This window comes from Cryobacterium sp. SO2, from assembly GCF_026151165.2.
Taxonomy (GTDB): domain Bacteria; phylum Actinomycetota; class Actinomycetes; order Actinomycetales; family Microbacteriaceae; genus Cryobacterium.
The window spans coordinates 967565-1082907 of sequence record NZ_CP117849.1; the positions used below are offsets into that span (position 1 = coordinate 967565).

The 115343-nt window shown below is 67.8% G+C and carries 108 protein-coding genes and 1 tRNA gene (2 of these 109 running past the window's edge); 65 read left to right on the top strand and 44 right to left on the bottom strand.

Translation table 11 applies throughout. The annotated features are described in order from the left end of the window. The 3 genes in view from BJQ94_RS04430 to BJQ94_RS04440 are tightly spaced (at most 21 nt apart) and all read right to left on the bottom strand, a layout consistent with a single transcriptional unit that may run on beyond the window. A protein-coding gene (locus BJQ94_RS04430; RefSeq protein ID WP_265400867.1) for an alpha/beta hydrolase crosses the window boundary here: on the bottom strand, positions 1-460 show its 5' portion. Its footprint begins 326 nt before the window's first position; 460 of the gene's 786 nt are visible here — the first part of the coding sequence; it begins with the start codon at positions 458-460; its stop codon lies off the left edge, out of view. 21 nt (positions 461-481) lie between these two features. Further along, a complete protein-coding gene (locus tag BJQ94_RS04435) occupies positions 482-1195 on the bottom strand; it encodes a GAF and ANTAR domain-containing protein (RefSeq protein WP_265400868.1) in 714 nt (237 codons plus the stop codon). After that, a complete protein-coding gene (locus BJQ94_RS04440) occupies positions 1188-1895 on the bottom strand; it encodes a GAF and ANTAR domain-containing protein (protein WP_265400869.1) in 708 nt (235 codons plus the stop codon). The genes BJQ94_RS04435 and BJQ94_RS04440 overlap by 8 nt, the downstream gene beginning before the upstream one ends. Before the next feature lie 148 nt (positions 1896-2043). On the opposite strand from BJQ94_RS04440, the gene BJQ94_RS04445 reads away from it, so the two are divergent. Beyond that, positions 2044-3099 (top strand): DNA polymerase IV, encoded by a 1056-nt coding sequence (locus tag BJQ94_RS04445; RefSeq protein WP_265400960.1) that lies wholly within the window; start codon positions 2044-2046, stop codon positions 3097-3099. A 3-nt stretch (positions 3100-3102) separates the two neighbouring features. Here the strand turns inward: BJQ94_RS04445 and BJQ94_RS04450 are convergent, their stop codons facing one another. Continuing rightward, positions 3103-3540: a VOC family protein gene (locus BJQ94_RS04450; RefSeq protein WP_265400870.1), complete on the bottom strand. Its 438-nt coding sequence runs from the start codon at positions 3538-3540 to the stop codon at positions 3103-3105. 175 nt (positions 3541-3715) lie between these two features. Between BJQ94_RS04450 and BJQ94_RS04455 the strand changes: the two genes are divergently transcribed. Then, a complete protein-coding gene (locus tag BJQ94_RS04455) occupies positions 3716-3913 on the top strand; it encodes a hypothetical protein (protein ID WP_265400871.1) in 198 nt (65 codons plus the stop codon). A gap of 650 nt (positions 3914-4563) precedes the next feature. On the opposite strand, the gene BJQ94_RS04460 is transcribed toward BJQ94_RS04455, so the two are convergent. After that, positions 4564-4953, bottom strand: a complete 390-nt coding sequence (locus tag BJQ94_RS04460; protein WP_345893474.1) for a metalloregulator ArsR/SmtB family transcription factor — start codon at positions 4951-4953, stop codon at positions 4564-4566. A 27-nt stretch (positions 4954-4980) separates the two neighbouring features. Between BJQ94_RS04460 and BJQ94_RS04465 the strand changes: the two genes are divergently transcribed. Together BJQ94_RS04465 and BJQ94_RS04470 are read left to right on the top strand one after the other, a co-directional pair. Continuing rightward, a complete protein-coding gene (locus tag BJQ94_RS04465) occupies positions 4981-5982 on the top strand; it encodes a zinc-binding dehydrogenase (RefSeq protein WP_265400873.1) in 1002 nt (333 codons plus the stop codon). Between the two features lie 383 nt (positions 5983-6365). Beyond that, complete coding sequence (locus BJQ94_RS04470) at positions 6366-6692, top strand: hypothetical protein (RefSeq protein ID WP_275875559.1); 327 nt, start codon at positions 6366-6368, stop codon at positions 6690-6692. Positions 6693-6922: 230 nt separating this feature from the next. Here the strand turns inward: BJQ94_RS04470 and BJQ94_RS04475 are convergent, their stop codons facing one another. The 8 genes from BJQ94_RS04475 to BJQ94_RS04510 form a co-directional block, all read right to left on the bottom strand. Beyond that, positions 6923-7351, bottom strand: coding sequence for a GNAT family N-acetyltransferase (locus BJQ94_RS04475; protein ID WP_265400875.1), 429 nt, complete (start codon positions 7349-7351; stop codon positions 6923-6925). A gap of 164 nt (positions 7352-7515) precedes the next feature. Beyond that, entirely contained in the window at positions 7516-7974 is a 459-nt protein-coding gene (locus tag BJQ94_RS04480) for a GNAT family N-acetyltransferase (protein WP_275875592.1), read from the bottom strand. A gap of 748 nt (positions 7975-8722) precedes the next feature. Then, positions 8723-9178 (bottom strand): hypothetical protein, encoded by a 456-nt coding sequence (locus BJQ94_RS04485; RefSeq protein ID WP_265400877.1) that lies wholly within the window; start codon positions 9176-9178, stop codon positions 8723-8725. 216 nt (positions 9179-9394) lie between these two features. Continuing rightward, entirely contained in the window at positions 9395-9898 is a 504-nt protein-coding gene (locus tag BJQ94_RS04490) for a GNAT family N-acetyltransferase (protein WP_265400878.1), read from the bottom strand. Positions 9899-10266: 368 nt separating this feature from the next. Next, positions 10267-11421, bottom strand: coding sequence for a hypothetical protein (locus BJQ94_RS04495; RefSeq protein WP_265400879.1), 1155 nt, complete (start codon positions 11419-11421; stop codon positions 10267-10269). Positions 11422-11880: 459 nt separating this feature from the next. Further along, positions 11881-12441, bottom strand: coding sequence for a hypothetical protein (locus BJQ94_RS04500; RefSeq protein ID WP_265400880.1), 561 nt, complete (start codon positions 12439-12441; stop codon positions 11881-11883). A gap of 146 nt (positions 12442-12587) precedes the next feature. After that, the gene (locus BJQ94_RS04505) at positions 12588-13181 is read right to left on the bottom strand and encodes a hypothetical protein (RefSeq protein WP_265400881.1); all 594 of its coding nucleotides are present in this window, start codon (positions 13179-13181) and stop codon (positions 12588-12590) included. Between the two features lie 81 nt (positions 13182-13262). Continuing rightward, positions 13263-13802 (bottom strand): hypothetical protein, encoded by a 540-nt coding sequence (locus tag BJQ94_RS04510; RefSeq protein ID WP_265400882.1) that lies wholly within the window; start codon positions 13800-13802, stop codon positions 13263-13265. Positions 13803-14150: 348 nt separating this feature from the next. On the opposite strand from BJQ94_RS04510, the gene BJQ94_RS04515 reads away from it, so the two are divergent. Continuing rightward, positions 14151-14759, top strand: a complete 609-nt coding sequence (locus BJQ94_RS04515; protein ID WP_265400883.1) for a recombinase family protein — start codon at positions 14151-14153, stop codon at positions 14757-14759. A gap of 32 nt (positions 14760-14791) precedes the next feature. Here the strand turns inward: BJQ94_RS04515 and BJQ94_RS04520 are convergent. The 3 genes from BJQ94_RS04520 to BJQ94_RS04530 all read right to left on the bottom strand — a co-directional run bounded on the left by BJQ94_RS04520 (position 14792) and on the right by BJQ94_RS04530 (position 17214). Further along, positions 14792-14863 (bottom strand) — tRNA-Arg (locus BJQ94_RS04520). 96 nt (positions 14864-14959) lie between these two features. Further along, positions 14960-16333 carry an HNH endonuclease signature motif containing protein gene (locus BJQ94_RS04525; protein WP_265400884.1) on the bottom strand — a complete coding sequence of 458 codons (1374 nt, stop codon included), beginning with the start codon at positions 16331-16333 and terminating at the stop codon, positions 14960-14962. 233 nt (positions 16334-16566) lie between these two features. Further along, positions 16567-17214, bottom strand: coding sequence for an iron ABC transporter ATP-binding protein (locus BJQ94_RS04530; protein WP_265400885.1), 648 nt, complete (start codon positions 17212-17214; stop codon positions 16567-16569). A gap of 58 nt (positions 17215-17272) precedes the next feature. Here BJQ94_RS04530 and argS point away from each other — a divergent pair, with 58 nt between their 5' ends. From argS to BJQ94_RS04580, 10 genes are all read left to right on the top strand, one after another. Next, positions 17273-18949, top strand: a complete 1677-nt coding sequence (argS, locus tag BJQ94_RS04535; RefSeq protein WP_265400886.1) for an arginine--tRNA ligase — start codon at positions 17273-17275, stop codon at positions 18947-18949. 83 nt (positions 18950-19032) lie between these two features. After that, on the top strand, positions 19033-19743 hold the full coding sequence (locus BJQ94_RS04540; protein WP_265400887.1) for a DUF2993 domain-containing protein: 711 nt from the start codon (positions 19033-19035) through the stop codon (positions 19741-19743). Positions 19744-19887: 144 nt separating this feature from the next. After that, positions 19888-21357, top strand: coding sequence for a diaminopimelate decarboxylase (gene lysA / locus BJQ94_RS04545; RefSeq protein ID WP_265400888.1), 1470 nt, complete (start codon positions 19888-19890; stop codon positions 21355-21357). Continuing rightward, positions 21354-22691 carry a homoserine dehydrogenase gene (locus BJQ94_RS04550; protein ID WP_265400889.1) on the top strand — a complete coding sequence of 446 codons (1338 nt, stop codon included), beginning with the start codon at positions 21354-21356 and terminating at the stop codon, positions 22689-22691. Before lysA ends, BJQ94_RS04550 begins: the two co-directional genes overlap by 4 nt. Next, on the top strand, positions 22691-23812 hold the full coding sequence (thrC, locus tag BJQ94_RS04555) for a threonine synthase (protein WP_265400890.1): 1122 nt from the start codon (positions 22691-22693) through the stop codon (positions 23810-23812). Before BJQ94_RS04550 ends, thrC begins: the two co-directional genes overlap by 1 nt. Further along, the gene (gene thrB, locus BJQ94_RS04560) at positions 23809-24762 is read left to right on the top strand and encodes a homoserine kinase (RefSeq protein ID WP_265400891.1); all 954 of its coding nucleotides are present in this window, start codon (positions 23809-23811) and stop codon (positions 24760-24762) included. Before thrC ends, thrB begins: the two co-directional genes overlap by 4 nt. Positions 24763-25055: 293 nt before the next feature. After that, positions 25056-27680, top strand: a complete 2625-nt coding sequence (gene rho, locus BJQ94_RS04565) for a transcription termination factor Rho (RefSeq protein ID WP_265400892.1) — start codon at positions 25056-25058, stop codon at positions 27678-27680. Then, positions 27680-28759, top strand: a complete 1080-nt coding sequence (prfA, locus tag BJQ94_RS04570; protein ID WP_110125972.1) for a peptide chain release factor 1 — start codon at positions 27680-27682, stop codon at positions 28757-28759. The genes rho and prfA overlap by 1 nt, the downstream gene beginning before the upstream one ends. Before the next feature lie 71 nt (positions 28760-28830). Next, entirely contained in the window at positions 28831-29313 is a 483-nt protein-coding gene (locus BJQ94_RS04575) for a GNAT family N-acetyltransferase (protein ID WP_265400893.1), read from the top strand. A gap of 2 nt (positions 29314-29315) precedes the next feature. Further along, the gene (locus BJQ94_RS04580) at positions 29316-29957 is read left to right on the top strand and encodes a LysE family translocator (RefSeq protein ID WP_265400894.1); all 642 of its coding nucleotides are present in this window, start codon (positions 29316-29318) and stop codon (positions 29955-29957) included. A 4-nt stretch (positions 29958-29961) separates the two neighbouring features. Here BJQ94_RS04580 and BJQ94_RS04585 read toward each other — a convergent pair whose 3' ends face one another. The 3 genes from BJQ94_RS04585 to cysK form a co-directional block, all read right to left on the bottom strand. After that, the gene (locus BJQ94_RS04585) at positions 29962-30987 is read right to left on the bottom strand and encodes a 2-oxoglutarate and iron-dependent oxygenase domain-containing protein (RefSeq protein WP_265400895.1); all 1026 of its coding nucleotides are present in this window, start codon (positions 30985-30987) and stop codon (positions 29962-29964) included. 127 nt (positions 30988-31114) lie between these two features. Then, on the bottom strand, positions 31115-31693 hold the full coding sequence (gene epsC / locus BJQ94_RS04590; RefSeq protein WP_265400896.1) for a serine O-acetyltransferase EpsC: 579 nt from the start codon (positions 31691-31693) through the stop codon (positions 31115-31117). A 10-nt stretch (positions 31694-31703) separates the two neighbouring features. Beyond that, complete coding sequence (gene cysK / locus BJQ94_RS04595; protein WP_265400897.1) at positions 31704-32639, bottom strand: cysteine synthase A; 936 nt, start codon at positions 32637-32639, stop codon at positions 31704-31706. 151 nt (positions 32640-32790) lie between these two features. Here cysK and prmC point away from each other — a divergent pair, with 151 nt between their 5' ends. The 15 genes from prmC (at position 32791) to BJQ94_RS04670 (ending at position 45502) form a co-directional block, all read left to right on the top strand. Beyond that, entirely contained in the window at positions 32791-33633 is an 843-nt protein-coding gene (gene prmC / locus BJQ94_RS04600) for a peptide chain release factor N(5)-glutamine methyltransferase (RefSeq protein WP_265400961.1), read from the top strand. Beyond that, a complete protein-coding gene (locus BJQ94_RS04605) occupies positions 33630-34115 on the top strand; it encodes a GNAT family N-acetyltransferase (protein ID WP_265400898.1) in 486 nt (161 codons plus the stop codon). Before prmC ends, BJQ94_RS04605 begins: the two co-directional genes overlap by 4 nt. A 93-nt stretch (positions 34116-34208) precedes the next feature. Beyond that, a complete protein-coding gene (locus BJQ94_RS04610) occupies positions 34209-34910 on the top strand; it encodes an L-threonylcarbamoyladenylate synthase (protein ID WP_265400899.1) in 702 nt (233 codons plus the stop codon). Next, positions 34907-36136 (top strand): MraY family glycosyltransferase, encoded by a 1230-nt coding sequence (locus BJQ94_RS04615; RefSeq protein ID WP_265400900.1) that lies wholly within the window; start codon positions 34907-34909, stop codon positions 36134-36136. The genes BJQ94_RS04610 and BJQ94_RS04615 overlap by 4 nt, the downstream gene beginning before the upstream one ends. Continuing rightward, positions 36133-36600, top strand: a complete 468-nt coding sequence (locus tag BJQ94_RS04620) for a hypothetical protein (protein WP_265400901.1) — start codon at positions 36133-36135, stop codon at positions 36598-36600. Before BJQ94_RS04615 ends, BJQ94_RS04620 begins: the two co-directional genes overlap by 4 nt. Before the next feature lie 124 nt (positions 36601-36724). Beyond that, positions 36725-37612 (top strand): F0F1 ATP synthase subunit A, encoded by an 888-nt coding sequence (gene atpB, locus BJQ94_RS04625; protein WP_265400902.1) that lies wholly within the window; start codon positions 36725-36727, stop codon positions 37610-37612. Between the two features lie 49 nt (positions 37613-37661). Continuing rightward, positions 37662-37895, top strand: a complete 234-nt coding sequence (gene atpE, locus BJQ94_RS04630) for an ATP synthase F0 subunit C (RefSeq protein WP_066593671.1) — start codon at positions 37662-37664, stop codon at positions 37893-37895. 31 nt (positions 37896-37926) lie between these two features. Next, positions 37927-38493, top strand: a complete 567-nt coding sequence (locus tag BJQ94_RS04635) for a F0F1 ATP synthase subunit B (protein WP_265400903.1) — start codon at positions 37927-37929, stop codon at positions 38491-38493. A 4-nt stretch (positions 38494-38497) separates the two neighbouring features. Further along, entirely contained in the window at positions 38498-39295 is a 798-nt protein-coding gene (locus tag BJQ94_RS04640; RefSeq protein WP_265400904.1) for a F0F1 ATP synthase subunit delta, read from the top strand. An 87-nt stretch (positions 39296-39382) separates the two neighbouring features. Further along, the gene (atpA, locus tag BJQ94_RS04645) at positions 39383-41020 is read left to right on the top strand and encodes a F0F1 ATP synthase subunit alpha (RefSeq protein WP_265400962.1); all 1638 of its coding nucleotides are present in this window, start codon (positions 39383-39385) and stop codon (positions 41018-41020) included. 53 nt (positions 41021-41073) lie between these two features. Further along, a complete protein-coding gene (locus BJQ94_RS04650) occupies positions 41074-41973 on the top strand; it encodes a F0F1 ATP synthase subunit gamma (RefSeq protein WP_265400905.1) in 900 nt (299 codons plus the stop codon). A gap of 18 nt (positions 41974-41991) precedes the next feature. Continuing rightward, positions 41992-43455 (top strand): F0F1 ATP synthase subunit beta, encoded by a 1464-nt coding sequence (atpD, locus tag BJQ94_RS04655; RefSeq protein ID WP_265400906.1) that lies wholly within the window; start codon positions 41992-41994, stop codon positions 43453-43455. Between the two features lie 2 nt (positions 43456-43457). Then, positions 43458-43724, top strand: a complete 267-nt coding sequence (locus BJQ94_RS04660; RefSeq protein WP_265400907.1) for a F0F1 ATP synthase subunit epsilon — start codon at positions 43458-43460, stop codon at positions 43722-43724. Between the two features lie 20 nt (positions 43725-43744). Continuing rightward, positions 43745-44500, top strand: a complete 756-nt coding sequence (locus BJQ94_RS04665) for a peroxide stress protein YaaA (RefSeq protein WP_265400908.1) — start codon at positions 43745-43747, stop codon at positions 44498-44500. A 9-nt stretch (positions 44501-44509) separates the two neighbouring features. Further along, on the top strand, positions 44510-45502 hold the full coding sequence (locus tag BJQ94_RS04670) for a malate dehydrogenase (RefSeq protein WP_265400909.1): 993 nt from the start codon (positions 44510-44512) through the stop codon (positions 45500-45502). 18 nt (positions 45503-45520) lie between these two features. Here the strand turns inward: BJQ94_RS04670 and BJQ94_RS04675 are convergent, their stop codons facing one another. Then, the gene (locus tag BJQ94_RS04675) at positions 45521-46129 is read right to left on the bottom strand and encodes a DNA-3-methyladenine glycosylase I (protein ID WP_265400910.1); all 609 of its coding nucleotides are present in this window, start codon (positions 46127-46129) and stop codon (positions 45521-45523) included. Further along, positions 46126-46635, bottom strand: coding sequence for a methylated-DNA--[protein]-cysteine S-methyltransferase (locus tag BJQ94_RS04680; protein WP_265400911.1), 510 nt, complete (start codon positions 46633-46635; stop codon positions 46126-46128). Before BJQ94_RS04680 ends, BJQ94_RS04675 begins: the two co-directional genes overlap by 4 nt. Positions 46636-46767: 132 nt before the next feature. On the opposite strand from BJQ94_RS04680, the gene BJQ94_RS04685 reads away from it, so the two are divergent. From BJQ94_RS04685 to BJQ94_RS04695, 3 genes are read left to right on the top strand one after another with little or no spacing between them, the layout of a single operon-like run. Next, a complete protein-coding gene (locus tag BJQ94_RS04685; RefSeq protein ID WP_265400912.1) occupies positions 46768-47730 on the top strand; it encodes an aldo/keto reductase in 963 nt (320 codons plus the stop codon). A 30-nt stretch (positions 47731-47760) separates the two neighbouring features. Continuing rightward, positions 47761-49494 (top strand): ABC transporter ATP-binding protein, encoded by a 1734-nt coding sequence (locus BJQ94_RS04690; RefSeq protein ID WP_265400913.1) that lies wholly within the window; start codon positions 47761-47763, stop codon positions 49492-49494. Continuing rightward, positions 49491-51449, top strand: coding sequence for an ABC transporter ATP-binding protein (locus BJQ94_RS04695; RefSeq protein WP_275875560.1), 1959 nt, complete (start codon positions 49491-49493; stop codon positions 51447-51449). Before BJQ94_RS04690 ends, BJQ94_RS04695 begins: the two co-directional genes overlap by 4 nt. 80 nt (positions 51450-51529) lie before the next feature. Here the strand turns inward: BJQ94_RS04695 and BJQ94_RS04700 are convergent, their stop codons facing one another. After that, positions 51530-52147 (bottom strand): acetate uptake transporter, encoded by a 618-nt coding sequence (locus tag BJQ94_RS04700; RefSeq protein ID WP_265400914.1) that lies wholly within the window; start codon positions 52145-52147, stop codon positions 51530-51532. A 139-nt stretch (positions 52148-52286) separates the two neighbouring features. Here BJQ94_RS04700 and BJQ94_RS04705 point away from each other — a divergent pair, with 139 nt between their 5' ends. After that, on the top strand, positions 52287-53492 hold the full coding sequence (locus BJQ94_RS04705; protein ID WP_265400915.1) for a DUF4192 family protein: 1206 nt from the start codon (positions 52287-52289) through the stop codon (positions 53490-53492). A gap of 24 nt (positions 53493-53516) precedes the next feature. On the opposite strand, the gene BJQ94_RS04710 is transcribed toward BJQ94_RS04705, so the two are convergent. Beyond that, entirely contained in the window at positions 53517-54950 is a 1434-nt protein-coding gene (locus tag BJQ94_RS04710) for an aspartate aminotransferase family protein (RefSeq protein WP_265400964.1), read from the bottom strand. An 11-nt stretch (positions 54951-54961) separates the two neighbouring features. Then, positions 54962-55480: an Lrp/AsnC family transcriptional regulator gene (locus tag BJQ94_RS04715; protein WP_265400916.1), complete on the bottom strand. Its 519-nt coding sequence runs from the start codon at positions 55478-55480 to the stop codon at positions 54962-54964. Positions 55481-55603: 123 nt separating this feature from the next. Between BJQ94_RS04715 and BJQ94_RS04720 the strand changes: the two genes are divergently transcribed. The 10 genes from BJQ94_RS04720 to BJQ94_RS04765 all read left to right on the top strand — a co-directional run bounded on the left by BJQ94_RS04720 (position 55604) and on the right by BJQ94_RS04765 (position 74636). Next, complete coding sequence (locus BJQ94_RS04720) at positions 55604-57031, top strand: aminobutyraldehyde dehydrogenase (RefSeq protein ID WP_265400917.1); 1428 nt, start codon at positions 55604-55606, stop codon at positions 57029-57031. 42 nt (positions 57032-57073) lie between these two features. Beyond that, positions 57074-58102, top strand: coding sequence for an FHA domain-containing protein (locus BJQ94_RS04725; protein ID WP_265400918.1), 1029 nt, complete (start codon positions 57074-57076; stop codon positions 58100-58102). A gap of 48 nt (positions 58103-58150) precedes the next feature. Beyond that, on the top strand, positions 58151-58978 hold the full coding sequence (locus BJQ94_RS04730) for a protein phosphatase 2C domain-containing protein (RefSeq protein WP_265400919.1): 828 nt from the start codon (positions 58151-58153) through the stop codon (positions 58976-58978). A gap of 68 nt (positions 58979-59046) precedes the next feature. After that, positions 59047-60495 (top strand): serine/threonine-protein kinase, encoded by a 1449-nt coding sequence (locus BJQ94_RS04735; RefSeq protein ID WP_265400920.1) that lies wholly within the window; start codon positions 59047-59049, stop codon positions 60493-60495. Further along, positions 60492-66425 carry a tandem-95 repeat protein gene (locus tag BJQ94_RS04740; RefSeq protein WP_265400921.1) on the top strand — a complete coding sequence of 1978 codons (5934 nt, stop codon included), beginning with the start codon at positions 60492-60494 and terminating at the stop codon, positions 66423-66425. Before BJQ94_RS04735 ends, BJQ94_RS04740 begins: the two co-directional genes overlap by 4 nt. Before the next feature lie 59 nt (positions 66426-66484). Beyond that, positions 66485-67465 carry a MoxR family ATPase gene (locus tag BJQ94_RS04745; RefSeq protein ID WP_265400965.1) on the top strand — a complete coding sequence of 327 codons (981 nt, stop codon included), beginning with the start codon at positions 66485-66487 and terminating at the stop codon, positions 67463-67465. Then, on the top strand, positions 67455-68639 hold the full coding sequence (locus BJQ94_RS04750) for a DUF58 domain-containing protein (protein ID WP_265400922.1): 1185 nt from the start codon (positions 67455-67457) through the stop codon (positions 68637-68639). Before BJQ94_RS04745 ends, BJQ94_RS04750 begins: the two co-directional genes overlap by 11 nt. Further along, positions 68636-70984 carry a transglutaminase domain-containing protein gene (locus tag BJQ94_RS04755; protein WP_265400923.1) on the top strand — a complete coding sequence of 783 codons (2349 nt, stop codon included), beginning with the start codon at positions 68636-68638 and terminating at the stop codon, positions 70982-70984. Before BJQ94_RS04750 ends, BJQ94_RS04755 begins: the two co-directional genes overlap by 4 nt. An 80-nt stretch (positions 70985-71064) precedes the next feature. Then, a complete protein-coding gene (locus BJQ94_RS04760; protein ID WP_265400924.1) occupies positions 71065-71559 on the top strand; it encodes an FHA domain-containing protein in 495 nt (164 codons plus the stop codon). Positions 71560-71669: 110 nt separating this feature from the next. Beyond that, positions 71670-74636: an FtsK/SpoIIIE domain-containing protein gene (locus BJQ94_RS04765; protein WP_265400925.1), complete on the top strand. Its 2967-nt coding sequence runs from the start codon at positions 71670-71672 to the stop codon at positions 74634-74636. Here the strand turns inward: BJQ94_RS04765 and map are convergent. Continuing rightward, the gene (gene map, locus BJQ94_RS04770; RefSeq protein WP_265400926.1) at positions 74633-75415 is read right to left on the bottom strand and encodes a type I methionyl aminopeptidase; all 783 of its coding nucleotides are present in this window, start codon (positions 75413-75415) and stop codon (positions 74633-74635) included. The genes BJQ94_RS04765 and map overlap by 4 nt on opposite strands. 63 nt (positions 75416-75478) lie before the next feature. On the opposite strand from map, the gene BJQ94_RS04775 reads away from it, so the two are divergent. Further along, positions 75479-75718: a helix-turn-helix transcriptional regulator gene (locus tag BJQ94_RS04775; protein WP_265400927.1), complete on the top strand. Its 240-nt coding sequence runs from the start codon at positions 75479-75481 to the stop codon at positions 75716-75718. Positions 75719-75730: 12 nt separating this feature from the next. On the opposite strand, the gene ald is transcribed toward BJQ94_RS04775, so the two are convergent. Beyond that, entirely contained in the window at positions 75731-76846 is a 1116-nt protein-coding gene (gene ald / locus BJQ94_RS04780) for an alanine dehydrogenase (RefSeq protein WP_265400928.1), read from the bottom strand. Positions 76847-77132: 286 nt separating this feature from the next. On the opposite strand from ald, the gene BJQ94_RS04785 reads away from it, so the two are divergent. Genes BJQ94_RS04785 through BJQ94_RS04800 form a run of 4 tightly spaced genes read left to right on the top strand, consistent with a single transcriptional unit; the run spans position 77133 to position 81280 of the window. Then, on the top strand, positions 77133-78347 hold the full coding sequence (locus tag BJQ94_RS04785) for a spermidine/putrescine ABC transporter substrate-binding protein (RefSeq protein ID WP_265400929.1): 1215 nt from the start codon (positions 77133-77135) through the stop codon (positions 78345-78347). Positions 78348-78351: 4 nt separating this feature from the next. Continuing rightward, on the top strand, positions 78352-79554 hold the full coding sequence (locus BJQ94_RS04790; protein ID WP_265400930.1) for an ABC transporter ATP-binding protein: 1203 nt from the start codon (positions 78352-78354) through the stop codon (positions 79552-79554). Positions 79555-79556: 2 nt separating this feature from the next. Further along, the gene (locus tag BJQ94_RS04795; RefSeq protein WP_265400931.1) at positions 79557-80474 is read left to right on the top strand and encodes an ABC transporter permease; all 918 of its coding nucleotides are present in this window, start codon (positions 79557-79559) and stop codon (positions 80472-80474) included. Further along, positions 80471-81280: an ABC transporter permease gene (locus tag BJQ94_RS04800; protein WP_265400932.1), complete on the top strand. Its 810-nt coding sequence runs from the start codon at positions 80471-80473 to the stop codon at positions 81278-81280. Before BJQ94_RS04795 ends, BJQ94_RS04800 begins: the two co-directional genes overlap by 4 nt. Positions 81281-81417: 137 nt before the next feature. Here the strand turns inward: BJQ94_RS04800 and BJQ94_RS04805 are convergent, their stop codons facing one another. Further along, positions 81418-82458, bottom strand: coding sequence for an asparaginase (locus BJQ94_RS04805; RefSeq protein WP_265400933.1), 1041 nt, complete (start codon positions 82456-82458; stop codon positions 81418-81420). A gap of 2 nt (positions 82459-82460) precedes the next feature. Then, a complete protein-coding gene (gene gabT, locus BJQ94_RS04810) occupies positions 82461-83843 on the bottom strand; it encodes a 4-aminobutyrate--2-oxoglutarate transaminase (RefSeq protein ID WP_265400934.1) in 1383 nt (460 codons plus the stop codon). Between the two features lie 89 nt (positions 83844-83932). Between gabT and BJQ94_RS04815 the strand changes: the two genes are divergently transcribed. Together BJQ94_RS04815 and BJQ94_RS04820 are read left to right on the top strand one after the other, a co-directional pair. Beyond that, entirely contained in the window at positions 83933-84421 is a 489-nt protein-coding gene (locus BJQ94_RS04815; RefSeq protein WP_265400935.1) for an OsmC family protein, read from the top strand. Further along, on the top strand, positions 84418-84948 hold the full coding sequence (locus tag BJQ94_RS04820) for a GNAT family N-acetyltransferase (protein WP_265400936.1): 531 nt from the start codon (positions 84418-84420) through the stop codon (positions 84946-84948). The genes BJQ94_RS04815 and BJQ94_RS04820 overlap by 4 nt, the downstream gene beginning before the upstream one ends. Before the next feature lie 93 nt (positions 84949-85041). On the opposite strand, the gene BJQ94_RS04825 is transcribed toward BJQ94_RS04820, so the two are convergent. Beyond that, positions 85042-86385 (bottom strand): aminotransferase class III-fold pyridoxal phosphate-dependent enzyme, encoded by a 1344-nt coding sequence (locus BJQ94_RS04825; protein ID WP_265400937.1) that lies wholly within the window; start codon positions 86383-86385, stop codon positions 85042-85044. A 76-nt stretch (positions 86386-86461) separates the two neighbouring features. On the opposite strand from BJQ94_RS04825, the gene BJQ94_RS04830 reads away from it, so the two are divergent. Continuing rightward, complete coding sequence (locus tag BJQ94_RS04830; RefSeq protein ID WP_265400938.1) at positions 86462-87043, top strand: hypothetical protein; 582 nt, start codon at positions 86462-86464, stop codon at positions 87041-87043. 19 nt (positions 87044-87062) lie between these two features. Here BJQ94_RS04830 and BJQ94_RS04835 read toward each other — a convergent pair whose 3' ends face one another. Next, positions 87063-87692, bottom strand: coding sequence for a hypothetical protein (locus BJQ94_RS04835; RefSeq protein ID WP_265400939.1), 630 nt, complete (start codon positions 87690-87692; stop codon positions 87063-87065). 457 nt (positions 87693-88149) lie between these two features. Between BJQ94_RS04835 and BJQ94_RS04840 the strand changes: the two genes are divergently transcribed. Further along, positions 88150-88401 (top strand): PLDc N-terminal domain-containing protein, encoded by a 252-nt coding sequence (locus BJQ94_RS04840; protein ID WP_265400940.1) that lies wholly within the window; start codon positions 88150-88152, stop codon positions 88399-88401. A gap of 203 nt (positions 88402-88604) precedes the next feature. Further along, positions 88605-88847: a hypothetical protein gene (locus BJQ94_RS04845; RefSeq protein ID WP_265400941.1), complete on the top strand. Its 243-nt coding sequence runs from the start codon at positions 88605-88607 to the stop codon at positions 88845-88847. A 52-nt stretch (positions 88848-88899) separates the two neighbouring features. On the opposite strand, the gene BJQ94_RS04850 is transcribed toward BJQ94_RS04845, so the two are convergent. Next, complete coding sequence (locus BJQ94_RS04850; protein ID WP_265400942.1) at positions 88900-89841, bottom strand: DMT family transporter; 942 nt, start codon at positions 89839-89841, stop codon at positions 88900-88902. A 72-nt stretch (positions 89842-89913) separates the two neighbouring features. Between BJQ94_RS04850 and BJQ94_RS04855 the strand changes: the two genes are divergently transcribed. Then, positions 89914-90816 (top strand): LysR family transcriptional regulator, encoded by a 903-nt coding sequence (locus BJQ94_RS04855; protein WP_265400943.1) that lies wholly within the window; start codon positions 89914-89916, stop codon positions 90814-90816. A 48-nt stretch (positions 90817-90864) separates the two neighbouring features. Here the strand turns inward: BJQ94_RS04855 and BJQ94_RS04860 are convergent, their stop codons facing one another. Further along, positions 90865-91332: an SRPBCC family protein gene (locus BJQ94_RS04860; protein WP_265400944.1), complete on the bottom strand. Its 468-nt coding sequence runs from the start codon at positions 91330-91332 to the stop codon at positions 90865-90867. Positions 91333-91413: 81 nt separating this feature from the next. Next, positions 91414-92097, bottom strand: coding sequence for a lysophospholipid acyltransferase family protein (locus BJQ94_RS04865; RefSeq protein WP_265400966.1), 684 nt, complete (start codon positions 92095-92097; stop codon positions 91414-91416). A gap of 213 nt (positions 92098-92310) precedes the next feature. Here BJQ94_RS04865 and BJQ94_RS04870 point away from each other — a divergent pair, with 213 nt between their 5' ends. Then, a complete protein-coding gene (locus BJQ94_RS04870; protein ID WP_265400945.1) occupies positions 92311-93399 on the top strand; it encodes a 1-deoxy-D-xylulose-5-phosphate reductoisomerase in 1089 nt (362 codons plus the stop codon). 7 nt (positions 93400-93406) lie between these two features. Here the strand turns inward: BJQ94_RS04870 and BJQ94_RS04875 are convergent, their stop codons facing one another. From BJQ94_RS04875 to BJQ94_RS04895, 5 genes are all read right to left on the bottom strand, one after another. After that, positions 93407-94321 (bottom strand): NAD-dependent epimerase/dehydratase family protein, encoded by a 915-nt coding sequence (locus tag BJQ94_RS04875; RefSeq protein WP_265400946.1) that lies wholly within the window; start codon positions 94319-94321, stop codon positions 93407-93409. 79 nt (positions 94322-94400) lie between these two features. Further along, the gene (locus BJQ94_RS04880) at positions 94401-95021 is read right to left on the bottom strand and encodes a hypothetical protein (RefSeq protein ID WP_265400947.1); all 621 of its coding nucleotides are present in this window, start codon (positions 95019-95021) and stop codon (positions 94401-94403) included. Then, positions 95018-96274 (bottom strand): protein kinase, encoded by a 1257-nt coding sequence (locus BJQ94_RS04885; RefSeq protein WP_345893498.1) that lies wholly within the window; start codon positions 96272-96274, stop codon positions 95018-95020. Before BJQ94_RS04885 ends, BJQ94_RS04880 begins: the two co-directional genes overlap by 4 nt. A gap of 51 nt (positions 96275-96325) precedes the next feature. After that, positions 96326-96799, bottom strand: coding sequence for a hypothetical protein (locus BJQ94_RS04890; protein WP_265400948.1), 474 nt, complete (start codon positions 96797-96799; stop codon positions 96326-96328). Beyond that, positions 96796-98106 (bottom strand): protein kinase, encoded by a 1311-nt coding sequence (locus BJQ94_RS04895; protein WP_265400949.1) that lies wholly within the window; start codon positions 98104-98106, stop codon positions 96796-96798. Before BJQ94_RS04895 ends, BJQ94_RS04890 begins: the two co-directional genes overlap by 4 nt. Before the next feature lie 69 nt (positions 98107-98175). Here BJQ94_RS04895 and BJQ94_RS04900 point away from each other — a divergent pair, with 69 nt between their 5' ends. From BJQ94_RS04900 to BJQ94_RS04910, 3 genes are all read left to right on the top strand, one after another. Next, on the top strand, positions 98176-99555 hold the full coding sequence (locus BJQ94_RS04900; protein WP_265400950.1) for a site-2 protease family protein: 1380 nt from the start codon (positions 98176-98178) through the stop codon (positions 99553-99555). Positions 99556-99638: 83 nt separating this feature from the next. Continuing rightward, the gene (gene ispG / locus BJQ94_RS04905; RefSeq protein WP_265400951.1) at positions 99639-100799 is read left to right on the top strand and encodes a flavodoxin-dependent (E)-4-hydroxy-3-methylbut-2-enyl-diphosphate synthase; all 1161 of its coding nucleotides are present in this window, start codon (positions 99639-99641) and stop codon (positions 100797-100799) included. Between the two features lie 139 nt (positions 100800-100938). After that, the gene (locus tag BJQ94_RS04910) at positions 100939-102720 is read left to right on the top strand and encodes a proline--tRNA ligase (protein WP_265400952.1); all 1782 of its coding nucleotides are present in this window, start codon (positions 100939-100941) and stop codon (positions 102718-102720) included. An 80-nt stretch (positions 102721-102800) separates the two neighbouring features. Here BJQ94_RS04910 and BJQ94_RS04915 read toward each other — a convergent pair whose 3' ends face one another. Further along, a complete protein-coding gene (locus BJQ94_RS04915; protein WP_265400953.1) occupies positions 102801-103634 on the bottom strand; it encodes a DUF1206 domain-containing protein in 834 nt (277 codons plus the stop codon). Positions 103635-103806: 172 nt separating this feature from the next. On the opposite strand from BJQ94_RS04915, the gene nusA reads away from it, so the two are divergent. The 5 genes from nusA (at position 103807) to BJQ94_RS04940 (ending at position 109370) form a co-directional block, all read left to right on the top strand. Further along, entirely contained in the window at positions 103807-104817 is a 1011-nt protein-coding gene (nusA, locus tag BJQ94_RS04920) for a transcription termination factor NusA (protein WP_110126027.1), read from the top strand. Positions 104818-104825: 8 nt separating this feature from the next. Further along, entirely contained in the window at positions 104826-105083 is a 258-nt protein-coding gene (locus tag BJQ94_RS04925; protein WP_265400954.1) for a YlxR family protein, read from the top strand. 76 nt (positions 105084-105159) lie between these two features. Then, complete coding sequence (gene infB / locus BJQ94_RS04930; protein ID WP_275875561.1) at positions 105160-108015, top strand: translation initiation factor IF-2; 2856 nt, start codon at positions 105160-105162, stop codon at positions 108013-108015. Positions 108016-108201: 186 nt separating this feature from the next. Beyond that, on the top strand, positions 108202-108735 hold the full coding sequence (rbfA, locus tag BJQ94_RS04935; protein ID WP_265399528.1) for a 30S ribosome-binding factor RbfA: 534 nt from the start codon (positions 108202-108204) through the stop codon (positions 108733-108735). Positions 108736-108905: 170 nt separating this feature from the next. Next, on the top strand, positions 108906-109370 hold the full coding sequence (locus BJQ94_RS04940) for a DUF805 domain-containing protein (RefSeq protein ID WP_265399529.1): 465 nt from the start codon (positions 108906-108908) through the stop codon (positions 109368-109370). An 86-nt stretch (positions 109371-109456) separates the two neighbouring features. On the opposite strand, the gene BJQ94_RS04945 is transcribed toward BJQ94_RS04940, so the two are convergent. From BJQ94_RS04945 to BJQ94_RS04955, 3 genes are read right to left on the bottom strand one after another with little or no spacing between them, the layout of a single operon-like run. Then, positions 109457-110437, bottom strand: a complete 981-nt coding sequence (locus BJQ94_RS04945; protein WP_265399530.1) for an aldose 1-epimerase family protein — start codon at positions 110435-110437, stop codon at positions 109457-109459. Continuing rightward, the gene (locus tag BJQ94_RS04950; protein ID WP_265399531.1) at positions 110430-111701 is read right to left on the bottom strand and encodes an FAD-binding protein; all 1272 of its coding nucleotides are present in this window, start codon (positions 111699-111701) and stop codon (positions 110430-110432) included. Before BJQ94_RS04950 ends, BJQ94_RS04945 begins: the two co-directional genes overlap by 8 nt. Before the next feature lie 35 nt (positions 111702-111736). Further along, on the bottom strand, positions 111737-112684 hold the full coding sequence (locus BJQ94_RS04955) for an A/G-specific adenine glycosylase (protein ID WP_265399532.1): 948 nt from the start codon (positions 112682-112684) through the stop codon (positions 111737-111739). A gap of 23 nt (positions 112685-112707) precedes the next feature. Between BJQ94_RS04955 and BJQ94_RS04960 the strand changes: the two genes are divergently transcribed. Then, the gene (locus BJQ94_RS04960) at positions 112708-113310 is read left to right on the top strand and encodes a hypothetical protein (RefSeq protein ID WP_265399533.1); all 603 of its coding nucleotides are present in this window, start codon (positions 112708-112710) and stop codon (positions 113308-113310) included. Here BJQ94_RS04960 and BJQ94_RS04965 read toward each other — a convergent pair. Both BJQ94_RS04965 and BJQ94_RS04970 read right to left on the bottom strand, forming a co-directional pair. Continuing rightward, positions 113294-114295, bottom strand: coding sequence for a ketopantoate reductase family protein (locus BJQ94_RS04965; protein ID WP_265399534.1), 1002 nt, complete (start codon positions 114293-114295; stop codon positions 113294-113296). The two genes, BJQ94_RS04960 and BJQ94_RS04965, sit on opposite strands and share 17 nt — an antisense overlap. Positions 114296-114330: 35 nt before the next feature. Then, positions 114331-115343: the 3' portion of an MFS transporter gene (locus BJQ94_RS04970; protein ID WP_265399535.1), read on the bottom strand. It continues 463 nt past the right edge of the window; 1013 of the gene's 1476 nt are visible here — the last part of the coding sequence; the start codon falls outside the window, past its right edge; its stop codon occupies positions 114331-114333.

Sequence of the window (115343 nt, forward strand, 5' to 3'; positions counted from 1 at the left end):
CTGTCGATTCCACCACGGCGTCTTCCCGGTACTGGTCGAGTGCCGCTCCGAGGATCGGCACGACTCGAGGTTCCTGCCTCAACACGGTTCGGGGCGGCACGGTTCGCTCGGCGTGCGCGGCGATGAAGACGCCGGCCACAGTCGCGAGTCCGAGTACCTGTGAGCGAAGCTCGTGGGCGACGTAGCGGGCGATCATGCCGCCGAACGAGTTCCCCAGCACGGCGAACGGTTCCTTGCCGACGGTCGCCAGGATCTGTTCAATCACCGCATCGGCGACCTCTTGCGAGCTGCCTATTTTTTTCGCTGGAGACCGGGTCGCGCCTGGCAGATCGAGGTAGATTCGCCGCCAGTGACCCGAGCGCTCAAACATCGGCTCCAGTGGAAGCAGGCTTCGATGGTCCAGGCCGAATCCGTGGAGGAGCACGACCGGGGTACCAGAACCTATCTCACGAGTGAACACATGCCCAGTCTCGCAGTTCGATCAGAAGCGTAGATCCCGGGAGACGAGCTGGCGGGCCACAAGGCTCAGGGACGTCTGGTGTGATCTCGCGTGCTCGCGGATGAGGGCGAAGGCGGCCTCGATCGACACATGGGCGGTTTCGGCGACAACGCCCTTGGCCTGCTCGATAAGCACCCGGCTGGTGAGGGCCTCCTGCAGCTGGTCTCGAAGCTTCGAGGCATCCCGAACGGTGCGTTCTTGCAGAATCCCGATGGTCGCCACGTCGGCGAGGGCCTGGGCGGCGCGGATGTCGTACTGGTTGAGTTCGCCGCGTTCGTTGCGCATGAGATTCAGTGTGCCGATGGTGGTGTCCCGAAGTCGCAGCGGGATGGCGTAAACCGAGTGGATGCCCTGCGCGCTGGCGGTGGTGCAGAATTCCGGCCAGCGAGAGGAGCCGATGTCGATGTCGGGCACGGAGACGACGGCGCGGGTGTGGAAGCACTCGAGGCACGGCCCCGCGTCGGCGTCGAGCTGCATGATTTCAACCAGTGTGTTTGCCTCACTCGTGGAAGCGACGACCTCCAACTTGTTGTCGGCGTTCGCCAACAGAATGCCCGCGGAGTCGACATCGAGAAGGTCGTGACAGTTCTCCACGAGGGTCTGCAAGAGGTCGAGCACGTCATAGCCGGCTACGAGGGTGTCTGCGAGAGTAGCGAAAGCGTCGAAAAGCCGTTCCAGGCGAGTTGTCTCATTCATTGGATCCTTCGCCCGACTCGGATAGTGCGGTGAAGCGAATCCGCCGCTCGATGACATCATGCGCGATTTCCCGCATTGGGCGGTTGTCGGCGAAAGCCCTGGCCTGAATGATCAGGTGGGCGTCCTCGGCAGTGGTGCCGAGTTGGGCGAGGACCATGCCCGTCGCCTGGTGAATGAGCCGCCGGGAGAACGTGGTCGTGTCCGGGGGGAGCTCTTCCTCGCTGATAGCACGGCGCAGGAGAACACGGCTCACGATGGCTGCCAGAGCCAGTGTCTGCTGCTGTTGTTTGAGGGTGAGTGACACCGGGTTGACGGAGTACAGGTCAACGGCGCCGATCTCGAGCGGTCCGAACACAAGCGGGAAAGCGAAAATAGCCCCGATGTCTTCACCACGAATCGCATTGGAGAAGGCCGGCCACGATCCGTTGCTTCGGGTAGCGAGGTCAGGTTCCAAGACCGGTTGGCGTTTGGTCAATGCGTCCCAACACGGACCTTCACCGAGGTCGAATTGCAGTTCATCCACTCGCCCGGCCCGGGCGTCCGTGGCCGATACGGTCTCCGCTCCAAGGAACGATCCAAAGGTGGAGATCGACACCCCGGACACGGGAAGGAAACGCAGGAACGGGCGCGCTAGATCGGAAATGCTTCCGTCACTGTCGGATAGCGCATCCGATGCGATCTGAAACGGATCATGCATCATCGCTGCAGCCCCTCCCTCCCTTTAGGTGTCACAATACGCTTCGCGGAACAGAGACTAAAGGGATTGCGCAAGGCAGGTATTACGTGCGAGGCCCTCAGCGGTGGAGCGCTGATCGGGGCACACTTGTGGCGTGAGCGGAATCCGGTGGGTGCTGCACGTCGATCTTGACCAGTTCATCGCGGCGGTCGAGGTACTCCGGCGGCCTGAACTTGCGGGCAAGCCAATAATTGTCGGCGGTCGGGGCGATCCCACGGAACGAGCGGTCGTATCGACCGCATCCTACGAAGCCAGGGCGTTCGGCGTGGGGTCGGGAATGCCCCTGCGCATTGCGGCCCGGAAGGTGCCCGACGCTGTGATCTTGCCCGTCGATCAGGAGGCGTACCTCGCGGCGTCGGACACGGTTATGGCCACCCTGCGTTCGCAGCCCGGCGTCACCGTGCAGGTGCTGGGGTGGGATGAAGCATTTCTCGGTATCGAGACGGATGGTCCGGAAGCCTTCGCCCGGCAGGTGCAGGCCGCTGTTCTCGAGCGGACACAGCTGCACTGCAGTGTGGGCATCGGCGACACCCTGGCGCGGGCCAAGGTCGCCACCGGCTTCGCCAAGCCGGCCGGCGTCTTCCGGCTCACGGCGGGGAACTGGCTCGAGGTGATGGGCGGCCGGCCCACCAGGGATCTGTGGGGAGTGGGAGCCAAGGTGTCGGGCCGGCTGGCCGCGCTCGGCATCACAACCGTCGCCGAGCTCGCCGCATCCGACCCCCAAGACCTGGTGCCGGAGTTCGGGCCCAAGATGGGCCCCTGGCATGCGTCGCTCGGGCGCGGGGACGGCGCCAGCGTGGTGGACGACACTCCGTGGGTAGCCAGAGGCCACAGCCGGGAGACCACCTTCCAGCACGACCTGACCGAACCCACCCAGGTGGATGGCGCGGTGAGGGAGCTGGCGGCGCGGGTGCTCGAGGACGTTCTCGCCGAGGGACGGCCTGTCATCGGGCTGACCCTCAAGATTCGCTACGCGCCGTTCGACACCACGACCCGGGCCCGGAAGATTCCCGGCACCTCCGATGGGAACGAGATCCTCGAGCGGGTCCTGGATCTCGCGGGTGAAATCGACGCGGGCCGCCCGATCCGGCTCCTCGGCCTGCGCGCCGAAATGGCCATGCCCGACAACGCCCGACAGGGCCATACGCCCACCCGCGGCGGTTGGTGACGCTCAGTTCTTCTTGAGCTCCTCGGCGAGCATCACGATGATGCCGCTGGGACCGCGCACGTAGGTGAGCTTGTAGACGTCTTCATAGGTCGCAACACCGCGAAGCGGGAAGCATCCGTGAGTCGCCGCTATCTCCAGGGCTTCTTCGAGGTTGTCGACGGAGAACGCGACCCGGTGCATGCCGATGTCGTTGGGACGAGTGGGCTCCGACTCGATCGCTTCGGGGTGGACGTACTCGAAGAGCTCCAGGCGGCCGTGACCGTCTGGCGTCTGAAGCATCGCGATGTTGGCGTGGTTGCCGTCCAGGCCCACGGCCGTGTCGGTCCACTCGCCACTGACGGTGTCGCGGCCCAGGACCGTGAGACCGAGGTCAGTGAAGAAGGCGATCGTTGCTTCAAGGTCACGAACGGCAATGCCGACATTCTCAAGCTTGATGGACATGCGCATCATGCTACTCAGCCGTGGGCGCTTCATCGAGTGACGGATGCGCGGACGCAGGTCGGACACTCGTCACCTGTTGTTCTTCCAGAAGACAACGAGCTCCGCCGGTGACCGGCATCACACTGGTGGTGTGGAAGACATCCGCGGGGGGACTTCGGAAATGTGAAGGATTTCGATGAACTACCGAGAGCTGTTCTCAGTCGTCATGTCGGGGCCGGCGCTGTGGGAGGTGCGGCACGAGTTCACCAATGAACTGGCCGGTGTCATCCAGCGCACGCCCAAGGGATTCCTGGTGAGGGATGACCAGACCCACCTAATCGGCAGCTTCGACTCGATCACGAGTGCGCTCGAGGGGCTATACGAGCTGGCGTGAGGCGTTGCGGCCAGAAGCCGGACCAATACGTCTCGTGAAAGGTGTGTGTCGCTCGCGTCGGATGGCGTCACCGGTGATGGGACTACAAGTACAAGGGCGCTCAGGTTATGAAGCACCCTGGCGGCGCATTCCGTCGCGGCGAGACTTCAGAACCCTCGCTGGCCCCGCTCGATGTCAGCTCGCACGTCCGACATGGCTCGAGCTAGTTCTGGGTCGGAGCCTTGAAGATCCCGAGCAGCGGATGGGCTGAGCCGCCGCCGCGAGGACAGCAAGTAGAAGGCCGCCAGAATCACGAGAGCGAGCCCCAGGCCACCCCCAGCGATGAGCACAATCATGAGAGCGCCGGCAGTCATAGGAGTTCCTTTCATCGGTCTCTGGCGAACCTGTCGCCTTTAGACTCACATAAAAAGCTGGTCAATAGTGTTTATCGACCGAATTGAGCACCCAAATTTGAGAGGCAAGAATGCTGCTTCGAGCCAGCTCAGCGCTCTCCCGGGCGTGCGGTGCCGTCGCATATCCCATGCGATATGAGGAACTTCGGTTATGAGACAAGTCAGTCTCGTCAGCGAGACGCTCACAACACATGCGATCGCGATCGTGACGTATCTAGCGCTGACACGCAAAATCTAGAGGGTCCCCCGCAGGATCGCTCAGGGCCGTGCGGTGACGACTTCTGTTGCGGTGGTCACAGCATCGAGGAAACCCGGGAACCGGGCGTCGAGCTCAGTAGCGCGCAGCACTGTCCAGCGTTGCGTGCCGCGGTTTTCTTGATGGATCAGTCCCGCGTCGCGAAGGACCTTGAAGTGGTGGCTCAGCGTCGACGGCGCAACATCCACGGGGAATGTTCCACAGGCGCGCCCCGCGGGCTCGCAGCGGAGGACGTGGACGATGGAAAGCCTTGTCTCGTCAGAGAGGGCGTGTAGTACCGCTGTCAGGGGAACCGTGTCGAGCTGCGGATGCTCGAGTGCCGGTCTCGGATTATGTCCCACACTCACTTCTTTCGATTGATTTCGAAAGAAGGATAGCATCTTGGGTATCATTCGACATATTGCGAAAGAAGATGGATCATGATCACTTCAACGATGCGCGCTCTTACGTTCAGCGGACCCTCGACGGACATCTCTCGAACTGGTGTCACGGTGTTGCCGACGCCGCTGCCCGGCCCCGGAGAGGTTTTGATCCGTATCACGCACGCCGGGATCAATTTCAAGGACGTGATGATGCGACGGGGTGATCCCGGTTACGTGCCTGTCTGGCCCGTCATTCCGGGACTTGAAGTTGCGGGCGTAGTCGAGCGGTTCGGCGACGGAGTGGATGATCTCGAGGTGGGCATGCGGGTAGCTGCTCTGACGAACATCGGTGGCCTCGCCGAGTACGTTGTCGCCAGTCAGGCATTGACGGCGCGCATCCCAGACGGCGTGCCCTCGGCAGTCGCGGCCGTGGTCCCTGGGGTGTGGACAACCGCCTGGCTGCTGCTACATGAGGCCGCCCGCGTCCGAGCCGGCGACACGGTCCTCGTCCACAGCGCGGCGGGCGCCGTCGGTGCGGCCATCGCTGCAATCGCCGCAGCAATCCCAGACACCACCCTCGTCGGCGTTGTCGGAGCAGCTAGCCGCATCGAAGACGCGAGGCGTGCCGGCTATCAGCACGTGTTTGTCCGCGATGGTCATCTCGTCGACGCTGTGCTCACCAGGCTGGGCGGCTCCGGCGTCGATGTCGTGCTCGATCCTCAAGGCACCGCTTGGCTCGACGCTGATCTACGCGTGCTGGCACCCACCGGTCGCGTTGTGCTCTTTGGAAATGCCTCGGGTGCCCCGCTTGACCCACTACCCACCGGTGAGCTCTATGCGGGCAACGCGTCCGTCGGCGGATTCAGCATCGGCGCCCTGTCAGCCACGGCACCGACGCGCGTGAAACGCGCCATGGAAGCAGTGCTAAGCGGGATCGCCGAAGGCTCCCTCGCCCCTGAAGTGACCGTCGCTCAGGGTCTTGACCAGGCTGCCGCCCGCCAACAGCAACTCGCGGACGGCAGCGCAAAAACGAAACATGTCATAAGCATCAATGCGTGACTCAGATCGCGAATGGACCACCAAGAATCGCCTCAACCCGCCAGAAGGCCGGGCGGCCTGCGGGTACTTCGCCGTCACCCCGGCACGGCGGAGCGCGCTCTCGGCACAGCCGCATTGTCTTGGCCATACGCAATCGCACTGGGTTGCGTCATGCGGGACAACCAGGTGACACCTGAAACTCTAGGAATTGACGCGTATCACTGGGCGCAGCCCCGTCCCCGGGGGAATCTCGCGCGTCTCGTATCCCATGGCATACGAGACAAGGAGCTCGCCTAAGGAGATCGCCTTAAATGGACTTGTATCTTGCACAGCTTCGCCATGCTGGCATGGGTGGTGGGAAGGCGCCGTCGCCCGCTAGTGTGTCAGTAATTCCGGGGGTGCAAATGAAGTTCAAAGCATTCGGCACGCTCGTAGTCCTCGGCGTTGCTCTCACTGTTCTTGGCGGCTGCGCGCAAACACAGTGCTGGACGATGGCAGGCGCCGTTGCCGAGGACGTAGTTGGCGAGTCGACTGCTCGTGAAGCACTAAAGAAGTGGCTGGAGCAGCCCTCCGACCTCTCGACTGATCTGCCCGCCTCCGACTGGGTCGAAACGACCTCGACGAATGACCTTGTCAGCTTCAAAGGAGGAGGGAACGACTGGGCCGACGCCAGTCTTTTCCCCGGGGGCTGGATCATTCTTACCGCAGGTACGTGCAGTAAAAGTAAATAGACCAAACAGTCCTATCCCGGGTGCATCACCGACGCAGGCTGTTCCGTCCGCCGTCGGTCATGATGGTCTCGCCGTAAGGCCCACCTCAAAGTCCACAAGCGTCTCGTAACCTCGGTGCCTCACAACCCATGGGTTCCGAGACGAATCGGTTTAGAGACAGACGGAGATGACTGAAAGTCAAAAGAAAAGTTCCGTCGTTCGTAGCTTCCACGCAATGCAGAACCGATCAATTACGAGTTCGGCTGATCGAGACGCTCCATCCAGGCCCCTGTGAGGGCCAGTGGTGCGAACCCGAACTTTGAGTACAAGCCATGAGCGTCGTTTGTGGAAAGTGCGATACGGCGCAACCCGAGAGGGCGGCAGTGGTTAACAATTCCGGATATCAGCATCGCTCCAATTCCTCGGCCGCGAACTCCCGGGTCTACGAAAACATCGCAGAGCCATGCAAATGTCACTCCATCCGTGACCATCCGCGCAAAGGCGACTTGCCTATTAGAAGCGTTGTCGTAGACACCGAAGTTGCGTGAGCCGTCTATCGCGGCGTCCTGCCGGGATCGGGAGCGCCCGGGCGCCCAATATGACTGCTCACTGATCGATTTATGAACCCATTCCCGGTCGATCTCCGCGAGGTCCCCTGAAAATCGATATTGAGCATCCATGGCCTCATCTAAGTGGTGAGACAACGGATCTGCTGCGCAACTAGCCGACGTCCTGAAAATGCGCGTCCAAGCGGACGGCCAAAAGCATGAGCCGCATTCGATCAGAGGACTCTGCGGCTCGGCGCAATCGCCTGGCTCGTGACTTCTCCCGCGTCAGCGCTCCATCAGTGAGCCAGTCCGTCAAGCCGGCGCGACCACGCGACCTCTCGGTGTAGTTGCCCAGTCCCCGTGAATAATTGAACCTGATGAGTTTGCGCAAGGACCGCCGCCATTTCGTACCGGTCTGCAGACTTGAAACCGAGCTTCTGCCAGAACGGGCCTGACCGGCGCGAGAACAGCCACGCTTGGCTGGCACCGCAGCGAGCAGCATCTGACATAGCGAACATCGCAAGTCGTGACCCGGCGCCGGCCGCACGTCGCCCGGGAGAGACGGCGACGCTGCGAATTAGAACGTGCGCGCCGTCTGGACTCAACTCGTAGCCGGTGCTGCCAACAATCGAGCCGTCCGGATCCCGCTCGGTCCAGAGCCTTACAGAGGGGGCGTCGAGACCGGACAGAGTCAGATCTACCTCGCCAAGAAAGTTGCGAAGCTCATCGATGTCAGTCGCGACTACCTGTTTCATCAGCACACGCCCATTCTCGTGGAAAGCACCCTGACCGGTCATCCGCGAGCCCCGCCTTGGCACGGAAATGTCGGAGTGTCTCAAGAGGCGCCCACAGAAGGTAGCTCATCTCGTGTGGGGGTTTTTGGGTCTTCGCGTCACCGGAAAGGGTCGCCTCTGCCTCGTATCCCATACGTTTTGCGGCAGTTAGGTTTGGCGACATCGGGTGAACTGATCATCGGGATAAAATGATCCGGGCCATCGTGTGGGTTCGGTGGCGTGGGTTGCCGAACATGAGCCAGGGGAGTGCCAATGCCGAAGAACGTTGCCTTCTTCTTAGTCGTCCTAGTCATCGCTATCGCTGTCTTCGTCGCATCTGCGGGTGTTGCCAGCAGTTCAATGCTCTTAGTGGTGCTTGGAGTGGTCCTGCTGGCCACTGCAACCGTGGTTCTTGTCAGAGTCTCGCGCCGAACCGAGTAGACCGGACGAACCTGGCTGAATCAGGCGTCTAGCCCCGCTTGAGTCGATGGTCTCGCTTCCACGTGTCCTCTCGAAGCCGCTGTTACTCGACCTGAAGGAGATCCAGACGCCTCATTACCCTACGGATCCAAGACAGGTGCAGATGCGAGACAGCTCACATGCCGCTCGTCGCTTGAGCTGGTGGTCTCCTGCGTCTCATATCCCATGGGATATGAGGCAGAGCGGTTAGGAGACAACACGGCCGTCACTAGCGAACTGGTGACCGGCGCAGAGATCCATCCCGGTTCGCTCAACGCTCTGCGCGTGACGGAGGTGAGACGATGATTACGATCCCGTTTCCGCAGGTCTTGGGGATCGGTATGGACACCGTCGCGCCTTCCACGGGACTCCCTCCGCCGAGCGAGATCTCGTCGCCCATCCGGTACTCCTCACCTGCGAATGTGAGTGTCGTACCGTCCCAAGTCGTGAGCTTGTCAGGAAATACCGGAATGTCGCCATCGTCAAACCGGACGCAGTTGTCGACGAATGCCAGAGTCCCGACTTTCAACCCGGCCATGCCCACCCAGTCCTCTGGAAGGGGGTACGTGACGAGCCCAGTCGGCTCTGGCGGTGCGGGCTCCGTCGCGGTGCAGGCCGTAAGAAGCGGCGGCGCGAGGATCAGAATCAGACCGACGAGCGCCCGGCGCTCACGCGTGCGTACCGACCCCAGAGTAGATGCGGACTCAGGAACGACTATCAATGACATGCGACCTCCGTCAACGCTGAGAAGTGCGAGCACCGTCACCCTAGCTGGCATGCGCGGAACCGGTCAGCGTTTAGCACGCGCTGGCTCACGCCTGACCGGTCGCGTTGGAGTGGAGACCTGCCGCACGGGCCATCTGTTGGGTCACCTGCAGGAGGCCAAAGAGCCAATCCCTGGTCCCATATCCCATGGGTTACTAGGTACTTGGGTTACGCGACTTCAGAGAATGCGTGTCATCTGAATTCGCTGCCCGTGCGTCGGTAGTCCTAGTTCTTTTTCGGTGGCCACGAGTTCGTGCTGAAAGCGGGACTTTGGCTCCGATGGAGCGAAACCGCATGACGCGTAGAAGGGCGCGTTCCATGGAACGTCGGCGAAGGTTCTCAACGAGATCTGCGAATACCCGCGCCGTTGCACCTCGTCTGCCGCGGCGTGGACGAGTTGTCGGCCATATCCGAGCCGGCCGAATTCGGGCAGAACGGCGATCTGCTCTAGGTGCGCGGACTCGTCAGCCTCTGTGACCTGAGCAAAGCCAATCGTCCGGCCACCGTCCTCTTCGACGGCAAGCAGCGTGAATCCTTTCGAGTGGGCGCGTTCCGCTGCGGCAGTCGCGGGTGGCCAATTGGTTGTCTGAAGAAAATCAATCAGGAGCTCGTCGGCGCGGTTCTCGATTGCTTCGGTCGTTCGATAGTCCTGATCTTCAGCCATTCGAATCCGGATACCCATGCCGCGAGCCTAACGCCGGGTTCCGGGCAACGTTTGGTCGGGGTGGGCTGCTGTATGTTCCGTGACGAGTGGGATAAATCATTCACCAAGCGGCGGGCACAGCGGCCGAGCGCTCCTGCCTGGGGTCCATCGTCTCGTATCCCATGGGTTTCGAGGCATCTAGGTTGCGAGACACCGGACACGAAGTGGACACGCTCCGCTGCGGTCAGCTTCGAAGGGGTCCAGCTGGGCCTACGCCTGCGTGGGCTCGCCAGGGTCCTTGCCACTGTCGCCAGAACCGACCCAGGGGCCGCCAGCATGGCCGGGGCTCCGGGCTATATGGCTGACTATGCGGACCTAAACCCTCGACGAACTTACAAACATGACCACTAGCGGGTGTGGGCGATGATCGCTTCGGCGATACCGACCGTGTCGCTGGTCGACGCGACCTGGTAGGCCGACTGGCCGAGTGAGAAGATCACGACGCAGAACGGTGTCACGTCGGAGCACATCTGCACGGCGTGCTCACCCTCGACCGCGCCCTTCAGCGCAATCGTCGGCAGGGCCTGGCTGTCTGGTGTGGAGACCATCGTGTCGACGAGTCCGGCCAGGTCGTAACCGACCGTGACCGACGTACCCAAAACCCCGGCGGCGATCAAGTCGACCGGGACGCCGGCGGCATCCACATCACACTGGAATACCCCGGCCCGCTGCGCCACGTAGTTCTCAAAGTAGGTCAAGCCGTTTGCTGGGGACCGGACTTCGTATTCGAGCGAGTCGACGCCGAGAGCCGTGGCGATGCCCTCCGACCCCAGCGCGCGGGTGCAGTCCGATTCGTGTTCGACCAGATCGACCGTCGGCCAGACCAACTGGCCGGGCTGAGCATCCGTCAGAGCGGTGAAAACGGATGCCGCGAGCGGCTGCATCTGCGCCAGAATCGCGTCGGGCGTCAGCCCGGAGAAATACCAACCGTCGCGTTGGATCCAGTTCGTGCTCAACACGATTTCGACCCAGGCATCGCCGACCGGCGCGCTGATGAAGCAGCCGGTGTCGTAGCCGCACCCGGTCGCCGCTTCAATGCCTCCGATGGTCATCGCGGTGTCGGAAGGGCCGTCGCCGAACGATAAGGCGTCGTCGCCCACCGTGTAGGGCGCCCAAGAGTCGGCGCCGCCGGGAACGACCTTGACGCTGACGTAAGCCCAGTCGAAATCGACGGGGTCGAGCAACGGGTTGGTGACCGCCGGGCCGACCCGCCAGGAGCAGGACAGACCGCCCAGGGCTGGCACGACGTAATCGGTGAGGTCAAACGCTGGCTGGATCGCGGCAACCGGGGTCGGCGCGGTTCCGTCGGCGGTGACGAAAACGGGTGCCACGTCATCAAGGGCGGCAATGTCGTCGCAGGTGTAAACGCTCGCTGCCGCTGGTGTTGGTTCGACTGACGCTGACGGTTCCATCGGGGGGCCCGCAGTACATCCGCTGAGGACCACGATGGCGAGCAAAACAGCCGGCGTGAGGGCGATGCGGCCAGTCCGGGTCGTGCGCATACGGCGAATCCTTTGAAGGAAACGGACAGAAGGGGTATCTAGGGTCTCTAGCCGACGACGCTGAAGATGCCTAGTCGCCTGGCGAACGTGCGTAGTCGATCCGCATCAGTTCCTATCCGCAGTTGCATTGGCGTTGAAACAACGGACCGGACCATCTGATCGTCCTCTTCTGTTCGGGCGGACCGAAAAAACAACACGGCTCTTCTAGCGACAGTAGTGGGCAGTGTAGGCAAGCTCCACCATCTATCTGGTCCCTGCTCCTCGCGTTCTGCCCCCATTTCGGGCAGCCCAGATTTTCCACGGCCTGCCGCGGGTAACCAGGTCGATGCGCCAGCGGCGCGGTTCTCGTGGTTGCCTAGATGACGGACACGAACGACGAGATGTCACCGGCCGCGGTGGGGCACCCGGTGAGGGGGAGCACGGCGGTGGGTAGCGCGGGGACTTCGAGGATGCGGCTGATTATTCGACAACGACCATGTAGGCGTCGTGCGATTCGGCCCAGTCGGTAGCCGCCGCGACCATTGCGGCTTGGTCGCTGGTGCCTGCTAGCTCGGTCCCGCCGGATTCTTCGACGGAGGAGATCGTGCCCCAGGAACCGAGGTCCCAGTAGACGATGACGACGGTGCGACCCAGCTCGTCCGCGTACGAGCTTGCGACCTCGCGCATGCTTCTTATGCCCGCCATGGGCGCAAACTCGTCGTCGGTCTGTGTCTGAGCCGCGCCGGGCGCCGCGTCGGCGGCTATCTGGTCGATGACTGGCTGCGGGAGTGGCTGACCGGGGGTCACGACGACGACGGTGCCATCGTGAAGAGTGATGTCGCGGGGAGCGTTCCTCGCGAGCACCTGTTTCTCGAACTCGGAGAGCTTGCCGTCCCCGTTCGAGTCCCCTTCGATTGGCGCGGAGGCCGTGGCAGTCGCTGGCGGGGTCGGGTCGGTGTCGGGCCCAGTGGTACAGCCGGTGAGCACAGCAAGCGCGAGCAGGCCTGAAGCGGCTGCTGTGGCGGTGCGGATGGTGGTCACTCGATGGTCCCCCTCTAGTTGTACTGACCTGGAACAGCGAACCAAGCACGCACAGTCAAGGGCGCGACCTCTAGTGTCTCGCAACCTACCTGCCTCGTATCCCATGGGATTCGAGCCAGCTAGGTTGCCAGACACGTCACAAGGCCTCAGGGGATGCGGCGAGCGAGTAGTTTCGCGACACCAGCGTCAGCGGTCTCATTTGTGGGTATGAGTTCTATCCGCGATTGGTATTGCCCGATTCCAGGATCCACCTCGATGACCAATATCGGTGAGACTCGCTTCCCAATGACCGCCTTCACGCTCTCCACACTCACGGAATGGATCCGGTCCCACGGCAGCAGACCCAAGTCCACGATCTTGTGGCCGCCTCGCCACAGCGTGATACCGGTTGAATCGGCCGTTGCGTCGACCGGGAAGCCGCGATAGTTCGTGTGGCGAAGCAACGGACCCGGTTTCAGAAACGGTGCAAGGATGCCCGAACTCCAGTTGCCCCGAACGATCGTTGACCCCGGCCTCGCTGCGCGGAGCGCGTTGAGCCGGGCCTTGCCGTTGAGGTTCGCATAGAGGACCGCTCCGGAGATGATTCCTACTACGGTTACCGCGGGAGCGCCGAAGAACAGCGCGGGGAACCAGCTCGGGGTGTCACTGCCCAGCGACTGTAAACCAGACACCGTCGTCGCAAGCAGAATGACGAAGAAGATCCCGTGGGCAACCATGCCCCCTATAACCGGATTCTTCATGTTTCGCTGAGCCGGCACGTGTCCTCCGAAGGCTCGTGGATGGTGGCCGGACAAGTGGCTCCGATCGTAGTTGCGCCCATGTCAACCGCCTGGCGCGCTGGTGAAATCGAATGAGGCGCTGTCGCCGTCGAGTGAGGCGACGGTGACCGTGTACGTGCTGCTTTCCTTGCAGTACACGACGAAGGCATCCGTAACGGTCGCGCCCGGCTCGATGATCGAGGGGAACTCGCCGATCGCATAACCTCGGTGCTCCGTCGTCACTGATCCGGCGCGACCGCCGAAGGGAAGATCCCACTCGGCCGAGCTTGAGCCGCCGAAGGCTGCAAGGTCGCTTTCGTTGAACTCGATCGGCGTGGGGCTGACGTTCTCGATTTTCACTCCGACTCCGCAGTAGCCGTCGACGGAGTACCCGATCTGATCAGCTGAGATACGCAGGTTCGCTGTCTCGACCTCGTCGGGGGACGACGTCCCCAGCTCGAAGAGGCTGCACCCCGCCAGCAGCCCCACTGAAACAAGCCCGCCCATCAAGCCACCGGTTGTTCGGGTGGCTAGCGGAAATCTTCGCGACATGGCCCGAGCATATGCGATCACCCGGAGCCGTTGGTTACGCACATCGATCATGCGATTGCCGTCCCATGCACTCAGCGCCGGGTCGCCCTACTGCTGACCCGAAAGCCGGTCTACCGGCGCATTTAGATTTGGGCAGGGGGCTGACGTTATGGGTTCGACTTTTGGAAGGTGGGCGTTTGACTCGCCCGGTGAACATGCCCGCGCGGGTACGGCGAATTCTGATACGCGACACGATGACTGTCTCATAACCCTAGGGATATGAGACGCCTCGTCGTCTCAATCTGCACTTTTCCTGATATCGGTGATTAATGGGTTCCGGAGAGTCACATAACTACGTCGCGTAACCCTGTGACCAAATTGCGGTGCGCATCGTTAGTTATGAGACAGCGAAGGAGCGTTGTGAAGAAGCTGATCGGTTACGCGCGAATATCGACTAGGAACGGTGCCACGGACGGACAGCGGGCCGAGATCTTGGCGGCCGGCGTTCGACGGGATGACTTCTATGTCGATCAAGGGAGTTCCGGCGCTCGGGCGTCCCGGCTTCAGCTTGAACTAGCACTCACCGCACTTGAGCGTGGCGACACGTTTGTGATCGCGTCCTTGGATCGGCTGGGTCAGGCGACGCAGAACGTGCTTGCGTTCGCCGCGGGGCTCAGCGATCGCGGTGTTGAGCTTCGCGTTCTCAATTTCTGCGGCGGCGATGTGGACACAAGGACGCCGACGGGAGCGATGCTGTTCACGACCATGGCCGCTCTCGGGCAGATGGAACACGAGATCAAGCGCGAGCGCGTGCTCGACTCGATCGACAGGCGCCGCAAGGCCGGCAAGAACCTTGGTGGCCGACCGCGCAGAATCACGAACCGACAGATTCGCAACGCCAATCGACTCATCGAAGCCGGAGAACCCGCGGCACAGGTCGCACGCGACTTTGGGATGTCCCGCGCCACGTTCTACCGCCGGGCCCGCGACCTGGGATTGATGCCAGATCAATCCGGTGAGGAGACCTAGGAAGTCCGAAGTGGCGTGTCACGTAAGAAGTGTGCCCCCAGGCAGATTCGAACTGCCGCCCCTGCCTCCGGAGGGCAGTGCTCTATCCCCTGAGCTATGGGGGCCCAGGAACCTCTAGGTTAGCATCCCTGGACAGACGACATTGCGCCAGTGGCGGCACCTGTGGAGCGTGCGGAGGCGGAGCTTCTCGTACGAGCCGTTTAGAACGGAGGGAGCTCGTCGACCTCTGGTTGTCGGGCGGGGCCCACCGGGCTGATCGGGGGACCGGGGTCGACCGGGGGAGCGGAAAGGTCGGTTGGCCAGCCGATCGGATTGGCAGGCTGCTTGGTGTATTTCTTGCCACCGGGGCTGGCCCAGGTGAGCGCGCCATCGGAAGTCTGGCTGGTGCGGAAGCTGGATTGGTGTTTGAGCCGATGACAGGCTTTGCAGAGATGCACCAGGTTGTCGGTACTGGTGGTGCCGCCCAAGTTCCACGGCTTGGTGTGGTCGATCTCGCTGTTGGTGGCTTTGCGGTTGCAACCGATGCCTTGGCAGGTTTGGTCGCGGATCTGCGCGTACCGTTTCATGTCTGCCGGCGGCGCATACGAGCTCCGGCCCACCGAGAGCATGCACCCGGTCTCCGGATGGGTGAGGATCCGGTCCCAACTTCGTGCCGTGCCCGCCAGCCGCCGCGCGGTCTCCGGGTCGATCGGCCCGTAGCCCTCGAGCATTCCCGGTTCGGCGCTCTTGCCCATCAGGGTCAGCACCGGCACCGTGACGTGCACGGTGCCGCGGATGCCCCGGCCCAGGCCGGACTCGCATTCGCCGTCCAGAAGTAGGTCGCGGTAGGCGTCCGCGCGGCGCTGGTCTTTCGTGCGCAACACCACGTCCACAGCGTCCGGAGCGGCAGGGCCGTCGTTGGTGTCTGCGTCGTTCAGGCTCCTCGCAATCCGACTGAGCCGGACGTAGCAGGCCTGAGCCTCGTCCGCCTTGAGGTAGGCGTTCAACCAGGCCATGCCATCCACGTCGGGCTGCAGCAGCACCCGCCGTTTGGCCGCACCGAGGTCCGCGCGTTCCTGCAAAGAGATCGGGTGCAGGCGGTTGAGCTCCCGGGCGGCGACCTTGCCGAACTGGGTCGCGGTGAGCTTGTCCGCCTTGGGCAGCACCGCTGCCTCCAAAGCGGGCAAGATCTCCTCCGGGGTGTCGGCGGTGAGAAGCTGCAGCTTCACCACGTGAGCCCAGCTGATGCTGCCCTGCGCCAAGGCCCGGTGGAACCCGGGCAACTGCTCGAGCAGGCGGGCAGCCTGAAAGATCATGGCCCGCGCCGTGTTGGAGTTCAGCCGGAGGGCGCAGCCGACTTCGGTGGCCAGCGTGCGTTCGGCGAGTTCCACGTCATTCCACGACGGTCCGTGCGTCTGGGTGTCGGGGTCGTCAGCACCGGTCTCGACCGGGTCGCCGCGGAGACCGGCAACGATGTGCGGCTCGTGACCGAGCCGGTCAAGTTCGGCCAGGAGGCGGCAGCGCTCGGCGTGGACCGCTGCCATCTGACGGGCGTTCTCGATCAGCGGATCGATGATCGCGCTGATCTCCACCATGGTGCGCTCAGCGATGTCGCCGGGGCGCAGGGCCGCGGCGGGGACGGTGGTGCCGGCGTCCTCTGGGCGAGCTGATTCGGGCTCGTCTGGGGCGTCTTCGGGTGTGGCGTTTGATGTGGCCATAGGGACATAGAACCACCGACCACTGACACTCGTGATCCCAATGAATCAGCGGTGGACAACCCGAAAAACCTGGGCCTGCGGAGGAGCGGCGGACCGTGCGGCAGAGTGCCCTACAGGTTGCCCAGCACCGTGCTCATGATGCGCTCGGCGTCGCCGGGCTCCGTCATGGTGGGGGAGGAGACGGCCACCCAGTAACCATTGGTGAAGACCTCGGCGGTGCCGGTACCGGCGCTGAAGTAGCCCTCGACCTCGGGGGCGCTGCCATAGGTGGGAACGATCTCCCCGCCGGAAAGGGCCGTGTCCTTGAGGGTGTTCGCGAGAGTCTCGTTCGGCATGGCCAGGGCCACCTCCACGATCTCACTGCTGGACTGGTTGATCCAGCCGCAGGAGATGCCGCTGTAGGTGGTGGCGGTCACGGCGGCGTCGCTGGAGGCCGCGTAGCCCGGGTCGATGCTGTAGTTGGGGTTCAGCGCATACAGGTCGTCGGCCGTGAGGAGCTGGTCGCAGGTCTTGTCGACGGCGGTGCCTGCCGGCGGAACGACGGGTACCGGCGTGGCAGATTCGGTGGGTTCAGCGGTGGCGGTCGTCGACGGTTCTGGCGTGACCGTGGCACCGGCCGAGGCCGAAGCCGTGGGCTCTGCGCTGGAGTCCGGCGCGCATCCGGCCAGAGCGAAGAGAGCGAGCGTGGCGCCGGTGAGGGCGAAGCCGGCCCGGAGGCTGCGGCGGGAGACGAGCAAAGACGAGCTGTTGTGGGTCACGCGTTGACCTTACCAACTGGGGCTGCACTAACTGGGAGGCCGGGTAAGCTTGTTCGCCGTGACCCCTGCCGAACTTTCCCAGTCCCTGCTCGACCTCGTCAACTCCCTGGTCGAGCGCCGACGTGGCGAGGGTGCGGAGATCGCCGACCTCGGCCTGACCGTGGCCGATATGTCGCTGGAGCGCCCGCGCAACCGCGACCACGGCGACTGGGCCTCGAGCGTCGCGATGAAGATCGCCAAGCCGCTGGGCACCAATCCGCGCGCCGTGGCCGCCGAGCTCGCCACGGGCCTTGAGGCCATGACCGAGGTCGCCTCGGTAGAGATCGCCGGCCCCGGCTTCATCAACATCCGCCTCGAGGCATCCGCCGCCGGAGCCCTCGCGCAGACCATCGTCAACGCCGGCGAGGTCTACGGCACCGGCCACATGTACGACGGCATCAAGATCAACCTCGAGTTCGTCTCGGCCAACCCCACCGGCCCCATCCACATGGGTGGCGTGCGTTGGGCAGCGGTGGGCGACAGCCTCGCCCGCGTACTCAAGGCCGAGGGTGCGGATGTGACGCGCGAGTACTACTTCAACGACCACGGTTCGCAGATCGACCGTTTCGCCCGCAGCGTGCTGGCCGCCTACCTCGGCGAGCCCACCCCCGAAGACGGCTACGGCGGAGCGTACATCGGCGACATCGCCGACAAGGTCGTCGAGATCTACGACGGTGACATCGCCGCCCTGCCCCGCGAAGAGCAGCAGGAGGTCTTTCGCTCCATCGGCGTCGACCTCATGTTCACCGAGATCAAGGAGAAGCTGCACGGTTTCGGCGTCGACTTCGACGTCTTCTTCCACGAAGACTCCCTGCACGAGTCCGGCGCCGTCGACCGCGCCATCGCGCGCCTGCGCGAACTCGGCCACATCTTCGAGGCGGATGGCGCCATCTGGCTGCGCACCACCACCTTCGGTGACGACCGCGACCGCGTCATCATCCGCTCGAACGGCGAACCGGCCTACATCTCGGGCGACCTGGGCTACTACCTCAACAAGCGTGAGCGCGGCTTCGACCAGAACCTGATCATGCTCGGCGCCGACCACCACGGCTACATCGGCCGCATGATGGCCATGGTCGAGGCGTTCGGCGACGTGCCCGGCGTCAACCTGCAGATCCTCATAGGCCAGATGGTCAACCTGCTCAAGGGCGGCGAGCCCGTGCGCATGTCCAAGCGTGCCGGCACCATCGTGACCCTCGACGACCTCGTCGACGCCGTGGGCGTGGACGCCGGCCGGTACTCGCTGGTGCGCTCCTCGAGCGACTCGCAGCTGGACATCGATCTCGACCTGCTCGGCAAGCGCACCAACGAGAACCCGGTGTTCTACGTGCAGTACGCCCACGCCCGCACTTGCTCGGTCGGCCGCAACGCCGTCGATTCCGGCGTGGACCGCAGCGCGTTCGCCCCCGAGTTGCTCACCCACGACAGCGAATCCGCTCTGCTCGGCGTGCTGCAGGAGTACCCGCGCGTGGTGGCCCAGGCCGCCGAACTGCGCGAGCCGCACCGCATCGCCCGGTACATCGAAGAGGTCGCCGGCTACTACCACCGCTGGTACGACAACTGCCGCGTCATCCCGCTCGGCGAGGAGCCGGTCACCGACCTGCACCGCACCCGGCTGTGGCTGAACGACGCCACCGGCCAGGTCATCCGCAATGGCCTCGGCCTGCTCGGCGTCTCGGCGCCGGAGCGTATGTAGGCGGGAGCCGCACCATCGCGAAACGTCGTCGACCCGTCCGCCGCCTGCTTGTCGCCCTGATCGCAGTCGTCGCGCTCGTCGGCGTGTTCTTCGCCGTCGACGCGGGACTGCGCAGCTACGCGCAGAACCGCATCGCGAGTGAGATCGACGCCAAGCTGCCCGCGGGCGTCACCGGCGACGTCGACGTGGCCATCGGCGGCACCTCGGTGATCGTGCAGTACCTCACCGGCAGCTTCGACCGGGTGGAGCTGACCGCGCCGGCGCTCTCGGTGAACGACGTGCCCGCATCCGTCTCGATCGTCGCCACCGGCGTGCCCACCGACACCAGCAAGCCCATCGCACACGTCGACGGCGCCATCGAACTGGACCAGGCTGCCCTCAACACCCTGCTGCAGACCGCCTTGGCCGAAGCGGATGCCGCCCCGGCCGCCCGCGACGCCGAAGTCGAGCTCGGCACAGACGAGATCACCTACGCCGGCGAGTTGAGCGTGTTCGGCCTGGGCATCGGTTACCAGGCCACCGCCACCCCCAGCGTCACCGCCGACTCTTTCGTGATCACGCCCACCGACGCCCGCGTCACCTCCGGGGCAGGCAGCCTCGACGTGAGCGGCCTGATCGACCTGGTGCTCGGCGACGAACCGATCAGCCTGTGCATGGCCGGATACCTGCCGCAGGGCGTCACCCTCAGCGGTGTGGAGACGACACCGGCCCGCGCACGCATTACGCTGGAGTCGAGCACATTGACGCTCACCGAACAGTCGCTCACCACCCTGGGCACCTGTTCGCCCGCTTGATTCGGCGCGCGCAACTCGCAGTCGCTAGAATTCCGGTAGATTCCCGCGCCGATTCGGCGCGTCTCTTCGCTGGCTTCAGGGACCAATCCGGGTTCGCTCGCCACTTCGTGAGACACCCACTTGACTCCTGTGAGGTTTTCACCCGTGGCCCATAATCCACTCGCCCCCGAGTGGCTCAGCCCCCCAGCTGATGCCAACACGCTCATTGACGGCCTCTGGCCTGCCTCGGCGCACCGCGCGAACGACGGCGCGATCACGATCGGCGGCGTCAGCGCCCCCGACCTCGCGGCCCGCTTCGGCACGCCGCTCTACGTGATCGACGAGACGGATGCCCGCAGCCGCGCCGCTGAGCTCCGCGCCGCCTTCGACGCCGAGTTCGCCCGCATCGGCACCACCGTCAAGGTGTACTACGCCGCCAAGGCCTTCCTCTCCACCGAGGTCGCCCGCTGGATGGTCGACGCCGGCCTCAACATCGACGTCTGCAGCGGCGGCGAACTCGCCGTGGCCCTGGCCGCCGGCGTCGCGCCCGGCCGGATCGGTTTCCACGGCAACAACAAGTCGCTCGCGGAGATCGACGACGCCACCCGCCTGGGCGTCGGCACGATCATCATCGACAGCCCCATCGAGATCACCAGGGTCGCCGCGGCCGCCGCCCGGCACGGAGCAGTGCAGAACGTGCGCCTGCGGGTGAACAGCGGGGTGCACGCCCACACCCACGAGTTCCTGGCCACCTCGCACGAAGACCAGAAGTTCGGCGTGGTCTTCGAGGACGCCCCCGCGCTGGTCGCCGCGATCCGCGCCGAACCGAGCCTCAACTTCCTCGGCCTGCACTGCCACATCGGCTCACAGATCTTCGGCGTCGACGGCTTCGCCGAGTCGGCGTCCCGGCTGCTCAGCCTGCAGGCCGACCTGCTGGCCACCGGCCCGGTGCCCGAACTCAACCTCGGCGGCGGCTTCGGCATCGCGTACACCAGCGTCGACGACCCCACCCCGGTGCGCCAGCTGGCCGCAGGGCTGGCCGACATCGTGGCCGCCGAATGCGCGAGCCGCGGCATCCCGGTGCCCGTCATCGCCATCGAACCCGGCCGCGTCATCGTGGGCCCGGCGGGTGTGACTCTCTACGAGGTGGGCACCACCAAGCCCGTGCAGGTGGGCGAGAACACCCGGCTGTACGTGAGCATCGACGGCGGCATGAGCGACAACGCCCGCCCCGCGCTCTACGGCGCCGAATTCTCGGTGCGCATCGCCGACCGGGTGTCGGCTGCCGACGCGGCGCTCGTGCGCGTGGCCGGCAAGCACTGCGAGAGCGGCGACATCGTCGTCGACGCGGACTACCTCCCGGGGGATGTGGCGCCGGGCGATCTCGTGATGGTGCCGGCGACAGGGGCGTACTGCTGGTCGCTGGCCAGCAACTACAACTACTTAGGGCGGCCGGCCGTTGTGGCTGTCGTCGACGGAGAAGCCAGGGTCATCGTTCGCGGGGAAACGATTGACGATCTGCTGGCGAGGGACACGGGGATCTCGAGATCGGCTCACGGGGTCTCGACAAGCTCGACCAGCGGTGAGGGCTCGACAAGCACGACTAGCGAAGATGTGAAGGAAACCACCCGATGATCGAATACCGCAATCTGCGCGTCGCCCTGCTCGGCGGTGGTTCGGTCGGTGCCCAGGTGGCCCGCCTGCTCCTCGAGCACAGCGACGAGCTCGCCAACCGGGTCGGTGCGAGCCTCGAGCTCGTCGGCATCCTGGTGCGCGACCTCGACGCCCCGCGCACGGCTGACCTGCCTCGCGAGCTGCTCACCACCGACGCGGATGCTCTGATCCTCGGCGCCGACATCGTCATCGAGCTGATGGGCGGCATCGAGCCGGCCCGCAGCTACATCCTCACGGCGATCAACTCCGGCGCCGATGTGGTCACCGCCAACAAGGCTCTGCTCGCGCAGCACGGCGCCGAACTGTTCGAGGCCGCCGACCAGGTGGGCGCGCAACTCAACTATGAGGCCGCCGTGGCCGGCGCCATCCCCATCGTGCGGCCCCTGCGCGACAGCCTCGCCGGCGACAAGGTCAACCGCATCCTGGGCATCGTCAACGGCACCACCAACTTCATCCTGGACCGCATGGATGTGGCCGGCGACACCCTCGAAGAGGCCCTCGCCGCCGCCACCGAGCTCGGCTACGCCGAAGCCGACCCCACCGCGGACATCGAGGGGTACGACGCCGCGCAGAAGGCCGCGCTGCTGGCCAGCCTCGCCTTCCACACCAACGTGCCCATCGAGAAGGTCTACCGCGAGGGCATCACCAAGGTCACCCAGCAGCAGATCGAATCTGCCCGCAAGGCCGGCTACGTGGTGAAACTGCTCGCGATCTGCGAGCGCCTCACCGACCCGGAGACCGGTGAAGAGGGCGTCTCCGCGCGCGTCTACCCGGCCATGGTGCACAACAGCCACCCCCTCGCCGTGGTGCACGGCGCCAACAACGCCGTCTTCGTCGAGGCCGAGGCCGCCGGCCCGCTGATGTTCTACGGGGCAGGCGCCGGGGGAGTGCAGACGGCATCCGCCGTGCTCGGCGACGTCGTCTCGGTGGCCCGTCGCCACGTCGTCGGCGGCCCCGGCTTCGCTGCGTCGAGCCACGCCGACCTGCCCATCCTGGAAATCGGCAAGGTCATCACCCGGTACGCGGTCATCCTGGAGGTCACCGACGAACCCGGTGTGCTCGCCACAATCGCCGGAGTGTTCAGCAAGAACGACGTCTCGGTCGCGCTCGTCGAACAGTCGATGACGCCCGCAGAGACCGGAACCGGCAGTCACGATGCCGTGTCGGGCACAGCTACCCTAGTCATTGGAACGCACGAGGCCACGGAGGCTGCGCTTGCCGCGACCGTGATCGACCTTGCCGCCAACAGTGTCGTCACCAAAGTCGCATCCGTATTAAGAGTTGAAGGAGTCTGATGTCCAGCGAACGAGAGACCGGTCAGCACCAGATGGTCAAGACCCAGTCCCGTCAGTGGCGCGGTGTGCTGCGCGAGTACGCCGACCGGCTGAACATTAGCGACGCCACCCCGATCATCACGCTCGGTGAGGGCGGCACTCCGCTGATCCCCGCCGCCGCGCTCTCCGCGCGCACCGGCGCCAAGGTCTGGGTGAAGTACGAGGGCATGAACCCCACCGGATCCTTCAAGGACCGCGGTATGACGATGGCCATCTCCAAGGCCGTCGAAGACGGCGCAAAGGCCGTCATCTGCGCGTCCACCGGCAACACCTCGGCGTCCGCCGCGGCCTACGCCACCCACGCCGGCATCAAGGCCGTCGTGCTGGTGCCCGAGGGCAAGATCGCCATGGGCAAGCTCAGCCAGGCCATCGCGCACAACGCGCAGCTGCTGCAGGTGCAGGGCAACTTCGACGACTGCCTCGACATCGCTCGCGACCTCGCCAAGAACTACCCGGTGCACCTGGTCAACTCGGTCAACCCCGACCGCATCGAAGGCCAGAAGACCGCGGCCTTCGAGGTCGTCGAGGTGCTCGAAGACGCCCCGGACTTCCACATCGTGCCCGTCGGCAACGCCGGCAACTACACGGCGTACTTCCGCGGCTACAGCGAAGAACTCGCCCGTGGCGCCACCACCAAACTGCCCCGGATGTTCGGGTTCCAGGCCGCCGGTAGCGCGCCTCTCGTGCTCGGTCACCGGGTGGAGAACCCGGAGACCATCGCCAGCGCCATCCGCATCGGCAACCCGGCCTCGTGGGACTTCGCCCTCGCCGCCCGTGAGGCCAGCGACGGCTACTTCGGCGCCATCAGCGACGAGAAGATCCTCGAGGCCTACCGCATCCTCTCCGCCGAAGTGGGCATCTTCGTCGAGCCGGCCTCCGCCATCAGCGTTGCGGGCCTGCTCGAACGCGCAGACGCCGGCAAGATCCCGGCCGGCGCCACCGTCGTGCTCACCGTCACCGGCCACGGCCTGAAGGACCCGCAGTGGGCGCTTCGCACGGCCGACGGCTCCGACGTGAAGCCGACCATCGTGCCGGTCGACACCGCGGCCATCGCCGAGGTGCTGGGGTTGGGTCAGAAGTGACCACCGCGCTCCCCGTCGAGGGACGCAACACCCTGGCCGGCCGCTCGGTGGTCGTGAAGGTTCCCGCCACCACGGCCAACCTCGGCCCCGGCTTCGACACCCTCGGCCTCGCACTCGCGCACTACGACCACCTGCAGGTGGCCGTGACGGACACGCCCGGCGTGTTCGTCGAGGTACACGGAATCGGCGCAGGCGAGGTGCCCACCGACGAGAGCAACCTCGTGGTGCGGGCCATCGCGCACACCTTCGCCGCCTACGGGCTGCCCCTGCCGGGGCTCAAGCTGATCGCGGACAACAAGATCCCGCACGGCCGCGGCATGGGGTCATCCGGCGCAGCCATCGTCTCGGGCATCATGGCCGCCAAGGGCCTGCTCGAGGGCATCGTCGACATCGACTCCGAGGCGCTCCTGGTGCTCGCCACCGAGATGGAAGGGCACCCGGACAACGTGGCGCCCGCCCTCTTCGGCGGTCTCACCATCGCGTGGATGCAGCCGGACGGTCCCAAGCACAAGAAGCTGATGGTGCACCGCGGCGTCTCGCCCATGGTCTTCGTGCCCGAGCACGCCATGTCCACCGCGCTCGCGCGCAGCCTGCAGCCGCAGTCGGTGCCGCACGAAGACGCCGTCTTCAACCTGTCCCGCTCCGCGCTGCTCATCGCCGCGCTCATCCAGAGCCCTGAGCTCCTGCTCGTGGCCACCGAGGACAAGCTGCACCAGAGCTACCGCTCCGCGGCGATGCCGGAGACCAGCCGACTGATCACGCTGCTGCGCGATCACGGGTTCGCGGCCGTCGTCTCCGGTGCCGGGCCGTCGATCCTGGTGTTGGCCAGCGACCCCGGCCAGCGCCTGGTCGCTGCCGCGCTCGTGGCGGAACACTCCGAGACTCCTTGGCAGTCGCTGATGCTGGCGGTCGATTTCAAGGGCGCCACGGTCATCCGCACCGACGCCTAGCTCGCGAGCCGTGAGCCAGCCCCCTCCCGTTCGGGAGGGGGCTTTTCTCGTGGGTGGGCGATCATGAAGTGCGGCCCGAACCTGCTAGAGTGGTTGCGCACCCGATAGAAACCGCCTCCGCGGATCTGTTCTCTGGTGTATTCCCTGTAACTCACTGCTATTGCGCATTCACGCGTGGCTGTGTGTGTTCATTCCAATCCGCCACTGTGTGGGACTGGATCACCCGCAGCCCACTGGCGCTGCGAAATCTTCTCTGGCCGGCTCGTAAGCGCCAGGGGAAAGGAAAATACTTCGTGACCAACGTCAATCTCCACGCCAACGGTGTGGACATCTCTCGCCTTTCTACCCTTCGTGTCGCCGAGCTTCAGGCTCTCGCGGGCGAACTGGGTATCCAGGGCGCATCCAAACTTCGTAAAGGAGAGCTCGTGGACGCAATCACCGCGAACCAGTCCGGCGCGACCGAGTCGGCCGCACCTGCCGACGCCCCCGCCGAGGTCGCAGCCGCTGAGGCAGCACCCGTCGAGGCGCCTGCAGAGGCCGTCGTCGAGGCGCCCGTCGAGGCCGCCCCGAAGAAGCGCGTCTCCCGCCGCGTCAGCACCGCCACGTCGGCTCCGGCCGTCGCACACGTCAACGCCGACGGCGACCTGGGCCTCGGCCTGATCCTCCCCGAGGCCGGCAGCCGTCGCAAGACCACCGCCCCCACCACCTACGCCGGCGCCACCGCCGGTGACATCGTCGCCGACGCCCCCGTGGAGAAGCCTGCCCGTCAGGTCCGCAAGCGTGCCAGCACCTCCACCATCACCGAGGCCGTCGCCGCCGCACTCGTCGCAGAGGCCGAGGCCGCAGCGGCCAGCGTCGAAGCGCCCGCCGCCAGCGCGCCCGTCGCCGCCGAGCCGGCCACCGAGGCCCCCGCCGGCAACTCCCGCAACCGTCGTGGTGGCAACACCCGCAACGACAACCGTGGCGAGAACCGCAACGAAGGCCGCAACGAAAGCCGCAACAACGGTCGCAACGGCGGCAACAACCGCAACGCGGCCGCCACGGCCCGCAACGCGTTCGACGCCCGCAGCATCATCGACGCTCAGAACGCCGAAGACGGCTACGAGACCCCCGCCGAGACCGTCGACGCCGCACCGGCAGAGACCACCGTCGACGCCGAGAGCACCGAGTCCCGCATCCAGCGCCCCGAGGGCGTTGTGCGCGCAGAGCGCTCCGAGCGCGGCGGCCGCCAGCGCAACCAGCGCGGCGCCCGTGCCGAGCAGACCGAGCAGGCAGAACCGACCGAGCAGGTCGAGGCAGCCGAGCAGGCCGAGCCGACCGAGCAGGCCGACACCACCGGCGCAGAGACCGACCAGTCCGAGCAGTCCGACCAGCCGCGTCAGGGCCGCAACCGCAACCGCAGCCGCGGCGGCGACCGCAACCAGAACCAGCAGGGCGACCGCGCGCAGCAGTCCACGGATGACCGTGGCGACGACCGCCAGGCCAACCAGCGCCAGGCGGGCAACCGCGGCCAGGGCCAGGACCGTCAGCAGCAGGACCGCCAGCAGCAGGATCGTCAGCAGAACGACCGCCAGCAGGGCGATCGCCAGCAGAGCGACCGCGCCCAGCAGGAGCGCCAGGGCCAGGATCGCAACCAGGGCCTGGACCGCAACTCCGGCCCAGAGGACGAGCTGAACGGCCGCAACAACCGCAGCCGTTTCCGTGACCGCAAGCGTCGCGGCGCCACCAGCAACGACGACTTCGAGCCCGAGCTGACCGACGATGACGTGCTCATCCCGGTCGCCGGCATCCTCGACGTTCTCGACAACTACGCGTTCGTGCGCACCTCCGGCTACCTGCCCGGCGCCAGCGACGTCTACGTCTCGCTCGGCCAGGTCAAGAAGTACAACCTGCGCAAGGGTGACGCCGTCGTCGGCTCGATCCGTCAGCCGCACGAGGGTGACCAGAGCGGCCGCCAGAAGTACAACGCGATCGTCAAGGTCGACTCCATCAACGGCCTGACCGTCGAGGAAGCCGCCACCCGCGTCGAGTTCCAGAAGCTCACCCCGCTCTACCCGCAAGAGCGTCTGCGCCTCGAGACCGAGCCGGGCAAGCTGACCCAGCGCATCATCGACCTCGTCGCCCCGATCGGCAAGGGCCAGCGCGGCCTGATCGTCGCGCCGCCCAAGGCCGGCAAGACCATCGTCATGCAGCAGATCGCCAACGCCATCGCCACGAACAACCCCGAGGTCCACCTCATGGTCGTCCTGGTCGACGAGCGTCCGGAAGAGGTCACCGACATGCAGCGCACGGTCAAGGGTGAGGTCATCGCCTCCACCTTCGACCGTCCCGCCGAGGACCACACCACGGTCGCCGAGCTCGCCATCGAGCGCGCCAAGCGCCTCGTCGAGCTGGGCCACGACGTCGTCGTGTTGCTCGACTCGATCACCCGCCTGGGCCGTGCCTACAACCTGACGGCCCCGCCGTCGGGTCGCATCCTCTCCGGCGGTGTCGACGCATCCGCGCTGTACCCGCCCAAGCGTTTCTTCGGCGCTGCCCGCAACATCGAGAACGGTGGCTCGCTCACCATCCTCGCCTCCGCGCTGGTGGAGACCGGGTCCAAGATGGACGAGGTCATCTTCGAGGAGTTCAAGGGCACCGGCAACATGGAGCTGCGCCTGTCGCGCCACCTGGCCGACAAGCGCATCTTCCCGGCCGTCGACGTCAACGCATCCGGCACCCGCCGCGAAGAAATGCTGATGAGCGCCGATGAGGTCAAGATCACCTGGAAGCTGCGCCGCGCCCTCGCCGGACTCGAGCAGCAGCAGGCGCTCGAGGTCATCCTGGGCCGGCTGAAGGAGACCTCGTCCAACGTCGAGTTCCTGATGCAGGTTCAGAAGTCGATGCCGACCCCGAACGGGTCAGACAAGGATCACTGATGTTCGAGTCTGTCCTGACTCTGCAGGCTGAGCACGACGAGCTGCAGTCCCAGTTGGCGGACCCGGAGTTGCACGCTAACCCCGCCCGTTCCAAGAAGGTTAATCGGCGCTATGCCGAACTCAGTCGCATCATCGCCGCGTGGAACGAGTGGAAAGAGATTGGCGACAATCTCGAAGCCGCTCGGGAACTCGCCGACGAGGATGAGTCGTTCGCGGAAGAGATTCCGGGACTCGTGGACCAGCTGGAGGCCGCAGCCGAAAAGCTGCGCCGCCTGCTGATCCCGCGTGACCCGCTGGACGCCCGCGACGTGATCATGGAGATCAAGATGGGGGAGGGCGGTGCGGAATCCGCACTGTTCGCCGCCGATCTCCTGCGCATGTACCTGCACTACGCGGAGTCCAAGCGCTGGAAAACCGAGATCATCGAGCAGACCACGAGCGACCTCGGCGGCATCAAGGACATCCAGTTGGCTATCAAGGGCAACTCGGCTGACCCCGCAGAGGGCGTCTGGGCCCACCTCAAGTACGAGGGTGGTGTTCACCGCGTCCAGCGGGTGCCGGCCACCGAGTCGCAGGGACGCATCCACACCTCGGCGGCGGGCGTTCTCGTCTTCCCCGAGGTCGATGAGCCCGAAGAGGTCGAGCTGCACCCGAACGACCTCAAGATCGACGTTTACCGCTCAAGCGGCCCCGGCGGCCAGTCCGTGAACACGACGGACTCCGCCGTGCGGATCACCCACCTTCCCACTGGGATCGTGGTGGCCATGCAGAACGAGAAGAGCCAGCTGCAGAACAAGGAAGCGGGTATGCGGGTACTCCGCGCCCGCGTCCTCGCCCGGCAGCAGGAAGAGATCGACGAGGCCGCCTCGCTGGTGCGCAAGGGCCAGATCCGCACCATGGACCGGTCAGAGCGCATCCGCACGTACAACTTCCCGGAGAACCGGATCGCGGACCACCGCACCGGTTACAAGGCGTACAACCTGGACACCGTGATGAACGGCGCCCTGGATGCCGTCATCGACTCGTGCATCACCGCCGACGAGGCCACCCGCCTCGCCGAGATCGGCGACCACGACTAGCTCCTGATCACCAGAAAAGGCGCCCCGGCTCAGGCCGGGGCGCCTTTTCTCGTTCAACTAGGCTGAGATTCATGCCCGGGCTCACCTTTGTCACGACCGACCCTGGCGCGCCCGCTGCCGCCGGCCTGCTGCGGGCCTACTACGACGACATCGTCGGTCGGTATTGGGGCCGGGCCGCGCTGCCCGCCGAGACCGATGCTGCCATGGCGGATGAGCCCAGTGACGACCTTCGGGGCGATACCGGTCTGCTTGTGCTCGGCATCCTGAACGGCACACCGCTCGCTTGCGGCGGAGTGCGTTTCGTCGGGGCCGGCATCGGCGAACTGACTCGCGTCTACGTTGCCGCCGAAGCGCGGGGAACCGGCGCCGGCGCCGGGCTTCTGGCCCACCTGGACGGCTTGGCCGTTGCCGCCGGACTCAGCACGCTGCGATTGACGGTGCGCAGCGACCTCGTCGAGGCCCGCCGGCTGTATGCCCGATGCGGTTACCTCGAGGTGGCCCCATTCAACACCGAACCCTATGCGGAGCACTGGCTCTCGAAGGAGCTGCACTGAGCATGGTCACACTTCCTGCCGTCCTGGGCATGGCGCTCGTCGCCCTCGGCATGGTCCTCACGCCGGGGCCGAACATGATCTACCTGGTCTCCCGCAGCATCGGGCAGGGCTGGCGCGCCGGAATGGTCTCGCTGGGAGGCACCCTGGTGGGGTTCCTCGTCTACATGACCATGGCCAACGTCGGGCTCGCCGCCGTGTTCCTGCTGGTGCCGTGGCTGTACACGGCGGTGAAGATCGCCGGAGCGGCCTACCTGCTCTACCTGGCCTGGAAGACCCTGAAGCCCGGCGGGCTGTCGCTGTTCGAGGCCCGGGATCTGCCGGTCGATTCCCGGGCGAAGCTGTTCCGGATGGGCCTGGTGACTAACCTGCTCAACCCCAAGGCGGCCATCATGTACCTCGCCCTGATCCCTCAGTTCGTGACACCGTCCGCGGGAAACGTGATGCTCCAGGGCTTTATCCTCGGCGGGGTGCAGATCACCGTGAGCATGCTGGTGAACGCCGCGATCGTGCTGGCCGCCGGCGCCATCGCGGTGTTCCTGCGCAGCCGGCCCACCTGGCTGGTCCTGCAGCGCTGGATCACCGGCACTCTGCTGGGCGCGGTGGGCGTCAAGCTCGCGATCGACGCTCCCGCACCCGCGGCCTGACCTCTTACTTGACTAGGTCCGGGTGGTGGATCGCCGCCACGTCGGGGTGCGCGCGCAGACGGCTCTTGAGCACGTTCTCGCCGTAGGTCGTGAAGATCGGGTTCTCCGGGTCCACCGTGATACCGGGGGCGTGCAGTTCTTCCGGCAGCGTGAGAACCGGGATCGTGGCGTCCAGTGCCGGGCTGTAGAAGAACGGGATCGAGATCCGGTCGGTGCCGATCAGCGGGGAGATCACCCGGTGCACGGTGGCCTTGAGGTAACCGTCCGTGGCCACCTCGAGCAGCTCGCCGATGTTCACCACGAACGCGCCGTCCAGCGGGGGAGCGTCGATCCACTCGCCGTCCTTCTCCACCTGCAGGCCGCCCTTGCCGGGCTCGACGAACAGCAGGGTGAGCACCCCGGAGTCCTTGTGCGCGCCGACGCCCTGCTTGGGTGTGGGGTCCGACTTGCCGGGGTAGCGCACGATCTTGATCAGGGTCGACGGCTTCTCGGCGAAGGCTTCATCGAAAACATCCTGCGGGGCGCCGAGCGACAGGGCCCACGCCTGCATCAGGCGGAGGGCAACGTCGTTGAGCTCCTCACGCCACTGGGTCATGACCTCTTCCAGTGCGGGCAGGTTCTCCGGCCACTGGTTGGGGCCTTCCAGGCGCAGGTAATCGGCGTCGTCCGCGCCGAGCTCGAGGGCCGGACGCTCCGCGCCGATGTCGATCTGCTCGCGCCAGTCCACCTTGCCCTGGGTGAGCTCGCCGCCGACCCGGGTGTAACCGCGGAAGTGCGGGCTCTTGAGGTTCTCGATGGCCATCTTGTCGTCCTCGGGGAGGTTGAAGAAGGCCCGCGAGGTGGTCATCACCCGCTCGATCAGCTCGGCAGGCACACCGTGCCCGGTGAGGTAGAAGAACCCGTATTCGTGGGTGACCTCACGCAGCTCCGCACGGAATGCCTCCGCCTCAGCCGGCCCGGCATTGAGCCTGGACAGGTCGAGGATCGGGAGGGACAGGGCGGTGTTCGGGGCGGCGGCTGAAGTTGTCATGACAACTATTCTGCCAACAACCGCCTGGAAATCCACCGGTGTTACACCGGATTGCCGGAGTCGAAGATCCTGCGGATCGGCATCCGCCACGGCGTGCCCCGTCGCAGAAAACCCCGGTTGATGGGGGTCAGGAGCCGGATGCGAGCAGGCTGCGGGCCGTCTTGATGTCGTCGTTGGTGGCCGGCTGGGCTCGGGCGGGGATGCCGAGCAGGATCGACCGAGCGGGGGCGTCCTTCGTGACGACGGCGTTGGCCCCCACGGTGCTCCACTCGCCGAGCGTGATCGGGCCGAGAATCTTGGCGCCGGCGCCTACGGTCACACAGTCGCGCAGGGTGGGATGCCGCTGTGCGCCCGGCACGTTCCCGTGTCGGCTCTTCCCGCCGAGGGTGACCCCGTGGTACAGCATCACGTCGTCACCGACCACGGCGGTCTCGCCGATCACGACGCCCATGCCGTGGTCGATGAAGAGGCGCCGGCCGATGCTGGCGCCCGGGTGGATCTCCACTCCGGTGAGGAACCTGGCGAACTGGGACAGCAGCCGGGCCGGCAGGCGCAGGCCTGCCAGCCACAGCTTGTGCGTGATGCGATAGGCCCAAACGGCGTGCACGCCGCTATAGGCGAGCACAACCTCGGCCTTGCTGTGCGCGGCAGGGTCGTGCCTCTGCGCCATCGCGATGTCCTCGCGAATGCGGGCGAACACTCCCATGCCGGGCACTCTAGACGAGGTCTTCGTAGAGCACGGTGCTGATGTACCGTTCCCCGAATCCGGGCACGATCACGACGATGGTCTTGCCGGCGTTCTCGGGCAGCTTGGCCTGCTCGAGGGCGGCCCAAACCGCGGCGCCGCCGGAGATTCCCGCGAGGATGCCCTCCTGGGTGCCCAGCGCACGGGCGGTGGCGACCGAGTCGGCCAGCGTGACGTCGGTGACCTCGTCGTAGACGTGGGTGTCGAGAACGGTCGGCACGAAGTTGGCGCCGATGCCCTGGATCTTGTGCGGGCCGGGAGCGCCGCCGTTGAGGATGGGGGAGTCCTTGGGCTCGACACCGATCACGCGTACGGAGGGCTTGCGCTCCTTGAGCAGCTGGCCGGCGCCCGTGATGGTTCCGCCGGTGCCGATGCCGGCCACGAGCAGATCGACGGCCCCGTCGGTGTCGTCCCAGATCTCCACACCCGTTGTGGCCTTGTGAATGGCCGGGTTCGCCGGGTTGTCGAACTGACGGGCCCAGATCGCGCCAGGCGTCGCTTCGACGATCTCCTGGGCCTTCTCGACCGCGCCGCGCATGCCGGCGGCACCCGGGGTCAAAACGAGCTCGGCGCCATAGGCCCGCAGAAGGATCTTGCGCTCCTTGCTCATGGTCTCCGGCATGGCCAGGATCACCTTGTAGCCGCGTGCAGCGCCCACCAGGGCCAGGGCGATGCCCGTGTTGCCGCTGGTGCCCTCGACGATGGTGCCACCGGGCTGCAGTTCACCGGACGCCTCGGCGGCGTCGACGATGGCGATGCCGATGCGGTCCTTGACGCTGCTGGACGGGTTGTAGAACTCGAGCTTGGCCAGGACCGTGGCCGTGGAGTCGCCGGGAAGCCGGTTGAGCTTGACCAGCGGGGTTCCGCCCACTGTCTTGGTAATGTCTGAGTAAATCCGTGCGGACATCGATAGACCTTTCCTGTGGCTCTCGTTAAGCCTAGAGCCATGACGATACCTAGAGAGTTGCGTAAGATTCCAGTTTGTGACACCTCCCCGTAGCAACTCCGATCTCCCGTCCGATATTCCGGCACCGGTGATTCCGGCCACCGTCGACCTGATGCGGTCGTTCGCTGCTTCTGCGCTGGCTGGAGCGGGAATCGAGGACGCCGAGATCGACGCCGACCTCCTGATCGGGCATGTCCTCGGCCAGAGCCGCGGACAGGTGCAGGCCGCCGCCATCATGGGCAAGGAGCTCAGCAACACGGATGCGTCCGCCATAGTCGCCCTGATCGGCCGCCGGGAGAAGCGCGAGCCCCTGCAGCACATCACCGGCCGGGCACCGTTCCGGGCGCTCGAACTCAACGTGGGCCCCGGCGTCTTCGTGCCGCGACCCGAAACCGAGGGGGTCGCCCAGATCGCCATCGACGCCCTGCGCTCGATGGCCGATCCAGAGCCGATCGGGGTAGACCTGGGCACCGGCAGCGGCGCCATCGCCCTGGCCCTGGCCACCGAGGTGCCGCACGCCCGGGTGTTCGCCTGTGAGAACTCCGCCGACGCGTTCCCCTGGACCAGCCGCAACTTTGCCGAGGTCGCCGCCGACAACGCCCGGCTCGTGTTCGCCGACCTGGCCGACGCCTTCCCCGAACTCGACGGCACGGTGTCGGTGGTTGTGTCGAACCCTCCGTACATTCCCGCAGACGCCATCCCGCGCGACCCTGAGGTGCGCCTGTTCGACCCGGCCCACGCCCTCTACGGCGGCCAGGACGGCCTGGATGTGGTGCGCCTGGTGTCGCAGACGGGCCTCCGCCTGCTGCGTGCCGGCGGGGTGCTCATCATCGAGCACGGCGAACTGCAGGGCGCCGACATCCGCGCGTTGCTCGACAACGACGGCTGGCGGGCCACCGCCACCCACCGCGACCTCACCACCCGCGACCGCACCACAACCGCCCTGCGCCCGTGACCGCATCCCTGCGCCCGCTCACGCCGGAAGAGCTCGCGGCCTGGCTCGCCACCAGCACCCTCGACTACACCGACGACCTTGAGGTGGCGGGGCTGAGCCGGGCCGCGGCCGAGAGGAAAGCGGGGGAGTCCACGGCACGCGAGTTCCCGGGCGGCCTCCCCGCGCCTGGGCAGCACGTCTACGCGGTGACGGTCTCCGGTGAGCACGTCGGTGTGCTCTGGCTCTCGGCCGGGCCGGCCGACGATCCCACCAACTGGTGGATCCTCGACATCCTGATCTTCGAGGCATTCCGCGGCCGCGGCCATGGCCGCCGGGCGATGCTGCTCGCCGAGACCGAGGCAGCCCGATTGGGTGCCGCCAAGATCACCCTGAACGTGTTCGCCCGCAACGCTGCCGCCCGAGCTCTCTATGCGTCCCTGGCCTATGAGCCCACAAAGATCTACCTGGAAAAGACGCTCCCCCTCCCGCGAGCCGTGAGTTAAGCCCCAAAAATCCCGGGTTTTCGGGGCTCAAGTCACGGTTCGCGAGACAGGCCTCCCAGGCCTCACAGGGAGGCTGCAGTAGAATCAGGCGCGATGACACGTATCTATGACTGCTCGGTCGACGAGGAATACACGACCGGCATGCGACTGGCACGCTCGGCGATCGGCCGTGGCGCGCTCGTTGTCATCCCCACCGACACCGTCTACGGCGTCGCCGCCGACGCGTTCAACCCCGAGGCCGTGCAGAAGCTGCTGGATGCGAAGGGTCGCGACCGTCAATCGCCGCCGCCCGTGCTCATCCCCGGCATCCCCACGCTCGACGCCCTGGCCGAGAACGTGCCCCAGCCGGTGCGCGACCTGGTCGCGGCCTTCTGGCCCGGCGGTCTCACCGTGGTGCTCACGGCCCAACCGTCGCTGGTCTGGGACCTCGGTGAGACGCGGGGCACCGTCGCCCTGCGGATGCCGCGCAACAAGGTGGCCCTGGACCTTTTGGCCGAGACCGGTCCGCTCGCCGTCTCGAGCGCGAACACCACGGGCAAACCGTCGGCCATCGACGCCGCAGGGGCGGACGACATGCTCGGCGGCACCGTGGCCGTGTACCTGGACGGGGGAGTGGCCGGCCTGGACTACGAGGCCATCGGCGACCGGCCCGGTGACACGTCCTCCACAATCGTCGACGCCACGGGCTTCGACACCAACGGCGGAAAACTGGTGATCGTGCGCAACGGCGTCATCTCCCGTGCCGCCATCGAGGCCGTGATCGGGGAGGCGCTGGCCCCGGTGGCAGAGCAATGACCCTCTTCGTCATCCTGGCGCTGGTCTCGGCGGTCGTGACCTACCTCATGTCGATGGTGGTCCTCAAGCTCACCCACAAATACCGGCTCTACCCGAAGATCCGCGAACGCGACGTGCACACCAGGCCCACCCCGCGACTGGGCGGCATCGCGATGTTCCTGGGCATCCTGGTGGCCTTCGGGGTGTCCTACCTGGTGGCATCCCAGTTCGCGCCGCTGCGGCTGATCTTCGCCGACCCCCACCAGATCATGGCGATCCTCGGTGCCGCGCTGCTGATCGTGCTGCTGGGCGTGGCCGACGACATCTGGGACCTGGACTGGATGACCAAGCTGCTCGGCCAGTTCATCGCCGCCGGACTGGTGGCCTGGCAGGGGGTGCAGGTCTTCTCGCTGCCCATCGGCGGACTTACCGTCGGTTCCTCCTGGATGTCGATCGTGATCACCGTGATGGCCATCGTCATCGTGATGAACATGATCAACTTCATCGACGGCCTCGACGGCCTCGTCGCCGGGGTCGCGCTCATCGCCAACGGCGTCTTCTTCATCTACAGCTACCTGCTGGTGCGCGACACCTCGCCCACCAACTACTTCAACCTCGCCTCCCTGATCGCCGCGATCCTCGTCGGCGCCTGCGTGGGCTTCCTGCCGGTCAACTGGCATCCGGCAAAGATGTTCATGGGCGACGCCGGCGCCCTGCTGGTGGGCCTGCTGATGGCCACCTCCGCGATCGCGATCACCGGCCAGGTCGACCCCACCGCGATCAACCGCGCCCAGCTGTTCCCCGCGTTCATCCCGCTGATCCTGCCGGTTGCGATCCTCATCATCCCCCTGCTGGACTTCGGCCTGGCGGTGTTCCGGCGGGTGCGGGCAGGCAAGTCCCCGTTCAGCGCCGACCGTAAGCATCTGCACCACCGATTGCTGGACATGGGCCACTCCCACCTGCACGCCGTGCTGATCTTCTACGGCTGGACCGCGGCCGCGTCGGTCGGTTGCCTGCTGTACTACGTGTTGCCGGTGTTCTTCGGCCTGCCCAGCGGCTGGGCCACAGTCTTCCTGGTGACCGCCCTGGTCATCTGCACAATCGTGACGCTGGCTCCGCTGAGCCGCCGCAAGGCCATTGAGGCGGCCAGCCAGCTGGCGCCAGTGACCGCGGTGATCGGTATCGAGCCCAGCGCCGTCCTTGACCCCCTCGACGAGGCGTCTGACAACGCCAAGGAGCACGTATGAGCACCGCACCCAGCACCCAGCCCACCTCGATCCCGGTCTTCCGCCAGGTGCTCGTCTACGGCGGTGTGCTGGCCCTCGCGATCGCCGTGATCGGCATGGTCGTCGGTGGACTCACCGTGGGCGGTGTCGGCGTGCTGAGCGCCCTGATCGGGACCCTGATGGCCGTCGTGTTCATGGGCATCACCGCTGCCAGCATTCTGTTGGCCAATCGTTATGCGGGCAGGGAGTCCGCCATCGGCGCCTTCTTCGGCATCGTGATGGGCGGCTGGCTGCTCAAGTTCGTGGTCTTCCTGGTGCTGCTGATCCTGCTCAAGGACCAGCCCTGGATCAACCCCCTGGTGCTGTTCCTGAGCATCATCGCCGGTGTCCTCGGTTCCCTCGTGGTCGACGCGATCGTGCTCTTCAAGAGCCGGATGCCCTACGCCAGCGACGTCGTGCTGCCGCCCGCGCCGCACGATGACTGAGGTAGACCTAACCCGCGACTCGCCGCAGGGGCCAATCAGCCACTGAGCGGGGCTCACCCGATTCGTAAGCTGGGCTCGTTTATTGCTAGGGTTATGAGCGATTCACCCCGGACCGACGTTGCCCATGCTGGCACGAGGGCCGGCATTATTATTCGTCGTTGCGAGAGCAGAGCTCCACGCCCCGAACCAGGAGAAAGCGCTGCTAGAAACCGCCGTAAACCTGCTCGTTCCGTTTGCGTCCGACGACGGTGAATTCCACGGTCCGACGATCAACGAGTTCTTCCCCGATGCGATCTTCTTCGCCGGCACCCCGTTCGAAATGAACCGGGTCATCATCATCCGCCTCATCGCGGTGGCCGGAATGATGTTGATCTTCTGGCTCGGCACTCGCCGCATGAAGATCGTGCCCGGCAAGCTGCAGAGCATCGCCGAAATGGGCCTCGACTTCGTCCGCGTCAACATCGCAGAAGACCTGCTGGGCAAGAAAGACGGCAAGCGCTTCCTTCCCCTGATCACCACCATCTTCTTCATGGTGCTGTTCATGAACTTCACCGGTGTGATCCCGTTCCTGAACATCGCCGGCACCTCAGTGATCGGCGTTCCGCTGGTCCTGGCCCTCGTGGCCTACGCCACGTTCATCTATGCCGGAATCAAGAAGAGCCCGGGCAAGTTCTTCCGGAACTCGCTCTTCCCGCCCGGAGTGCCGCCGGTGCTGTACATCATCGTCACGCCGATCGAGTTCGTCTCCACGTTCCTGATCCGCCCGGTCACCCTGACGCTCCGACTTCTCATGAACATGATCGTCGGACACCTTCTACTGGTGCTGTTCTTCTCGGCGACTCAGTTCTTCTTCTTCACGGCAGATGGCGCATTCAAGGCGTTTGGCGTGGGGACGTTGGCCTTCGGGTTCGCTTTCACCCTGTTCGAATTGTTGGTCGCCGTGCTGCAGGCCTACGTATTCGCACTTCTCACCGCTGTCTACATCCAGCTCGCGCTGGCTGACGAGCACTAAACCTCGCATCCGGCACTCGCCGGGTACGTCACTACGGAAGGAAACACACGTGGACGCAGTTACCGTTCTCGCGGAAATCAACGGCAACATTGCCACCGTCGGCTACGGCCTCGCGGCTATCGGCCCGGCAATCGGCGTTGGTATCGTCGTGGGCAAGACCATCGAGGGTGTCGCGCGTCAGCCCGAACTCGCCGGCCGCCTGCAGGTGCTGATGTACATCGGTATCGCATTCACCGAGGCGCTCGCGTTCATCGGTATCGCGACCTACTTCATCTTCGTTTAGTCCTCTTTTCTACAACTAGTAAGGAGGCACGATGCTTCACTCAGTGATTGCGGCTGCCGCGGCGGAAGAGTCGCACAACCCGCTTCTTCCGGAGTGGTACGACATCATTTGGTCGTCGTTCATCTTCATCGTCATTCTGTTCTTCTTCTGGAAGCTCGCGCTTCCGCGGATGCAGAAGCTCCTCGACGATCGCGCCGAGGCCATTGAAGGAAACATCGCCAAGGCCGACGACGCCCAGCGCAAGGCAGAGGCTGCTCTCGAGCAGTACACCGCCCAGCTCGCTGCAGCGCGCGTCGAAGCCGGCCAGATCCGCGAGCAGGCTCGCGCCGACGGTCAGCAGATCGTCGCCGAGCTTCGTGAGCAGGCGTCCTCGGACGCCGCCCGGATCATGGCCACCGCCAAGACTCAGATCGAAGCAGAGCACCAGGCCGCCATCACCTCGCTTCGCAGCGAGGTCGGCACCCTGGCTCTCGACCTGGCCTCCGGTGTCATCGGCGAAAGCCTGAACGACGACGCGCGCGCCAGCGCCATCGTCGACAGGTTCCTCGCCGACATCGAGTCCTCCGAGAACACGGCCCCGTCGGCCGGAAAGCACTAGACACATGGGAAGCGCCACCAGAGAAGCCTTGGCCTCGTCGCGGACGGCCCTGGCCGCCCACGCCGACTCGGCCGATCTGGCGACGGGCGAAAGCCTGTTCGACGCCGGCCGGGTCATCGGCAACTCCTCTCAGCTGCTGGCCGCCATCGGCGACGCCTCAGCCGACGAGACCGCCAAGGCCGCCCTGGTCAAGGCGGTCTTCGCTCCGACGCTGACGCCGGCAGCCCTCGAGCTGCTGCAGTCGGCTGCGGCAGCCCGGTGGTCGAGCCACCAGGACCTGCTCGCAGGGATCGAAGAACTCGGCCTGCGCGTAACCGCCGCGTCCGCTCCGGCAGACGTGTCGATCGACTCCGAGCTGTTCACCTTCGGCGCGGCGGTCTCCTCCGACGCTGAACTCGAACTGGCGCTGACCAGCAAGCTCACCCCGGCCGCGGCCAAGGTGAGCCTCGTCGACGCGCTGCTCTCCGGCAAGGCGAGCGCGCAAACCCTCGTCATCGTGCGACACCTCGTGCAGCAGCCCCGCGGCCGCCGCATCGGCGAACTGCTGGGAGATGCCGCCGCGATCGTCGCCGATCAGGCTGACACCATGATCGCGACAGTCATCTCCGCCACGCGGTTGACCTCCACCCAGCTGGACCGCCTCGCGAAGACCCTGTCTTCACGGTACGGACGCAACCTCACCATCAATCAGGTCATCGACGCATCCGTCGTCGGCGGCCTGAAAGTACAGATCGGCGATGACGTCATCGACGGCAGCATCGCCACCCGTCTCAAGGACTTGAGACTGCAGCTTGCTGGGTAACCTTCGGGTTCTCAGATCACACAAACCTCGAGACGGTAACGTGTCGAAAAGACAAAGCCTGTACTGCTGTACAGAAAAGGGAAGATGATGGCAGAACTAACGATCAGCCCCGATGAGATCCGTGATGCTCTCCAGGACTTCGTCAAGTCCTACGAGCCGAACAAGACCGCAACGACCGAGGTCGGCTACGTCACCACCGCGGGCGATGGCATCGCCCACGTTGAGGGTCTCCCCGGCGTCATGGCCAACGAGCTCATCAAGTTCGCCGACGGCACTCTGGGCCTCGCGCTGAACCTTGACGAAGACGAGATCGGTGTTGTCGTCCTCGGCGAGTTCGCCGGCATCGTCGAAGGCATGGAGGTGTACCGCACTGGCGAGGTCCTCTCCGTTCCCGTCGGCGACGGCTACCTCGGCCGCGTCGTCGACCCGCTCGGCGCCCCGATCGACGGTCTCGGTGAGATCAAGACGGATGGCCGCCGCGCCCTCGAGCTGCAGGCTCCCGGCGTCATGCACCGCAAGTCGGTGCACGAGCCGATGCAGACCGGCATCAAGGCCATCGACGCCATGATCCCGATCGGCCGTGGCCAGCGCCAGCTGATCATCGGTGACCGCCAGACCGGCAAGACTGCCATCGCGGTGGACACCATCATCAACCAGAAGGCCAACTGGGAGTCCGGCGACACCAACAAGCAGGTTCGCTGCATCTACGTCGCCATCGGCCAGAAGGGCTCCACCATCGCTTCGGTGAAGGGTGCTCTCGAGGACGCTGGAGCGATGGAGTACACGACCATCGTGGCGGCCCCCGCCTCCGACCCGGCCGGCTTCAAGTACCTCGCCCCCTACACCGGTTCGGCCATCGGCCAGCACTGGATGTACGCCGGCAAGCACGTTCTCATCATCTTCGACGACCTGTCCAAGCAGGCCGAGGCCTACCGTGCGGTGTCGCTGCTGCTGCGTCGCCCGCCGGGACGCGAAGCGTACCCCGGCGACGTGTTCTACCTGCACTCCCGTCTGCTCGAGCGTTGCGCCAAGCTCTCCGACGAGCTCGGCGCCGGATCGATGACCGGCCTGCCGATCATCGAGACCAAGGCCAACGACGTTGCCGCCTACATTCCGACCAACGTGATCTCGATCACCGACGGCCAGATCTTCCTGCAGTCCGACCTCTTCAACGCCAACCAGCGCCCCGCTGTCGACGTGGGAATTTCGGTCTCCCGAGTCGGTGGTGACGCTCAGGTCAAGTCGATCAAGAAGGTCTCCGGTACCCTCAAACTCGAACTGGCCCAGTACCGCTCGCTCGAGGCGTTCTCGATGTTCGCATCTGACCTCGACCCGGCCAGCCGTCGCCAGCTTGCCCGTGGCGCGCGCCTGACCGAGTTGCTCAAGCAGCCGCAGTACTCGCCGTACCCCGTCGAAGACCAGGTCGTCTCGATCTGGGCCGGCACCAACGGCAAGCTCGACGAGGTTCCCCTCGAGGACATCCTGCGTTTCGAGCGCGAACTGCTCGACTACCTGGGCCGCAACACCGGCATCCTCACCACGCTGCGCGAGACCAACGTGCTCTCCGACGACACCGTCGCCGAGCTCACCGCAGCGGTCGACACCTTCAAGCGCGAATTCCAGACCGGTGAAGGCAAGGCACTCGCCTCCGTCGGCCGCGAAGAATTCGTCGCAACCAAGGCGGAAGACGTCAACCAGGAAAAGATCGTCAAGCACAAGCGCTAGTCGCCCACGCTTAACATCCACCGACACGACAGACAAGTAAGCACAGGAGACACATGGGAGCGCAACTTCGGGTCTACCGGCAGAAGATCAAATCTGCCCAGACGACCAAGAAGATCACTCGGGCCATGGAGCTGATCTCCGCCTCGCGCATCCAGAAGGCGCAGGCGAGGGTTGCTGCGTCCACCCCGTATTCGCGAGCGATCACGCGCGCCGTTTCGGCGGTTGCCACGTACTCGAACATCGAGCACGTGCTGACCACGGAGCCGGAGACCATCAACCGCGCCGCGGTCGTCATCTTCGCCTCCGACCGAGGCCTGGCGGGCGCGTTCAGCTCCCAGGTGCTCCGTGAAGCCGAACAGCTCAGCGAGCTGCTGCGCAGCCAGGGCAAGGACGTCGTCTACTACCTGGTCGGCCGCAAGGCCCTCGCGTACTTCAGCTTCCGCCGTCGCGTCTCGGAGCGATCCTGGACCGGCGCGACCGACCAGCCCGTGTTCGACACGGCGCAGGAGATCGGCGAGGCCCTCCTCGAAGCCTTCCTTCGCGGAGCGGACGACGGCGGCGTCGACGAGATTCACATCGTCTACAACCGCTTCGTCAGCATGGTCACCCAGGTTCCGGAAGTTGTCCGGTTGCTGCCCCTTGAGGTCGTCGAAGGCGAAGCCGCCGACGCCGCATCCGTGCTGCCGCTCTACGAATTCGAGCCTGAGGCCGAGACCGTTCTCGACGCCCTGCTGCCGGTGTACATCGAAAGCCGCATCTTCAACGCCATGTTGCAGTCGGCCGCTTCGGAGCACGCCAGCCGTCAGAAGGCCATGAAGTCGGCCAGCGACAACGCGGACAAGCTCATCAAGGACTTCACGCGGCTGTCGAACAACGCGCGCCAGACCGAGATCACGCAGCAGATTTCCGAGATCGTGGGTGGAGCCGATGCGCTCTCATCCGCCAAGAACTAACCCAGAGAAGAGAGAGTTATGACTGACACCGCAATCGCGCCAGTCCTCGAAGAGGGCACAGCCGGCGCTGTGGGCCGGATCGCACGCGTTACGGGACCCGTCGTGGACATCGAGTTCCCGCACGACTCGATCCCTGGAATGTACAACGCGCTCAAGACGACCATCGTCATTGGCGACGAGTCGACCGAGATCACCCTCGAGGTTGCCCTGCACCTCGGTGACGACCTCGTGCGCGCCATCGCCCTGAACCCGACCGACGGACTCGTCCGCGGCCAGGAGGTCCGGGACACCGGCTCGCCCATCATGGTTCCGGTCGGCAACGTCACCAAGGGCCGCGTCTTCAACGTCATCGGCGAGGTGCTCAACGCCAAGCCCGGTGAGAAGATCGAGATCACCGAGCGCTGGCCCATCCACCGCAAGCCGCCGCCCTTCGACCAGCTGGAGTCCAAGACCCAGCTGTTCGAGACCGGCATCAAGGTTATCGACCTGCTCACGCCGTACGTGCTCGGCGGAAAGATCGGCCTCTTCGGTGGTGCCGGTGTCGGCAAGACCGTTCTGATCCAGGAAATGATCCAGCGCGTCGCGCAGGACCACGGTGGTGTGTCTGTGTTCGCCGGTGTCGGCGAGCGTACCCGTGAGGGCAACGACCTCATCGGCGAAATGGAAGAGGCCGGTGTCTTCGACAAGACCGCCCTCGTATTCGGCCAGATGGATGAGCCGCCGGGAACGCGACTGCGTGTCGCGCTCTCCGCGCTGACCATGGCGGAGTACTTCCGTGACGTTGCCAAGCAGGACGTGTTGCTCTTCATCGACAACATCTTCCGCTTCACCCAGGCCGGTTCTGAGGTGTCGACCCTGCTGGGCCGCATGCCGTCCGCCGTGGGTTACCAGCCGAACCTGGCCGACGAGATGGGCATCCTGCAGGAGCGCATCACGTCGACCCGTGGCCACTCGATCACCTCGCTGCAGGCCATCTACGTGCCCGCTGACGACTACACCGACCCGGCCCCGGCGACCACGTTCGCGCACCTCGATGCCACCACCGAACTGTCGCGTGAGATCGCGTCGAAGGGCCTCTACCCGGCCGTCGACCCGCTCACCTCGTCCAGCCGTATCCTCGACCCCCGCTACCTGGGCGCCGACCACTACAACACGGCCGTTCGCGTCAAGGCGATCCTGCAGAAGAACAAGGAACTCCAGGAGATCATCGCGATCCTCGGTGTTGACGAGCTCTCCGAAGAGGACAAGGTGACCGTGGCCCGCGCCCGGCGCATCCAGCAGTTCCTCTCGCAGAACACTTACATGGCGAAGAAGTTCACCGGCGTCGAGGGTTCGACCGTGTCGCTCAAGGACACCATCGAGTCCTTCACGGCCATCGCCAACGGTGACTTCGACCACGTGTCGGAGCAGGCCTTCTTCAACGTCGGTGGCATCGGCGACGTCGAAGAGAAGTGGGCTCAGATCCAGAAGGAGAACGGCTAAGCATGGCTTCGGCTCCGCTTACCGTGAGTGTCGTCTCGGCGGACCAGCAGGTCTGGTCCGGCGAGGCGACCATGGTCGTGGCCCGCACCGTGGAAGGCGAGATCGGTATTCTCGCCGGCCACGAGCCGCTGCTGGCGATCCTCTCCAGTGGTGAGGTGCGCCTGACCCTGGCCGACGGCTCCAAGGTCGTCGCCGAGGCAGCCGACGGCTTCCTCTCGGTCGAGAACGACACCATCACCATCGTGGCCCGCAAGGCCGCGCTCGTTTAGGAACTGCCCGCTAGGACACTGTGTTTGTATTGCTACCGCCGTCGGAGACGAAACGCTCCGGCGGCGGTTTTGCGTCCCTGGACATCGACTCACTGGTCTTTCCCGCCCTCAACCGCCGCCGCCGCACCGTGGTACGGGCACTGAAGTCGCTGGCGAAAGACCAGGACGCCACTGTGCGCGCCCTCAAACTCGGCCGCACCCAACTGGCCGAGGTCGAGCGCAACGCCACGGTCGCTTCGTCCCCGACGACTCCGGTGATCGACCGGTACACCGGCGTACTCTACGACGCGCTGGATGCCGCGACCCTGTCGCCCGACGCCCGCGCTTTCGCCGGGCGCCACCTGCTCGTGCACTCGGCTTTGCTCGGCCCGGTCGGCGGCCTCGACCTGGTACCCGCCTACAGACTGTCGCACGATTCCCGGCTGCCGGAGCTGCCACTCAAGAAGCACTGGGCCACCGACGTGTCGGCCGTGCTGGAGTCCTCCGGCGGGCTCCTGCTCGACCTGCGGTCGGAAGGTTACGTATCGCTGGGAGCCGCGGCGGCCCATCCCGCGCGCTACTTCCTGCGCGTGGTGACGGAGACCGCTGACGGTCAGACCCGCGCGCTCAACCACTTCAACAAGAAGTCGAAGGGCGAATTCACCCGGGCGCTGCTGACGAACGGGCAGGACTTCGGCACCGTCGAGGAGCTGCTCGGCTGGGCTCCGACGGCGGGGCTCACCCTGCGGCCCGGCGCCACGGGCGAATTGCAACTGGTGGTGACCGGCCACGCCTAGTATTTAGTCGTGCAGAGACAACGAGTTAACGTCACCGTCACCGGCGCCGGGGGCAACATCGGCTACGCGCTCATGTTCCGCATCGCATCAGGCCAATTGCTCGGGCCCGACGTGCCCGTGGCCCTGCGCCTGCTGGAGATCCCCGGCGGACTCCAGGCCGCAGAGGGCAGCGCGTTCGAACTGCAGGACAGCGCGTTCCCGCTGCTGCGGGACGTGCGGGTGACGGATGATCCGGCCCAGGCCTTCGACGGCACCAACATCGCGATCCTGGTGGGCTCCCGCCCCCGCGGCCCCGGCCAACAGCGCGCAGACCTGCTCGAGGGAAACGCCCGCATCTTCGGCCCGCAGGGCGCCGCCATCAACGCCGGTGCAGCGGACGACGTCAGGGTGGTCGTGGTGGGCAACCCGGCCAACACCAACGCCCTCGTGGCGTCCAGCCACGCACCGGACGTTCCCGCCGACCGGTTCACGGCCCTCACCAGGCTCGACCACAACCGGGCGGTCGCCCAGCTCGCCGCCAAACTGTCGGTGCCGGTGACCTCGGTGCGCGGCGTGGCCATCTGGGGCAACCACTCCGCCCTGCAATACCCCGACGTCAGCCACGCCACGATCGACGGACGCCCGGTGCGCGACCTGGTGGACGACGCCTGGCTGGTGAACGAGTTCATCCCCCGGGTGGCCAACCGCGGCGCGGAGATCATCGCCGTCCGCGGCGCGTCCTCGATGGGCTCAGCCGCCAGCGCCACCGTCGACCACGTCTACGACTGGGTGAACGGCACCGGCGATGACTGGACCAGCGCCGGCGTGGTCTCGGACGGCTCGTACTGTGTGCCGGATGGACTGGTGTCGTCCTACCCGGTGCGCTCTCTCGGCGGACGCTGGTCGATCGAACCTGGCCTCGAGATCGACGCGTTCTCGCGAGCGCGGATCGACGCCTCTGTGGCCGACCTCGAAGCCGAACGCGACGCCGTCAGCGCCCTGGGGCTGCTCGGCCCCGGCTAGCCTGCCTGGGCTCCACGCTCAAGCGGCCGGCGCCGGAGCCAGGTGGCAGCCGGCCACGTGGTCGTTGACCAGGCCGCTGGACTGCATCAGCGCGTACATCGTGGTGGGGCCGACGAATTTGTAGCCGCGCGCGCGGAGGGCCTTGCTGAGGGCGGTGGACTCCGGGGTGATCGCCGGCACCTCCGCCAGCGTGCGCAGCGGTGCGGGGCGCGGTGCGGGGGCGAAGCTCCAGATCAGCTCCGCGAGGCTTTCGCCGAGCGCCTGGGTGGTGCGGGCGTTGCCGATGGTGGCGGTGATCTTGCCCCTGTGCCGGATGATGCTCTCGTCGGCCAGTAGCCGCTCCACATCGGCATCGGTATACGCGGCCACGGTATCTACGTCGAAGTTCGCGAACGCGGCCCGGAAAGCCGGCCGGCGGCGCAGGATCGTGATCCAGGAGAGCCCGGCCTGGAAGCCCTCGAGGCAGAGCTTCTCGAACAGGCGCTGGTCGTCGTGCAGCGGCGTACCCCACTCCTCGTCGTGGTACCGCCGGTATTCGCTGTCGTTCGCAGCCCAGCCGCACCGGGTGAGGCCGTCGTCACCGACGACGACCGATGCGCGCAGCACCGGGGCAGCGTCGACGCTCATCCGACGTACTCGATGCCCTCGTGGCGCAACAGCCACTGTTTGGTGGGGATGCCCTCACCGGCGCTGAACCCGGTGATGCGTCCGTTGGAGGCGAGCACCCGGTGACAGCCCACCAGGATCGGTGCGGGGTTCGCCCCGACCGCCCCGCCGATCGCCCGGCCGGCGCCGCTCTTGCCGATCGAACGGCCCAGTTCGCCGTAGGAGAGGTGGTCGCCGTAGGGGATCGCGGCCAGGCCCTGCCAGACGCTGCGCTGGAACTCGGTGCCACGAGAGAGCCGCACCGGCACATCGAAGGCGACCCTGTCGCCGGCGAAGTACTCGGTGAGCTGCTGGGCCGCTCGCCGCAACAGGGGAGTGGGGGCCTCCGGGAGGCCCTCGAAAGGCAGGTGGCCGTTCCTGACGATGGCCAGGGACCAGATCTCGGTGTCGTCGCCGGTGAGCTCGAGGCCGCCCAGCGGGCTGTCGACTCTGATCAGGTTCGGGGGGAGGGAGGTTGGGCTGCTCATACTGCGACTGTAGTCGGCGTGCCCCGGCGGTTCCGGCGGGTTTCGGACACCGGAATATTCCGCCGGCGCGTGGCCTGTGGAGGAGGGGCGAAAGGTCCTCTTTCCGGCTCCGGAGAGGAATAGTCTGGAGCAATGGCTCAGATCGACTATCGCACTCTCGGCAATTCAGGACTCGTCGTTTCGACGATCGGGCTCGGCTGCAATAATTTCGGCCGCACCGGCACGACGACCGAAAGCCAGGCCGGCACCTCCCTCGTGATCGACGCCGCGATCGACGCGGGGGTCACCCTCTTCGACACGGCCGACATCTACGGCGCCGAACGGGGACTCAGCGAGACCCTGATGGGCCATTCACTCCGCGGCAAGCGGGAGAAGATCGTTCTCGCCACCAAGTTCGGCATGGACATGAACGGCTCCAACGGCCCGGACTGGGACGCGCGCGGTTCGCGCCGGTACATCCGACTGGCCGTTGAGGCCTCGCTCACCCGGCTGCAGACCGACTGGATCGACCTCTACCAGCTGCACCGGCCCGACCCGAACACGCCCATCGAGGAGACCCTCTCGGTGCTGGACGACCTGATCCGCGAGGGGAAGATCCGTTACATCGGCCACTCCAATCTCGCCGGCTGGCAGATCGCCGAAGCCGAGTTCACCGCGAAGATGGCCGGGCACCCGGCGTTCATCTCGGCCCAGAACGAATACAGCCTGCTCGTGCGCGACGCAGAGGAGGAGGTCCTGCCCGCCGTGAACGCGTACGGGCTCGGCTTCCTGCCGTTCTTCCCGCTCTATAACGGCCTGTTCACCGGCAAGTTCAGCCGCGCGGGAGGGCCGGCGGACAGCCGGATCATGATGGTGCGCCGGCACCTGCTCGACGACGCCCCCTGGGACACCATCGAGCGGTACCAGCAGTTCTGCGACGACAGGGGCGTGAGCATGCTCGCGGCCACGCTCGCCTGGCTGCTCGCCCAGCCGGGGCTCACCAGCGTGATCGCCGGTGCCACCAGGCCGGAACAGATCGTGCAGAACGCCGAGGCGGCCACCACCTGGCGGCCCACCGGCGAAGACGTCGCCTACATCTCCGCCCTTTTCGCGTAACCCGTGCTCGCTGAGACACCAAGGACACCCATGCTCTGGAAATTGCTCGTACACTACCTCCGCCCGCATTGGCGGTTGCTGGTGGCCGTTGTCGTGTTCCAACTGGCGCAGTCGATAGCGTCGCTCTACCTGCCCTCGCTCAACGCCGACATCATCGACGAGGGCGTCGCCACGGGCGACACCGGCTACATCCTCCGCACCGGCGGAGTGATGCTGCTGATCACCCTGGGCCAGATCATCTGCGCCATCATCGCCGTCTACTTCGGCGCCAAGGCGGCCATGGCCCTCGGCCGTGACCTGCGCGGCGCCGTGTTCACCAGGGTGGGCGAGTTCTCCGAGCAGGAGGTCAGCCGGTTCGGCGCCCCGTCGCTGATCACCCGCTCCACCAACGACGTGCAGCAGGTGCAGATGCTCGTGCTCACCACCTGCACCCTGCTGGTGTCCGCCCCCATCCTGTGCGTGGGCGGCATCATCATGGCGATGCGCCAGGACCTCGAACTGTCCTGGCTGATCGCCGTCAGCGTGCCGGTGCTGCTCGTGGCCGTCGGACTCATCATCGTACGGATGGTGCCCCTGTTCCGGGTGATGCAGGTGCGCATCGACACCGTCAACCGGGTGCTGCGCGAACAGCTCACCGGCATCCGCGTGATCCGCGCGTTCGTGCGGGAAGACGTGGAGACCCGCCGCTTCGGCCGCGCGAACACCGACGTCACCGACACCGCGCTGCAGGCCGGCCGGTTGATGGCCCTGATGTTCCCCGTCGTCATGCTCGTGCTCAACGTCTCCAGCGTCGCCGTGATCTGGTTCGGCGCGTTCCGCATCGAAGACGGCTCGATGCAGGTGGGCACCCTGATCGCGTTCCTCAGCTACCTCATGCAGATCCTGATGGCCGTGATGATGGCCACCTTCATGGCCGTGATGATCCCGCGGGCCACGGTCTCCGCCGACCGCATCGGCGAGGTGCTCGACACCGAATCCAGCGTGCGCCCGCCGCTGAACCCGGTCAACGCCACCATCGGGCACGGTGAGCTCGAACTGCGCGGAGTGGGCTTCGCCTACCCGGGCGCCGACCAACCGGTGCTCAGCGACATCAGCTTCGTGGCCAGGCCCGGCTACACCACAGCCATCATCGGCAGCACCGGCTCGGGCAAGACCACCCTGGTCAACCTGATGCCGAGGCTGTTCGACGCCACCAGCGGCACCGTGCTGTTCGGCGGAGTCGACGTGCGCGAACTCAACCCCGACCTGCTCTGGGGCCACATCGGCCTGGTGCCGCAGAAACCGTACCTGTTCTCCGGCACCGTGCGCAGCAACCTGCTCTACGGCAAGCCGGATGCCTCCGAGGCCGAGATCTGGCAGGCGCTGGAGACCGCGCAGGCCCGTGACTTCGTGGAACGGCTCGACGGCGGCCTCGACGCCCCCATCGCCCAGGGCGGAACCAACGTCTCCGGCGGGCAGCGGCAACGTCTCGCGATCGCCAGGGCGCTGGTGAAACGGCCGGAGCTCTACATCTTCGACGACTCGTTCTCGGCCCTCGACCTCGCCACGGATTCCCGCCTGCGGGCGGCCCTGGCCGAGGACGTCAGCGACGCCACCATGATCATCGTCGCGCAGCGGGTGTCCACGATCATCGACGCCGACCAGATCCTCGTTGTCGAAGACGGCCGGATCGTCGCCAGCGGCACCCACGAGGAGCTCCTGGAGACCTCGACCACCTATCAGGAAATTGCGGCATCCCAGCTGGCAGCGGAGGCCACCAAATGAGCGACAGCACCGACGACGACGTCAAGGTTCCCGCCAGGCCCCCGCGCGGCGGAGGGCCGTTCGGCGGCATGAACATGCCGGCCGAGAAGGCCATGAACTTCGGTCCGAGCGCCAAACGCCTGATCGGCAAGCTGCGCCCGGAGCGGGTGTGGCTCATGCTCGTGCTGGTGCTCGCCGTGATCAGCGTGACGTTCTCGGTGATCGGACCTCGCCTGCTCGGCGAGGGCACCAACCTGATCTTCTCCGGCATCGTCTCCAAGGCCCTGCCGGCCGGGATGACGCAGGCCGAGATCATCGCGGGGCTGAACGCATCCGGTGACACGGCCAAGGCCGACATGCTCAGTGCCATGACGCTCACTCCCGGGCTGGGCATCGACTTCGCGGCGCTGTCCGCCGTGCTGTTCTGGGTGCTGGCGCTGTACATCCTCGCGTCGGTGTTCAGCTGGCTGCAGGCTCTGGTGCTCAATGCCGTCGTGCAGCGCACTGTGTTCAGGCTGCGCGAGGAGATCGAGGCCAAGATCAACCGGCTGCCGCTGGGCTACTTCGACACCGTCAAGCGCGGCGAACTGCTCAGCCGGGTGACCAACGACGTCGACAACATCTCGCAGAGCCTGCAGCAGTCGCTCAGCCAGGTGGTCACGTCGTTGCTCACCGTCATCGGCGTCATCGTCATGATGCTGCTGCTCTCGCCACTGCTCGCCGTGATCGCCCTCGTCACCGTGCCGCTCACTCTGGTGACCACCGTGTTGATCGCCAAGCGTTCGCAGAAACTCTTCGTGGCCCAGTGGACGCACACGGGCGAGCTCAACGGCCAGATTGAGGAAACCTTCTCCGGGCACGCCCTGGTCAAGGTCTTCGGCCGGCAGAAAGAGGTGGAGCAGCGCTTCACCGCCAAGAACGCCGAACTCTACGAGGCCAGCTTCGGCGCCCAGTTCGTGAGCGGCATGATCATGCCGGCCATGACCTTCATCGGCAACCTCGTCTACGTTGGCATCGCCGTCGTCGGCGGACTGCAGGTGGCCTCAGGGGCCATGCAGCTCGGTGACGTGCAGGCGTTCATCCAGTACTCCAGGCAGTTCACCCAGCCGCTCGCGCAGCTCGGCTCGATGGCCAACCTGCTGCAGTCCGGTGTGGCCAGTGCCGAGCGGGTCTTCGAACTGCTGGATGCCGACGAGCAGACCCCGGACGCCGACCCGGCCGAGACGCCGACCGAGACCCACGGGCGGCTGGTGTTCGAGGACGTGTCGTTCAGCTACAGCGCCGACAAGCCGCTCATCGAGGGCCTCAACCTGGTGGCGGAGCCCGGCCAGACCGTGGCCATCGTCGGCCCGACCGGTGCGGGCAAGACCACGCTGGTGAACCTGATGATGCGCTTCTACGAGCTCGACCGCGGCCGGATCACCCTGGACGGCGTCGACATCTCCCTGATGACCCGCGACGACCTGCGCGGCCGGATGGGCATGGTGTTACAGGACACCTGGCTGTTCGGTGGCAGCATCCGCGACAACATCGCCTACGGGCGGCCGGATGCCACCGAGGAGCAGATCCTCGAGGCGGCCAAGGCCACCTACGTGGACAGGTTCGTGCACTCGCTGCCGGACGGCTACGACACCGTGCTCGACGACGAGGGCGGCAACGTCAGCGCGGGGGAGAAGCAGCTGCTCACCATCGCCAGGGCGTTCCTGGCCCGGCCGAGCGTGCTGATCCTCGACGAGGCCACCAGCTCCGTCGACACCCGCACCGAGGTGCTTGTGCAGCACGCCATGAGCGCGCTGCGCGCCGACCGCACGAGCTTCGTGATCGCGCACCGCCTGTCGACCATCCGCGACGCCGACCTGATCCTGGTGATGGAGGCCGGCCGGATCGTGGAGCAGGGCAACCACGAGCAGCTCCTCCTGGCCGATGGCGCCTACCGGGCCCTGTACGACTCCCAATTCGCCGCGGCCATCGAGTAAAAAACCACCACCCAGCCCGCGAACCGTGAGAAGGGCCCCAAAAACCTGAGGTTTTTGGGGCCCTTCTCACGGTTCGCGTGTTATTTGGAGGGCCAGACGGGGAGGGACTGGCGGCCGGAAGTGGAGTTGTAGACCACGGCGAAGGAGCCGTACCAGGCCAGAAGCGCCGTGAGGATGCCGAACCAGCCACCGAGCTGGTGGATGGCGGTGATCCCGGTGTACGCGCCGATGGCGAGCAGCAGGAACGTGATCGACAGCGCCACGAAGACGATGAAGATCGAACCGTTGGTCTTCTTGGCGGCCACCGTCATGTACAGCGTGAAGATCGCCCAGGCGAGCAGGAACGTGCCCATGCCGGCGGCGCCGGCCTCGACGTTGCCCCCGGTGCTCTCGAGGTACCAGAAGGCCAGCCAGAAGGCGCCGAAGGAGGTGAACGCGGTCGCGCCGAAGGTGTTGCCGTTGCGCAGCTCCCAGATGCCGGCGATGACCTGGGCGATTCCGCCGTAGAACAGCGCGAGGCCGAGCACCGCGGCGCTGGAGGGCACGATGCCGGTGTTGGACATGCTGAGCACGAAGGTGGTGAGGGCGAACGCGCCCAGGCCCAGGGCGCCTGGGTCGGCGATGCCGTGGGCTGCGGCGGCGGGAGCGGGTGCTGAGGGTGCTGTCGCGGAGGCCACAGGGGCTTCCGGATTAGTCATATTAATCTGTGTCATTTGTTCCGAGATTATCAGCCGTACGACGGCCGAGGCCGCCCTGCACAGGGCGCCGCGAGCGCGGTTCTGCACAACCTCGGTTGCCCACCGGCACCGTCGACGGCTCCGGCGCACTCTGGGGCGCATGCAGAAGACAATCGTGAAGACTCCGACTCCCCAGGATTTCCTCGCCCTCGTGCCCCAACTCGTCGGGTTCCTGCCCGAACGCAGCCTGGTGCTTGTCGCGTTCCGTGGCAACCGCACCTGCGGTGCCCTCCGGTTCAACCTGCCGCCGGTCGACGCCGGCGCCCAGGACCTGCGCCGCATCGCCGGCACCTTGCTCGGCACGCTATGCAAGATCCCGGGCGTTGACGCCCTCGTGCCCGTCGTCTACACGGCGGATGCGATCGGTGACGACCCGTTCACGGCCGCCGGACTGCCGCACGGACCGTTCCTCGCCGCGATCCGGCACCGAGCGGGCCAGTCCGGTTTCCTCGTGCGGGACGCCCTGTGCGTGGCCGCAGACGGCTGGGCGTCTTACCTGGAAGCCGACGCGGCCGGGGGCCGTGCGCGCAGGCATCCGCTGCGCGAGATCGCGGACTCGACAGTCAACCAGGACGTCCCCGGCGACGCCCGCCGTGAACTCGCGCGGCTGCACACCGGCGCGGAACTGCCCAGGGTGGATCTGGCCACCCGGGAGCGCTGTGCCAGGCGGCTGGCGCGCTACCAGCGGCTCGGTCCCGACATGGGCCCGATCCCCGAGCTGGTGGAGATGGTCGGCGACATGCTCGACCCCGTCGGCACCGCCGAGACCGTGCTCGGCCTGAACCCCGCCGACCTCGGCATCGACGAGGTCGCCGCGCTGCTGTTCCTCATGCAGGGTCCGGCCACCCGCGACCAGATGATGCTGCAGTTCGCCTTCGGCCGTGAGGAGGGACTGCGCAGCCACGCGCTGAACCGGCACTATGCCAGACGGCAACGGGAAACCGGCCTGAGCATGGACGACCTGGTCGAAGCCGACATGGCGGCCGGCCGGGCGTTCGAGCAATCGATGCCCACCACCGGCGATCTGATGCTCGGCATGAGCCGTGACCGGCCGGACCCCGAGCGCATCGACCGCGCCATCCGGTTGCTCAAGCTGCTCGTCGCCATGGCGCCGCGATCGGCCAGGCCCGCACCGCTGTGCATGCTGGCCTGGCTGAGCTGGGCGCTGGGCCAGGGGTCGGTCGCCGGGATCTACATCGACACCGCCCTCGATATCGACGCCGACTATGGGATGGCGCTGCTGCTCCTGCAGGTGCTCGGTAGCGGGCACCTGCCGGAGTGGGCGTTCGCGGTGCCCGCCGACTAGCGGTGCCCGCGACCGGCGATGCTGTTAGAGGTGCTTGGGCGCCTCCGACAGCACGCCGTAGAGGATGTCGCCGATCTCGCGGATCTCGGCGGGCCCGATGGTCAGGGGCGGGGCGAGCTGCACCACCGGGTCGCCGCGGTCGTCGGCTCGGCAGTAGAGCCCAGCCTCGAACAGTGCCCCGGAGAGATAGCCGCGCAGGAGCCGCTCGGACTCGTCGTCGCTGAAGGTCTCCTTGGTGGTCTTGTCCTTGACCAGTTCGATGCCGAAGAAGTACCCCTCGCCGCGCACATCGCCCACGATCGGCAGGGCCAGAAGCTTCTCGAGCTCTGCCCGGAACACCGGGGAGTTCTCGCGCACGTTCTCATTGAGCTTCTCCTCCTCGAAGATGTCGAGGTTCGCCAGCGCCACCGCCGCGGAGACCGGATGGCCGCCGAAGGTGTAGCCGTGATAGAAGGCGGTGTCGCCGTGCTTGAACGGTTCGTAGATGCGGTCGCTGATGATGGTCGCGCCGATCGGCGAATACCCGCTGGTCATGCCCTTGGCGCAGGTGATCATGTCCGGTTCGATCCCGAAGGTCGTCGATGCGAACATGTTGCCGATCCGTCCGAACGCCGTGATGACCTCGTCGGCCACCAGCAGCACGTCGTACTGGTCGCAGATCTCGCGCACCCGCTTGAAGTAGCCGGGAGGCGGCGGGAAGCAGCCGCCGGAGTTCTGCACGGGCTCCAGGAACACCGCGGCCACGGTCTCCGGGCCCTCGAACTGGATCATCTCCTCGATGCGGTTCGCGGCCCACAGCCCGAACGCCTCCACGTCGTCGCCGTGGCCTGAGCCCATCTCGTCTGCGCGGTAGAAGTTGGTGTTCGGCACCCTGAACCCGCCGGGGGTGACCGGCTCGAACATCTCCTTGAGCGCCGGGATGCCCGTGATGGCCAGCGCGCCCTGCGTGGTGCCGTGGTAGGCGACCGAGCGCGAGATCACCTTGTGCTTGGTGGGGCGGCCCTGCAGCTTCCAGTAGTACTTCGCCAGCTTGAAGGCGGTCTCGACGGCCTCGCCGCCGCCGGTGGAGAAGAACACCCGGTTGAGGTCGCCCGGCGCCTGCTCCGCCAACCGGTCGGCGAGCTCGATGGCGCTGGGGTGCGCGTACGACCAGAGCGGGAAGAATGCCAGCTCCTCAGCCTGCGCCGCCGCCGCCTGGGCGAGGCGCTTGCGGCCGTGCCCGGCGTTCACCACGAACAGGCCGCTCAAGCCATCGATGTACTGCTTGCCCGTCGAGTCCCAGATGTGATGGCCCAGGCCCTTGGTGATGATGGGTACGCCTGGGCCCGATTCCATGACCGACTGGCGGGCGAAATGCATCCAGAGGTGGTCCTTGGCCTTCTTCTGCAGCTCGGCGTTCTCGGCGTCGCTGTAGACGCGGGGGCCGGAGTTCTGCGCCTGTTCGGAGCGTTCTGTCATGGTCATCTCGGTTACCGTGTTCCCCAGTTGTACAACTGTTTGTGAAGCTTGAGATAGACGAAGGTCTCGGTCGAGACGACCCCCTCAAGCAGGCGGATCTGTGAGTTGAGCAGGGCGATCAGTTCGTCGTCGTTCTCGCAGACCACCTCGGCCAGGATGTCGAAGGAGCCGGCCGTGAGCACCACGTAGTCGACGGCGGGGATCTCGGCGAGCTGATCGGCCAGCACGCGGGTGTCGCCGGTGGCGCGGATGCCGATCATGGCCTGCCGGTAGAAACCCAGCTGCATCGGGTCGGTCACCGCCACGACCTGCATGACTCCGGCCTCGGTGAGCTTCTGCACCCGCTGGCGCACGGCGGCCTCGCTGAGCCCGACGGCCTTGCCGATCTCAGCGTACGAGCGCCGACCGTCGACCTGGAGCTGTTCGATGATCTTCTTGGACACCTCGTCCAGTTGCGCCGTTTTGCCGGCACTGCCCGTTTTGCCGGCACTGCCCGGTTTGCCCGCACTGCCGCGTCCATTGCTGCTCATCACACGATTGTGGCAGTCAACCTGCGACGCGGCAAGTGAATCAGTCGTGAAACGATAGTTTCACAACGGATTCCCATGGCTGCGCTCTGGTTCCACGCTTCGCAGCCAGCTAGGCTGGCGCGCATGAGCGCACTTCGCAACTTCATCAACGGCGAGTACGTCGAGTCCACCTCGGCGACCACCATCGACCTCATCGATCCGGCCACAGAGCAGAGCTACGGCACCAGCCCGGTGTCCACGGCCGCGGATGTGGATTCCGCGTTCACGGCCGCCGCCACGGCATTCGAGGGCTGGGGCGACTCCACCCCCGCCGGACGCCAGCTCGCCCTGTTCCGCATCGCCGACGCCGTCGAGGCCAGGGCAGAGGAATTCGCGGACGCGGAATCCCAGGACACCGGCAAACCGCGCAGCACCCTCGTCGACGACGAGATCCTGGTGTCCGTCGACCAGATCCGGTTCTTCGCCGGCGCCGCCCGGGTGCTGGAGGGCCGCAGCGGCGGCGAGTATATGACTGACCATACCTCCTTCATCCGCCGCGAACCGATCGGCGTCGTCGGCCAGGTCACGCCATGGAATTACCCGCTCAACATGGCCGTGTGGAAGTTCGCCCCCGCGCTCGCCGCCGGCAACACCACTGTGCTCAAGCCCTCTGACACCACCCCGAGCGCCACCCTGCTGCTGGCAGAGGTGGCCGCCGAGTTCCTGCCGCCGGGGGTGCTCAACGTCGTGATGGGCGACCGCAGCACCGGGGCCGCGATGATCGACCACGCCATCCCCCAGCTCGTCTCGATCACCGGCTCGGTGCGGGCCGGCATGGAGGTGGCCAAGGCCGCAGCCTCAGATCTCAAGCGAGTGCACCTCGAGCTCGGCGGCAAGGCCCCCGTGATCGTCTTCGACGACGCCGACATCGCCCAGGCCGTCGCGGGCATCACCGCCGCCGGGTTCTTCAACGCCGGCCAGGACTGCACGGCGGCCACCAGAGTGCTCGTGCAGGAGGGCATCCACGACGAGTTCGTGGCGGCGCTCGCCGCCCACGCCGCCCAGAACGCCCGCACAGGCGCGCCGAGCGAGACCGGCATCCTGTTCGGCCCGGTGAACAACCAGAACCAGCTGGCCCAGGTGACCGGGTTCATCGACCGGCTGCCCGACCACGCCGTGATCGAGCTCGGCGGCCACCGGCAGGGCAGCACGGGGTACTTCCACGAGGCCACAGTGGTGAGCGGCCTTCGCCAGACTGACGAGGCCGTGCAGCGGGAGATCTTCGGCCCGGTCATCACCGTCCAGCGCTTCACCGACGAAGCGCAGGTGCTGGCCTGGGCCAACGACGTGCAGTACGGACTGGCGTCATCCGTCTGGACCAGCAACCACGGGCGGGCCATGCGGATGGCCAAACGGCTCGACTTCGGCTGCGTCTGGATCAACACCCACATCCCGATCGTCGCCGAGATGCCGCACGGCGGGTTCAAGCACTCCGGGTACGGAAAGGACCTGTCGATGTACGGGTTCGAGGACTACACCCGCATCAAGCATGTGATGAGCTATATCGGCTGAGCCCTCGGTGCGGGTCTAGCATCGAAGGAACGAAGGAGCCGGATGCAACTGGGACGGGTCGGGTGCGAAACGGCACCGGGGGAGCGCGCGGAGTGGACCTTCGTGGTGGGGCGCGGGTTCCTGGCCGTGGTGCCGGCCGGCACGCAGAGCCCTACCGTCGCGGCCCTGCACGCCCTGGCCGCCGAACCGGATGTGGCGATCGAGTCGCTGGTGGAGTTGATCCCCCTGGCCGGGCCGCACGAAGTCGCCTCCTTCGCCGTGATCGTGCCGGGCGCTCGCCGCGACGGGGATGACGCCGACGCCGACGGCATTCCCCACGACGGCATCCCGGTGCACGCCGTGGTGCGCGGCGCCCTCGCGATCGATGTCTTCTCGATCGGCGGCTCCCGCCGGTTCACCGACCGCAACATCCGGCCCTGGCTGCTCGCCGAGTTCCAGGCCGTGACCGGGCTCGTGATCGGCTCCCCGCTCGCCTCCGGTACCCGGGCCGACAGGCTCGGCTCCGGAACCGTCTGCGCCGTGGGCATCGACGCCGGCGACACCCTGTACTGGTCGGTCGCCGGCCTCCCCGCCGACGCAGGCGACACCATCCTGCGGCCACGCCGGATCGTGGACGACACCGTGGTGCTGCAGCGGATCGAGGGCGCCGCCCGGCCGGCCGCCGCTCGCGTCGCCGCGCCCGCTCCCGTCGGGCCCGCCGCAACTGCCGTCCCCGACGCCGCCGAACCCGGCCGTTACGGCATCCGGCTCGCCACCGGCGAGGACCTCAGGCTCGACAGGGTGTACCGGATCGGGCGCAGCCCGCGGGCCAGGCGCATCCTGACCGGGGAACGACTCGAGCTGGTGGAAGTGTCCTCACCCAGCGCCGTCGTCTCCGGCAACCACCTCGAAATCCGTCAGGACGGCGATGCCGTTGTGCTTACCGACCTCGGCTCCACGAACGGCACGCTGGTGCGATTCACCCTCGGGCGCACCCAACGGCTGCGCTCGGGAGCGTCGCTCACAGTGCTGCCCGGTACGACGGTGGACATCGGGGACGGTAACCTGATCGAGATACTTCCAGCGGGCTGACCGTCGTTCGCTGCGTTGCCGCACGTTCGTCTTCGGAAGGCACCACCCGTGACCCAGATAGGTCAAGGCTCACTCAGCCACACGATCGCGCTCCCCGCGGTGAAGAAATCCGTCACCCTCGCCTGGGCCTCACTCACCGATGTCGGCCACCGCCGCGAAGTCAATGAAGACAGCCTGGTGGCCCGATCGCCCGTGTTCGCGGTCGCAGACGGCATGGGCGGCCACTCAGCGGGCGACGTGGCCAGCAACGCCGTCGTCACCAGGCTGGCCGAGGCCGCAGACACGGCCGCCGGCTCGGGCCAGACGATCACCGCCGAAGCCATCAACCTCGCCCTGGGCCTTGCTGTCGCCGATATGAAGGCCGGCGAAGGCGTCACCGACCTCGGCACCGGCACCACCGTCACCGGCGTCGCCCTGGCCATCGTGTCGGATGCGCCGCAGCTGATCTCGTTCAACATCGGCGACTCCAGGGTCTACCAGCTGGGCAACGGCGTGCTCGAGCAGGTCACCATCGACCACTCCGTGGTGCAGGAGCTCGTCGACGCCGGCCGGATCACCCGCGAAGAAGCCGATGTGCACCCGCACGGCAACGTCATCACCCGGGCGGTCGGATTCCACGAGCCGCCCGTGCCCGACTACCGCATCCTGCCGCTCCACCCGGGCCAGCGCATCCTGGTCTGCTCAGACGGGCTCACCAAGGAGCTGACCGCCTACGGGATCCGGCATTTCCTGATGTCGAACCCGCTGGCCGCGGACGCCGTGGCGGCGCTCGTGACCGCGGCCCTGGAGAACGGCGGCCGGGACAACGTGACCGCGATCGTGCTCGACGTGCTGAGCGTCGACGATCTGAACGAACTGGACACGCCCGGCGGCTGAGCGGCCGGCCGGCACACAGGCAATCCGGTCCCGCGACGACCGGCAGACACGAACCAGGGGGAGGCGACATGGCAGCACGACCGCCGTCACTGCCCCCGGCGCTGCCCGGCTTCTCCTATCTGCGCCCGCTGGGCTCCGGCGGCTTCGCCGATGTGTTCCTCTACGAGCAGAACCTGCCCCGCCGCCAGGTGGCGATCAAGGTGCTCCTGGCCGAGGTGGTCAGCGATCCGGTGCGGCAGCTCTTCCAGGCCGAAGCGAACCTGATGGCCCAGCTCAGCGCACACCCCGCCGTTCTCACGGTGTACCAGGCCGGGATCTCGGCCGACGGCCGCCCCTACCTGGTGATGGAGTACTGCTCCAACGCCCTGGACGGCCGCTACCGCTCCGGCCGGCTGCCCGTCTCCGAGGTGCTGCGCATCGGCGTCACCATCGCCAGCGCCGTGGAGACCGCCCACCGCGCCGACGTGCTGCACCGCGACATCGAGCCGTCCAACATCCTGACCACCGCGTACGGGCATCCGGTGCTCTCCGACTTCGGCATCGCGGCGACCCTCGGCGAGGCCGAGCACACCGAGGCCGTCGGCCTGTCGGTGCCCTGGTCCGCCCCCGAGATCCTGCACGACGAGTCCGCCGGCTCGGTGGCCGCCGAGGTCTGGTCGCTCGGCGCGACGCTGTACACGCTGCTGGCCGGCCGGTCGCCGTTCGAACGCCAGGGCGAGGCCGCCAGCCCCGTCCAGTTGATGTCCCGCATCGCCCGGGACCCGCTGCCCGCCATCGGCCGCAGTGACGTTCCCGCGCGGCTGGAGCTCGTGCTCGCCCGGGCGCTGGCCAAGAAGCCCGAGCGCCGCCAGGCCAGCGCGCTCGAACTCATCCGCGAGCTGCAGTCGGTCGAGGCCGAGCTGGGGCTGGCCCAGACCCCGGTGGAATTGGCCACAGCGCAGTGGGAAGCGCAGGCAGCCGGCGACGCCGCCGACCAGACCCGCATTACCGGACTCCAGACCATAGACGCGCAACCGGCCCGCCGCCAACGCCGGCCCCCGGCTGCAGGCGGACGGCAGCACTCGGCATTCGCCGCGCCCGTCGCCGCCCCAACCGGGCCGCGTGCTCGCGCGCTGTCCCGCTCGGTGTCCCGTCCGCGCCGGCGTACTCTGCTCGCCCTCGGCGGGGCCGGCCTGTTCCTGGCCGGCGCCGTTGCCGGCGGCCTGCTGGTGGCACCGCTGTTGTCGGGCGCCGCCACCGGCACCGCCGGGCTGCCCCGGGTGAGCGATGTGGCCGGACGCGCAGGGGACGGCACCATCGTGTTCAGCTGGAGCGACCCCGGCCTGGCCGCGGGGGACTCCTACGTCGTCAGCCTCGCCGGCGGGGAGAGCAGTATCCAACGCGGCACCGACTTCACCGTGCAGACGACTGACGGAGCGACGGATGCCGTCTGCATCACCGTGAGCGTCAACCGCGACGGACGCACCGGCGCGCCCAGCGCCGAGAAATGCGTCGACCCGGCCGTGGACGTCGGATGATCCGCCGTTGGCTGGCCGCGCACCGCTCCACGGCCGCGACCATCACCGGCGGCACCCTGGTCACCGCGCTCGTGATCACCGTCGCCGTGGTCTCCTCCGGGTACACCGCTCAGAAGATCGATCTGGGAGACGCGGCCGTGTGGGTGGCCAGCGAGACCCGGCAGCTGGTGGGTCGGGTCAACACTCAGATCGACGAACTGAACACGGCAGTACCCGTCGAATCCGCCACGGCGGCCGTCGTGCAGGACGGCGCCACCGTGCTCCTCGTCGACGGCGGCACCGGCACCCTCGGCTTCATCGACCCGGCCACGGCCACGGTCGCCGATACTGTCGCCCTGCCGCCGGATGCGCCGGAGGTGCGGGTGGCCGGTGACCTCGCGGTGATCTCGGCCGACGGCGACCTCTGGACGATGCCGACAGCCGACCTGGCCACGTTCGACAGCACCAGCGAGCCCGGGCTGGCGCTCGGGGCCGGCACCCTGGTCAGTCTCGACCCGGCCGGGGTCCTGATCGCCTTCACCCCCGCCACCGGCGTCCTCGCCCGCATCGACTCCGGCCAGACCGGTTCGATAGCGTCGACCACGACTGTCGCCGCCGGCGACCCCGACGACTCCTACCAACTCAGCCAGGTGAACGGCACCTGGGCGGTGCTCAACGTGACCACGGGCATCCTGCACCTGCCGGGCGCCGCCGTGGACCTCTCGGCCGGCAGCGGAACCGGCCTGCCCCTGGCTGACCCGGAGCTCCAGGAACCCGCGGCGACGGGCGACCGGATCCTCGTCGCCCACCGCACCGGGTTGCTCGCCGTACCCACCACGGGCGGCGACGTGACCGAGCTGCTCGGCGCGTCAGACCTGCCTGGTGCCGTGCCCGCAGTGCCCGCCACAGCGGGGGACTGCGTCTATGCCGCCTGGGCGGACGGCACGGCCTGGCAGGCCTGCGGCACCGGCTCACCGGCCGGCAGCACCGCCACCCTCGCCGGTCTCTCCGGCGACGCCAGCCTGCAGTTCCGGCAGAACGGCGGCCGGCTGCTGCTGAACGACTCCCGCACCGGCACCACCTGGAACGTGCAACAGGACAACCGGGTGATCGACAACTGGGACGACTTCGCTGCGCCCGTCTCCGCCGAGCAGGAGACGACCGCGGCCACCGACGACACCGCGCCGGAGTACGAAGACACCCAGGTGGCGCCTGTGGCCGTCGACGACGACTTCGGCGCACGGCCCGGCCGGGCGACCACACTGCCGGTGCTGCTGAACGACTACGACGCCAACAACGACGTCCTGGTGATCGACAGCGCCGGCCAGCCCGAGGCGGCGCAGGGCCGGATCGACCTGGTCGCGAACAACCAACAACTGCAGCTCACCCTCACCCCGGAGGCCACGGGGACCATCGTCGTCGACTACACGATCTCCGACGGGCGCGGCGGGAGCGCATCCGCCACCGTCACGGTCACGGTCCGCGCCGCGGACGACAACGGCGCCCCCGTGCAGCTGCGCCAGACCCGGGCCACCGTTGAAGCCGGCGGGCGCGTCGACAGCCAGGTGCTCGGCGACTGGGTCGACCCCGACGGCGACCCGTTCTATCTCGTCTCCGCCACCGCCATGGCCCCCGACACCGCCGGCGCTACACCGGCGGGCGGCGTGCTGTTCACGGATGCCGGCGACGGCAGCGCCGACAGCCAAGTGGGCCTGATCGTCTCCGACGGCACCCTCACCGGCGCTGGCACCCTCACCGTCACGGTGCTGCCGGCCGGAACCGTGCCGATCGTCGCCGACGCCTTCGCCGTCCGCGCCACAGCGGGCGCCGGCATCACCGTCTCCCCGCTCGAGCACGCCCGCGGGGGCTCCGGCACGCTCCGCCTGGCCGCCGTACCGGCCCAGCCAGACACGACTATCACCGCAGACTTCGCCGCCGGTACCTTCCTCTTCGCCAGCGACACCGTCGGGGTGCACTACCTGGAGTACTCCGTCACCGACGGCGCGGCCACCGGCACCGGTTTGATCCGGGTGGATGTCGTGCCCGCACCGGACAGCTCCGGCCGGCCCGTCACCGTGCCGCACACGGCGTTCCTCAGGGTGCAGCAGGCCACCATCGTCGACGTCCTGGCCACCGACTTCGATCCGGCAGGCGGAGTGCTGCTGGTCACGGACAGCCAGAACGTTCCGGCCGGCATGTCCGTCGAAATCCTCGACCAGCACCTGATCCGGGTCACGCTGACCAGCCCGCTCGAGTCCGGCCGGAGCAGCTTCGACTACACGATCAGCAACGGCCTGGCCGTCGCCACCGGCACCGTGACCGTCATCGAGATCCCCGCGGCCACGACCAGACAGGCGCCCGTCGCCGCGCCGGACACTGTGTCGGTGAGGGTGGGCGACACCATCGACATCCCGGTGCTCGCCAATGACGAGCATCCGGACGGCGACCCGCTCACGCTCGACCCCACCCTGTCGACCCCGCTACCGGAGGGGGCCGGACTGCTCTTCGCCTCCGGCCGGGTGCTGCGCTACCTCGCGCCCGAAAGCCCAGGCAACTTCACCGCGGTGTACAGGGTCGACGCGCCAGACGGACAGTTCGCCAACGCCGAGGTACGCATCTCGGTGCGGGAAGCCGACCCGGCCAGCAACAATCCGCCGCAGCCCCCGACGGTCACGGCGAGGGTCCTGGCCGGCGACACCGTGCGGATCCCGATCTCCCGGGTGGGCATCGACCCTGACGGCGACTCGGTGCAACTGCTCGGGCAGGAGACCAACCCGGAGAAGGGCACCGTCACCGCGGCAGACGCCGACTCGCTCACCTACCGCGCCGGCGACTATTCGGCGGGCACCGACACCTTCACCTACGCCGTCATCGACGCTCTCGGCGCCCGGGCCGTCGGAACCGTGCGCGTGGGTATCAGCCCGCGCCCGGACGGCGCCCGCAACCCCGTGGCCGTGGCCGACGAGGTCACAGTGCGGCCCTACACCCGCGTCTCGGTGCGCGTGCTCGGTAACGACTCCGACCCCGACGGCGGCGCCTTGACCATCACCGCCGTCGAGGCCGGCGCCGGCGGGGCCGCCGGTGCCACCGCGTCGACGGCCGGCGCCGCGACGGTGGACGGTGACGTGATCGTGGTGAACGCGCCGGCCGCGCCGGGCAGGTACGGCTTCGTCTACGACATCGCGAATGAACGCGGCGGCACCGGCTCGGCGTTCCTCACCGTCGTCGTGGCCGCTGACGCCCCCCGGGCGTACCCCGAGGCCCAGGACACACGGCTGACGCTCTCCGACGTGCTCGGCCGCAGCAGCGTCGACGTGGACGTGCTGGCCAGGGTGTTCTTCGCCGAGGGGTCGGCGCGTACCCTCGATCTGGCCGTGCTGCCCGGCAACGCGGGCAGCCCCGCCGCGACGGTCACCGAGACCCAGCGCATCCGGGTCACCGTCACCCGGTCCAGTCAGATCATCCCGTTCAGCGTCACCCACCCGGACGACGCCGGCATCGTGGCATACGCGTTCGTCTGGGTGCCGGGCACCGACGACGCCCTGCCGCAGCAGCGAGCGGGGGCGCCGGCTCTCGTCGTGGCGAGCGAGGCCACCCTCACCATCGACATCAACGACTACGTCGTGGCCGTCGGCGACAACCCGGTGCAGCTCACCGACCGGAACACCGTGCGGGCCACGCACGCCAACGGCGCCGGTCTGACCGTCGGAGACGGCACTCTCGTGTTCACGAGCGCCGACCAGTACTTCGGGCCGGCCTCGATCTCCTTCGAGGTCGCCGACCCGGCCGGCCGCACGGCCACCATCGTGCTGCCGATCACCGTCACCCCGCGGGAGAACCAGCCGCCGTCCTTCGACGGCGCGCTCATCGACGTGGAACCGGACCAGACCAAGGTCGTCGACCTGGCCAGACTCACCTCCTATCCCTACCCGGAGGACCGCGACGAGCTGGTCTACACGGTGCTCGACCCCCAGCCGACCGGATTCGACTACTCCCTCACGGGCAGCGAACTCACCGTGCGCGCCCTCAGCGACTCGCCCACCGGCAGCGTGGGCGCCATCACTATCGGTGTGCGGGACGATCTCAGCGACGGCGCGGCCGGCCGCATCCAACTCGCCGTCGTCGCCTCCACCCGGCCGTTGGCCGTTCCGGCGACGGATGCGGCCGTGGCGCCGCGCGGACAGACCACCGTCATCGACGTGCTCGCCAACGACGGCGCCGCCAACCCGTTCCCGGCCGTGCCGCTGCGCGTCGTGGGCGTGCGGGGCCTCGACCAGGCCGCGTTGCCTGACGGCGTCTCGATCACTCCCAGCGCGGACAACAGCCGGTTGAGCGTGAGCGTGGCCGACGGCGCCCTGCCGGCGGACGTCACCCTGCAGTACCAGGTGGCCGACGCCACCAACGACCCCGACCGGTACACCTGGGGCACCGTGCGCGTGTCGGTGCAGGATGTGCCGGACCCGGTCACCGGGCTGGCCGTCACCGGCTTCGGCGACGGCACGATCAGGGTCGCCTTCAACCCCGGGGCCGCCAACAACTCGCCGGTCACCGGCTATTCCATCACCCTGGTCGACGCGGCGTCCGGGCAGGGCGTCGGGAGCACGGTCTGCGCCGCCACCTCCTGTACGGTGTCGACCCCCGGCAACGGGCAGGACCGGGCGGTGCGGGTGAGCGTGGCCGCGCGGAACGCGCTCGGCGAATCGCGGGCCGCGACCCTGCCCGACCCCGTCTGGAGCGACGTCATCCCGTCGGCGCCGACCGGGCTCACCGCTGCTCCCCTCGACGGCGGCCTGCTGCTGGGCTGGAATGTCGTGACGCCCCGGGGCGGCGGCACCGACATCCGGGGCTATCAGGTGACGGTTGGCGGTGTCGCGCAGAACGAGGTGAGCGCAGACGGGCCGCTCTGCGACGCCGACAGGTGCAGCCTGCGGGTGACCGGCCTCGGCAACGGGGTCAGCGTGGCGTATGCCGTCAGCGCCCGCAACGACGCCTACCCCGCGCTGTCCACCTGGAACGCCGCGACCGGCTCCGGACAGCCGTACGGCCCCGCCCAGGCCGGCACGATCACGGCGACGGCCGAAGACGCCAGCGGCGCCGTGACGGTTCAGTGGGCGGGCTTCGCCGACCAGGGTGACGCCGTCGGCGGCTACTACGTGCAGCGGATCAGCGGCGATACTGTGCCGACGGGCGCCCAGGCCTGTTCGGTGTCGATGCCAGCGCCCGGCACCGTCACGGCACCGCGCCAGGGCGGGGTGGTGCTCGACCAGCAGACCGCCCCGGCCGATGCCCGCAGCGCGGTCTTCGACGGCCTGCTCGCCGACGACGGCACCTACTCGTTCGTGGTCTGGGGGTACAACCGGGCCGGCTGCACGGTCAGCGCCGTGGCCACGGTGCTGGTGCGCCCGGCGCCCGGTGCGGTGGGCGAGGTGGTCGGCGGCATGGAACAGCGCGGCGACGCCTGGGACTACCGGCTGAGCGCCGTGCGGCCGTCGACCGGCGTCGATCACTACAACATCCGCTCCGGCGCCGGCCAGGGAGCCGGCCAGGAATTCACCGGGTCGATCTGGCCGCGGGAACTGCTCGATCTACCGTTCGGATCCGCCGTCGGATTCCAGCTGCAGGCCTGCACGGCCTGGGGCTCCTGCGGGCCCTGGTCGGCCACGACCACCGCGCCGGAGCCGTCGGTGGACTTCACCGTCACCGGGCTCGAGTACGACGCGGTGGCCGGCCGGTTCTCCTGGACCGACGCCCCCGCGAACGGCCGGCTGCCGGTGACCTTCGCCTGCCGGGCGGGCTCCGGTGCGTCCGAACCGACAGCAGCGGACACCAGCACCACTTGCACCCTGCCCGCACCCCTGCCGGAGACCGGCACCGTACTGCTCACCGTCACCGTCGACGGCCATTCCTGGGACTACTCCCGCCCGATCCCCACGAAAGCGACCACACCATGACCCTGACCCCCGATCGTGTGAGCCCGGCCGCCAGCGGCGCATCCACCGTGCCCGCCGCTATGACAGCCGAGGAAGCCGCCCAGTTCAAGACCCTCTTCGACCGCCTCGTCCGCGGCGTCGAAGACGTCGTGCTCGGCAAGCAGCATGTGATCCGGCTGGCGTTCACCGCATTGTTCAGCGAGGGACACCTGCTGCTGGAGGACGTGCCGGGAACCGGGAAGACCTCGCTCGCCCGCGCCATCGCGCAGAGCGTGCGCGGAACCAGCAGCCGGGTGCAATTCACCCCGGACCTGCTGCCGGGCGATATCACCGGGGTGAGCATCTACGACCAGCGCACCAACGGATTCGAGTTCCACCGGGGCCCGGTGTTCGCCAACATCGTGCTCGCAGACGAGATCAACCGGGCCAGCCCCAAGACGCAGTCGGCGTTGCTCGAGGTGATGGAGGAGGGCCAGGTCACCGCGGACGGTGTCACCCACGCCGTCGCCGGGCCGTTCATGGTGATCGCCACGCAGAATCCCATCGAGCAGGCCGGCACCTACAGGCTCCCGGAGGCTCAACTCGACAGGTTCCTGATGAAGACCTCGATCGGCTACCCCGACCAGGCCGCCACCGTGCGGATCCTCGAGGGCGCGAGCCGCCGGGCCCACGACACCCTGGTGGCCCCGGTGCTCTCGGCCGAATCCGTCGTGGAGGTCGCCGCGCTCGCCCGCACCGTCTTCGTCGACGCGACCATCAACGACTACGTGGCCAGGCTCGTCGATGCGACCCGCAGTAGCCCCGAGGTGCGCCTGGGCGCGAGTGTGCGCGGCGCCCTCGCGCTCATCCGCGCCGCCAAGACCTTCGCGGCCGCCCAGGGCCGGCACTACGTGATCCCCGACGACGTGAAGGCGCTCGCCGAACCCGTGCTCGCCCACCGGCTGCTTCTCGACGCTGAGGCCGAGTTCGACGGTGTCACCGCGTCGAGCGTGATCGGCCGGATCCTGGTCGAGACCGTGCCGCCCCGCGGCGGGGAGGACCACCGCGCGGATGTCCTCTAGAACCCGTCTTCCCGCGGCACGCCTTCCGACTGCGGTGACGCCGCTCGGCTGGAGTGTTGCCGCCCTCGCCGTGGCACTGCTCGTGGCCGGCTACGGTCTGGGCTGGGCCGAACTGACCGTTGTCGGCTGGGCCGCTGCCGCGCTGATGCTGATCGCGCTGGCGCACCTGCTCGGCCGCACCGTGCACACGATCACCCTCAGCGTGCCCATCGACCGCGTCGTCGTGGGCGAGACCGTGCCAGGGCAGGTCGACGTGCAGAACCCGACCGGCCGGCGCCTGGCCGGCGTGAGCGTGCAGGTTCCTGTCGGGTCGGGTCTGGCGGAGTTCCCGATTCCCTCCCTCGCACCGCACGCGAGCACCGACGACGTCTTCGTCGTGCCCACGATCCGCCGCGGGATCATCCCGATCGGACCCGTGCACGCCGTGCGGGCCGACCCGGTCGGACTCGTGCGCCGCGAGACTGTGCTCGCCCAGCGCATCGACCTCTTCGTGCACCCGCGCACCATCGCCATCCCGAGCATGAGCCAGGGCTTCGTGCGCGACCTCGAGGGCCAGCCCACCCGCGACCTCACCTCGAGCGACATCGCCTTCCACGCGTTGCGCGAGTACCAGCCCGGCGACGACCGACGCAGCATCCACTGGAAGAGCACGGCCAAGACCGGCCGCTTCATGGTGCGTCAGTACGAACAGACCCGGCGCAGCCACCTGCTCATCGCGCTCAGCCAGGCGCACGCGGACTTCGCCACCGATGACGAATTCGAACTGGCCGTGAGCGTGGCCGGGTCGTTGGGGATCCGGGCGATCCGGGATGCGCGCACGGTGTCGGTGCTGGCGGATGCCCGCGAGCTCACGACGGTGACCCCCGCACGACTCCTCGACGATCTCAGCGGCGTCGACCTCGCCGACGGCGCGGCAGGCCTGCGGGAGTTGTCGCGGCAGGCCGCCCGGTCGGTCGCCGGGCTCTCCGTGGTCTTCCTGCTCTGCGGGTCGACGACGACCGTGGCCGCCCTGCGCGCCTGCGCAGCGGGGTTCCCGCTCGGCGTCGAGGTCGTCGGCGTCCTGTGCGACCCTGGCGCCCAGCCGGGCCTGCGCCGGGCGGGTGCGCTGAGCCTGATCACCATCGGTTTCCTCGACGACCTGCGCCAGACCCTGGCGCGCGGGGTGGCCTCATGAGGGCCGGCTTCGTCCTGGGCAATACCGTCGCCGTGCTGGTGGCGACCGCCGTGGCCGCCGGCACGCTGTGGCCGGTCTACCAGAGCGGCGCCTTCGTGCTGCTCGTCGCCGTCGCCGCGCTGCTCGGCAGCGCCATCGCCATCGCCGGGGCGCTCTTCCGCTGGCCGGCCTGGCTGGTGGGGTCGGTCACGATCGGCACGTATCTCGTCGTGGGGGTGCCGCTGGCCGTTCCGGGGCTGGCCCTGTTCGGTGTGCTGCCCAGCGCGGCCGGACTGGCCGAGCTGCTGCCGGCGACAGCCCTCGCCTGGAAGCAGCTCGTGACCATCGTCCTTCCCGTCGGCGACTACCAGGCCCTGCTCGTGCCGGCGCTGATCCTGGTTTTGCTCACGAGCGTGATCGCACTCTCCGTCGCTCTGCGCGCCGCCGTTGCCGAGTTCGCCCTGCTGGCGCCCATCGTGTTGTTCCTGGCCGGAATCGCCCTGGGGCCGAGCATCGCGGAGGCCCCGACGCTCGTGGGTCTCGGCCTGTTCACTGTTCTCGTGGTGTGGCTGCTCGGGCTCAACCTGAGTCGCAGGCGCCGCCGCCAGATCGTACTCACGGGCCCGGCCCGGGTGCCTCGCGCCGACAGACGGGCCGGCGCCGTGCGGTCCGTCGGGATCGCCGCGGCGGCGCTGCTGGTAGCCGCCGCTGTCGGCAGCATGGCTGCTGGCGCCCTGCCCCCGACGGCGGCGAGGGACGTGCTGCGCACCAGGGTCGTGGCCCCGTTCGACGCCAGGGCCTACCCGAGTCCGCTCAGCTCCTTCCGCGCCTACCTGCAGCCCGATCTCGCCGACACCGTGCTCTTCGACGTGACCGGGCTGCCGGCGGGCGGCCGCATCCGGTTGGCCACCCTCGACGACTACGACGGCGTGGTCTACTCCGTCGGAACCGTCGACGCGGCCGGCGCCGGCGCTGACTCCGGCAGTTTCACCAGGCTGCCGTACCGCCTCGACCAGAGTGCGGTTCCTGGGCAGGAGGTGACGCTGTCCGTCACGATCGAGGCGTACTCCGGCGTCTGGGTGCCCGGCGTCGGGGCCCTCGAGCAGATCGACTTCGGCGGGGACGACGCCCCGGCGCTGTCCGAGTCATTCGTCTATAACGACCTCGGCGGCACCGGGGCCGTCGTTGCCGGCCTCGGCAGGGGTGACAGCTACACGCTCACCACAGTGCTGCCCGCCAGTGCCGATGAGCTGGCCGCCGACCTGGCCGATGCCCGGCCCGGTACCGCGGTGCTGCCGCCCATCGGGGTGCTGCCCGACGGGCTCGAAGACACCCTGGCCGGCTACCTGAGCCCGGGGGACAGCCAGGGCCAGGCCCTGCAGGCCATGCTCGAGGGCCTCGCGGCGAGCGGGTACGTCAGCCACGGCGCGGCCGACGAACCGGTGAGCCGGTCGGGGCACGGCGCCGACCGCATCAGCCAGCTGCTCGCCGCGCAGCCCATGCTGGGCGATGCGGAGCAATACGCCGTGACGGCCGCGCTGATGGCGCGCCAGATCGGCTTTCCAGCCAGGGTTGTGATGGGTTTTGCGCCCACAACGGCCGGAAGCACCGTCGAGGTGACCGGCGCCGACGTCTCGGCCTGGATCGAGATTCAGACCCAGGACGACGGTTGGGTGGCTCTGGATCCCACCCCCGCCGCGCGCGACATCCCCGACCCGCAGCCGAACGACCTCACCCCGGCCGCACGCCCGCAGACCGTGCTTCCGCCGCCCATCCCCGATACCGACGAGCAGGTCGACCAGGTTCCGCCGGAGCTCAGCACCAGCGACCCGGCACCGGCCGATGACCCGTTCTGGGACGCGGTGCGGCTCTGGCTCACCGTTGCGGCGTGGACCCTGGCGGGACTGGGCATCCTGCTGGCACCATTCCTGGCCATCGTCGCTGCCAAGGCGTGGCGGCGACGGCGGCGGCGACGGGCGAGCCTGCCCCTGACCCGCATCATCGGTGGCTGGCAGGAATTCGCCGACAGCGCGACCGACCACGGCATCATGAGCGACGGCGGGGCGACGCGCGCCGAGCTGTCCCGGTCGGTGGGCGGCGTGCGCGCCGAGTGGCTGGCCGCCGCCGTCGACCGGGCCGCTTTCGCACCGAACGGCGTCGCCGAGACCGACCCTGACGACATCTGGGTGTCCGTGCGGGAACTGCGCGCCAGCTTCGCGGCCGCGAGCACCCGCCGCGACCGGCTGCGCGCCGCCGTCTCGCTGCGGTCATTCGGTCGGTACGCTAAGAGGACGACCGGGCGGGACGGTCGCCAGGTTGGCACGCTGAGGGGAGCTGGCGGGAGCAGGAAGGGACTGAGCTTGTGAACTGCCAGATTTGCGGCGCGCACCTTCCGCAGGGCGCCATGTTCTGCGGCGGCTGTGGCAGCTCGACGACCGCCACCCCGATGACCCGCAAGAGGGCCGATCCCCGGCCGAGCGACACCACCATCATCCAGCCGCTACCGCCGAAATCCACCGTGATCTCCGTGCCGCTCTGGCCGGTCGACGAGAGCCGCGCCGCCGCTGCCGCAGCAGGGGCCCCCGAGCCGACCGTGCCGCCTGCCGCGGTCGAACGGGCCCGGTACACGCTGCAGTTCAGCACGGGTGAGACCGTGTCAGTACGCGGAACCGGCCTCATCGGACGCCGGCCCCTGCCGCAGCCCGCCGAACGGTTCGACCACCTCATCCAGATCACCGACCTGGGCATGTCGGTGTCGAAGAGCCACCTGGAATTCGGCCAGCACGACGGCGAGTTCTGGGTGAACGACCGCTTCTCCGGCAACGGCACCGTCGTGCGCCGGGCACCTGCCGATGCCGTGCGGTGTGAACCCGGGCGTCGCTACCTGGTGGCACGCGGCTCTCGCGTCGAAATCGGCGACCAGTTCTTCGTCGTGCTCTAGCAGCGCCGCTCCACCACAGCACCTCTCCTCCACAGGGCCCAGCGCACGCCGGTGTCCACCGGCTGGCCGGCCGGGCCGTGGGTCCCGATGACGTCGGCTGGAGTAGGGTCATGACCTCCGCCCCTCCACCGCCCGCCCCGCCCGCGCTGACCGATGCCGCGATGATCGAGCCGGACCCGATCCGGTTGCCGGCCCGTCCCGTCGCGCCGGCCAGGCCCGGTTTCCCGGTGATCGCCTGCGTGGCGCCGCTCGTGGCCGCCGGCGTGATCTGGTGGATCACCGGCTCCGCGCTGGTACTCGTGTTCGCTGCGCTCAGCCCGGTGATCGCCGTCGCAGGGCTCCTGGACGGCAGACGCTCCACCTCCAGGCAGCGACGCCGGGACACCGCGGAGTACGCCCTGGCGATGACCGCGGCCGAGGAGCAGGTGGACCAACGCCTGGCCGGACTCCACCGGACCGCCTGGTCAGCCGCGCCCTCCGTGCACCGCCTGCTGGGCACACTGGATGACCCGGGCCGCTGGGCGGACCCGGCACCGGTGACCGTCGTGCTCGGTGGCGGGCCCGCACCGAGCGGGCTCCGGGTGGAGGGCGGGGACGCCGCCGAACACCGGGCGCTGCGGGCCCGCGCCGCACAGCTGACCTCCGCCCCGATCACGGTCGACCCGGCCGGCGGCATCGGGCTCGTCGGACCCGCCGTGGTTGTGCGCTCGCTCGCGCGCAGCCTGGTGGTGCAGCTCGTCGGCCAGCTCAGCCCCCGAACCGTCAGTCTGAGCGTTCCCGCCGCCGAGCACTGGGCCTGGGCGGCCCGGCTGCCGCACAGCCCCGCGACACCACATCACGCGACGACAGCGGCCATGCGGCTCACCGTCGTGGAGTCCGACCTGCCGACCACTCCAGCGGCTTCGTCCCCGACCCCCGATGGCGGCCTCTGCATCGCGCTGGCCGACACCGTCGCCGGACTCCTGCCCGGGTGCGGAACCATTGTGAGGGCACACGGGGCGGGCGAGGCGGAGATGATTCGACTGGCCGGTCGGCCCTGCGCCATGCGCTTCGCCCCGATCCTGGTGGCGGAACAGCAGGTCGACGACCTGGGCGTGGTGCTCACCCGCGAAGCGGAGGCGGCCGGACTCGTGGGCCGGGACGCGGTCTTGCCCGCGGTCGTCGCCTTCGCCCCGCTCTGCTCGGCGCCGCCGGGGGTCCCCGAGAGCGGCGCCGACGCATCCGGCGGGCTGGCGTGTGTGATCGGGATGGGCGCGCGCGGCGGGCTCGAGGTTGATCTCGCCGCCGACGGGCCACACGCCCTCGTCGGCGGCACGACGGGCAGCGGCAAGAGCGAACTGCTGGTCACCTGGGTGACGTCCTTGGCCGCACGCTACCCGCCAGACCAGGTCACCTTCCTGCTCGTCGACTTCAAGGGCGGCGCCGCCTTCGACCCCCTGCGGGAGTTGCCGCACTGCGTCGGGCTGATCACCGATCTCGAGGAGCACGAGGCGATGCGGGCCCTGGCCAGCCTCGCAGCCGAACTGCGGCACCGGGAACGGGTGCTGCGGGAAGCCGGGGCCCGCGATGTCACCGACCCGCGCAGCGGGGGCGGGCTGCCGCGCCTCGTGATCGTCGTCGACGAGTTCGCGACGATGCTGGGCGCCTTCCCGGCGTTGCACGCGCTGTTCGTGGACATCGCCGCGAGGGGCCGGTCGTTGGGCGTGCATCTGGTGCTGTGCACCCAGCGGCCGGCCGGGGTGGTGCGGGACGCCCTGCTGGCCAATTGCAGCCTGCGGCTGTCGCTTCGGGTGAACAACCGCGCCGACAGTCAGGCCGTGCTCGGCTCGGATGCCGCGGCCGAACTCGACGCGGGCCTGCCGGGGCGTTGCGTCGTGCGACGCGGACCCGCCGCCGTGGAGTCGTGCCACGTGGCCACGACCACCGCCGCCGACGTGCGTGCCGTGGTGGCTGCCGTGGCGCGCTCCACCCCGTCCGCGGTGCCGCCGCGCCGACCCTGGCTCGACCCCCTGCCGCCGCTGGTGACCGCCTCCAGCCTGGCCAGGCTGGCGCCGGGCCCCCGGGTGACGGGGCTGCTGCTCGGGCTGCTCGATGAGCCGGATCGGCAGCGCTACCGGGTGGCCGGCTACGATCCGGTCGCCGACGGCAACCTGCTGGTGCTGGGCGGCGGCGGCACGGGCAAGTCGACACTGCTGACCGGGCTCGCGGCCCAGGATCCGCGCCGCGCCGCGCGGGTTCCGGCCGATGTGGAGAACACCTGGGATGCCCTGGTGCGCGCCCGGAACGACCTCGACCGGCCCGATCAGGTCTCGCGGAGTCGCCTGCTCCTGCTGGACGATGTCGACGCGGTGCTGGCACGGTGGGGGGAGGAGCACCGGGCCGCCGCGATCGACCTGCTCGCCGGATTGCTGCGGGACGGAGCCGCCGGCGGGCTGCGGCTGGTGCTCACGGTGCAACGGCTCAGCGGAGCCCTGCAGGCACTCCCGGCGCTGTGCCAGAGCCGGCTGGTGCTGCGCCTGCCGTCGGTCTACGAGCACCAGGCAGCCGGGGAGCCGGCCGCCGGCTACGACGACACCCTGCCGCCGGGCGGCGGCCACTGGCGCGGCCGGCGCATCCAGCTCCTCCAACCCGAGCACCGGGATCGGCTCGACCGGGCGGGCGCGGAGGATCCGCCGGTCGGCGTGCCCTCCGCCCTGGCCGAGGCCGCGGCATCCACCCTGCTCGTGGTGGCCGGCTCGCCCGCGCGCACGGCCGCCGCGATCCGGGCGGCGGGATCGCCGGGCGCGCACGCTGTCGTCGAGCTCGGCGCGGTCTCTGGGTCGGCAGGCGGGCGGCTGGAGGTGACCGAGGTGGTGGCGGGCACGGTGCTGGTGGCCGATGTCGACACCTGGCAGGCACATTGGGCGCTGCTGGGCGGGCTGCGCCAAGTGGCTCCGGTGCTCTTCGACGGATGCAGCATTGCCGACTTCCGCGCGGTGACACGGCGACGTGACCTGCCGCCGCCCCTGGCTCCGGCACGGGCGCGCGGGTGGTTGCTCGGCCCGGACGGGGTCGTGCGGCGGGTGGCCGTGCCCTAGCCGCGCAGCGAGGCGGGCAGAGTGAGGATGTCGGCTCCATCGTCCGTGATGGCGATCGTGTGCTCGCTGTGTGCGGTGCGGGAGCCGGTCGCGCTCCGCAGCGTCCAACCGTCGGCAGCCGTGACGAGTGTGGCGGTGTCGACCATGACCCACGGCTCCAAGGCCAGCAGCAGCCCCGGACGCAGGGTGTAGCCGCGGCCGGGCCGCCCGGTGTTCGACACGTGCGGGTCCTGATGCATCGTCGAACCGATGCCGTGGCCGCCGAATTCGACGTTGATCGGGTAGCCCGCCGCGCTGAGTACCGCGCCGATGGCGGCGGAGAGGTCGCCGATGCGTGCCCCGGGGCCGGCGGCGGCGATTCCTGCGGCCAGGGCGCGTTCGGTCGCACTGATGAGCGCGAGACTCTCCGCGGGCTGGGAGGCGCCCACGATGAAGCTGATAGCGGAGTCCGCGGCGATGCCGCCGGAGGAGACGGCGAGGTCCAGGGTCAGCAGGTCGCCGTCGACGAGCGCGTAGTCGTGTGGCAGCCCGTGCAGCACGGCGTCGTTGACGGAGGTGCAGATGTAGTGGCCGAACGGCCCACGCCCGAACGACGGCGCGTAGTCGACGTAGCAGGACTGGGCTCCGGCGGCGACGATCATCTCCTGCGCCCACCTGTCGATGTCCAGCAGGTTCGTGCCGACAGCGGCACGGCCTTTCAGGGTGTGCAGGATGTCACCGACCAGGGCGCCGGTCTCGCGGGCTCTGGCCAGTTCGGTGGGGTTCAGGATCTCGATCATGCGGCGCCTTTCTGCTGGAACCAATAACTATACCGGTCTTATTATCCCGGTAGAATCGATGCCATGGTCAGATTGCCGCTCACACCCGCAGAGGTCGAGCGCGGAGCGCGACTTGGCGCGCTGCTGCGTCAAGCCAGGGGAGAACGCTCGATGCTGCACACCGCCCTCGACGCGGGCGTCTCACCGGAGACGCTCCGGAAGATCGAATCCGGCCGGGTGGCGACCCCCGCCTTCCCGACCATCGCCGCGATCGCCGCGGTTCTCGGGCTCTCCCTCGACGTGGTCTGGGCCGAGATCAACTGACGAAGCGGGTGCTCAGGCGAGCACCTCGGCGAGCGGACGGAACGGGAGCGCGTGGGCGGCCGCGACCGGCGCGTTGGTGAGGACGCCGCCGTGGGTGTTCAGGCCCAACGCGAGGGCGGGGTCGGCCCGGAGGGCGTCGGCCCAGCCGTGGGCGGCGATGGCGCGCACGTAGGGCAGAGTGGCGTTCGTGAGGGCGTAGGTTGACGTGCTCGGCACGGCGCCCGGCATGTTCGCGACGCAATAGAACAGCGACCCGTGCACCGTGAACGTCGGGTCGGTGTGGGTGGTGGCGTGCGTGTCGGCGAAGCAGCCGCCCTGGTCGACCGCGATGTCCACGAGGACGCTGCCGGGCTTCATCCGGGAGACGAGGTCGTTGCTCACGAGCTTGGGCGCCTTGGCTCCGGGGATGAGCACCGACCCGATCACGAGGTCGGACTGTACCAATGCCGTGTCGATCTCGAAGGCGTTCGAGGCGATGGTCTTCACCCGGCCGTAGTACTGGGCATCCAACTCGCGCAGGCGGAATAGATTGGTGTCGAGCACGGTGACCTCGGCGCCGAGTCCCACGGCCACCTGCATGGCGGCGGTGCCGGCCACGCCGCCGCCGAGCACGGTGACCCGGGCCGGGTGGGTGCCGGGCACACCGGGTACGAGCAGGCCGGGCCCGCCATTGGGCTTGAGCATGGCGTTGGCCCCGACGATTGGCGCCAACCGGCCGGCCACCTCGCTCATCGGCGCCAGCAGCGGCAGGGCGCGGCCCGGCAGCTGAACGGTTTCGTAGGCGATCCCGGTCACTCCCGCGGCCAGGAGGGCCTCGGTGAGTCCGGCCTCGGCGGCCAGGTGCAGGTAGGTGAAGAGCACCAGGTCGTCACGGAAGTACCCGTACTCGCTCGCGACGGGCTCCTTCACCTTGAGCAGCAGCTCGGCGGCGGCCCAGGTGGACGCGGCATCCGGCATGATCGTGGCCCCTGCGGCCCGGTACTGCTCGTCGCTGATCGAGGAGCCGACGCCTGCCCCGGTCTGGATGAGCACCTCGTGGCCGTGCAGCACCAGGTCGTGCACGCCGGCCGGGGTGATCGCCACCCGGAACTCGTTGTTCTTGATCTCGGACGGTACTGCAACTCGCATGATGCTCCTGAGCCTGGATGGAGACGGCCTGGATGTGGACCGCCTGAACGGGATGCGCCGTTGTGGGGAACGACCCGGATGCACAGCCTACTGCGGGCGTTTCGCCGATTCCGAACGTAGCGGCCGGTCAAGAACGACGATATCGGTTGAAAATTGCGGGAATGTTAACGTTTTGATCATTTCATGGCGCGTTGGGCTCCGTCTGTGTCAGGATCGGTCCACTCGTCACGCAGCGGATCGGGCCGCGCAGATTGCCCGGCCGCTGAAGAATGCAAGGAGACCGACCATGACGCCCAGGCCGATGCCAGCAGACCCGATGATCCAGCAGCTCATCCGCCAGGCGCGGCAGGCGCAGATGGGCCGGCGCACCCTGCTGGCCGGTGCGGGAGCGGGAGCGGCGGCGCTGGCGCTCGCCGCGTGTTCGACGGGCAGCGCGGCCAAGCCGACCGCCGCGGCCGACACCTCTGCCAGCGACAAGACCCTGCGCTGGGACAACTGGGCGTTGTACATCGACGTCGACGACGCGGGAAATTACCCGACTCTTGAGGCGTTCACCGCCGAGACCGGCATCAAGGTGGCCTACACCGAGGCCGTGGACGACAACAACACCTACTACGGCAAGGTCAAGGACCAGCTGGCCCTGGGTAAAGACATCGGCGCCGACACCGTATGCCTCACCGACTGGATGGTCGGCCGGTTGGCCCGGTTCGGCTACCTGCAGGAACTCGACCACGCCAACATCCCCAACCTCGCTAATCTGCTGCCCACCCTCAAGGACGTGGACTTCGACCCCGGCCGCGCCCTCTCGGTGCCGTGGCAGGGCGGCTTGACCGGCATCTGCTGGAACAAGGAGAAGTTCCCCGACGGCATCAGTTCGGTGGATGAACTCTGGAGCAACGCCGAGCTCAAGGGCCGGGTCGGGGTGCTCTCGGAGATGCGCGACACCATGGGGCTGATCATGCTCGACCAGGGCGTCGACATCGCCGGCGAGTGGGGCGACGACGAGTTCACCGCGGCGATCGACGAGCTCAAGAAGCAGGTCAGCGACGGCCAGGTGCGCAACATCAAGGGCAACTCGTACAAGGAAGACCTGGTGAACGGCGACACCCTCGCCGCCATCGTCTGGTCGGGCGACATCGTGCAGCTCAACGCCGAGAACGGCGACAAGTGGGGCTTCGCGGTCCCGGAGAAGGGCGGCACCATCTGGAACGACAACTTCGTCGTGCCGATCGGCTCCGCGCACAAGGCCAACGCCGAGGCGCTGATCAACTACTACTACGACCCGGCGGTCGCCGCAGAGGTCGCCGCCTACGTGAACTACATCACCCCTGTCGCCGGCGCCAAGGAAGCGGCCATGGAGATAGACCCCGAGCTGGCCGACAACCCGCTGATCTTCCCCGACGACGCCACTCTCGCGAAGGCGAAGGTGTTCCGCACCCTCAGCGGCGCAGAGGAGCAGACCTACGGGGCGCAGTTCCAGAGCATCCTGCTGGGGGCCTGACCCGATGGTCACGGGAGCGTTCGCTGACCGCGGGGCCGACCTCGAACTGGTCGGCATCCAGAAACGGTTCCCCGGCTTCACCGCCATCGAACACCTCGACCTGGTCATCCCCGCCGGCTCGTTCTTCGCCCTGCTCGGGCCATCCGGCTGCGGCAAGACCACCACGCTGCGCCTGGTGGCCGGGCTGGAAGACCCCACCGACGGGCGCATCCTGATCGGTGGTCAGGACGTCACCGGCCAGAAGGCCTACCAACGGCCGGTCAACACGGTCTTTCAGAGTTACGCCCTGTTCCCGCACATGACGGTGCTCGAAAACGTGGCGTTCGGGCTGCGCCGGCGCAAGATCGCGGATGCGCACGGCTTGGCCCACGAGGCGCTCCGGCTGGTCGAACTCGACCACCTGGCCGCCCGCAAACCGGTGCAGCTGTCCGGCGGGCAGCAGCAGCGGGTGGCGCTGGCCCGCGCCATCGTGAACCGGCCCGCCCTGCTTCTGCTCGACGAACCGCTCGGCGCGCTCGACCTCAAGCTCCGGCGCCAGATGCAACTCGAACTCAAGAACATCCAGGAAGAGGTCGGTCTCACCTTCCTGCACGTCACCCACGACCAGGAGGAGGCCATGACCATGGCCGACACCATCGCCGTGATGAACAAGGGCCGGATCGAACAGATGGGCAGCCCCGAACTGCTCTACGAACTGCCGCGCACGGCGTTCGTCGCCAACTTCCTCGGTCAGTCCAACCTGTTCACCGGCCCGGTGGTGGGGGAGACCAGCACCTCGATCGCCGTCGACGTGGCCGGCCGCAGCATCGTGGTGCCCAAGGCGCGCTCGCACCGGCACGGCGGCGACGTCACCATCGGCGTGCGCCCGGAGAAGCTCAGCCTGCACCGGGACCTGCCGGCCCCGGACTCGGCGCACAACGTGATGGGCCCCGGCCGGGTGACGGATGTCTCCTTCACCGGTGTCAGCACCCAGTACCTGGTGGTTGTGCCCGGTGTCGGCACCCTGGTGGTGTTCGAGCAGAACCGAACCGCCGGCCCGGTCGAGGGTGAGGGTGACGAGGTTTGGGTGACCTGGAACGTTGAGCACGGCTTCGGGCTCGACGACGACCCGGCCGACCACGACCCGAAGTTCGTCGCAGACACCACCACCAAGAGCATCGCGGCGCAGCGGCGTGCCGCCCTCCTCACGGAGCTCGAGGAGGCCTAGGAATGGCCTTCGCCGCGTTCTCGACCACGGCCGCCCCGCCGACGGATGCGCCGCCGCGCCGCCGCAGCCCGGTGGCGCTGCTCCTGCTGCTGCCGGGCATCCTCTACCTGGTGCTGTTCTTCCTGGCCCCGCTGGTATCGCTCATCCTCACCTCGCTGCAGGCGCCGAGTGAATTCGGTGACATCGGCCAGTACAGCTACGCGTTCCGCTGGGAGAACTATGTCGAGGTGATCGAGCAGTACTGGCCGCACATCCTGCGCTCGTTCGGCTACGCGCTCATCGCCACTATCCTGGCGCTGCTGTTCAGCTACCCGCTGGCCTACTTCATCGGGGTCACCGCCCGGCGGTGGCCGCTGCTGCAGAGCCTGATGCTGGTGCTGGTGATCGCACCGTTCTTCATCAGCTTCCTGCTGCGCACCCTGGCCTGGAAGCAGCTGCTCTCCGACGAGTCGTTCCTGGTCACCTCGCTCAAGGCCGTGTCGCTGTTGTCCCCGGACGCGCACCTCACCGGCACGGCGTTCTCGGTGATCTTCGGTCTCACCTACAACTTCATCCCGTTCATGACCCTGCCGCTGTACACCACGCTCGAGCGGCTCGACCTGCGCTACCTCGAGGCCGGCAACGACCTCTACGCCAGCCCGTTCCAGGTCTTCCGAAAAGTCACCATCCCACTGTCGATGCCCGGCATCGTGGCGGGCACGCTGCTCACCTTCATTCCGGCGGCCGGTGATTACATCAACGCCAGCCGGGACTTCCTGGGCGGGGCGGACACTCAAATGATCGGTAACGTCATCGAGGCCAACTTCCTCGTGCTGCTGAACTACCCGGCGGCGGCGTCGCTGTCGATCATCCTGATGACCGTGATTCTGGTGATCGTGGCCGTCTACGTGAAGCGCTCGGGAACTGAGGAGCTGCTGTGACCCGTCTCTCGCTCGGAAAGTGGCTGTTGCCGCTGTACGCGGCGCTCGCGCTGATCTTCCTGATGGTGCCGATCGTGTACACCTTCATCTTCTCGTTCAACGATTCGCTCAAGTCGAACATCACCTGGCGGGGATTCACCCTCGACAAGTGGCTGAACGTGTGCGCGGTGCAGAACGGCGCCGTCTGCGAGGCCTTCGGCAACAGCCTGGTGATCGGGCTGGTCGCCACCGTGATCGCTACGACGCTGGGCACCATGATCGCCATCGCCCTCGTGCGCTACAGGTTCAAGTTCCGGGCTGGCACGAGCCTGCTGCTGTTCCTGCCGATGGCAACGCCCGAGGTCGTGCTCGGCGCCGGGCTCGCCGCGCAGTTCCTGTCGCTCGGCGTGCCCAAGGACATGCTCACGATCATCCTGGCGCACACGATGTTCTGCATCAGCTTCGTGGTGGTCACCGTCAAGGCCAGAGTCGCCGGCCTCGACCCGGCGCTCGAGGAAGCCGGCAGGGACCTGTACGGGTCACCGGCCCAGGTGTTCGCACGCGTGACGTTCCCCCTGCTGCTGCCGGGCATCCTCGCCGCCGCACTGCTGTCGTTCGCGCTGAGCTTCGACGACTTCATCATCACCAACTTCAACTCGGGTGCGGTGACCACGTTCCCCAAGTACATCTATATCTCGGCGTCGCGCGGCATCCCGGCGGAGGCCAATGTGATCGCCTCAGCCGTGTTCATCCTGGCGCTGGTGATCGTGGTCACCGCGCAGGTCTCCGCGGCGGCGCGCGCCAAGCGCCAGGCCCGCCTCGGCTAGCTCACACCTGGCCCGGGAGCCCGCGAGGGACTTACCACTGCATCTGTTCCCGAAGCGGACAATTGTTGCCGGCGCACCGGGCGCAATTGTCCGCATGGGCAACAGTTGGGACGTGATTGCGTAGCAGCCGGGGCGGGTTAGACGTAGCTGGCGCGGATCTGGCCGATGGGCTTGCCGCCGCCGAGCACGGCGAGCTTGAGCTCCGGCACGATCGCGTCGATGTCGGCGCGACGCACGGCGCCGGCATCCGCCAGCAGGCTCAGCGCCACGATGGTGGCCGCGCGCAGGTTGCCGTCGAGGATCTTGAGCGCCACCGTGGTGCCGTTCTCGGCGGAGGCCACCATGATGCCCTCGGCGCCGCCCTTGACGAACAGGCCCAGCCGCTCGATCGCGATCGAGTCCGGCAGCCCCGGCCCGGCAATGACCCAGCCGTTTTCGCGCACGGCTTCGGCGAGGAAGCCGGCCTCGCGGTAGATCGCGAACGGTGAGCTGGACTTGGAGGTGGCTATGCGGGCGATGCCGCGAGCCAGCGCAGTGAGCGACAGCGCGTGCACCGGGGCACCGCAGCCGTCGACACCCGAGGCCGTCGGGCGTTCGCCGGTGAAGCGCTCGACGACGTCGAGAATGCGCTTCTGCAACGGATGTTCAGGGTCGAGATACCCGGTGATGGGCCAGTGGTTCTGCACACAGGCAACGAGCATCGTCGCGTGCTTGCCGGAGCAGTCCGAGTAGATCGGGGCGGGGCCGGCGCCCTGGCGCACCAGGGAGTCCCGGGTGCCGGAGTCGCCCGGCCAGGTCGGCGTGCAGCCGAGGTCGGCCTCGGAGAGCCCGGCGCGGGCCAGGAGGCCGCGCACCAGGTCGGTGTGCTTCTGGGTGCCCGAGTGGCTGGACGTCGCGATCGCGGCATCTTCCCCACGCAGCACCACGCCGCTTGCCATGACCGCGATGGCCTGGAACGGTTTCATCGACGAGCGCGGGAACACCGGCGCGGTGACATCGCCGAGCGCACGCAGCACGGCGCCGTCGCTGCCGAGCACGACGGCCGCGCCGGCATGGCGGGACTCGATGAAGCCGGAGCGTTCCACGACGGCCAGCTCGACGGCGTCGATGACCTCGATGGTTCCCGCGCTGGCGGGGGCTGCCGCACCGAATGCGGCAGGCGACGTTGACGTCGACACGATTACAGCGTCGCCATCGCGTCGTCGATGACCGACAGCGCGTCGGCCAGCAGGGCATCCGTCACGGCCAGGCTGGGCAGGAACCTGAGCACGTTGCCGTAGGTGCCGGCCGTGAGCAGGAGCACCCCGTGTTGAGCCGCGTAGGCGGCGATCGCGGTCACGGCGGCGGCGTTGGGGGCCTTGGCCGTGTTCTGGGTGCCCGCCTCGACGAGTTCGATGGCGATCATGGCGCCGCGACCGCGGATGTCGCCGATGATGTCGTACTTGTCGGCCAGCGCGGTAAGACCGGCCACCAGGGTCTTCTCGATGCGCGCGCCCTCGGCCAGGAGGTTGTTGTGCTCGATCGCCTCGAACACGGCGATGGCGGCGGCGCAGGCGACGGGGTTGCCACCGAAGGTGCCGCCGAGCCCGCCGGGCTGCGACGCGTCGAGGATCTCGGCGCGACCGGTCACGGCGGCCAGCGGCATGCCGCCGGCGATGCCCTTGGCCACGAGCACCAGGTCCGGCTCCCAGCCGAAGTGCTCACTGGCGAAGTACCGGCCGGTGCGGGCCATCCCGCTCTGGATCTCATCGGCGATCATCACGACGCCGTTGGCGGTGCACCATTCCTGCAGCAGCACCAGGTAGCCCTCGGCGGGAACCATGAAGCCGCCCTCGCCCTGGATCGGTTCGACGACGAGGCAGGCGAGGTCGCTGGCGCCGATGACCTTCTCGAGGTAGGCGATGGTGCGGGCCGCGGCCTGCTCACCGGTGAGACCGTCGTGATACGGGTAGGAGTTCGGGGCGTGGTAGACGTCGCTGGCCAGCGGACCGTAGCCGGTGGCATACGGGGCGGCCTTGTAGTTCATTGCCATGGTGAGCACGGTGCGACCGTGATAGGCATGGTCGAGTACGGCGACGGCACGGCGGCCGGTGTACTTTCGGGCGATCTTCACACCGTTCTCCACGGCCTCGGCGCCCGAGTTGACGAGCACGGTCTTCTTGGCGAAGCTGCCCGGGGTGTGCGCGGCGAGGAGCTCGGCCACGTGCACGTACTCCTCGTACGGCGTGATGGTGAAGAGGGTGTGCACGAAGTCGTTGAGCTGGCCGGTCGCCGCAGCGACGACGCTGGTCTCGGTGTGCCCGATCGTTGTCACGCCGATGCCGGCACCCAGGTCGATGAACTGGTTGTCGTCGAGGTCCACGACGATGGCGCCGCTGGCCTTCTTGATGTACACCGGCAGGGCCGAGCTGACACCACTGGTCACCGCCGCCAGGCGTCGCTGATGCATCGCCGTCGATCGCGGGCCCGGAATGGCCGTCACGATCTTGCGTTCCTGGGTCACCGTGTAGACCGGGGACGAGGGCGTGGGAGCGGCTGCGGAATCAGTCAACGTGTCAGTCATGATCCGGCCAGTTTACCGCCAGGGGGAGCGAGCGCCGGGGCTATTCCCTGCGAGAATTGTCAGTAAACGTGAAACCCGAAGGAGACACCATGATCGGTGCACATCATTACGCGGTGCAGATCCAATGGACCGGCAATCGGGGCACGGGCACCAGCAGCTATCGGGCTTACGGCCGGGAACACACCCTGTCGTCGCCCGGCAAGGAGCAGATCCTCGGATCGGCTGATCGGGCCTTCCACGGCAACGCCGACCGCTGGAACCCAGAGGAGCTGCTCCTGGCCGCCCTCAGCCAGTGCCACCTACTGTCGTACCTGCACGTGGCCGTGAATCACGGCGTGGTCGTGCTCGCCTACGCCGACGACGCCATCGGCACCATGGCGCAGACCGCGGATGGCGGTGGCCACTTCACCGCCGCCACCCTGCGCCCTCGCGTCACCATCGCCGACCCGGCCCAGGTGGAGCTGGCCCAGTCCCTGCACGCGGAGGCGGCCAAGGCCTGCTTCATCGCGGCCTCGGTCAACTTCCCGGTCGGCCACGAGCCGATCGTCATCGTCGCCGAGCCCGCCACCCTGCTGTGACCGACGAATCCACCACCGGCCCCGCGCCGGTGGTGCGACTCGTGCTGCTCGACACCGTCGTGTTGCGGGCCCTGCTGCAGCACGACCGCGCTGCGGCGGGGGCGCGCACCGGGCTGGTGTTTCCAGGTTTCTTCGACAGCCAGGACTGGCTGTGGCGGCTGCACATCGACCGGATGCACGATCAGCCGGAGTCGACCGGCTGGCTGGCCCGCGCGGTCGTCGATCAGGCCACGGGTGAGGTCGTCGGGCATGCCGGTTTCCACTTCCAGCCGGATGCCGACGGCATGGTGGAGATCGGCTACACGATCCTGCCCGATCGCCGCGGCCGCGGCCTGGCACAGGCGACGGTCACCGAGCTGCTGGCCTTCGCCGCGGCGGATCCGCGGGTGCGCACGGTGCGAGCCAGCGTCAGCCCCGACAACGCGGCCTCCCTCGCCGTGATCGCCCACCACGGTTTCCGCCACACCGGTGAGCAGTGGGACGACGAGGACGGGCTCGAGCTGCTCTTCGAGCGCACGCCCCGCTAGCACCGGCCGCGCACGCAGAACCGGCGAAAGCGGCCCCGTGGTTGCCTCCGCTGAACGGGGTGACCACTGGACCGCTTTCGCGAGATGCTTCGCTTACTTCTGGCTGGCCGCGAACAGGGTGAAGGCCTCTTCGAGCACCGAGGCGGCGTCGTCGATGAGGGCTTCGGAAATGACCACGGACGGCATGATCCGCAGCACGGAGTCCCAGCTGCCGGCATCCAGTGCGATGACGCCGTTGGTGGTGGCGTGCTTGAGCACGAACGACAGTGCCTCGGGGAACGGCTTCTTGGTGCCGGGGTGCACAAGCTCCACGCCGAACATGGCGCCCTTGCCGCGCACGTCGCCGACGATGTCGAATTTGTCGGCCCAGTCGCCGATGCGGGCCCACAGAGCCTTTTCCACGCGCTTGGCTTCGTCGAGCAGGTTGTCGCGCTCGATGATGTCGAACACCGCCAGGGCGGCCGCGGTCGACACCGGGTTGCCGCCGAAGGTTCCGCCGATGCCGCCGGGCTGCACGGCATCCATGATCTCGGCGCGACCGGTGACGGCGGCCAGCGGGAAGCCGCCGGCGATGCCCTTGGCCGTGGTGACCAGGTCGGGCACAACGCCGTGGTGCTCGATGGCGTACCAGGCGCCGGTGCGGGCGATGCCGGCCTGGATCTCGTCGGAAACGAAGACGATGCCGTTCTCGGTGCAGAACTCGCTCAGGCGCTTGAAGTAGCCGGGGGCGGGGATGACGATGCCGCCGTCGCCCTGGATCGGCTCGACGAAGAACGCCGCGATCTCGGAGGCGCCGATGTGCGTCTGGATGTAGTCGATGGTCTTCTCGGCCGCTTCCTCGCCGGACAGGCCGTCCTGGTAGGGGTAGCTGGTGGGCACGCTGTAGATCTCACCGGGGAACGGGCCCATGCCCACGCGCTCCGGCCACGGGCGGTAGGTCATCGCCATGGTGAGGTTGGTGCGGCCGTGGAACGCGTGGTCCAGGCTCACGATGGCACGGCGGCCGGTGTACTTGCGGGCGATCTTCACCGCGTTCTCCACGGCTTCGGCTCCGGTGTTCACCAGAATCGAGTGCTTCTCGAAGTCACCGGGGGTGATCTCGGCGAGCTTCTCGGCCACACGCACGTAGTTCTCGTACGGGGTGACGGTGAAAAGCGTGTGGGTGAGCTTGCCGGCCTGCATCGCGGCGGCCGCAGCCACCTCGGGGTGGGCGTGGCCGATCGTGGTCACGCCGATACCGCAACCCAGGTCGATGATCTGGTTGCCGTCGACGTCGACCAGGATCGCCCCCGCGCCGTGGTCCATGTAGATGTTGGCAAGGGTGCCCGCGCCGGCAGACACGGCGCGAACGCGTCGTTCCTGCAGCGCGATTGACCGTGGGCCCGGGAGGGCGGTGACGAGCTTGCGCTCCTGGCTGACCGAGAAGGAAGAAGACATGCCCCCCAGCTTACGGATGTCGGCTGGGTTGGCGCCCCAGCCCGGGCTCCGGCGCGGCCGCTGCTAGGGTTCGGGCATGGTGGGTGCTGGCGCGGACGGTGGACCGAAGACCGGCACCGAGCTCATCGTTTCGCACATCACCGCAGTGGTTGTTGCCGCTGTGATCCTGCCCGTGGCCTATCTGGCCTGGCGGGACCCGCTCATCATGTCCAACGCAATTCTGGGGCCGGACGATCCGGTCATCGTCCGGGCAGCGCTGTCATATGTGCTGTACACCGCCGTGGTCGGAGCATCCCTGACGGTGTTGACCTCGATGCGGTTCCGTACAAGCCGACGACGGATATGCGCAGCCTGGGGCGCCAAAACTGCGATTGTCGAACTGGGGCTCCTTTTAGGCCTGTACCTGATCCTCATGCTTGCCTTTCTCCAGATCGAGTGGTCCACACCCCCGACGGCGCGCCAGCTCGTTGCGCGGGATGCCCGGTATTACCTGCCCGCAATCACGTTCATCACCTACGCTGGCGCGTTGGCCTGGGGCCTCTTCTCACGTTCAACGACGGTGGCGAGACGCACGTGTCTCCTTCGGCTGGCCGTGGGGGCGGTTGCAGCTGCTCTACCTGGCGTACTCGCGGCGGCATGGTTCGTCTGTAGAAGTTGACGGCTGCACGCCACAATTCTTATTCGCCATTCCATCGGTCAATGGAGGTGGCCGCCGTGCCTGGCCCGAATATCTTCGTATCGATCTGGATTGTGAACGGGGACTCGACGGCTGCCTCGTGGATCAACCTGGTCGACTCGTTGATCACCCGGGTCGCATCCGGGCTGGCCTCGTCGGCGATTCGGGTGACACCGATCACGCCGACGCCGACGTCTGGTCGCGCACCGATCATCGGGAGTGGGACATCCGTGGGCCAGGTCGCCTGCAGGTCAGCGCCGAGGTGTTCGGCTGTTGCGGTGTATTCGGCATCCGTGAACCCGGCATGCTCAATGATTTGCGCCTGCTGCCCCGTCGAGTCGACCGCATCCAGGACCGCGGGGACCGCCTCATCGGTGAAACCGACGACGGGTTTGTGTTCGCTGTCGAAGTAGAAGAATGCGAAGTCGTTGGGGAAAGACTCCAAGACCGGACCCACAGCCGATGCGAATTCTTGGTTCGGTATAGCCGCGATTTCGATCTCGTCGGGCGTGAGCGAGTCGGCAGTCGAGGCTGCGGTCGGTTCAACGCCCGCAACGGAAGCCGCCGCGCAACCGGACAATGCCAACGCCGTCAATCCGGCGCCGACTCCCCAGGAAGCCAATTTCTTCATTGTTGCTCCTCTTATGTGGTGGGTCTACAGCGAGAGACGCGTTCATTAGTGAATGTCCGGCGTGGGCCCAGGAGTTCCGATCTATCCCGAATTGGGGTGGTGCGCAGTTGATTTTGTGTGCGGCCGGAACGCTCGCTCTGCCCATACACTGCTCACAAGGCCGAGCGTCACACACGAGGGGTTTCGGATGCGCAAGGTGAGCAGACTGTTTCATTCGATCTGGGGAGCTGGGGTGCGGGTGTCCCGCCGGCTGCTGCATGGTAGACAGTTGCCAGCTGACCCCTTCGGGCTGCCTGCCACGGGAGGCACGGGCGAATCGGAGTAGGTCAGGAATCTCCTGATTCGGACCACCGGTAAGGATCCGTCAGTTCCATAGGTCGACCTTCTGCCGATTGAATCGGTCGCGGACATAAAGACCCGCCAACGCGACACGGAACACCCGCCCTAGGCTGACGACATGGACGGCTCAGCAAACCCTCTTCTTCCGGCGGGATACGACGTCGCGTGGACAATCGTCTCGGCGTTGATGATCGTGCTGCTGGTCGTCGCTCTCGTCTCGATGGCCCGATCCGCTGGGCGCATTACGGCGACGGCCGCGCTGGTCTGGGCGCTCCTGGTTATCTGTGTGCCCGTCGTAGGGCCCATAGCGTGGCTCGCCGTGGGCTGGCGGTCTGGGCTCGTACGAACACCGGCTATCAAGGGCGAATAGCCCCACTACTGGCGCGCCGGGGCTCAGGCTGGCAAATGGGAGCGGGTCGGGAATGTCTTGATTCGGACCGCCAGCAAGGATCCGTCAGTTCCATAGGGCGATTCCAGGAGTACGAGACGGCGCGTGGGGCGCTAGGTGAACGGATGATGAAGAAGTCCGCCCTGAACGCATGCCCGGGCCTCAAAGGGCCATAGATTGAGCGCATGACGGCTTACAGAGTGCGCCGGGTAGTCGCTGGATTTGCTGTTGCTGCGGCCGTTCTTGGTGGAACAGCTGCCTGTGCCGCCGAGTCAGAGATCGACGTCATCATGAACTGTCTGGACGATGCTGGTGTCACGTATTCCGTTGAAGATGGTGCTGTCGTCGTCGACCAGTATGCCGAGGAAGATTCCGACCGGACGTCGAAGGCGGCGCGAGCGTGCTTGGACCTGATCGACGGCAGCTAACCCGGCCGGCATAGAAGTTTCGAAACTTGTCTGAGCCATGACCCACAGGGCGTCACCTCCGGCCGGCAGATACCACTCGGGTTTCCGGGCTGGCCCTCGGGGCGAGGCGGTGCCGCTGCTCGATGGACCGGCCCCACGCGGTTCCCGCGAGTATCAGGACGATGCCGACGTATCCCGCGAGCGTCACCGTGTCACGAGCGATCGTGACTCCGACGATCGCAGCCCAGATGGGCTCAGTTCCGAGAAGGAGGCTCACTCGCGAGGGCGAGGTGCGCCGCACCGCCCAGGTTTGCACCAGGAACGCGAAGACCGTGCAGACCACGACGAGGTAGAGGAACAGGGCCGCGCGGCCGGGGTCGAGGCGGGCCAGAAAGTGCGGGATCGAGTCGCCGTAGAACAGTGACGCCACCGAGAAGAACGTCGCACAGGTGGCCAGTTGCACTGTGGTGAGATGCAGCGAGTTCATCGGAGTGTGGCCGGTGAGGCTGAACATCGAGGTGACGTGCACGGCCCGGACGATGGCCGCGACGAGGATGAGCAGGTCGCCGACGCTGGGCGGTTGGAAGGCGCCGTTGCCGGCGAGCAATCCAACCCCGCCGATTGCGATCAACGCGGCCAAGAGGAATCTGCCGGGCAGTCGCCGACCCGACACCGCGGCATCCAGAATCGGCGTGAACACAATCGTCAGGCTAATGATGAGTCCGGCATTCGTGGCCGACGTCTTGGCTATCCCGAACGTTTCGAAGGCGAACACTGCGGCCAACACGCTCCCGAGCAGCACACCCGCGCGCAGTTCCGCTGCAGTGATCCGGGTACGCCGTGCAGCGACAATCGCTGCCATTAGGGCCGCAGCGAGCAGCATCCGCAGCGCGAGGAGTGCCACCACTGACTCTGGCGTGATGAGTTCTTTGGCCACGAGGTAGGTGGACCCCCACGACGCGGCGACCAGGAGCAGGAGCAGGTCGACGCGGAAGTGGCTGAGGAGAGCAGTCATCGCACCATCGTCCAGTCAGACTTCCCATAAGACAAGAGACCGGTTTTGTGTCGGATGCTTTAGTTTGAACTTATGGAATTGGGTCAGCTTCGTGCACTGAGAGAGTTGGGCGACCGGGGCAGCATCGCCGCCGTCGCAGCGGCGCTGTACGTGACGCCCTCGTCGGTCTCGCAACAGATCAGCGCTCTGCAACGCCACTCGGCCGCACCACTCACCTACAAAGACGGGCGGCGGACCGCGCTGACCGACGCGGGGCGGGCCCTGGCGCTGGCCGCGATCGAGGTGGAAGTGGCGCTCGAACGCGCCGAACAGGCGGTGGCCCGTTTCCAGGATGATCAGTTGGGCACCGTGTCCGTGGTGGCCTTCCACAGTGTGGGCCTGGCCGTCTTCGGGCCGCTGATAGCCGCGTGCGCGAGCCCCGACCGGCCCGACGTCAGGCTGAGCGATTTCGACGTGGCTCAGGAGCACTTCCCCCTGCTCACGGCCGACTACGATCTGGTCCTCGCCCACAGGCTGGTCGGCAGCCCGCCCTGGCCGGAGTCGGTGCGGGTGGAACCGCTCCTGTACGAGCCTCTGGATATCGCCGTGCGACGCGATCACCCGCTCGCGGCGAAAGCCGCGATCGAACCGGCGGATCTCCACGACGAGGCCTGGGTTGCCGTGCACGAAGGGTTCCCGCTCAAGCAGGCCCTCTCCGTGATCGCGGGACTCGGCGGGAGTGAGGCACGCATCCTGCACCGGATCAACGAGTTCTCCGTTGCCGCCTCGGTCGTCGAAGCGAGCGGACGCCTGGCCCTAATGCCTCGTTACACGACCGACCTACGTGACCACCCCGAGCTGGTCCTGCGTCCGCTCGCACACCCCGGCCTGGGCCGGCACATCGACTGCCTGGCTCGACCGGAAACCCTGGAGCGCACCAACGCGAAGGCGGTCCTGTCGCAGATCAGGACGATAGCGTTGGCGCTGACTCGGTGACGATAGCCGGATACCGTCGCGCCAGGCGCAGGATGGGCCTCGGCCGCGTTACTCGACGACTGCGGCGAGCTGACCGATAACCGTGCCCCAGCCGTCGTGGAAGCCGAGCTCCTCGTGCTGGTTCCGGTCGGCGACGTTGCGGTGCATGGCCGTGGCGGTGTATTCGGTGCCGTCGGGGTGGTCCGCCATGGTCATGACGGCGGTCACGAAGGCGGCCTCGGACGGACGCCAGCCGGCCACGAGGGCATCCGTGAAGATGATGCGTTCGAGCTCGTCGACGGCGAGGAAGCAGCCGGTGATATGCGGGCCGAACTCGACACCGTCGTCGCTGATCTCGGTGCGGAAGGAACCGCCCGGCCGCAGGTCCATCTCGCGCACCCGGCAGATCGTCGGCGCCGGCACCCACCACTTTTCGAAGCTGACCGGGTCGACCCACGCGTTCCAGACGGCGGCGCGCGGGGCCCTGATGATGCGGGAGACGGTGAGGTCGAGTTCGGGGTGGGCGGATGCGGTCATGCGGGAGTCTCCTTGTCGTGGTGAGGCGGGCGCGGCCAAAGTTAGCCGCAGCCCGACGCTCAGCGCAAGAGAAGCGAGCGGTTAGCGGCGCTCACGCCACCAGAGGGCGCGGGTGACCCGCTGCACCACGGTGGTGGGCGGTGATTCGTTGTAGCTGTGCGCGAGTTCCTGGCCGGTGAGATCGTGGATCGCGGCCATGATCTCGTCGGTGGCCCGGCGACGTGCACGGCCGGAGTCGGCGGTGCCGTGCCCGCTCACGTCGATGGGCTCGCCGAATTTGACGCTGATGCGACGGATGCGCGGCATCTTCGAGCCCACCGGCATGATCTCCTGCGTGCCGATCAGGCCAACGGGCACAACCACGGCGCCGGTGGTGAGGGCAAGCCAGCCCACGCCGGTGCGGCCGCGGTAGAGCCGGCCGTCGAGCGAACGGGTGCCCTCCGGATAGATGGCGAAGGCGCTGTCGGCGTCGAGGATGTCCTTGCCGGCGTCGAGCGCATCCTGCGCGGCCTGGCCGGCACCGCGTTCGACGCCGACGGCGCCGATCGAGGTGAAGAATTGGCGTGACACCCAGCCCTTGAAACCGGTGCCGGTGAAGTATGTGGACTTGGCCAGGAACTGCACGCGACGTGGCGCGGTGAGCGGGATGACGATGCTGTCGATGAATGACAGGTGGTTGCTGGCCAGGATGACGCGGCCCTCGCGGGGGATGTTCTCCTTGCCGGTGATGCGGGGCCGGAAGACCAGGCGCGCGATGGGCGCCATGATGCCGTAACCGAGGAAGTAGACGAAGCCGGGCCGCTTGGTTTTGGCGGGCAACTCGACGATCTCGTCGGCGGCCGGCACCTGTTCGACGGGAGTCCCCGGCGCGGTTTCGGGCTCGGATGCTGGGTCGTGCTTGGCTCCGGTCACTCAACGACCCTACAGCGCTGGCTCGTCGCCGCCGGTATATACCCGCCGTGCGCCTACCATGGGGGCGTGCAGCGAATCATCATTCTCGGGTCCACGGGCTCGATCGGAACCCAGGCGCTCGACGTCATCAAGGCCAACCCCACCCGGTTCGAGGTGGTCGGCCTGTCGGCCGGCAGCAACCGCGACTTGCTGGCCGAACAGGCCGCCGCCTTCAACGTCGACGACACCGCCGTGGGCGCGGCCGAGGCCGAGCAGTTGGTGCGGGATGTCGACGCCGACGTCGTGCTCAACGGCATCACCGGTTCGGTGGGCCTGGGCCCGACCCTTGCAGCTCTCAAGGCCGGCCGCACCCTGGCCCTGGCCAACAAGGAATCCCTCATCGTGGGCGGCGACCTGGTCAAGGCGCTTGCCGCACCCGGCCAGATTGTGCCCGTCGACTCCGAGCACTCCGCGATCGCGCAGGCTCTGCGCTCCGGCACGGCCGACGAGGTACGCCGGCTGGTGCTCACCGCCTCCGGCGGGCCGTTCCGTGGCCGCACGCGTGCCCAGCTGGCCGACGTGACCCCGCGGGAGGCCCTGGCGCACCCCACCTGGGACATGGGCCTGGTCATCACCACGAACTCCGCGACCCTGGTGAACAAGGGACTCGAGATCATCGAGGCGCACCTGCTCTTCGATGTGCCGTACGAGAGCATCGACGTCGTCGTGCACCCTCAGTCGCTCATCCACTCCATGGTCGAGTTCATCGACGGCTCCACCATCGCTCAGGCGTCGCCGCCGAACATGCGCCTGCCCATTTCGCTGGGCCTGGACTGGCCGAACCGGGTGGCCGCCGTGGGCGTGCCGATCGACTGGACCACCCCGCACACCTGGACCTTCGAACCGCTCGACGACGAGGCGTTCCCCGCCGTGGAGCTGGCCAAGCAGGTCGGCCGGGCCCGTGGCACCTACCCGGCCGTGTTCAACGCGTCGAACGAGCAGGCTGTACTGGCCTTCCACGCCGGGCGGATCGGCTACCTCGACATCGTCGACACCGTGCAGCGGGTCGTCGAGGCCCACGAGACCGAAGGCGAGCTCACCCTCGAGTCCCTCGCCGAGGCGGAACGCTGGGCCCGCGCCGCCGCCGACACCATCATCGACGCGCTGGCGCGCTGACCACTCGTTACCGGCGGTAGCTCTCCGCCACAGTGATCAGGGCGTCATCCCACGGCGTCGAGGCGACGCCGAGCTCCCGCTCGGTCTCGGCCGAGTCGATCACGTACGGCACCTGGAACTGATAGCTGGACTTGTAGACCTCGCGCATCAGCGGGCTCACCGCGCCGAGCGAACGCAGCATCCACTCCGGGTAGCCGGCGACGACACCGTGGCTGCCGTAGTGCGCGTTCAGCTGGTCGGCGATCTCGGTGCGGCTGTGGGCGCCGCTCGGCACGTGCCAGACCCGGCCCCACGACCCGGCGTATCCGGCCGCGGCGATCATCGTGGCGGCGATATCCGGCACGAAGCTCCAGCTGTGCACGAGGTCGGGCCGGCCCACCACGCGCGCGGTCTTGGACGCCAGCACCGAGCTGAAGAACCCCTGTCCGAGGTGGGCGGTTCCGCTCACGCCGGCCCCGAAGTAGTCGCTCGCGCGCACCTCCACGGCCTGAATCTCACCGCGGTCGTGCGCGTCGAGTACCCGGTGCCACCCCTCGCGGCGAATGATGCCCTTGGACTCCGTGGTGGTCTCGGGCGAATGCTCGGTCATCGGTCCGGTGGGCGAGCCGTAGGGGTAGAGGTTGCCCATTACGACCAGGCGGGCGCCGGTGACGGATGCCGCGGCGATAGCCGCCGCGAACACGGGCGGCCAGCGCCTGGCCCAGTCCGGGTATGGGGGATTGCTGCACAGGAAGATGGTCTGCATCCGCTCGGCAGCCAGGCAGAAGGCCACGGGGTCTGACGCGTCGAGCACGACGGAGGTGGCCCCGGCCAGGGCGGTGCCGGAGCGGGTGGCCAGGGTGACGTCGTCGCCACGGGCGACGAGCTGGCGGGCGAGTTCGCCGCCGATCCAGCCGGCTCCGACGATGAGGTGCTGGGGCATGGATCCTCCGGGAGAGTGGGCCGACGGGGACAGGCTAGCGGTTGGGGAGCCGCGCCGCGCCCCCAATTCGCGCGGAGTGTCAGCCCTGGCCGGGGTTGTCGCTGCCGGGACCGCCGGGGTTGTCGTCTGGTGCGCCCGTGGGGTCGGGGTCAGGAGTGGGGTCGGGCCCGGGCGTCGCCGGCGGCTCGGCGGGCCGTGTTGGTTCGGCCGTTGGCTCGGATGGTGTCGGCTCGGGGGTGGCCGTGGCCGGCTGGGTCGGGGTGGGAGTCGGCGTGGCCGAGTCCTGCGGCTCGGGGGTTTGGGTCGGCGGGTCGTCGGAGCTGCCGGGATCGGGAGTCGCGGTGTCGCGCGGAGTGGTGGTGGACGGCGTCGACGCCGTGAGCGCGGCGAGGAGGTCGGCGTCGACGAGGGCGATGGCGGCTTGGATCCTGGCCGCTTGAGCGTCGGTGAGCCTGCCATCGTCCGCGGCGGCGCTGAGTGCGGCTTTCAGGTCGGCCAGGTCGCTCTGGGCGCCCGCGAAGTCGCCGGCGGCGGCGGCCGCTGTCACCGACAGCACCGCGGTCTGCAGTTGCGCCGTCGTGGCGGCAGGCCCGGCGGCCGGACCGCTTGTGCAGCCCACCAGCGTGACGGCGACCACGACAGCGGCCGCCGCAGCCGAGCGGATGCGGGCACCCAACCCTCCGGGACGACGCCGGGTCACGGGTCCACGCTTTCCTGCAGCTCCTGGAGGTGTTCCCCGAGCTGCCCGTCGACCGCGGGGTAGGCGGGCGGATCCGGGGCCGGCGCCGCTCCGGGCACGACGAACAGCACGGCGATCACGGTGAGTAGGGCCACCAGGATCCCGCCGATCACCACCGGCCAGCGGCGCGGGGGAGCGGTCGCCCTGGTCGGCGTTGTGGCCTCTGCCCTGATCGGTTTGGCCGGGTCCGGCATCCGCTGCGACGTGGGCGAGGGCGGTGCCGGCAGCGCCAGAACGAGAGTCGGCACGTCTGCCGGCGGTGCGGCTACCTGAGGCGCATCAACCGGCGGCGCATCAACCGGCGACACTTCAACCGGCGGAACCAGGGCGAGCAGGCGAACGGCAGCGTCGGCGGGCCGCAGCCGATCCTCGGCCGCGCGGGCGGTCATCCCGGTCAACAGCTCATGCCACTGCCGGCCGAGCCGGTCGGGTATCTCCGGTTGCCGCTGCAGCCGGGCCAGAGCGGATTCGACGGCCGTGCCGGGGTAGCAGTGCTCCCCGGTGAGGCACTCGAGCAACACCAGCCCGAGGGAGTACACGTCGGTGGCCGGACCGACGGGCAGGCCGCCGGCCTGCTCCGGGCTGAGGTAGCCGGCCGTGCCGATCACGGTGCCGGCCTCGGTGCGATGCGCGGCGTCGAACAACCGAGCGATGCCGAAGTCGGCGAGTTTGGCCCTGGCAATCCTGCCGGGAAAATCCGCCGGCGCCAGCAACACATTCGCGGGCTTGATGTCGCGGTGGATGATGCCCAGGGAGGCCATGTAGTGCAGGGCCTCGCAGAGGTCGGCACCCAGCCGCGCAACCTCGCCGGGGCTCAACGCACCGTCCAGGAGACGGCTGCGCAAATCCGTGCCGGCCACGTACTCGGTCACGATGAACGGGCGCGAGCTGTTCCCGATCACCGCGTTGCCCGCGTCATAGAGCGTGACGAGGGCGAAATGGTTGAGGTGGGCCAGCACCGCCACCTCGTCACTGTGCCGGGCCGCCCCGGCGCCGCCGACCGGATCGATCCCGAGCAGCTTGACGGCAACCGTGCGGCCGAGGGCCAGATCAGCCGCCTGATAGACCGCCGCCATCCCGCCCGAACCGATCAGACGGTCGAGGCGGTACCGATTCGCGAGGGTGAGTCCGAGCGCGGGATCGGTTCGCGTCGGTTCGCGAATCGGCTCGGTTGATGTCGTCAGGCTGGCCTCCTGATCTCTGGACGCAGCAATTCTTTGTCAACGTCCGCCGACAGTCAAGGCCGCACGGTTACAGGTCGACCGCTAGTCGCAGTTGTCCTTCTTCTTGCACGCGCCGGTCTGCGTCTTGTCCTTGCCCGGCTTCTCCGGCGTGGCCGGGACCGGGGCGTCGTCGTCGCTGTCGCTGTCGTCCGACGTGCTGACCGGCTCCGGGGTGGCGGTCTCCACCGGAACGCTCGCCGCGATCGATGCGGCGAGATCTGCCTCGACGAGGTCGATGGCGGCCTGGATCTCGGCGGCCCGCGCCGCCGTGACGGTGTCGGCGGCGGATGCGGCACTCAGCGCCGCCTGCACCGTGCCGAGCTCGGACTGCGCCGTCGCGAAGTCGCCGGCTGCGGCGGCGGTGCTCACCGCGAGCACGCCGGTCTGCAGTTCGACAGCGCTGCCGGCGGTGAGCGGTGGGGTGTCGCCGGCGCAGCCGGTGAGCAGGCCGCCGGCCAGGCCGATGCCGGCCACGGCCATCAGCAGCCGGATGCGGAAGGGTCGGGTGGCGCTCATGGGTTCACGCTCTCCTGGAGCTGCTGGAGGTGGGTACCGAGATCGCCGTCGACTGCGGGGTAGCCGGGCGGTTCCGGCGCCGGGTCTGCGGGCTGCACCAGGAACACCAGGGCGATCGCCGCGACCAGGGCCACGAGAACCCCGATGATCAGCGGTCGGCGGCCGACCCTGGCGAGGGAGCGCCGACGGGCCGGGGAGCCGGCCGCAACGATCGTGGCCGGGGCGGGGTCCAGCCGCGCAGTCTGGTCCAGTCGTTCGGTGTCCGCGGTGGGGTCGGCCGGTTCGGCGCGGGGGAGCACCCGCGTGGGCTCGTCGCCGAAGCCGGTCATGAGCGCGGTCGCCTCCTCGGCGGGAGTCAGCGCCGGGGCGGGAACGGTCTCGGCCGAACCGGCCGGAACGAGCTCGCGCAGACGCACCGCGGCATCCGCGGACGTCAGACGGTCGGCCGGGTCGCGGGCGGTCATGCCGGCGAGCACGGCGCACCATTCGGTGCCGAGCTCGGCGGGGATCTCCGGCTGGCGCTGCAGCCGGGCCATGGCCGATTCGATCGCCGTGCCCGGGTAGCTGCGGGTGGCGGTGAGGCTCTCGAGCAGCACTAGACCCAGCGAATACACGTCGCTGGGCGGTCCGATCGGCTGGCCGAGCGCCTGCTCCGGGCTGAGGTAGCCGGCCGTGCCGAGAACCGCGCCGGTGCTGGTGAGGCGGGTGGCGTCGAACAGCCTGGCGATGCCGAAGTCGGCCAGTTTCGCGTGCGAGACCCGGCCGGGGAAGTCCGACGGGGCCAGCAGCACGTTGGCGGGCTTGATGTCGCGGTGGATGATGCCCTTGGCGTGCACGTAGTGCAGCGCCTCGGCCAGGTCGGCGCCCATCCTGGCGACCTCGGCGGGGGCAACGGCGCCGTCGCCGATGCGGCTGCGCAGGTCGGAGCCGTCGACGTACTCCATCACGATGAAGGAGCGGGTGACGCCGGCGACGTTCTCGGTGCCGGCGTCGAACAGGGTGACCAGGGCGAAGTGGTTGAGGCTGGCCAGCACCATCACCTCGCCGCTCTGCCGCTGCGGACCCGAATCGTCGGCGGTGTCCATCCGGAACAGCTTGAGCGCGACGGTGCGGCCCAGTGCCAGGTCGGCGGCCTCATAGACGGTGGCCATGCCGCCGGTGCCGATCAACCTGTCCAGGCGGAACCTGTCGGCGAGGACCAGCCCGACCAGGGCGTCCGACCGCGACGGATCGTGCAGCGGTTCGGTCGGAGCAGACAGGGCGGGCCTCCAGGGCAGTGATATCGGGTCGATCTCGGGTGCGGGCAAGGCTCAGGCATAGCGTGGTGCCAGTCAACGACCAGCAGCCTTGCAGCTAGAGAAGGCTAATCTACGACTGTGGAAACCGTGCTTCTGTATATTCTGGGCGTCGCCGTGGTCGTTGTCGGCCTCGCGCTCTCTATCGGCCTGCACGAGATCGGCCACCTGGTGCCAGCCAAGCTGTTCGGCGTCAAGGTCACCCAGTACATGATCGGCTTCGGACCCACGCTGTGGTCCAAGCGTAAGGGCGAAACCGAGTACGGCGTCAAGGCCATCCCCCTCGGCGGTTATATCTCGATGATCGGCATGTTCCCGCCCGCGAAGGACGGCGCTGCCGCCCGCCCCAACAGCACCGGGTTCTTCAACCAGCTCGTGCAGGAGGGCGAACCGGCCAAAAAAACCGGCGCCCTGGGCACCATGGCCGACGACGCCAGGCAAGCCAGCGCAGACACCATCGGTGAGGGCGAGGACCACCGCGCGTTCTACCGACTGCCGGTGTTCAAGCGCGTCATCATCATGCTCGGCGGGCCGACCATGAACCTGCTCATCGCCGTTGTGCTCTTCGGGGTGCTCCTGATGGGCTTCGGCACCACCCAGGCCAGCACCACGGTGGGCAGCGTCAGCGCCTGCGTGCTGCCGGCCACCAGCGACCGGCAGACCTGCGCGGACGGCGACGAAGCCGCGCCGGGCGCCGCCGCCGGCCTCAAGCCCGGCGACCGACTGGTGAGCATCGACGGCACCACGATCACCAGCTGGGACCAGTCCACCGCCATCATCCGCGAGTCCTCGGGCACGCCCCTGCAGGTGGTCGTCGAACGCGACGGCGCCGAGCAGACCCTGGTGATCACCCCCAAGCTCACCGAGCGTTACGTGACGGATGCCGACGGCAACGTCGTCACCGACGCCGACGGCACCCAGCAGACCACCGAGGTCGGCTTCGTGGGCATCGGCCCGGCCGGCGAACTCGTGCAGCAGCCCATCACCGCCGTGCTGCCGGCCGTCGGCGAGAACATCTCCGGCGTGTTCCACATGATCCTGAACCTGCCGCAGCGCCTGATCGACGTGGCCAACGCCGCGTTCGGGCCGGGGGAGCGCGACCCGAACGGCCCGATCAGCGTCGTCGGCGTCGGCCGTGTCGCCGGCGAGATCGCCAGCATCGACACCATCCCGATCCAGAGCAAGGTCGCGAGCATGATCGGCCTGCTCGCCTCGCTCAACATCGCCCTGTTCGTGTTCAACCTGGTGCCGCTCATGCCGCTGGACGGTGGCCACGTGGCCGGGGCGCTCTGGGAGGGCATCCGCCGCTGGTTCGCCAAGCTGTTCAAACGCCGCGACCCTGGCCCCGTCGACACTGCCAAGCTGATGCCGCTCACCTTCGCCGTCGTGATCGTGCTCGGCGGCATGAGCCTGCTGCTGATCTACGCCGACATCGTCAAGCCGGTCAACCTGTTCGGTTGACCCTCGGCCGACACCCGGCCGGCTCCGTGAGCCGTTCGGGAAGGGTTCAGCTTCACGGGATCGTGCACGCGTAAGCTACATTCGTGGCCGCTATAAATCTGGGTACGCCCAAAGTCCCCGTAATCCTCGCTCCCCGACGCAAGTCCCGCCAGATCAAGGTCGGCAAGGTCCTCGTCGGCGGTGACGCACAGGTCAGCGTGCAGTCCATGACGACGACGCCGACGACGAACATCAACGCGACTCTGCAGCAGATCGCCGAGCTCACCGCCTCCGGCTGTGACATCGTGCGGGTGGCAGTGCCCAGCCGTGACGACGCCGAGGCGCTGCCGATCATCGCCAAGAAGAGCCAGATCCCGGTGATCGCCGACATCCATTTCCAGCCCAGCTACGTGTACCAGGCCATCGACGCCGGCTGCGCGGCCGTGCGGGTCAACCCCGGCAACATCCGCAAGTTCGACGACCAGGTGGGCAAGATCGCCGCCGCGGCCAAGGCCGCCGGCGTCTCCATCCGCATCGGCGTCAACGCCGGCTCGCTCGAGCCCAGCCTGCTGCAGAAGTACGGCAAGGCCACCCCGGAGGCCCTCGTCGAGAGCGCCGTCTGGGAAGCCAGCCTGTTCGAGGAGCACGACTTCCACGACTTCAAGATCTCGGTCAAGCACAACGACCCAGTGATCATGGTCAAGGCCTACCGGCTGCTCGCCGAGCGCGGCGACTGGCCGCTGCACCTCGGCGTCACCGAGGCCGGGCCGTCCTTCCAGGGCACCATCAAGAGCGCCACGGCGTTCGGCATCCTGCTCGGCGAGGGCATCGGCGACACCATCCGGGTGTCGCTCAGCGCCCCGCCCGCCGAGGAGATCAAGGTGGGCCTGCAGATCCTGCAGTCGCTCAACCTGCGTGAACGCAAGCTCGAGATCGTCTCCTGCCCCAGCTGTGGCCGGGCCCAGGTGGATGTCTACAAGCTCGCCAACGACGTCACCGACGGCCTCGAGGGCATGACGGTTCCGCTGCGCGTGGCCGTGATGGGTTGCGTGGTCAACGGACCCGGTGAGGCGCGTGACGCCGACCTGGGCGTGGCATCCGGCAACGGCAAGGGCCAGATCTTCGTGCGCGGCGAGGTCATCAAGACCGTGCCCGAGTCCGAGATCGTGCAGACCCTGATCGAGGAGGCCAACCGCATGGCCGCCGAGATGCCGCCGAGCGAAGACTCCCTCGGTTCCCCCGTGGTGACGGTCGGCTCCCGCTAACCTCCCCGCTCCCAACTGTTCCCGCAACGGACAATTGCACCCGGCGCACCGGGGGCAATTGTCCGCACGGGCAACAGTGGTCGCGGTCGTGAGTCGCAGCGCGCAGACGGGCGCCCGGCTCGCGCCGTAAAGTAGGTGCGTGCCTATTCGTATGTCGAACTACTTCCTCCGGACCCTTCGCGAAGACCCCTCTGATGCCGAGGTCACCAGCCACCGCCTGCTTGTGCGGGCCGGGTACATCCGCCGCCAGGCGCCGGGCATCTTCGCCTGGCTGCCGCTGGGCCTCAAGGTCAAGGCGAAGATCGAGACCATCATCCGCGAGGAGATGGCCGCCGCCGGTGCCTTCGAGGTGCACTTCCCGGCTCTGCTGCCGCGCGAGCCCTACGAGACCACCGGCCGCTGGGACGAGTACGGCGACGGGCTGTTCCGCCTGCAGGACCGCAAGGGCAGCGACCTGCTGCTGGCCCCCACCCACGAAGAGGTCTTCACCCTCATGGTGAAGGACCTGTACAACAGCTACAAGGACCTGCCGCTGTCGATCTTCCAGATCCAGGACAAGTACCGCGACGAGGCCCGTTCCCGCGGTGGCCTGCTGCGCGGCCGCGAGTTCACCATGAAGGACGCCTACTCCTTCGACATCAGCGACGCCGGCCTCGACGTGAGTTACCAGGCCCAGCGCGACGCCTACGAGCGCATCTTCACCCGCCTGGGCCTCGAGTACGTCGTGGTGCAGGCGGATGCCGGCGCCATGGGCGGTTCCAAGAGCGAAGAGTTCCTGCACCCCACCGCTGTCGGCGAAGACACCTTCGTGCGCTCGGCCGGCGGGTACGCGGCCAACGTCGAGGCGTTCCGCACCCTGGTGCCGGAGTCGATCGACTTCGCCGGGTTCCCGGCCGCCCAGGTGCACGACACCCCGGACACCCCCACCATCCAGACCCTGGTCGACCGGGCCAACGAGACCCAGCCGCGGCCGGACGGCCGCGCCTGGACCGCCGCAGACACCCTCAAGAACGTCGTGCTCGCGCTCACCCAGCCCGACGGCAGCCGCGAGATCGTGGTGATCGGCCTTCCCGGCGACCGTGAGGTCGACCTCAAGCGCGTGGAGGTCGCCTTCGCTCCCGCCGAGGTCGAGGCCGCCAACGAGGGCGACTTCGCCAAGCTCGACAAGATCGCCGGACGCCCGGGCCTGGTCAAGGGCTACATCGGCCCGTGGGCCGCTGCCGGCGCGATGCTGGGCGAAGAGTCCGCCACCGGCATCCGTTATCTCGTCGACCCGCGCGTGGTCGACGGCACAGAGTGGATCACCGGCGCCAACGAGCCCGGCCGCCACGTCTTCGGGCTCGTCGCCGGCCGCGACTTCGTGGCAGACGGCACCGTCGAGGCCGCAGAGGTGCGCGCCGGCGACCCGGCCCCCGACGGCTCCGGCCCGGTGGAGCTGGCCCGAGGCATGGAGATCGGCCACGTGTTCCAGCTCGGCCGCAAGTACGCCGAGGCGCTGGGGCTGAAGGTGCTTGACGAGAACGGCAAGCTGGCCACGGTCACGATGGGCTCGTACGGCATCGGCGTCACCCGCGCCCTCGCCGTGATCGCCGAGCTGAACAACGACCCCAAGGGCCTGATCTGGCCCGAGGCCGTCGCGCCGTTCGACGTGCACGTGATCGCCACCGGCCGCGACGAGATCGTCTTCGAGACCAGCGAGGCCGTGACCGCGATGGTCGAGGCCTCCGGCCGCGAGGTGCTCTACGACGACCGCCGCAAGGTGTCGCCTGGCGTCAAGTTCGGTGACGCCGAACTGATCGGCATCCCCACCATCGTGATCGTCGGCCGCGGCGCGGCAGACGGCATCGTGGAGCTGTGGGATCGCCGCAGCGGTGAGCGCACCCAGGTTGCGGTCACCGAGCTGGCCGCGCACTTCGCCTAACCCATCGCTCGCGAAAGCGGTCTTACGGTTGCCTCAGCGACGCTGAAGCAACCCCATGACCGCTTTCGCGTGCTTGTGGGCTAGAGACGGGCGAAACGGGCGCGGAACAGGCAGTAGAGGCCGTAGGCGATCAGGCCCAGACCGACCAGCACCAGGATGGCCATGCCGAAGGGCAGTGCCGCGAGCGACTTCAGCGCGCCGTCCAGCCCCGTCGACTGGCTCGGGTCAACCGTGAAGCCGGCCACGATCACCAGGATGCCGACCACGCCGACAGCGATGCCCTTCGCGACGTATCCGGCAACGCCCAGGCCCACCGTGACCCGGCCCATCGTGCCCGACGGAACGGCCAGGTCTTCGGTGAAGGTCTGCGCGACGCCCTTGTAGACGAAGTAGACCCCGATCGCGAGCACCGCCAGCCCGGCGATCATCAGCAGCACCGGCCCACCGGGCAATCCGAGCACGGTGGCGCTGGCGGAGGAGGTGCTCTGCGACGAGTTCGCCGATCCCTTGAGGGCCACGGTGAGGGCCGTGCCGGCCACGAAGAGGTACGCCACGCCCTTGCCGATCTCCTTGAGCCGGTGAGCCCAGACCTTCTTGGGGTCGCTGCCAGGCACCAGGAACGCCTGCAGCACCTGCCACAGGCCCAGGGCAGCGAGTCCGAGCACGATGGTCCAGACCACGAACACGCCGCCGGGGGACTTCGCGACCTGGCCCAGTGCCCCCGACTGGTCGGCGCTCCCGCCGCCGGCACCGATCGCGAGGCTGATCGCGATGGCGCCGATCAGCCCGTGCAACAGACCGTTCACGGCGTATCCGACCCTGGCCAGGGTCTTGAGGTGAGGGTTGTTTCCGGCGTTGCGCGCTGCACGGCCTGCCGAACGCGCACCGGACTGCGCGGAGGAACGAGTATTCATCGGGTTATCGTATCCGCGAGGCGTCCCAGCGACCAGCCGCGATGGGGCGTGTCCCTCGCTGAAGCGCCCGGCGGCTCTGGGCGGGTGACGCAGGCCCCGGGATTCCGGTACCGTAGTGAGAAGCCCGCTGCGCGGTTTCGCGGCGGCAAGATCTGAATAGAGGAGGCCGGCCATGGACATCGACCTCAGCGTGTTGCGGCTGATGGAGCGCGAGAAAGAGATTCCCTTCGAGGAACTCGTGCAGATCATTGAGCAAGCAATTCTGACGGCCTACCTCAAGCACACCCACCAGGGTGAGCCACTGAAGCAGGCTGCGGAAGAAGAACCCGGAGCTCGCGTCGTACTCGACCGCAAGTCCGGTCACGTCGACATTTACATTCCTGAGCACGACGAAGAGGGCAACATCATCGGCGAAGCCGTTGACAACCCCGACGACTTCGGTCGTATTGCCGCATTCGCGGCCAAGCAGGTCATCAACCAGCGTCTGCGCGACATCGCGGATGACGCGGTGCTCGGCGAATTCAAGGGCCGCGAAGGCGAGATCGTCGCCGGCGTGATCCAGCAGGGCCCCAACCCCCGCATGATCCACGTCGACCTCGGCACCATCGAAGCGATCCTTCCCCCCGAAGAGCAGGTGCCGGGCGAAAGCTACGTGCACGGCTCACGCATCCGGGTGTACGTCACGGCTGTCGGCCGCGGCATGAAGGGCCCGCAGATCACCGTGTCGCGCACCCACCCGTCGCTCGTGCGCCGGTTGTTCGCGCTGGAGGTCCCCGAGATCGCCAGCGGCGTCGTGGAGATCGTGTCGCTGGCCCGCGAGGCCGGCCACCGCACCAAGATCGCCGTGCGCGCCACCGAGCCCGGCGTCAACGCCAAGGGCGCCTGCATCGGCGAGCTCGGCCAGCGCGTGCGCGCGGTGACCGCTGAGCTCAACAACGAGAAGATCGACATCGTCGACTACTCGCCCGACCTAGCCACCTTCGTGGCCAGTGCGCTCTCGCCCGCCAAGGTGACCAGCGCCTACGTCATCGACGAGTCGATCAAGGCCGTTCGGGCGCTCGTGCCCGACTACCAGCTGTCGCTCGCGATCGGCAAGGAGGGCCAGAACGCCCGCCTCGCCGCCAAGCTGACCGGCGCCAAAATCGACATCCAGCCAGACAGCATTCTGGAGGATGACGAATAGGGGGTACGATGGATCCCGTTAGAACGTGCATTGGATGCCGTTCCCGCGCCTCGCGATCCTCTCTTCTGAGGGTTGTCGCCCAGAATTCGCTGCTGGTGGTCGATGAGACCGCCACCCTGCCTGGGCGAGGTGCGTGGATTCATCCCACCATCGCGTGCTTCCAGGAGGCCGTAAAGCGGCGCGCTTTCGGGCGTGCCCTTCGCGTGACCAGCTCCCTGGACGCAAAACAACTAGAGAACAGGCTGACTTGGCTAATGGATAACTAATGAGCGGCTCGAAATGAGAACCGTCCGTTACTAACGGTCTGCCCCTTTCCGGGTGCAGGCCCGGAACAGGAGAATTGTGGCTGCGAAACCACGCGTACACGAGATCGCAACTGAGCTCGGTGTCGACAGCAAGGTAGCCCTTGCGAAATTGAAGGAAATGGGCGAGTTCGTCAAGGGACCGTCCTCCAGCGTTGAACCCCCCGTTGCGCGCCGTCTGCGCGCAGCACTCGAGGCCGACGGAGTGGCCACCGGCGGCGCCGCTGCCACGCCCGCGGCACCTGCCGCCGCCAAGCCGGCCGCGACCACGACGGTCAAGCCCGGCGTCCGTCCGGGCCCGGCACGTCCCGCCGCACCGGTGCCCGCACCTGTCGTCGAGGCCCCTGCTGCGGATGCCCCGCCGATGCCGGCCGCACCGCTGACCGTCGCGGAGCGCCAGGTTCAGGCCGCCGAGAAGGCCGCCGCCGCCGAGAAGGCTGCAGCGACCGAGAAGGCCGCCGCCGAAACCCCCACCACCCCTGGCACCGATGCCGGCCCCACGGCCGCGTCACCGGCCGCCAAGGCCGACGGCGACACGGCCACGGCCGTCAAGCCCGGTGGATCCGTCCCCCGCCCGGGAGCTCGTCCGGGTAACAACCCGTTCGCCAGCAACCAGGGCATGGGCAAGACCCCCACCCCGCGTCCGGGCAACAACCCGTTCGCGAGCGCGCAGGGCATGGGACAGCGTCCGCCGTCCACGTCCTCGCCCAGCAACATCCCCCGCCCCGCCGCACCCCGTCCAGGCGCCCCGCGTCCGGGTGGACCCGGCCAGGCACCCCGCCCGACCGGCTTCGGCCAGCGTCCGGGTGGATTCCAGCGCCCCGGTGGCGCTCCGGGCGGCGCCGGCGGCGCACGCCCCGGCTTCACCCGCCCCGGCGCACCTGCCGGTGCTCCCGGCTTCGGCCCGCCCCGCCCCGCCGGCGGCGGCGGCGCCGGCGGCCGTGGCCGTGGCCCCGGCGGTGGAACCGCTGGTGCGTTCGGTCGCGGAGGCGGCAAGAACAAGGCACGCAAGTCGAAGCGGACGAAGAGGGCCGAGTTCGAGCTGCGCGAAGCCCCGTCGCTGGGTGGCGTCAGCGTCCCCCGTGGCGACGGTGGAACCGTGGTGCGTCTGCGCCGCGGTGCCTCGATCACGGACTTCGCCGACAAGATTGACGCGAGCCCCGGCAACCTGGTGACCGTGCTGTTCCACCTCGGTGAAATGGCCACGGCGACCGAGTCGCTCGACGAGGCCACCTTCGATGTGCTGGGCAGCGAACTGGGTTACAAGATCCAGATGGTTTCGCCCGACGACGAAGACCGCGAACTGCTGCTCGGCTTCGACATCGACATCGACCAGGAACTGGCCGACGAGACCGACGAAGAGCTCGAAGTCCGCCCGCCCGTCGTCACCGTCATGGGTCACGTCGACCACGGTAAGACCGCGCTGCTCGACGCCATCCGTAACGCCAAGGTGGCCGCAGGTGAAGCCGGTGGCATCACCCAGCACATCGGTGCCTACCAGGTCGTCACCGAGCACGAGGGCATTGAACGTGCCATCACCTTCATCGACACCCCCGGCCACGAGGCGTTCACCGCCATGCGTGCCCGTGGTGCGCAGGTCACCGACATCGCGATCCTCGTGGTCGCCGCCGATGACGGCATCATGCCGCAGACGATTGAGGCGCTCAACCACGCACAGGCAGCCAACGTGCCGATCGTGGTCGCAGTGAACAAGATCGACAAGCCCGGCGCGAACCCGCAGAAGGTGCGTCAGCAGCTCACCGAATTCGGTCTCGTCGCCGAAGAGTACGGCGGAGACGTCATGTTCGTCGACGTGTCTGCGAAGAACAAGGTCGGCATCCAGGAGATCCTGGACGCCGTTCTGCTCACCGCTGACGCCGGACTCGACATGCGCGCCAACCCGAACAAGGATGCCCGCGGTGTGGCCATCGAGGCCAAGCTCGACAAGGGCCGCGGTGCAGTTGCCACCGTGCTCATCCAGTCGGGAACGCTGCACGTCGGCGACTCGATCGTCGCCGGTACCGCTTACGGTCGCGTTCGTGCGATGGCCGACGAAAACGGCAACGCCGTTCTCGCCGCCACGCCGTCCCGTGCCGTACAGGTGCAGGGCCTCTCGAGCGTTCCGCGCGCCGGTGACACCTTCCTCGTCATCGAGGAAGACCGCACCGCACGTCAGATCGCCGAGAAGCGCGAAGCCGCCGAGCGCAACGCCCTGCTGGCCAAGGCCCGCAAGCGCATCAGCCTCGAGGACTTCACCCGTGCACTCGAAGAGGGCAAGGTCGAATCGCTCAACCTCATCATCAAGGGTGACGTGTCCGGTGCTGTTGAAGCCCTGGAAGAGTCGCTGCTCAAGATCGAGGTCGACGACTCCGTTCAGCTGCGCATCATCCACCGTGGTGTCGGTGCCGTCACGGAGAGCGACGTCAACCTCGCCACCGTCGACAACGCCATCATCATCGGCTTCAACGTTCGCCCCGACACGAAGGCGCGCGAACGTGCGGCTCGTGAAGGCGTGGACGTGCGCTTCTACTCCGTCATCTACAACGCGCTCGAGGACATCGAGTCTTCCCTCACCGGAATGCTCAAGCCCGAGTTCGAAGAAGTGCAGAGTGGTATCGCCGAGATCCGCGAGGTCTTCAGCTCCTCGAAGTTCGGAAACGTCGCCGGTGTCATCGTGCGGTCGGGAACGATCACGCGAAACGCCAAGGCACGGGTCATCCGCGACGGCATCGTTGTGGGCGACAACCTGGCCATCGAGTCGCTGCGTCGCTTCAAGGATGACGTCACCGAGGTCCGTACGGACTTCGAGGCTGGTATTGGGCTCGGTAAGTTCAATGACATCCAGATCGGCGATGAGATCGAGACGATCGAATTGAAGGAAAAGCCCAGAGGTTAATTACCTCTCGGTGGTACGGGTCTCCGCTTGATCCCCCTAAAAAGGGAAGAGAGCGGGGACCCCTACCCCGATTCCCTTTTTAGGGGGATCAAGCTACGACCCACACTCCCCGAGACATCATCGGTCAATCGATGGTTGGGGAGGGCTTAAGAGCGTTAAGAAGTACCCACAAACTAGGAGTAGCTCATGGTAGATCCGGCACGCGCTAGGAAGATGGCGGACCGCATCAAGGTCATCGTGGCCAAGCGGTTGGAACGCGGCATCCGCGACCCGAGACTCGGCTTCGTGACCATCACCGACGTCAAGGTCACCGGTGACCTGCAGCACGCCTCGGTGTTCTACACGGTCTACGGCTCCGACGAGGAGCGCAAGGACAGCGCCGCAGCGCTCAAGGCGGCCACCGGCATGATGCGCAGCGAGGTGGGCAAGAACATCACCGCCCGGCTGACCCCGTCGCTCGAATTCATCGCCGACGGCATCCCGGAGAACGCCGCCCTCATCGACGACCTGCTGCGTGAGGCGCGCGAGCGCGACACCCAGGTGGGCGAGATGGCGCGTGCCGCCGTCTACGCCGGCGATGAAGACCCGTACGTCAAGCCCCGCGAATACGCGGAAGACGAAGACGATGATGACGAGGACGATACCGACGAGGACGAGGTGCAGGCAGCGCCAGCTCCCACCGGCCGCCACGCAGCCGCCACGGAGCCCGACGCCCGCTAACCGCCTGCGCCCTCCCGCACCACCCGAAACCTCCGGCCGATTCATCGGTGCCGGAGGTTTCGTGCGTGTGAAACCTTGGCCAACAGCGCAGCGGATTTGCGAAAATACCCGGTGAAGGCGCGCAAATCCTTCTAGGATCTACGCAATCGTCCACATCCGAAGGAGTTGTCATGGTCATTCCCCAGCAATCCACCGCACCTGTCGGAAGCGTGCCCCTCGCGTTGCCGTACTACGGGGCCCCGCTCACCGAAGCGGTCAAGCGCTTCTTCACCAAGTACGCGACCTTCTCCGGCCGGGCCAGCCGCGCCGAGTACTGGTGGTGGGCACTGGTGAACTACGTCGTGCTCACGGTGCTCAGCGTGATCGCCCTGGTGTCAGGGGGAGGAGGCACTATGTCGGCAGACGGCACTGTCGCCGCGCCCTCTGGCGGTGCCGTGGTGGTCGTGGTGCTGATCAGCCTGTACGGGCTGGCGACGATCATCCCCGACCTGGCACTCACGGCCCGGCGCCTGCACGACGGCAACTTCTCCGCCCTGTTCATCTTCATCGCCCTGGTGCCGTTTGTGGGCGGCCTGATTCTGCTGGTGCTCACACTGCTGCCGCCCAAGCCGGAGGGCGCGCGGTTCGACGCCTAGCTCTTCGACTTGACGCAAAATGCCCCTTCAGCGCTGCTGAAGGGGCATTTTGCGGCAACTCAGCGCACACGTGGGCGCGTGTCGGGTCAGGCGGGATCGGCCTCTGTGGCGGCGATGGTCCAGGCGGCGCTGTGGGTGGCGCCGGGGGACAGCCGCACCAGGTCTTCTGCGGTGGAGAAGGCGTCCGGCGGGCAGGTCATCGGTTCGACCGCCAGGCCGATCCGGCTCGGTTCAGGGGCGGGGCGGTCGGCCGTGTGCACCTGCAGCCAGGGCAGCCCGGCGCCGAAACTCATGCGCACGCCGGTGCCGATCGGGCTGGTCACGACCACGCTGGCCGTGCCATCCGCGTCGCGTGCGATCGACGTGAAGGCATGGTCGATGAAGGTGTCACCGATCACCCTGGCGGTGCGGAAGTCGAACTCCGGGTTGGTCTCAACGTGGGCGACGGCGACAGGGCTGAGCCGGTCCGGCGTCACCGTGAGGTACGCGGCGGCGGGGAACTCGAGGGTCCAGTCGTCCACGGCGCCTGGACCGGCCACGAGATACGGGTGCGGGCCGGTGCCGTACGGGGCCGTGCTCGCGCCGAGGTTCTCGGCGGTCACGGTGGTGGTGAGGCCATCGGCACCGAGCCGGTACGCCGCCAGCAGGGCGACCCGGTGTGGATAGCCGTCGCTGGGCACGATCGTGGTGCGCAGGGTCACGGAGTCGGTCGAGCGCGCCTCGAGCGTCCAATCGGCCCAGCAGACGAGGCCGTGCAGTGCGTGTGAGCGGCTGGGCTCGGTGAGCGGCAGCTGATAGTCGACGCCGTCGAAGGAATATGTGCCGTCGACCACCCGGTTCGGCCAGGGCGCCAGCACGGCACCGCGGTAGCCGGGGCGCACCTCGTTCGCGTCGAACGGCACGACGAGGTCGCGGCCGTACCAGGTGAACTCGCGCAGGCTCGCGCCGACGCTCGCGATCGTGGCCGCGTACCCGCCGGCAGTGATCGTGTACTGCAGGCCGGAGAGCGGCAGCACCGAGACATCCGAGCTGGTGGCGGCGGGGACGGCGACGGCGGCGTCAGTCATGGGACAGTACTCGTTTCAGGTAGGCGTTCTCGAAGAGCCCGTCGGGGTCGACCCGGCTGACATGCGCCGCGAAATCGTCGAGGCGGGGATAGGCGCGGCGGAGCCCCGCCGGGGACATCGTGGCGACCTTGCCCCAGTGCGGGCGGGGCGCGAAGGGTTCGAGGGTGTGCTCGATCAGCGGCAGCACGGTGAGAATCTCGGTCGGCAGGGGTTTCCAGGTGAAATGGATGGCGAGCGAGTCGCGGGCGTAGCTCGGGCTGAGCCAGGCGGTGTCGGCGGCCACGCTGCGGAGCTCGGAGATGTGCAGCAGCGGCGCGATCCGGTCGCCGATCAGACGCAGGGCCATGATCGCGGCGACGGCGTGTTCGGCGGGGATCAGGTATTCGGACTGGATTTCCTCACCATGGCTGGGCTGGAACTCACTCCTGAAGTGCGACAGCCGCTCGTTCCACGGCCCGGGCTCACGCAGCTGAGCGGTGACGCTGCCGGCGTCGACCCCGGGCAGCGGGTGCAGCGCCACCGTGGCCTCCCGGGCGCCGAGGGCGGCCAGGTCGAACTCGGGGCCGTCCACGTCCAGGCGGCGTTTCGACCAGACCTGGTGGGTGTCCTCACCCCGGAAGGTGGTGAACACGCTGACGCTGTAGCCGCTGGCCATGATGGCTGCCCAATTGGCGAGGGCCGCCGTCCAGGAGAGCCCCTCGTGCACATACTGGGAGATCTGGAAATGCGGCTGCACCCGCAGCGTGACCGCGGTGACGATGCCGACGGCACCGAGGCCGACGACCGAGGCGGCGAAGTCGGAGTCGTGCTCCCGAACGATCTCGACCCGGCCGTCGGCGCGCACGATCTCCAGGGCCAGCACCGAGGAGGCCAGCGATCCGTTGCGCACGCCGGAACCGTGGGTGCCCGTCTGGATCGCACCGGCAACCGAGATGTGCGGCAGCGACGCGAGGTTGGGCAGGGCCAGGCCCTGCTCGGCCAGGTAGGCGCCGACCTGGGCGTAGCTGCTGCCGGCTCCGACGCGCACGCTCACCGCGGCGCCATCGTCACCGAACTGCAGCGAGGGCTCGATCACCAGGCCGTCGAGAGCCACCAGGGTGCCGGAGGTGTCGGCGATGGTGGAGAAGGAATGCCGCGAGCCCAGCGCCTTGACGTGTCCGTTGGCGGCGTGCGCCGCGGCCACGATCTGCGACACTTCGTCCGCCGTGGCCGGATGCCTCACGTCCTGTGTCGAATACTCGACATTGCCGGCCCAGTTCTTCATCGAAACCATTTCTGTTGGAGAGAACGCCGGGGTTTTCACCCCTGCGAAAGAGCGTACATCCCGGGCTCGACGAGAACGGCGAGCCCGTCGGCCACGAGCCCGGCCAGGGCCCGGTCGCGCTGCACGGCGTCAGGCCAGAGACCCTCGACCTCCGCGGCGGTGACCGGATGGTGGGTGGCCCGCAATTCGGCCATGATCAGGCCGCGCACCTGCCGGTCGCTGCCCTCGAACTTCTTCTGCACGGCCTTCTTCGGTCCCGCATAGTCCGGGTACCCGGCGGCGCGCCAGGCGCAGGCATCCCGGATCGGGCAGTCGGCACACCGGGGGGTCCGGCTCACGCAGACGACGGCGCCCAGCTCCATGATCGCCGCATTGAACACGGCTGCGGCCACGGGGTCGGCCGGCAAGAGCGCCGACATGGCCTCCAGGTCGCGGGTGCGGCTGGGCGGTGCCGGCTCGCCCTGACCGGCCACGGCCCTGGCGATCACGCGGCGGGTGTTGGTGTCGACCACCGGATGCCTGTGGCCGTAGGCGAACGCCGCGACCGCCCTGGCCGTGTAGTCGCCGATGCCGGTGAGGGCGAGGAGATCGTCGATGTCTTCGGGCACGACCCCGCCGTGACGCTCGGTGATCTGCACGGCAGCGGCATGCAGCCAGAGCGCCCGGCGTGGGTAGCCGAGGCTGGCCCAGGCGCGAACGGCCTCGCCGGAGGGCACCGCCGCGAGGTCGGCTGGGGTGGGCCAGCGTTCCAACCATTCGGTCAGTCGCGGGATGACCCGGTTCACTGGGGTCTGCTGCAGCATGAACTCGCTCACAAGGGTGCCCCAGGCGCTGAAGCCGTCGCGCCGCCAGGGCAGGTCGCGGGCATTCTCGTCGAACCATGCGCTGATCGACCTGCTGAGAGCGGGGCCGGCGGTGCTGATTGGCGCGGTGCCGGCTGTAGTGTTTCCGGTGCGGGCCGGGCCCTGGGCTGTGACGTTCATCGGTTCTAACCTAGGCTCGATTCATGAAGCTTGTTTCCACTCCTCGCGTCGAGTACCTGCGTACCCTCGCGGCCGAGATCCTCCACCTGAACGGCCGGGGCCGGGTGATCGTCGCCGTCGACGGCGCCGATCACGCCGCTCGCACCGCGTTCGCCGATGACCTGGCGGCGGTGCTCGACGAAGCGGAGGTGGCGTCGTACCGGGCGTCGCTGCGTTACTTCAAGCGGTCGCGCGAGGACGCCGGCCGGTTCGGCGCCGACACCCCCGAACGGCTCTTCCGGCACGGCTACGACTATTCGGCCCTGCGCCGGGTGCTCCTTGAGCCGTTCAGGCTCGGCGGCAGCACCGGCTTCGTCACGCAGGTGTTCGACCCGGACCGGGACGCCTGGATCGAACCGACCTGGACCACGGCCCCCGCTGACGCCGTCCTGGTGATCGACGGCGAGTTCATCAACCGGTCGGAGCTGCGGGACGCCTGGAACTACCGCATCCTGCTGGAGAGCGAAGCGACCTCTGAAGCCGACTACCTCTACCAGAAGGAGGAACGTCCGCGGCAGGTGGCGTCCGCGGTGATCGATCTCAGCGAGCGGCACAACCCCCAGCGGGTGTTCAGCGACTCCTGCTGAACCGTGCCAGTACCTCGGCGGGGCCGAGGAACGACCCGCGCTCCTCGACCTCGTGCACCAATGCGGTGAGCCGGCTGTTCACCGGGGCCGGCACCCCTGCGACGGCGGCCTCCCGCACCACGGCGCCATTGAGGTAGTCCACCTCGGTGCGCTGGCCGCGGGTCACGCTCTGCAGGGTGGAGCCGAGGTTGGGCACGGTTCCCATCCGGGCGCGCATCATGAGCGGCAGCACCTGCCCGGCCCAGGCCGGCAGCCGCGAGAAGGCCCGCAGCCGGCGGTCGCCGAGCGCCTGCATCGCGCCGAAGCTGATGCCGCGGCGCATGCCGACGCGCACGGCCTCGCGCATGCTCAGCGTCATCACCCGGCGCAAACCCGGGTTCGCCACCACCTCCTGCACACTCAAGCCGGTGATCGCGGGCAGCGCATTGAGCATGTTCACCACGAGCTTGGTCCACTGGGAGCCCACGAAGTTGTCGATGGCCTGGCTGGGCACTGCACCGTTGAGCACGGCCTGCCAGTGGCGGGTGGCGTCGTCGGCTGCCCCGGTGCCGCGGCCGAGGTAGGTGGGCGCGGCCGTCGTGACGGTGACCAGACCAGGTTCGGTGTAGTTCGCGGCAATGATCGAGAGAGCGCCGAAGCAGTCGGAGCGGGGGAGCAGTCGCCTGGCGGTGTTGACTCCGTCGAGGCCGTTCTGGATCACGATCACAGCGGCGCCGTCGAGCGCCGCCGCGTTGTCGGTGATAGCGGCCTCCGCATCCTGCGCCTTGGTGCACACCAGGGCCAGCTCTGGCGTGTCGGTCAGCCGTTGGAGGGCGGCCGGCCGGGCGTGTGCCCGGCCGAATCCGCCCTCGAGACGGATGCCGTGCTCCCGGATCGCGGCGAGCCCGGCGCCCCGCGCCGTGACGGTGACGTCGTGGCCGGCCTGGCTCAGGAGGGTGGCGAAGGTTCCGCCCAGGGCGCCGGCACCGATCACAGCAATTCGCATGACCTCAGCCTATGAGCCCGGCCGCGCCCGCACGGCTACCCGCGCACCAGGAGGGTCTCGGTCTCAACCGGCGCGGGGGTCGTCGCCGGCGTCTGGGCCGGCCGGCGTCCAGAGGGCAGGGCGAGGGCGATGACCGCCGCGACGGCGAGCACCCCGGCGCCGACCATCACGGCGGGGATCGCGGCATCCACATACCCGGTGGGAGTGAGTTCGCCGCCGTTGCCGGTGAAGACCGCGGTGAGCACCGCCACGCCCAGGGCCACGCCGATCTCGCGGAAGGTGGAGTTGGTGCCCGACGCCTTGGCGTGATCGTCCGGCACCATATTGGCCAGCACGGCCGTGGAGCTCGGCGCGAAGACCAGCCCCATGCCGAGACCGGCCAGGATGAACGCGCCCACCAGCTCGCCGTACTCGACGTCGGCCGACATGGTCAGGGAGATCCAGAACATGGCGATCGACAGCAGCGCCAGGCCCAGCACGATCGGCAGCCTGGTGCCGGTCCTCGGGCTGAGCATGCCCGTGAGCGGCGCCACGATCATCGGCGCCAGGGTCCACGGCATCGTCATCACACCGGCCTCGAGCGGGCTGTGGCCCTGCACGATCTGCAGGAATTGGATGAGGATGAAGATCGAGCCGAAGATGCCGAAGCTGAAGGTGATGCCCACCAGGTTCGCGACCGTGAAGCTTCGGTCGCGGAAGAGCCGCAGCGGCAGCAGCGGCGCGGATGCCCGGCCCTCCCACCAGACGAAGGCCAGCAGCAGCACGCCGCCGCCGATCAGCGCCGTGAGCACCTCTGTGCTGGTCCAGCCCGCCTCGTTGCCGCGCACGATTCCGTAGACGACGCCGAAGACCCCGCCGCCGGCTAGGAGCAGGCCCAGCACATCGGCGCGTAGCCGGGCGCCGAAGCTGTTGGGCAACGCCACCAGCACCAGCGGGATCGACAGCAGACCGAGCGGCACGTTCAGCCAGAAGATGGCCTCCCAGTTCCAGCCCTCCACCACGGCGCCGCCGATGAGCGGCCCGAGGGCCACTCCGAGTCCGGCGATGC

Coding starts and splice junctions, on each gene's coding strand:
- BJQ94_RS04775 (WP_265400927.1), top strand. CDS start 75,479: ATGGTCAGATTGCCGCTCACACCCGCAGAGGTCGAGCGCGGAGCGCGA.
- BJQ94_RS04750 (WP_265400922.1), top strand. CDS start 67,455: ATGTCCTCTAGAACCCGTCTTCCCGCGGCACGCCTTCCGACTGCGGTG.
- BJQ94_RS04960 (WP_265399533.1), top strand. CDS start 112,708: ATGAAGCTTGTTTCCACTCCTCGCGTCGAGTACCTGCGTACCCTCGCG.
- BJQ94_RS04700 (WP_265400914.1), bottom strand. CDS start 52,147: ATGACTAATCCGGAAGCCCCTGTGGCCTCCGCGACAGCACCCTCAGCA.
- BJQ94_RS04835 (WP_265400939.1), bottom strand. CDS start 87,692: ATGAAGAAATTGGCTTCCTGGGGAGTCGGCGCCGGATTGACGGCGTTG.
- BJQ94_RS04635 (WP_265400903.1), top strand. CDS start 37,927: ATGCTTCACTCAGTGATTGCGGCTGCCGCGGCGGAAGAGTCGCACAAC.
- BJQ94_RS04790 (WP_265400930.1), top strand. CDS start 78,352: ATGGTCACGGGAGCGTTCGCTGACCGCGGGGCCGACCTCGAACTGGTC.
- BJQ94_RS04755 (WP_265400923.1), top strand. CDS start 68,636: ATGAGGGCCGGCTTCGTCCTGGGCAATACCGTCGCCGTGCTGGTGGCG.
- BJQ94_RS04955 (WP_265399532.1), bottom strand. CDS start 112,684: ATGAACGTCACAGCCCAGGGCCCGGCCCGCACCGGAAACACTACAGCC.
- BJQ94_RS04585 (WP_265400895.1), bottom strand. CDS start 30,987: ATGACAACTTCAGCCGCCGCCCCGAACACCGCCCTGTCCCTCCCGATC.
- BJQ94_RS04765 (WP_265400925.1), top strand. CDS start 71,670: ATGACCTCCGCCCCTCCACCGCCCGCCCCGCCCGCGCTGACCGATGCC.
- BJQ94_RS04525 (WP_265400884.1), bottom strand. CDS start 16,333: ATGGTGGAGATCAGCGCGATCATCGATCCGCTGATCGAGAACGCCCGT.
- atpB (WP_265400902.1), top strand. CDS start 36,725: ATGCTGGCACGAGGGCCGGCATTATTATTCGTCGTTGCGAGAGCAGAG.
- BJQ94_RS04745 (WP_265400965.1), top strand. CDS start 66,485: ATGACAGCCGAGGAAGCCGCCCAGTTCAAGACCCTCTTCGACCGCCTC.
- BJQ94_RS04865 (WP_265400966.1), bottom strand. CDS start 92,097: ATGGCGCCCATCGCGCGCCTGGTCTTCCGGCCCCGCATCACCGGCAAG.
- BJQ94_RS04705 (WP_265400915.1), top strand. CDS start 52,287: ATGCAGAAGACAATCGTGAAGACTCCGACTCCCCAGGATTTCCTCGCC.
- BJQ94_RS04690 (WP_265400913.1), top strand. CDS start 47,761: ATGCTCTGGAAATTGCTCGTACACTACCTCCGCCCGCATTGGCGGTTG.
- BJQ94_RS04825 (WP_265400937.1), bottom strand. CDS start 86,385: ATGTCTTCTTCCTTCTCGGTCAGCCAGGAGCGCAAGCTCGTCACCGCC.
- BJQ94_RS04925 (WP_265400954.1), top strand. CDS start 104,826: ATGGATCCCGTTAGAACGTGCATTGGATGCCGTTCCCGCGCCTCGCGA.
- BJQ94_RS04435 (WP_265400868.1), bottom strand. CDS start 1,195: ATGAATGAGACAACTCGCCTGGAACGGCTTTTCGACGCTTTCGCTACT.
- BJQ94_RS04795 (WP_265400931.1), top strand. CDS start 79,557: ATGGCCTTCGCCGCGTTCTCGACCACGGCCGCCCCGCCGACGGATGCG.
- BJQ94_RS04460 (WP_345893474.1), bottom strand. CDS start 4,953: ATGATACCCAAGATGCTATCCTTCTTTCGAAATCAATCGAAAGAAGTG.
- BJQ94_RS04860 (WP_265400944.1), bottom strand. CDS start 91,332: ATGACCGCATCCGCCCACCCCGAACTCGACCTCACCGTCTCCCGCATC.
- BJQ94_RS04495 (WP_265400879.1), bottom strand. CDS start 11,421: ATGCGCACGACCCGGACTGGCCGCATCGCCCTCACGCCGGCTGTTTTG.
- BJQ94_RS04815 (WP_265400935.1), top strand. CDS start 83,933: ATGATCGGTGCACATCATTACGCGGTGCAGATCCAATGGACCGGCAAT.
- BJQ94_RS04915 (WP_265400953.1), bottom strand. CDS start 103,634: ATGAATACTCGTTCCTCCGCGCAGTCCGGTGCGCGTTCGGCAGGCCGT.
- ald (WP_265400928.1), bottom strand. CDS start 76,846: ATGCGAGTTGCAGTACCGTCCGAGATCAAGAACAACGAGTTCCGGGTG.
- atpD (WP_265400906.1), top strand. CDS start 41,992: ATGACTGACACCGCAATCGCGCCAGTCCTCGAAGAGGGCACAGCCGGC.
- BJQ94_RS04485 (WP_265400877.1), bottom strand. CDS start 9,178: ATGTCATTGATAGTCGTTCCTGAGTCCGCATCTACTCTGGGGTCGGTA.
- BJQ94_RS04505 (WP_265400881.1), bottom strand. CDS start 13,181: ATGAAGAATCCGGTTATAGGGGGCATGGTTGCCCACGGGATCTTCTTC.
- BJQ94_RS04855 (WP_265400943.1), top strand. CDS start 89,914: ATGGAATTGGGTCAGCTTCGTGCACTGAGAGAGTTGGGCGACCGGGGC.
- BJQ94_RS04740 (WP_265400921.1), top strand. CDS start 60,492: ATGATCCGCCGTTGGCTGGCCGCGCACCGCTCCACGGCCGCGACCATC.
- BJQ94_RS04945 (WP_265399530.1), bottom strand. CDS start 110,437: ATGACTGACGCCGCCGTCGCCGTCCCCGCCGCCACCAGCTCGGATGTC.
- BJQ94_RS04610 (WP_265400899.1), top strand. CDS start 34,209: ATGACACGTATCTATGACTGCTCGGTCGACGAGGAATACACGACCGGC.
- BJQ94_RS04840 (WP_265400940.1), top strand. CDS start 88,150: ATGGACGGCTCAGCAAACCCTCTTCTTCCGGCGGGATACGACGTCGCG.
- BJQ94_RS04890 (WP_265400948.1), bottom strand. CDS start 96,799: ATGAGCGCCACCCGACCCTTCCGCATCCGGCTGCTGATGGCCGTGGCC.
- BJQ94_RS04580 (WP_265400894.1), top strand. CDS start 29,316: ATGGTCACACTTCCTGCCGTCCTGGGCATGGCGCTCGTCGCCCTCGGC.
- thrC (WP_265400890.1), top strand. CDS start 22,691: ATGTCCAGCGAACGAGAGACCGGTCAGCACCAGATGGTCAAGACCCAG.
- BJQ94_RS04465 (WP_265400873.1), top strand. CDS start 4,981: ATGATCACTTCAACGATGCGCGCTCTTACGTTCAGCGGACCCTCGACG.
- BJQ94_RS04450 (WP_265400870.1), bottom strand. CDS start 3,540: ATGTCCATCAAGCTTGAGAATGTCGGCATTGCCGTTCGTGACCTTGAA.
- epsC (WP_265400896.1), bottom strand. CDS start 31,693: ATGGGAGTGTTCGCCCGCATTCGCGAGGACATCGCGATGGCGCAGAGG.
- BJQ94_RS04685 (WP_265400912.1), top strand. CDS start 46,768: ATGGCTCAGATCGACTATCGCACTCTCGGCAATTCAGGACTCGTCGTT.
- BJQ94_RS04760 (WP_265400924.1), top strand. CDS start 71,065: ATGACCCGCAAGAGGGCCGATCCCCGGCCGAGCGACACCACCATCATC.
- BJQ94_RS04720 (WP_265400917.1), top strand. CDS start 55,604: ATGAGCGCACTTCGCAACTTCATCAACGGCGAGTACGTCGAGTCCACC.
- BJQ94_RS04650 (WP_265400905.1), top strand. CDS start 41,074: ATGGGAGCGCAACTTCGGGTCTACCGGCAGAAGATCAAATCTGCCCAG.
- BJQ94_RS04550 (WP_265400889.1), top strand. CDS start 21,354: ATGATCGAATACCGCAATCTGCGCGTCGCCCTGCTCGGCGGTGGTTCG.
- BJQ94_RS04940 (WP_265399529.1), top strand. CDS start 108,906: ATGGTCATTCCCCAGCAATCCACCGCACCTGTCGGAAGCGTGCCCCTC.
- BJQ94_RS04785 (WP_265400929.1), top strand. CDS start 77,133: ATGACGCCCAGGCCGATGCCAGCAGACCCGATGATCCAGCAGCTCATC.
- BJQ94_RS04735 (WP_265400920.1), top strand. CDS start 59,047: ATGGCAGCACGACCGCCGTCACTGCCCCCGGCGCTGCCCGGCTTCTCC.
- BJQ94_RS04830 (WP_265400938.1), top strand. CDS start 86,462: ATGGTGGGTGCTGGCGCGGACGGTGGACCGAAGACCGGCACCGAGCTC.
- atpA (WP_265400962.1), top strand. CDS start 39,383: ATGGCAGAACTAACGATCAGCCCCGATGAGATCCGTGATGCTCTCCAG.
- BJQ94_RS04875 (WP_265400946.1), bottom strand. CDS start 94,321: ATGCCCCAGCACCTCATCGTCGGAGCCGGCTGGATCGGCGGCGAACTC.
- BJQ94_RS04715 (WP_265400916.1), bottom strand. CDS start 55,480: ATGAGCAGCAATGGACGCGGCAGTGCGGGCAAACCGGGCAGTGCCGGC.
- BJQ94_RS04850 (WP_265400942.1), bottom strand. CDS start 89,841: ATGACTGCTCTCCTCAGCCACTTCCGCGTCGACCTGCTCCTGCTCCTG.
- BJQ94_RS04640 (WP_265400904.1), top strand. CDS start 38,498: ATGGGAAGCGCCACCAGAGAAGCCTTGGCCTCGTCGCGGACGGCCCTG.
- map (WP_265400926.1), bottom strand. CDS start 75,415: ATGATCGAGATCCTGAACCCCACCGAACTGGCCAGAGCCCGCGAGACC.
- cysK (WP_265400897.1), bottom strand. CDS start 32,639: ATGTCCGCACGGATTTACTCAGACATTACCAAGACAGTGGGCGGAACC.
- BJQ94_RS04455 (WP_265400871.1), top strand. CDS start 3,716: ATGAACTACCGAGAGCTGTTCTCAGTCGTCATGTCGGGGCCGGCGCTG.
- BJQ94_RS04680 (WP_265400911.1), bottom strand. CDS start 46,635: ATGAGCAGCCCAACCTCCCTCCCCCCGAACCTGATCAGAGTCGACAGC.
- rbfA (WP_265399528.1), top strand. CDS start 108,202: ATGGTAGATCCGGCACGCGCTAGGAAGATGGCGGACCGCATCAAGGTC.
- BJQ94_RS04620 (WP_265400901.1), top strand. CDS start 36,133: ATGAGCACCGCACCCAGCACCCAGCCCACCTCGATCCCGGTCTTCCGC.
- BJQ94_RS04695 (WP_275875560.1), top strand. CDS start 49,491: ATGAGCGACAGCACCGACGACGACGTCAAGGTTCCCGCCAGGCCCCCG.
- BJQ94_RS04510 (WP_265400882.1), bottom strand. CDS start 13,802: ATGATCGATGTGCGTAACCAACGGCTCCGGGTGATCGCATATGCTCGG.
- BJQ94_RS04490 (WP_265400878.1), bottom strand. CDS start 9,898: ATGGGTATCCGGATTCGAATGGCTGAAGATCAGGACTATCGAACGACC.
- BJQ94_RS04575 (WP_265400893.1), top strand. CDS start 28,831: ATGCCCGGGCTCACCTTTGTCACGACCGACCCTGGCGCGCCCGCTGCC.
- BJQ94_RS04845 (WP_265400941.1), top strand. CDS start 88,605: ATGACGGCTTACAGAGTGCGCCGGGTAGTCGCTGGATTTGCTGTTGCT.
- BJQ94_RS04950 (WP_265399531.1), bottom strand. CDS start 111,701: ATGAAGAACTGGGCCGGCAATGTCGAGTATTCGACACAGGACGTGAGG.
- BJQ94_RS04965 (WP_265399534.1), bottom strand. CDS start 114,295: ATGCGAATTGCTGTGATCGGTGCCGGCGCCCTGGGCGGAACCTTCGCC.
- prfA (WP_110125972.1), top strand. CDS start 27,680: ATGTTCGAGTCTGTCCTGACTCTGCAGGCTGAGCACGACGAGCTGCAG.
- BJQ94_RS04660 (WP_265400907.1), top strand. CDS start 43,458: ATGGCTTCGGCTCCGCTTACCGTGAGTGTCGTCTCGGCGGACCAGCAG.
- gabT (WP_265400934.1), bottom strand. CDS start 83,843: ATGACTGACACGTTGACTGATTCCGCAGCCGCTCCCACGCCCTCGTCC.
- BJQ94_RS04475 (WP_265400875.1), bottom strand. CDS start 7,351: ATGGATGCTCAATATCGATTTTCAGGGGACCTCGCGGAGATCGACCGG.
- BJQ94_RS04675 (WP_265400910.1), bottom strand. CDS start 46,129: ATGAGCGTCGACGCTGCCCCGGTGCTGCGCGCATCGGTCGTCGTCGGT.
- nusA (WP_110126027.1), top strand. CDS start 103,807: ATGGACATCGACCTCAGCGTGTTGCGGCTGATGGAGCGCGAGAAAGAG.
- prmC (WP_265400961.1), top strand. CDS start 32,791: ATGCGGTCGTTCGCTGCTTCTGCGCTGGCTGGAGCGGGAATCGAGGAC.
- BJQ94_RS04710 (WP_265400964.1), bottom strand. CDS start 54,950: ATGACAGAACGCTCCGAACAGGCGCAGAACTCCGGCCCCCGCGTCTAC.
- BJQ94_RS04615 (WP_265400900.1), top strand. CDS start 34,907: ATGACCCTCTTCGTCATCCTGGCGCTGGTCTCGGCGGTCGTGACCTAC.
- BJQ94_RS04470 (WP_275875559.1), top strand. CDS start 6,366: ATGAAGTTCAAAGCATTCGGCACGCTCGTAGTCCTCGGCGTTGCTCTC.
- BJQ94_RS04725 (WP_265400918.1), top strand. CDS start 57,074: ATGCAACTGGGACGGGTCGGGTGCGAAACGGCACCGGGGGAGCGCGCG.
- BJQ94_RS04480 (WP_275875592.1), bottom strand. CDS start 7,974: ATGAAACAGGTAGTCGCGACTGACATCGATGAGCTTCGCAACTTTCTT.
- BJQ94_RS04440 (WP_265400869.1), bottom strand. CDS start 1,895: ATGATGCATGATCCGTTTCAGATCGCATCGGATGCGCTATCCGACAGT.